The sequence below is a fragment of the Pseudomonas sp. G3-39 genome (assembly GCF_054790485.1).
The window spans coordinates 3,269,031-3,384,373 of record NZ_CP186497.1 but is presented as its reverse complement, the minus strand read 5'-3'; the positions used below and the strand labels follow the sequence as shown (position 1 = coordinate 3,384,373).

At 61.5% G+C, this 115,343-nt stretch carries 81 protein-coding genes, 1 pseudogene and 1 riboswitch (1 of these 83 only partly in view); of the genes and pseudogenes, 52 read left to right on the top strand and 30 right to left on the bottom strand.

The features are described from left to right. Positions 1 to 986, bottom strand: partial view of an SIR2 family protein gene (locus ACOYXG_RS14870; protein WP_460352497.1) — the 5' portion only. 397 nt of this gene lie to the left of the window's left edge; the window shows 986 of its 1,383 coding nt (coding positions 1–986); it begins with the start codon at positions 984 to 986; its stop codon lies off the left edge, out of view. 546 nt (positions 987 to 1,532) lie between these two features. Here ACOYXG_RS14870 and ACOYXG_RS14865 point away from each other — a divergent pair. Next, a complete protein-coding gene (locus tag ACOYXG_RS14865) occupies positions 1,533 to 1,892 on the top strand; it encodes a DUF6124 family protein (protein ID WP_007968533.1) in 360 nt (119 codons plus the stop codon). Positions 1,893 to 2,105: 213 nt separating this feature from the next. On the opposite strand, the gene gspI is transcribed toward ACOYXG_RS14865, so the two are convergent. Further along, a complete protein-coding gene (gspI, locus tag ACOYXG_RS14860) occupies positions 2,106 to 2,480 on the bottom strand; it encodes a type II secretion system minor pseudopilin GspI (RefSeq protein ID WP_329696986.1) in 375 nt (124 codons plus the stop codon). 148 nt (positions 2,481 to 2,628) lie between these two features. Between gspI and gspG the strand changes: the two genes are divergently transcribed. From gspG to ACOYXG_RS14815, 9 genes are all read left to right on the top strand, one after another. Further along, positions 2,629 to 3,087, top strand: a complete 459-nt coding sequence (gspG, locus tag ACOYXG_RS14855; RefSeq protein ID WP_460352495.1) for a type II secretion system major pseudopilin GspG — start codon at positions 2,629 to 2,631, stop codon at positions 3,085 to 3,087. An 8-nt stretch (positions 3,088 to 3,095) separates the two neighbouring features. Then, entirely contained in the window at positions 3,096 to 4,049 is a 954-nt protein-coding gene (gspK, locus tag ACOYXG_RS14850; protein WP_460352493.1) for a type II secretion system minor pseudopilin GspK, read from the top strand. Next, a complete protein-coding gene (gspL, locus tag ACOYXG_RS14845) occupies positions 4,046 to 5,230 on the top strand; it encodes a type II secretion system protein GspL (protein WP_460352491.1) in 1,185 nt (394 codons plus the stop codon). Before gspK ends, gspL begins: the two co-directional genes overlap by 4 nt. Further along, positions 5,223 to 5,771, top strand: a complete 549-nt coding sequence (gene gspM, locus ACOYXG_RS14840; RefSeq protein ID WP_027613120.1) for a type II secretion system protein GspM — start codon at positions 5,223 to 5,225, stop codon at positions 5,769 to 5,771. The genes gspL and gspM overlap by 8 nt, the downstream gene beginning before the upstream one ends. Then, positions 5,768 to 8,149 carry a type II secretion system secretin GspD gene (gene gspD, locus ACOYXG_RS14835; RefSeq protein WP_460352489.1) on the top strand — a complete coding sequence of 794 codons (2,382 nt, stop codon included), beginning with the start codon at positions 5,768 to 5,770 and terminating at the stop codon, positions 8,147 to 8,149. The genes gspM and gspD overlap by 4 nt, the downstream gene beginning before the upstream one ends. 235 nt (positions 8,150 to 8,384) lie before the next feature. Further along, positions 8,385 to 9,791 (top strand): type II secretion system ATPase GspE, encoded by a 1,407-nt coding sequence (gene gspE / locus ACOYXG_RS14830; protein ID WP_460352487.1) that lies wholly within the window; start codon positions 8,385 to 8,387, stop codon positions 9,789 to 9,791. Next, on the top strand, positions 9,791 to 11,002 hold the full coding sequence (gene gspF / locus ACOYXG_RS14825) for a type II secretion system inner membrane protein GspF (protein WP_460352485.1): 1,212 nt from the start codon (positions 9,791 to 9,793) through the stop codon (positions 11,000 to 11,002). Before gspE ends, gspF begins: the two co-directional genes overlap by 1 nt. A 465-nt stretch (positions 11,003 to 11,467) precedes the next feature. Continuing rightward, the gene (locus tag ACOYXG_RS14820; RefSeq protein WP_460352483.1) at positions 11,468 to 12,577 is read left to right on the top strand and encodes a substrate-binding domain-containing protein; all 1,110 of its coding nucleotides are present in this window, start codon (positions 11,468 to 11,470) and stop codon (positions 12,575 to 12,577) included. Positions 12,578 to 12,768: 191 nt separating this feature from the next. Next, positions 12,769 to 25,266 carry a filamentous haemagglutinin family protein gene (locus ACOYXG_RS14815; RefSeq protein WP_460352481.1) on the top strand — a complete coding sequence of 4,166 codons (12,498 nt, stop codon included), beginning with the start codon at positions 12,769 to 12,771 and terminating at the stop codon, positions 25,264 to 25,266. Between the two features lie 48 nt (positions 25,267 to 25,314). Here the strand turns inward: ACOYXG_RS14815 and ACOYXG_RS14810 are convergent, their stop codons facing one another. From ACOYXG_RS14810 to ACOYXG_RS14800, 3 genes are all read right to left on the bottom strand, one after another. Further along, positions 25,315 to 25,656 (bottom strand): type II toxin-antitoxin system RelE/ParE family toxin, encoded by a 342-nt coding sequence (locus ACOYXG_RS14810; RefSeq protein ID WP_460358471.1) that lies wholly within the window; start codon positions 25,654 to 25,656, stop codon positions 25,315 to 25,317. Further along, positions 25,589 to 25,783, bottom strand: coding sequence for a type II toxin-antitoxin system RelB family antitoxin (gene relB, locus ACOYXG_RS14805; RefSeq protein ID WP_095136765.1), 195 nt, complete (start codon positions 25,781 to 25,783; stop codon positions 25,589 to 25,591). The genes ACOYXG_RS14810 and relB overlap by 68 nt, the downstream gene beginning before the upstream one ends. Before the next feature lie 254 nt (positions 25,784 to 26,037). Further along, positions 26,038 to 26,985, bottom strand: a complete 948-nt coding sequence (locus ACOYXG_RS14800) for a SphA family protein (RefSeq protein ID WP_460352479.1) — start codon at positions 26,983 to 26,985, stop codon at positions 26,038 to 26,040. Positions 26,986 to 27,195: 210 nt separating this feature from the next. On the opposite strand from ACOYXG_RS14800, the gene ACOYXG_RS14795 reads away from it, so the two are divergent. The 11 genes from ACOYXG_RS14795 to ACOYXG_RS14745 all read left to right on the top strand — a co-directional run bounded on the left by ACOYXG_RS14795 (position 27,196) and on the right by ACOYXG_RS14745 (position 37,994). Then, entirely contained in the window at positions 27,196 to 28,233 is a 1,038-nt protein-coding gene (locus ACOYXG_RS14795) for an AraC family transcriptional regulator (protein ID WP_460352477.1), read from the top strand. Positions 28,234 to 28,462: 229 nt separating this feature from the next. Then, positions 28,463 to 29,350, top strand: a complete 888-nt coding sequence (locus ACOYXG_RS14790) for a Dyp-type peroxidase (protein ID WP_460352475.1) — start codon at positions 28,463 to 28,465, stop codon at positions 29,348 to 29,350. Positions 29,351 to 29,375: 25 nt separating this feature from the next. Then, the gene (locus ACOYXG_RS14785; protein ID WP_460352473.1) at positions 29,376 to 30,344 is read left to right on the top strand and encodes a Gfo/Idh/MocA family protein; all 969 of its coding nucleotides are present in this window, start codon (positions 29,376 to 29,378) and stop codon (positions 30,342 to 30,344) included. A 263-nt stretch (positions 30,345 to 30,607) separates the two neighbouring features. Continuing rightward, on the top strand, positions 30,608 to 31,354 hold the full coding sequence (locus ACOYXG_RS14780; protein ID WP_047597718.1) for a GntR family transcriptional regulator: 747 nt from the start codon (positions 30,608 to 30,610) through the stop codon (positions 31,352 to 31,354). 1 nt (position 31,355) lies between these two features. Next, the gene (locus ACOYXG_RS14775; RefSeq protein ID WP_460352471.1) at positions 31,356 to 33,086 is read left to right on the top strand and encodes a fumarate reductase/succinate dehydrogenase flavoprotein subunit; all 1,731 of its coding nucleotides are present in this window, start codon (positions 31,356 to 31,358) and stop codon (positions 33,084 to 33,086) included. Between the two features lie 25 nt (positions 33,087 to 33,111). Then, on the top strand, positions 33,112 to 33,357 hold the full coding sequence (locus ACOYXG_RS14770; RefSeq protein WP_077573197.1) for a 4Fe-4S dicluster domain-containing protein: 246 nt from the start codon (positions 33,112 to 33,114) through the stop codon (positions 33,355 to 33,357). Positions 33,358 to 33,588: 231 nt separating this feature from the next. Then, entirely contained in the window at positions 33,589 to 34,992 is a 1,404-nt protein-coding gene (locus ACOYXG_RS14765) for an ABC transporter substrate-binding protein (protein WP_460352469.1), read from the top strand. A 137-nt stretch (positions 34,993 to 35,129) separates the two neighbouring features. Next, the gene (locus ACOYXG_RS14760) at positions 35,130 to 35,912 is read left to right on the top strand and encodes an ABC transporter permease (RefSeq protein WP_115989635.1); all 783 of its coding nucleotides are present in this window, start codon (positions 35,130 to 35,132) and stop codon (positions 35,910 to 35,912) included. Continuing rightward, the gene (locus tag ACOYXG_RS14755; protein ID WP_460352467.1) at positions 35,912 to 36,760 is read left to right on the top strand and encodes an ABC transporter ATP-binding protein; all 849 of its coding nucleotides are present in this window, start codon (positions 35,912 to 35,914) and stop codon (positions 36,758 to 36,760) included. The genes ACOYXG_RS14760 and ACOYXG_RS14755 overlap by 1 nt, the downstream gene beginning before the upstream one ends. Continuing rightward, on the top strand, positions 36,757 to 37,719 hold the full coding sequence (locus tag ACOYXG_RS14750; RefSeq protein WP_460352465.1) for a HEAT repeat domain-containing protein: 963 nt from the start codon (positions 36,757 to 36,759) through the stop codon (positions 37,717 to 37,719). The genes ACOYXG_RS14755 and ACOYXG_RS14750 overlap by 4 nt, the downstream gene beginning before the upstream one ends. Further along, entirely contained in the window at positions 37,716 to 37,994 is a 279-nt protein-coding gene (locus ACOYXG_RS14745; RefSeq protein WP_460352463.1) for a DUF971 domain-containing protein, read from the top strand. The genes ACOYXG_RS14750 and ACOYXG_RS14745 overlap by 4 nt, the downstream gene beginning before the upstream one ends. Before the next feature lie 127 nt (positions 37,995 to 38,121). On the opposite strand, the gene ACOYXG_RS14740 is transcribed toward ACOYXG_RS14745, so the two are convergent. The 3 genes from ACOYXG_RS14740 to ACOYXG_RS14730 all read right to left on the bottom strand — a co-directional run bounded on the left by ACOYXG_RS14740 (position 38,122) and on the right by ACOYXG_RS14730 (position 42,669). After that, on the bottom strand, positions 38,122 to 39,780 hold the full coding sequence (locus ACOYXG_RS14740; RefSeq protein ID WP_460352461.1) for a phosphoethanolamine transferase: 1,659 nt from the start codon (positions 39,778 to 39,780) through the stop codon (positions 38,122 to 38,124). Between the two features lie 222 nt (positions 39,781 to 40,002). Next, complete coding sequence (locus ACOYXG_RS14735) at positions 40,003 to 40,740, bottom strand: TorF family putative porin (protein WP_460352459.1); 738 nt, start codon at positions 40,738 to 40,740, stop codon at positions 40,003 to 40,005. A gap of 186 nt (positions 40,741 to 40,926) precedes the next feature. Continuing rightward, entirely contained in the window at positions 40,927 to 42,669 is a 1,743-nt protein-coding gene (locus ACOYXG_RS14730) for an amidohydrolase (RefSeq protein ID WP_460352457.1), read from the bottom strand. Positions 42,670 to 42,772: 103 nt separating this feature from the next. On the opposite strand from ACOYXG_RS14730, the gene ACOYXG_RS14725 reads away from it, so the two are divergent. The 8 genes from ACOYXG_RS14725 (at position 42,773) to ACOYXG_RS14690 (ending at position 51,489) form a co-directional block, all read left to right on the top strand. Further along, on the top strand, positions 42,773 to 43,690 hold the full coding sequence (locus ACOYXG_RS14725) for a LysR family transcriptional regulator (RefSeq protein ID WP_460352455.1): 918 nt from the start codon (positions 42,773 to 42,775) through the stop codon (positions 43,688 to 43,690). 38 nt (positions 43,691 to 43,728) lie between these two features. Further along, the gene (gene lexA / locus ACOYXG_RS14720; protein ID WP_460352453.1) at positions 43,729 to 44,346 is read left to right on the top strand and encodes a transcriptional repressor LexA; all 618 of its coding nucleotides are present in this window, start codon (positions 43,729 to 43,731) and stop codon (positions 44,344 to 44,346) included. Then, positions 44,346 to 44,963 carry a translesion DNA synthesis-associated protein ImuA gene (imuA, locus tag ACOYXG_RS14715; RefSeq protein WP_097087240.1) on the top strand — a complete coding sequence of 206 codons (618 nt, stop codon included), beginning with the start codon at positions 44,346 to 44,348 and terminating at the stop codon, positions 44,961 to 44,963. The genes lexA and imuA overlap by 1 nt, the downstream gene beginning before the upstream one ends. Before the next feature lie 7 nt (positions 44,964 to 44,970). After that, positions 44,971 to 46,386 carry a Y-family DNA polymerase gene (locus ACOYXG_RS14710; protein ID WP_225135193.1) on the top strand — a complete coding sequence of 472 codons (1,416 nt, stop codon included), beginning with the start codon at positions 44,971 to 44,973 and terminating at the stop codon, positions 46,384 to 46,386. Further along, positions 46,362 to 49,460: an error-prone DNA polymerase gene (locus ACOYXG_RS14705; protein ID WP_460352450.1), complete on the top strand. Its 3,099-nt coding sequence runs from the start codon at positions 46,362 to 46,364 to the stop codon at positions 49,458 to 49,460. The genes ACOYXG_RS14710 and ACOYXG_RS14705 overlap by 25 nt, the downstream gene beginning before the upstream one ends. Before the next feature lie 289 nt (positions 49,461 to 49,749). After that, positions 49,750 to 50,436 carry a CsgG/HfaB family protein gene (locus ACOYXG_RS14700; protein ID WP_177439976.1) on the top strand — a complete coding sequence of 229 codons (687 nt, stop codon included), beginning with the start codon at positions 49,750 to 49,752 and terminating at the stop codon, positions 50,434 to 50,436. A 28-nt stretch (positions 50,437 to 50,464) separates the two neighbouring features. Beyond that, positions 50,465 to 50,833 carry a DUF4810 domain-containing protein gene (locus tag ACOYXG_RS14695; protein ID WP_003225593.1) on the top strand — a complete coding sequence of 123 codons (369 nt, stop codon included), beginning with the start codon at positions 50,465 to 50,467 and terminating at the stop codon, positions 50,831 to 50,833. Beyond that, positions 50,830 to 51,489: a DUF799 domain-containing protein gene (locus ACOYXG_RS14690; protein ID WP_027613674.1), complete on the top strand. Its 660-nt coding sequence runs from the start codon at positions 50,830 to 50,832 to the stop codon at positions 51,487 to 51,489. The genes ACOYXG_RS14695 and ACOYXG_RS14690 overlap by 4 nt, the downstream gene beginning before the upstream one ends. A 166-nt stretch (positions 51,490 to 51,655) precedes the next feature. Here ACOYXG_RS14690 and ACOYXG_RS14685 read toward each other — a convergent pair. Further along, positions 51,656 to 51,763, bottom strand: a pseudogene (locus tag ACOYXG_RS14685) (flavin reductase family protein); the annotation flags it as partial. Positions 51,764 to 51,854: 91 nt separating this feature from the next. Between ACOYXG_RS14685 and ACOYXG_RS14680 the strand changes: the two are divergent. From ACOYXG_RS14680 to ACOYXG_RS14670, 3 genes are all read left to right on the top strand, one after another. Next, positions 51,855 to 52,544, top strand: coding sequence for a GntR family transcriptional regulator (locus ACOYXG_RS14680; RefSeq protein WP_027613675.1), 690 nt, complete (start codon positions 51,855 to 51,857; stop codon positions 52,542 to 52,544). A gap of 133 nt (positions 52,545 to 52,677) precedes the next feature. After that, entirely contained in the window at positions 52,678 to 54,789 is a 2,112-nt protein-coding gene (locus ACOYXG_RS14675; protein ID WP_460352447.1) for an ATP-binding protein, read from the top strand. Positions 54,790 to 54,966: 177 nt separating this feature from the next. Beyond that, positions 54,967 to 57,600 carry an excinuclease ABC subunit UvrA gene (locus ACOYXG_RS14670; protein WP_460352445.1) on the top strand — a complete coding sequence of 878 codons (2,634 nt, stop codon included), beginning with the start codon at positions 54,967 to 54,969 and terminating at the stop codon, positions 57,598 to 57,600. 195 nt (positions 57,601 to 57,795) lie between these two features. Here the strand turns inward: ACOYXG_RS14670 and ACOYXG_RS14665 are convergent, their stop codons facing one another. Genes ACOYXG_RS14665 through ACOYXG_RS14640 form a run of 6 tightly spaced genes read right to left on the bottom strand, consistent with a single transcriptional unit; the run spans position 57,796 to position 63,223 of the window. Further along, a complete protein-coding gene (locus ACOYXG_RS14665; RefSeq protein WP_460352443.1) occupies positions 57,796 to 59,739 on the bottom strand; it encodes a response regulator in 1,944 nt (647 codons plus the stop codon). Next, the gene (locus ACOYXG_RS14660) at positions 59,729 to 60,604 is read right to left on the bottom strand and encodes a sensor histidine kinase (RefSeq protein ID WP_027613679.1); all 876 of its coding nucleotides are present in this window, start codon (positions 60,602 to 60,604) and stop codon (positions 59,729 to 59,731) included. The genes ACOYXG_RS14665 and ACOYXG_RS14660 overlap by 11 nt, the downstream gene beginning before the upstream one ends. Further along, on the bottom strand, positions 60,597 to 61,607 hold the full coding sequence (locus ACOYXG_RS14655; RefSeq protein WP_460358467.1) for an ATP-binding protein: 1,011 nt from the start codon (positions 61,605 to 61,607) through the stop codon (positions 60,597 to 60,599). The genes ACOYXG_RS14660 and ACOYXG_RS14655 overlap by 8 nt, the downstream gene beginning before the upstream one ends. Then, entirely contained in the window at positions 61,604 to 62,008 is a 405-nt protein-coding gene (locus ACOYXG_RS14650; protein WP_003225570.1) for an anti-sigma regulatory factor, read from the bottom strand. The genes ACOYXG_RS14655 and ACOYXG_RS14650 overlap by 4 nt, the downstream gene beginning before the upstream one ends. Next, entirely contained in the window at positions 62,005 to 62,367 is a 363-nt protein-coding gene (locus ACOYXG_RS14645) for an STAS domain-containing protein (protein WP_007912539.1), read from the bottom strand. The genes ACOYXG_RS14650 and ACOYXG_RS14645 overlap by 4 nt, the downstream gene beginning before the upstream one ends. 4 nt (positions 62,368 to 62,371) lie before the next feature. Next, a complete protein-coding gene (locus ACOYXG_RS14640; RefSeq protein ID WP_096796830.1) occupies positions 62,372 to 63,223 on the bottom strand; it encodes an STAS domain-containing protein in 852 nt (283 codons plus the stop codon). Between the two features lie 250 nt (positions 63,224 to 63,473). On the opposite strand from ACOYXG_RS14640, the gene ACOYXG_RS14635 reads away from it, so the two are divergent. After that, positions 63,474 to 63,743, top strand: coding sequence for a hypothetical protein (locus ACOYXG_RS14635; RefSeq protein ID WP_115989649.1), 270 nt, complete (start codon positions 63,474 to 63,476; stop codon positions 63,741 to 63,743). 62 nt (positions 63,744 to 63,805) lie between these two features. On the opposite strand, the gene ACOYXG_RS14630 is transcribed toward ACOYXG_RS14635, so the two are convergent. Then, on the bottom strand, positions 63,806 to 64,327 hold the full coding sequence (locus ACOYXG_RS14630; protein WP_460352439.1) for a DUF4142 domain-containing protein: 522 nt from the start codon (positions 64,325 to 64,327) through the stop codon (positions 63,806 to 63,808). A gap of 204 nt (positions 64,328 to 64,531) precedes the next feature. Between ACOYXG_RS14630 and ACOYXG_RS14625 the strand changes: the two genes are divergently transcribed. Both ACOYXG_RS14625 and ACOYXG_RS14620 read left to right on the top strand, forming a co-directional pair. Next, positions 64,532 to 64,774 (top strand): YdcH family protein, encoded by a 243-nt coding sequence (locus tag ACOYXG_RS14625; protein WP_003225561.1) that lies wholly within the window; start codon positions 64,532 to 64,534, stop codon positions 64,772 to 64,774. A 108-nt stretch (positions 64,775 to 64,882) separates the two neighbouring features. Further along, positions 64,883 to 65,047, top strand: a complete 165-nt coding sequence (locus ACOYXG_RS14620; protein WP_166495921.1) for a hypothetical protein — start codon at positions 64,883 to 64,885, stop codon at positions 65,045 to 65,047. Positions 65,048 to 65,154: 107 nt separating this feature from the next. On the opposite strand, the gene ACOYXG_RS14615 is transcribed toward ACOYXG_RS14620, so the two are convergent. The 4 genes from ACOYXG_RS14615 to ACOYXG_RS14600 all read right to left on the bottom strand — a co-directional run bounded on the left by ACOYXG_RS14615 (position 65,155) and on the right by ACOYXG_RS14600 (position 70,370). After that, positions 65,155 to 66,225 carry an SMP-30/gluconolactonase/LRE family protein gene (locus tag ACOYXG_RS14615; protein ID WP_027613687.1) on the bottom strand — a complete coding sequence of 357 codons (1,071 nt, stop codon included), beginning with the start codon at positions 66,223 to 66,225 and terminating at the stop codon, positions 65,155 to 65,157. Beyond that, positions 66,222 to 67,367 (bottom strand): sterol desaturase/SRPBCC family protein, encoded by a 1,146-nt coding sequence (locus ACOYXG_RS14610; RefSeq protein ID WP_027613688.1) that lies wholly within the window; start codon positions 67,365 to 67,367, stop codon positions 66,222 to 66,224. The genes ACOYXG_RS14615 and ACOYXG_RS14610 overlap by 4 nt, the downstream gene beginning before the upstream one ends. A gap of 112 nt (positions 67,368 to 67,479) precedes the next feature. Continuing rightward, entirely contained in the window at positions 67,480 to 68,343 is an 864-nt protein-coding gene (locus ACOYXG_RS14605) for a LysR family transcriptional regulator (RefSeq protein WP_045122483.1), read from the bottom strand. Positions 68,344 to 68,651: 308 nt separating this feature from the next. Beyond that, positions 68,652 to 70,370 carry a hydrogenase maturation protein gene (locus tag ACOYXG_RS14600; RefSeq protein WP_097087259.1) on the bottom strand — a complete coding sequence of 573 codons (1,719 nt, stop codon included), beginning with the start codon at positions 70,368 to 70,370 and terminating at the stop codon, positions 68,652 to 68,654. A gap of 295 nt (positions 70,371 to 70,665) precedes the next feature. Here ACOYXG_RS14600 and ACOYXG_RS14595 point away from each other — a divergent pair, with 295 nt between their 5' ends. The 10 genes from ACOYXG_RS14595 (at position 70,666) to ACOYXG_RS14550 (ending at position 84,860) form a co-directional block, all read left to right on the top strand. Further along, complete coding sequence (locus ACOYXG_RS14595; RefSeq protein WP_103366928.1) at positions 70,666 to 71,175, top strand: sigma-70 family RNA polymerase sigma factor; 510 nt, start codon at positions 70,666 to 70,668, stop codon at positions 71,173 to 71,175. After that, entirely contained in the window at positions 71,172 to 72,119 is a 948-nt protein-coding gene (locus tag ACOYXG_RS14590) for a FecR domain-containing protein (RefSeq protein WP_460352435.1), read from the top strand. The genes ACOYXG_RS14595 and ACOYXG_RS14590 overlap by 4 nt, the downstream gene beginning before the upstream one ends. A 90-nt stretch (positions 72,120 to 72,209) precedes the next feature. Further along, entirely contained in the window at positions 72,210 to 75,131 is a 2,922-nt protein-coding gene (locus ACOYXG_RS14585) for a TonB-dependent receptor domain-containing protein (RefSeq protein WP_460352433.1), read from the top strand. 269 nt (positions 75,132 to 75,400) lie between these two features. After that, the gene (locus ACOYXG_RS14580; RefSeq protein ID WP_027613694.1) at positions 75,401 to 75,877 is read left to right on the top strand and encodes an MbcA/ParS/Xre antitoxin family protein; all 477 of its coding nucleotides are present in this window, start codon (positions 75,401 to 75,403) and stop codon (positions 75,875 to 75,877) included. Continuing rightward, the gene (locus tag ACOYXG_RS14575; protein WP_027613695.1) at positions 75,874 to 76,377 is read left to right on the top strand and encodes an RES family NAD+ phosphorylase; all 504 of its coding nucleotides are present in this window, start codon (positions 75,874 to 75,876) and stop codon (positions 76,375 to 76,377) included. The genes ACOYXG_RS14580 and ACOYXG_RS14575 overlap by 4 nt, the downstream gene beginning before the upstream one ends. 117 nt (positions 76,378 to 76,494) lie before the next feature. Then, positions 76,495 to 79,137 carry a TonB-dependent receptor gene (locus tag ACOYXG_RS14570; protein WP_460352430.1) on the top strand — a complete coding sequence of 881 codons (2,643 nt, stop codon included), beginning with the start codon at positions 76,495 to 76,497 and terminating at the stop codon, positions 79,135 to 79,137. Between the two features lie 223 nt (positions 79,138 to 79,360). Next, a complete protein-coding gene (locus ACOYXG_RS14565) occupies positions 79,361 to 81,211 on the top strand; it encodes an extracellular solute-binding protein (RefSeq protein WP_460352428.1) in 1,851 nt (616 codons plus the stop codon). Beyond that, on the top strand, positions 81,198 to 82,262 hold the full coding sequence (locus ACOYXG_RS14560; protein ID WP_027613698.1) for a microcin C ABC transporter permease YejB: 1,065 nt from the start codon (positions 81,198 to 81,200) through the stop codon (positions 82,260 to 82,262). Before ACOYXG_RS14565 ends, ACOYXG_RS14560 begins: the two co-directional genes overlap by 14 nt. After that, entirely contained in the window at positions 82,262 to 83,284 is a 1,023-nt protein-coding gene (locus tag ACOYXG_RS14555) for an ABC transporter permease (RefSeq protein ID WP_460352426.1), read from the top strand. The genes ACOYXG_RS14560 and ACOYXG_RS14555 overlap by 1 nt, the downstream gene beginning before the upstream one ends. Position 83,285: 1 nt before the next feature. After that, positions 83,286 to 84,860 (top strand): ABC transporter ATP-binding protein, encoded by a 1,575-nt coding sequence (locus tag ACOYXG_RS14550; RefSeq protein ID WP_460352424.1) that lies wholly within the window; start codon positions 83,286 to 83,288, stop codon positions 84,858 to 84,860. Between the two features lie 233 nt (positions 84,861 to 85,093). Here ACOYXG_RS14550 and ACOYXG_RS14545 read toward each other — a convergent pair whose 3' ends face one another. Together ACOYXG_RS14545 and ACOYXG_RS14540 are read right to left on the bottom strand one after the other, a co-directional pair. After that, the gene (locus tag ACOYXG_RS14545) at positions 85,094 to 85,411 is read right to left on the bottom strand and encodes an SCP2 sterol-binding domain-containing protein (RefSeq protein WP_027613701.1); all 318 of its coding nucleotides are present in this window, start codon (positions 85,409 to 85,411) and stop codon (positions 85,094 to 85,096) included. Between the two features lie 62 nt (positions 85,412 to 85,473). Further along, on the bottom strand, positions 85,474 to 86,184 hold the full coding sequence (locus tag ACOYXG_RS14540) for a histidine phosphatase family protein (RefSeq protein ID WP_027613702.1): 711 nt from the start codon (positions 86,182 to 86,184) through the stop codon (positions 85,474 to 85,476). A 204-nt stretch (positions 86,185 to 86,388) separates the two neighbouring features. Here ACOYXG_RS14540 and sohB point away from each other — a divergent pair, with 204 nt between their 5' ends. Together sohB and ACOYXG_RS14530 are read left to right on the top strand one after the other, a co-directional pair. Next, positions 86,389 to 87,420 (top strand): protease SohB, encoded by a 1,032-nt coding sequence (gene sohB, locus ACOYXG_RS14535; protein WP_460352421.1) that lies wholly within the window; start codon positions 86,389 to 86,391, stop codon positions 87,418 to 87,420. Between the two features lie 244 nt (positions 87,421 to 87,664). Then, positions 87,665 to 92,431 (top strand): dermonecrotic toxin domain-containing protein, encoded by a 4,767-nt coding sequence (locus tag ACOYXG_RS14530; RefSeq protein WP_460352419.1) that lies wholly within the window; start codon positions 87,665 to 87,667, stop codon positions 92,429 to 92,431. A 24-nt stretch (positions 92,432 to 92,455) separates the two neighbouring features. Here ACOYXG_RS14530 and ACOYXG_RS14525 read toward each other — a convergent pair whose 3' ends face one another. Further along, the gene (locus ACOYXG_RS14525; RefSeq protein ID WP_097087273.1) at positions 92,456 to 92,950 is read right to left on the bottom strand and encodes a DUF934 domain-containing protein; all 495 of its coding nucleotides are present in this window, start codon (positions 92,948 to 92,950) and stop codon (positions 92,456 to 92,458) included. Further along, positions 92,934 to 94,592: a nitrite/sulfite reductase gene (locus tag ACOYXG_RS14520; protein WP_027613706.1), complete on the bottom strand. Its 1,659-nt coding sequence runs from the start codon at positions 94,590 to 94,592 to the stop codon at positions 92,934 to 92,936. Before ACOYXG_RS14520 ends, ACOYXG_RS14525 begins: the two co-directional genes overlap by 17 nt. 524 nt (positions 94,593 to 95,116) lie before the next feature. Between ACOYXG_RS14520 and ACOYXG_RS14515 the strand changes: the two genes are divergently transcribed. After that, a complete protein-coding gene (locus tag ACOYXG_RS14515) occupies positions 95,117 to 96,190 on the top strand; it encodes an ABC transporter substrate-binding protein (protein WP_460352416.1) in 1,074 nt (357 codons plus the stop codon). A gap of 6 nt (positions 96,191 to 96,196) precedes the next feature. Here ACOYXG_RS14515 and ACOYXG_RS14510 read toward each other — a convergent pair whose 3' ends face one another. Then, positions 96,197 to 96,415, bottom strand: a complete 219-nt coding sequence (locus ACOYXG_RS14510; RefSeq protein ID WP_007967863.1) for a DUF2970 domain-containing protein — start codon at positions 96,413 to 96,415, stop codon at positions 96,197 to 96,199. A 178-nt stretch (positions 96,416 to 96,593) separates the two neighbouring features. Between ACOYXG_RS14510 and ACOYXG_RS14505 the strand changes: the two genes are divergently transcribed. Next, a complete protein-coding gene (locus ACOYXG_RS14505) occupies positions 96,594 to 103,610 on the top strand; it encodes an NEL-type E3 ubiquitin ligase domain-containing protein (protein WP_460352414.1) in 7,017 nt (2,338 codons plus the stop codon). 49 nt (positions 103,611 to 103,659) lie between these two features. Here ACOYXG_RS14505 and metH read toward each other — a convergent pair whose 3' ends face one another. After that, complete coding sequence (metH, locus tag ACOYXG_RS14500) at positions 103,660 to 107,370, bottom strand: methionine synthase (RefSeq protein ID WP_460352412.1); 3,711 nt, start codon at positions 107,368 to 107,370, stop codon at positions 103,660 to 103,662. Positions 107,371 to 107,526: 156 nt separating this feature from the next. On the opposite strand from metH, the gene ACOYXG_RS14495 reads away from it, so the two are divergent. The 3 genes from ACOYXG_RS14495 (at position 107,527) to nfuA (ending at position 111,670) form a co-directional block, all read left to right on the top strand. Further along, positions 107,527 to 109,821: a fatty acid cis/trans isomerase gene (locus ACOYXG_RS14495; protein WP_460352410.1), complete on the top strand. Its 2,295-nt coding sequence runs from the start codon at positions 107,527 to 107,529 to the stop codon at positions 109,819 to 109,821. Positions 109,822 to 110,002: 181 nt separating this feature from the next. After that, positions 110,003 to 111,028 carry an acyltransferase family protein gene (locus ACOYXG_RS14490; protein WP_097087279.1) on the top strand — a complete coding sequence of 342 codons (1,026 nt, stop codon included), beginning with the start codon at positions 110,003 to 110,005 and terminating at the stop codon, positions 111,026 to 111,028. Between the two features lie 57 nt (positions 111,029 to 111,085). Then, a complete protein-coding gene (gene nfuA, locus ACOYXG_RS14485) occupies positions 111,086 to 111,670 on the top strand; it encodes a Fe-S biogenesis protein NfuA (RefSeq protein ID WP_003225494.1) in 585 nt (194 codons plus the stop codon). A 201-nt stretch (positions 111,671 to 111,871) separates the two neighbouring features. Here nfuA and cobM read toward each other — a convergent pair whose 3' ends face one another. From cobM to ACOYXG_RS14465, 4 genes are all read right to left on the bottom strand, one after another. Next, positions 111,872 to 112,618 carry a precorrin-4 C(11)-methyltransferase gene (cobM, locus tag ACOYXG_RS14480; RefSeq protein WP_027613712.1) on the bottom strand — a complete coding sequence of 249 codons (747 nt, stop codon included), beginning with the start codon at positions 112,616 to 112,618 and terminating at the stop codon, positions 111,872 to 111,874. Positions 112,619 to 112,699: 81 nt separating this feature from the next. After that, positions 112,700 to 113,113, bottom strand: coding sequence for a cobalamin biosynthesis protein (locus ACOYXG_RS14475; protein WP_460352407.1), 414 nt, complete (start codon positions 113,111 to 113,113; stop codon positions 112,700 to 112,702). Next, positions 113,110 to 113,808 (bottom strand): CbtA family protein, encoded by a 699-nt coding sequence (locus tag ACOYXG_RS14470; protein ID WP_103366942.1) that lies wholly within the window; start codon positions 113,806 to 113,808, stop codon positions 113,110 to 113,112. The genes ACOYXG_RS14475 and ACOYXG_RS14470 overlap by 4 nt, the downstream gene beginning before the upstream one ends. Before the next feature lie 11 nt (positions 113,809 to 113,819). Beyond that, positions 113,820 to 114,017 (bottom strand): CbtB domain-containing protein, encoded by a 198-nt coding sequence (locus ACOYXG_RS14465; RefSeq protein ID WP_003225486.1) that lies wholly within the window; start codon positions 114,015 to 114,017, stop codon positions 113,820 to 113,822. A 123-nt stretch (positions 114,018 to 114,140) separates the two neighbouring features. Next, a riboswitch (cobalamin riboswitch) is annotated at positions 114,141 to 114,362 on the bottom strand. Between the last annotated feature and the right edge of the window lie 981 nt (positions 114,363 to 115,343).

Below are 115,343 nucleotides of genomic sequence, written 5' to 3'. Positions count from 1 at the left end.
AAGGCTCGGGCCATTAGTGCGCGTAATAACTTTACGTTAATTTGCTCGAGTGCGCCATTGTTTCCAAAGGCTTTAAATACCCAGTCAAATGAAGATGAGACTATGCTTTTTATGCGGATCGTAACATCGCCTCCCACGTTAATGATACGCTCGCGTGGTGGGTATGAGTTGTCACTAATATCCTTGTCCCATTCCAATATATAAATATTTGGAGTTAAGGTTTGGGTTGCCTTGAACATCCTAGTGACGTCATAAAGTATGCTTTTTATATTTTGGTCTTCGGCTCTGTATCCGACAAAAAGCAAAGGGTGCTCTGCGAAGTATGTAAGGAGTTTTGCGCTTAGGTACTTTTTGTCAGCTTCAAATGTTTTGTAATCTTCTTCGGTTAACACCAGAGATAGAGGGTCGGAAATGCATCCATGTATCTTAAATATTTCACCGATTGATAAGTAAGGCTTGCTCAGAACTTGTTGACCTACGACTCGTTCAAAATCTGGAAAAATCAACTCCAATAATTGATCGTAATTTGTTGTAATGAGCGCATGTGGACTCATTGCCTTCAGGGCCGCAATTTCTGCGTCTAAATCTTCTGATCCGTACGACCCTTTTTTATCTGGCCCCATTCCATGCAGAATGGTGGCAATAGAATGTTTGATGAATATATCGGATGGAAAATTTTCGGAAAAATATTCAGCTGGAAATTGATCTCTGCCTTCGGTCCATGCCCACTCTCTAAAGCAATCAGAAAATATACTTCCAATTTCGACTAGGCTTTTGTTCTTTTGCTTGTAATATGCTAAGTCAAGACTAATATTAGGGCACATTGATGCCAGTTCCTTTAGCAGTTCTTCCCAGCTCGGACCGTTTGAATATCGTTTGGAAAATCCTGAGTCTACGAATAATATCGGTTGGCATGCGGCTTGGCCGAGAACGTTTAAAATGTCAGAAATTACTTCTTCCCGATATTGTTCATAACTTAAAGGCATAGACACTCCAGTTTCGTTTTTTAGGGGCGCAGAGGGTAATCCAGATGAGAAGCTTTGGGGTGTTAATAGTGAGGTTATAGCAGCTATTTGAAAGATCAATCGACTGTCTGCATTTGAAAGCCTAGACCCAGCGCAGAGCTGGAGCTAAGGGGGCGGGTTATTTATGGAAGCGCGTCGCAACGAAGCCTCAATAAACGCCAACGTTTAAAAAGACATCTCCAGATACTCTCTCAGGCTACATATCCTTGCGCCTTTGCCTACAGCTACGCCAGAATCCGCCGGCTTGTGCGCCTTGGGGACGGGTTCTATTGTGGTGCGGTCGCTGATGAATCAGCGATCGGGTTTAGCGACTCGACTTATAAATAGGTGCATCAGCGTTCCATGCTTTGTCGCAGATTCAATGTTTGCGGCTCCGCTATGGTGGCTGTATGCGGGAGACCTTCGGGTCTGCCGGGTGCCTATAACCGGTTCGCTAACCTGCGTACAGCCGCCACCTTTCTGTTTAGCGACAGTTCTGGGCGGCTCCATTCTTATAGGAGCTTCACCATGATCAAACCAACACCCAACCCGCCCGAAACCGCCTCGGTTTCCCCCTACGAATCCATCGACTCAAAAAAACTCCACGAAGCCGCCGATCGTGCGCTCGACCATTACCTTTGTCCGCCCGGATCCACGCCGCCGCCACGTAAACACCGTGGGATGTATGCCGTGACGGCGGACAACAAAACTGAAGAATTGCTGGTGGATGCCAGTGAAACACTCGCTTCGGCCAAAACCCTCGCGCAGAACATCGCCAGCTTGTTGCCGGTGTCGCAGCGTCATGCGCTGGCGGGGATTGCGCAGTTGATCATGCTCGGGGAGTTGGCGGTGAATCGGGCTTTGGATAATTTGCAGTTGCCGGGGTGATGTAGGTGTCGGGGACACTTGGTGATTGATCGGGTGTTCATTCTGGCGCCTTCGCGAGCAGGCTCGCTCCCACAGGGTTTCAGGCTGATTGCGGATATCGTGTGGGGCATGCGTTGTTTTTGTTGCCTGAGATGTTTGTGTAGGGGTTGCCGGAGGCTGCGATCTTTTTGAGTTTAAAAAACAGGATCAAAAGATCGCAGCCTTCGGCAGCTCCTACAGGGGGCGATTCAATAGGGTTTCCAGGCGGGCCAGGGGCGGGGCGTCCTGGTTGCGGTTGAAGACTTGGATGGCGATTTTGAGTAGTCGGCCATTTTCAGCCGCTGCGATTACTTGCTCACACCGCAACGACAATCGTCCCTGATCACAATCAACGGCTTTCACACCGGTCGGCAATCGACCTTCCAGTTGCAGCTCCGCCATGCGGGTTTGCGCTGCGATCATTGCAATCGAGCGATCACGCAGAACTCCGCTGCTTTGGGTCATCAACCCTGCCACGCGCACAGCCGCCGACATCGCCACGGCAATGATCGCCAGCGCCACCAGCACTTCAATCAGGGTGAATCCGTTTTCTCGGGAGCGCATAGGCATATGAGGCCCAAAACCCAAACTCAGCCCTCGACCCTAACCCCCGTCCTTGACGGCTTGACGACGAAAACTCCCGAGGATTTTCAACATCCCTGACATATCTTCTTGCAACACTGCGCGTCGAATCGAATCAAGCCAAGGGAATGTCGAGATGGATATCGCGCAGTTCAAACAGCCCGGACGACCGAGCCGGATGCCCCGCGGGCAGCAGGGTTTTACTCTGATCGAGATCATGGTGGTGGTGGTGATTCTCGGGATTCTGGCGGCGATGGTGGTGCCCAAGGTACTCGATCGGCCGGATCAGGCGCGGGCCACGGCGGCGAAGCAGGATATTGGTGGTTTGATGCAGGCGCTGAAGTTGTATCGCCTCGATCACGGCACTTATCCGAGCATGACTCAGGGTTTGAAAGTGCTGGTGGAGCGGCCGGCGGATGCGAAGAACAGTAACTGGCGTTCGTACCTGGAGCGTTTGCCGAATGACCCGTGGGGTCGTCCTTATCAGTACCTCAACCCCGGCGCGAATGGCGAGATCGATATCTTTTCCCTCGGTGCCGACGGTCAGCCTGAGGGCGACGGCGTGAATGCCGATATCGGTTCCTGGCAGCTGTAAGGCCGGTGATGAACAGCCAATCGAGCCAGCAGGGGATGGCGATCATCAGTGCGCTGTTGATCGCGGCGGTGGTCGCGGTGATTGCGGCGGGGATGTTGACCCGGCAGAGCGTTTCGACCCGCGCGCTGGAGGCGGATCAGCAGCGGGTGCAGGGGCGCTGGGTGTTGCACGGTGGGCTGGAGATCAGCCGGCAATTGCTCTGGGATGCGCGGCAGCGTGATCCGTTGACCCGGCTCGATCAGCCGTGGGCGCAGCGCTTGAAGGCGCAAGGCTTCGAGGGGTGGCTGGAGGATGAGCAGGGCAAGTTCAACCTGCGCAATCTGGTGGCCAACGAGCGTGTCGATGAGGCGCAGGTGCAGGCGTTTCAGCGGCTGTGCGAGTTGATCGGTATCAGCGCCGGGTTGAGTCAGCGCATCAGTCAGCGGGTGATCGGCTCTTATCCGTATCTGTTGAACCCGCAGATTGCCGAAAACACCGCGAGCAAAAACGCCTTTGACAGTGGCCGCGCCACATCGCCGAATGCTTCGCGCAAGCCACAGAATCCGAAGTTGCCGATGCTGCGCAGTGTTGATGATTTGCGCAGCGTCGAGGGCGTGAATGAGGCGGTCATCGGCAAACTGGCGCCGTACCTGACGGTGATCCCCGCGACCACCTGGCTCAATGGCAATACCGCCACTGCGCCGGTGCTGGCCGCGTATGTGCCGGGGTTGTCGCTGGAGCGGGCGCAGGCGCTGATCAATGAGCGTGACGCCGGGCGCTGGTTCATCAACCGTGGCGATTTCGTCAACCGCTTGCGCATGCCCAATCTGGAGCTGACCAGCGTCAAGGTCGGCATCACCAGCGATTGGTTTCGCCTGCGTGGCGAGGCGCGGCGTGATCAGCGTCGGGTCAGTCTCGATGCGTTGCTGCACCGCAGCGAGGATCGTCTGCCGCAGGTGATCTGGTCGCGGGTGGGCGTATGAGTCAGTTGCGTGTGAGTTTGCCGCCACTGGCGCAGTTGAGTCTCGACAGTGAGATGGATTGCGCGTGGCTGGATCGGCAGGGGCAGGTCATTCGGGAGCAGCGTCTGACCTTCATCCAACTGGGGCAGTCAGCGAAACAGCCAACACTGAGCGCTTTTCTGCACCCGGCGGACAGTCTGCTGGCGAGCATCGACCTTCCACCGTTGCCGGCGAACAAGACCGCAGCGGCGGTGCAATGCGCGGCGCAGGCCTTGATGCTCGGTGACTGCAATGACATGCACATCGCTCACAGTTCGCGGGACGAAGCGGGGCAGGTGCAGATCGCCTGGGCGCCGCGTCAGCGTTTGCAGCATCTGGGGCAACTGCTGAAGCAGGCCGGGCTGAATCTGCGCGGCTTGTACCCGGCGGCGTACAGCTTGCCGGTGCTGCCGGGTACGGTGGCCTGTCGGCAGGACGGCCATTTGTTGCTGCGCGAAAGCGTGCAGGTGGCGCGGGTGCAGCCGCTGTTCGACGAGGAGATTGGCGATTGGCTGCTGAGCTGCGGCACGCCGCTGCACTGGATCGGTTCGACGCCACCGCCGGATGCGCAATTGCCGATGGCCGAGGCGCAACGCTGGACCGGGCCGTTGCCCGGTTGGGGCCTGCAGGGTGCGGTGCAACAGCAGCGCAGCGAGCATCGCGGTTGGGGCCGGGCGCTGGGGCTGTGCGGATTGGCGGTGGCGGTGTGGGTCATCGGCTTGAACCTGTATGCCGCCCGCGAAGCCAGTCAGGGCCAGCAGCTCAAGGCGCAGATGGCGCAACGGGTGAAGCAGGTCTTTCCCGAGTTGCCGGTGATCCTCAATCCGCTGCAGCAGGCGCGTCAGCAATTGGCGGCGCGGCAGAAGGGCGCGGCGGAGGATCCGGCGCAACCGTTCAATCGGCTGGTGTTGCAGGCCGGCAGTGGCATGCCGTTCATGGCCGGCACGGTCGAGCGCCTGACGTTTGTCGATGGCACCTTGCAGTTGAGTCTGCTGGCCGATGCCCGGCGCGGCGCCAATGACAAGGACAAGGATTGGCAAGCCGCATTGGCCCAAGTCGGGATCAGTGCGACGGCTGATGATGAAGGCTGGCTGCTGCGCCCGAGCGACGAAGTCACCACTCCCGATGAAAGCACCGACGACAGCGGAGCAGAAGATGAATAAGGCATCGCTCGCGTTGTACCGCGCCCGCTGGCAGGGTTTCAGCGCGCAGCTTCAGGCGCGTTGGCAAGCGCTTGCCCTGCGCGAAAAACGCATGGTCGGCGGCATGGCGGTGGTGCTGCTGTCGCTGTTGGTGTGGGTCGCGCTGATCCAGCCGCCGCTGAAAAAAATCACTTACTGGCAAAGCGAAACGCCGAAGTTGCGCGCGCAGACTGAAGCGCTGGAAGTGCTGTTGCGCGAGGTCAGCGTGCGCCCGGACGGGCAGAGCCTGGCGCAGTCTCTTGAACAGACGCTGCAGGCCAGCGGCCTGGCCGGGCACTACCAGTTGCAGGCCGGGGAGACTGGCGCCTGGCAGCTGACGTTCGACGCGGCGCCGGCCGATGCAGTGCTCGACTGGCTGTTGAGCAACCCGGCACAACTTTCTCTGCAAGTGGTCGAGGCCCGTCTGCAACGCGCCGACAACGCTTCGACCGAAGTCACTGCCGGCACATTGTCAGGCACCGTTCGCATGGATCAGGCGCTGGGCGCTAAGGAAGCTTCATGAAGGGGTCAGGATCCAAACCGGCGCGCATGGCGTTGCCGATGCTGCTGATGGCGTTGAGCGCGTGCAGCAACACCACCACACCGCCGAACCAGCCGCCGTTGCTGGTGGACAGCGAACTCGGCCGGCCACTGGCCAACACCCAGCGCAGCGGTGATGCGCTGCTCGACCGGCAACGTGCCCAGGCACAAACCGCGCCGCAACCACGGCAGATGCACAACATCACCGAACGCGCGCGCAGTGGCGGCGTCCCGCGCGGCAGCACACTGCCGAGCAATCCGCTGGGCGATCAGCCGGTGACGCTGAATTTTGTCGACGCCGATATTCAGGCGGTGGTGCGCGCGTTGTCGCGTTCCACTGGCCAGCAGTTTCTGGTCGACCCTCGGGTCAAGGGCAGCCTGACGCTGGTTTCGGAAGGTCAGGTGCCGGCGCGGCAGGCTTACGACATGTTGCTGGCGGCGTTGCGCATGCAGGGCTTCAGCGTGGTCGATGTCGGCGGCGTCGCCCAGGTGGTGCCGGAAGCCGATGCGAAACTGCTCGGCGGGCCGATCTATAGCCCGGACAAACCGGCCGGCAACGGCATGCTCACCCGTACCTTTCGCCTGCAATACGAGAACGCGGTAAATCTGATTCCGGTGCTGCGCCCGATCGTCTCGCCGAACAACCCGATCAATGCCTACCCCGGCAACAACACCATCGTGGTTACCGATTACGCCGAGAACCTCACGCGCGTCGCCCAATTGATCCAGACCATCGACACCCCGAGTGCGATCGACACCGACGTGGTGCAGATCCAGAACGGCATCGCCGCCGACATCGCGCCGATGGTTGCTGACTTGCTCGACGCACCGGGTAACGATCCGACGCAGAAAATCGCGGTGATCGGCGACCCGCGTTCCAACACCATCATCATCCGCGCCGGCAGCCCCGAGCGCACCGAGCTGGCGCGCAATCTGATCTACAAACTCGACAACGCGCAGAGCAATCCGAGCAACCTGCACGTGGTTTATTTGCGTAACGCGCAAGCGGCGAAACTGGCGCAAGCCTTGCGCGGACTGCTGACTGGCGAGAGTGACAGCGGCACCAGCGACAGTGCGCGATCGGTGCTCAGTGCCATGGGCAGCAACGGCAACAACAATGGCGGTTCGAGCGCGCAGAGCGGCACGCAAACCAGTGGCAACACTTCGACCACGTCGAGCACGGGCAGTACTGGCGGCAGTTATGCCCAGGGCAGCAGTTCGACCGGCAGCGGCGGCAGTCAGGCCAGTGAGCAGAACGTTGCGTTCAGCGCTGGCGGGGTGACGATTCAGGCTGATGCGACCACCAACACCTTGCTGATTTCTGCGCCGGAGCCGTTGTATCGCAACCTGCGCGAGGTCATCGATTTGCTCGACCAGCGCCGCGCACAAGTGGTGATCGAAAGCCTGATTGTTGAAGTTGGCGAGGACGATGCCAGCGAATTCGGCGTGCAGTGGCAGACCGGCAATCTCGGCGGCAAAGGCGTGATCGGCGGGGCGAATCTTGGCGGTTCGGGGATCAACCTCAACGGCAAGACCAGTCTCGATGTGCTGCCCCAGGGTTTGAACCTCGGTTACGTCAACGGCACGGTCGATATCCCTGGCATCGGCAAGATTCTCGACCTGAAAGTGCTGGCCCGGGCGCTGAAGAGCAAGGGCGGCACCAACGTGCTGTCGACGCCGAACCTGCTGACGCTGGACAACGAAGCGGCGAGCATTTTTGTCGGCCAGACCATTCCGTTTGTCAGCGGCAGCTACGTTACTGGTGGCGGCGGGACCAGCAACAACCCGTTCCAGACCGTGACCCGTGAAGAGGTGGGTTTGAAGCTCAACGTGCGGCCGCAGATTTCCGAGGGCGGCACGGTCAAGCTTGATATCTATCAGGAGGTCAGCAGCATCGACGAACGCGCGTCGGCCAGCGCGACGTCGGCGGGGATCGTCACCAACAAGCGCGCGATCGACACCAGCATCCTGCTCGACGACGGCCAGATCATGGTCCTCGGTGGCCTGCTGCAGGACGGCTACAGCCAGAGCAATGAAGCGGTACCGTGGCTGGGGACGTTGCCGGGGATCGGCGCGCTGTTTCGCAACGAACGCCGGGCGATCACCAAGACCAATCTGATGGTGTTCCTGCGCCCGTACATCATCCGCGACAGCGAAGCGGGGCGCAGCATCACCCTCAACCGCTACGACTTCATGCGCCGCGCCCAGGGCGGGCTGCAACCGGAACGCAGCTGGGCGATGCCGGACATGCAGGCGCCGCAGTTGCCAACGGCGGCGCAGGGGGTGCCGAGTCCGGTTCCGGCTTCGGGACCTCGCGCGACGATCAAAGCGGTGCCGATCGAAGGGAGCACGCGCTTTTGAATCCGACCCTCAATCTGAGAAGTAAACCTGTGGTGAGGGGATTTATCCCCGATGGGCAGCGAAGCGGCCCCAAAACCTATGCACGCGGTGAGTCAGATGTATTCGGATATCAGGTTTCGGGGCTGCTGCGCAGCCCATCGGGGATAAATCCCCTCACCACAAGAAATCCGCTCTCCATAAGAAATCCCCTCACCACAGGAACACCTCCAGGCAGAGAGATTGGGGAGGTTTTGAGATGAGTTCACTTCCCTACGCCTGGGCCAAGGCCCAGCGCATTCTGTTGTGCGACGGCGTGCTGACGGTGTGCCCGTCGACGCCCGGCTGGTCGATCAGCGAGGTGCGGCGGCAGTTCGGTGAGACGTCGCTCAGGCGCGTGCGCGACGACGAGCTCGATGGCCTGCTCGCCACGGCCTACGCCGACACCGGCAGCGCCGCCGCTGTGGTTGGCGCAGCAGAAAACGAAGTCGACCTCGATCGGCTGATGCAGGACATGCCGGAAATCACCGACCTGCTCGACACCCAGGACGGTGCGCCGGTAATCCGCATGATCAACGCCTTGCTGACCCAGGCTGCACGCGATGAGGCCAGCGACATTCACATCGAACCGTTCGAAACCCATTCGGTGGTGCGCTACCGGGTCGACGGCACCCTGCGTGATGTGGTCTCGCCGCGCAAGGCGCTGCACGGTGCGCTGGTGTCGCGGATCAAGATCATGGCCCAACTCGACATCGCCGAAAAACGCCTGCCGCAGGACGGTCGTATCGCGCTGCGCGTGGCCGGGCGGCCGATCGATATTCGCGTGTCGACCGTGCCCACCGGGCATGGCGAGCGGGTGGTGATGCGTTTGCTCGACAAACAGGCCGGGCGTCTGCACCTGGAAACCCTCGGCATGGACGCGCAGGTGCTGGCCAGACTCGATCACCTGATCCGCCAGCCCCACGGTATCGTGCTGGTCACCGGCCCCACCGGCAGCGGCAAGACCACCAGCCTCTACGCCGCGCTGGCACGCCTCGATGCCAGCACCAGCAACATCCTCACCGTCGAAGACCCGGTGGAATACGACCTGCCGGGGATCAGCCAGATTCAGGTCAACGCCAAGATCGACATGACCTTCGCCCTGGCATTGCGGGCGATTCTGCGCCAGGACCCGGACATCATCATGATCGGCGAGATCCGCGATCTGGAAACCGCCCAAATCGCCGTGCAGGCGTCGCTCACCGGGCACCTGGTGCTGGCGACGCTGCACACCAACGACGCGGTGTCGGCGGTCAACCGCTTGATCGACATGGGTGTCGAGCCGTTTCTGCTCGCTTCGTCGATGCTCGGCGTTCTGGCCCAGCGGCTGGTGCGGCGCCTTTGCAAAGAGTGCAAACAGGAAGATTCGGCAGCGCCGGGCACCTGGCGCCCGGTGGGCTGCGCCGCCTGCAATCATACCGGCTACAGCGGCCGCACCGGCATCCACGAATTGTTCTGCATCGACGACGACATCCGCACCCTGATTCACCAAGGGGCAGGGGAGCAGGCCTTGCGTGCGGCAGCGGCGAAGGCCGGGATGTTCAGCCTGCGCGAGGACGGCGAGCGCTGGATTCGCAGCGGCGCCACCGCCCCTGAAGAAATCCTTCGTGTGACCCGGGACGCCTGATGAATCGCTATCGTTTTGAAGCCGCCGACGCTACCGGCAAGATCGAGTCCGGGCACCTGGAGGCGGACAGCCAGGGCGCGGCGTTCGGCGTGTTGCGCAGCCGTGGTTTGACCGCGTTGTCGGTGCACAAGGAAAGCAACGTCGCCCAGCATGGCGGCGGTGGCTTGTTCAGTGCGCGTATGTCGGATAACGATCTGGCTTGGGCCACCCGGCAACTGGCGAGCCTGCTCGGTGCCAGCCTGCCGTTGGAAGCGGCACTCAGCGCAACGGTGGAGCAGGCCGAGAAAAAACACATCGCCCACACCCTCAGTGCGGTGCGCGCCGATGTGCGCAGCGGCATGCGTCTGGCCGAGTCGCTGGCGGCGCGACCACGGGATTTTCCGGAGATCTACCGCGCGTTGATCGCTGCGGGCGAGGAGTCCGGCGATCTGGCGCAGGTGATGGAGCGGCTGGCCGACTACATCGAAGAACGCAATAACCTGCGCGGCAAGATCCTCACCGCTTTCATCTATCCGGGTGTGGTCGGGCTGGTGTCGATCGGCATTGTGATTTTCCTGCTCAGTTACGTGGTGCCGCAGGTGGTCAGTGCTTTTTCCCAAGCGCGGCAGGATCTGCCGGGGCTGACGTTGGCGATGCTCACCGCCAGTGATTTCATTCGGGCGTGGGGCTGGTTGTGTGCGGCGATCATGGCCGGGGTGTTCTGGAGCTGGCGTTTGTATCTGCGCAATCCGGCGGCGCGGTTGAGTTGGCATCATCGGGTGCTGAAGTTGCCGCTGATCGGGCGTTTCGTCTTGGGCCTGAACACCGCACGATTCGCCTCGACCCTGGCGATTCTCGGCGGTGCCGGGGTGCCGTTGTTGCGTGCGCTGGAGGCGGCGCGGCAGACGCTATCCAATGATCGCTTGAGCCTGAGTGTCAGCGACGCCACGGCCAAGGTTCGCGAAGGGGTGAATCTGGCGGCGGCGTTGCGGGTGGAGAACGTGTTTCCGCCGGTGCTGATTCACCTGATCGCCAGCGGCGAGAAAACCGGCGCACTGCCGCCGATGCTCGAACGTGCGGCGCAAACGCTGTCCCGCGATATCGAACGGCGGGCGATGGGTATGACCGCGTTGCTCGAACCGCTGATGATCGTGGTGATGGGCGGGGTGGTGCTGGTGATTGTGATGGCGGTGTTGTTGCCGATCATTGAGATCAACCAGTTGGTGCAGTAGCTGATTTTTCGGGTGTCTGGTCTGGCGTCATCGCGAGCAGGCTCACTCCTACAGGTGTAATGCATTTCAATTTGTAGGAGTGAGCCTGCTCGCGATGACGCCGGCCGAAACAGCAAAAAATTCAAATATTTTCCCTTCAGCCTGATACTCACCCGACCCTGATTCCCCCCATCCTCGGGTTCTCCTTTCTGTCATCTGCAACCACCCCGCAACGGCTGCAGCCAGTTTCAGCCAAACCCACGATCCAGACCCCTCGCCATCCCCCGCAAACACCCGAGAAAACCGTCGGAAAATCAGCGCGCAGCTCCCGAGGTTTTTTCCTTTATCTGTCACCGGAAACTGCGAATTTCTCAGTGCGACTTAACCACGGACCCCGCTTGCGAAGGTCAGCGGTGAGTCTTCCCAGTGTCATGCAAGACCCCTGAAAACCTGTGTTCACAACCATCGTTGAAAAGGAGATTCTTCATGTTCAAGCGCACTCTGATCGCCGCTTCCCTGACCGTCGCCGCTCTGGCTTCCGCTCAAGCCATGGCCGTTACCGGTGGTGGCGCCACTCTGCCAGCCGCTCTGTACAAAGGTTCGGCCGACAGCATCCTGCCTGCCAACTTCAGCTACGCGGCCATTGGCAGCGGCGGTGGCAAGACCGCTTTCCTGACCAACAACCCGGCCGGCTTCAGCACCACCGGCACCGTGCATTTCGCCGGTAGCGACTCGATCCTCAACGCTTCGGAACTCAGCACCTACAAGAACACTTACAACGCTTCGTACGGCCCGTTGATTCAACTGCCGTCGGTGGCCACTTCGGTTGCCATCCCATACAAAAAAGCCGGCCAGACCGCGCTGAACCTGACCAGCGCTCAGCTGTGCGAAGTGTTCTCGGGCCAGAAAACCACCTGGGGTGCTCTGCTGGGTACTTCCGACGCGACCACGATCCGCGTTGTTTATCGCAACGTTTCCAGCGGCACTTCGGAAATCCTGACTCGTCACCTGAGCTCGGTCTGCCCGACTCAGTTTGCGACCAACTCCACCTTCACCAGCGCTCGTATCGGCGGCATCGCTCTGCCTTCGAACTGGGTCGGCGTCGCCAACACTTCCGAAGTTGCCACTGCCGTGAACGCGGTTGACGGTTCCATCGGTTATGTAGGTCCGGACGGCGTCGATGCCACCAGCAACGCTGTTGTTGCTCGCATTAACGGTGTTCAGCCGACTGCGCTCAACGTGACGCTGGCGCTGTCGTCGGTCAATCCTCCGGCGAATGCTATCGATGCTGCCGATCCGTCCAAGTGGTCGCCAGTGGTTGCTAACCCGGCTTCGGGTTACAAACTGGCTGCCTACACCAACTTCATCTTCGGTCAGTGCTACAAGGATGCAGCCGTGGCCGCGGACGTCAAAGCCTTCCTGACCCAGCACTACAGCAACCCGGGCAACAACACTGCGACCCAGGCCCACAAGTTCGTCGCCGTGCCTAATGCCTGGAAAACCGCTGTGACCGCCAACTTCATCACCAACACTTCGGGCAACAACCTGGACATCAACAACGCCAGCGTCTGCAACGCTATCGGTCGTCCTTTGTAAGCTCGCGCGGTCGTAACACCGATGACGGCAACCTTCGGGTTGCCGTCATTTTTTTTGGCTCGAATACACGCCGAACATGAAGTTTGTGTGACATCCGTTCGGTCGCGCCTCTCGCCAACGGCCTATGTCGTAACAGCAGGTTTTTGCGCGCCTGCGGCCATATGTGGCAATCAAAAAAGGATCTCGTAGTGATGCTCGCTCGCCCATCCCGTCGTCGTACCCACGTCCAGTCCTTCCAGCGTGATGCCGTGGAGCCGGCGCTGTGGCTGCTCAAGCCATTGGCGCACGCGGTGGCGTTATGTCTGGTGGCGGGTAGCGCGCAAGCGCAGACGGCGTTCAGTTCTAGCTGGTTTGCCGCCAAGGGTGCGGCGCAGCAGGCCGCAGCGGCGCGTCCGAGCGTGGGTGGGCTGCCGGGGATGACACCGCCATTGGCCCAGCAGCAAAAAGCCAATGCGCAGTTGCAGCGCTCGATTCAGACTTTGAACAACACGGTTGCCGCGATTGCTGCGCAACAAGCGGCGCAGGCGGCCGGACGCGCTGCTGCGTTGGGCACGGTGCAGTTCGTGCCGGACGGCCTGGGCGAGGGTGGCTTGAAAGTCGATAACAGCCTGACCCAGGGTTGGCAGAACGCGAAGGGCCCGCAGCAGACCCAGGTCGATGGCAAAACCACAGTGACAATCGAGCAGACCGCCGACAAGGCTATTCTCAACTGGGAAACCTTCAACGTCGGTCGCAATACCACGGTCGATTTCGCCCAGCAGTCGAACTGGGCGGTGCTAAACCGCGTCAACGACCCGAATGCCCGGGCCAGCCAGATTCAAGGTCAGATCAAGGGCAACGGCACGGTGATGCTGATCAACCGTAATGGGATCGTGTTCAGCGGCAGCAGTCAGGTCAACGTGCGCAACCTGGTGGCCGCTGCCGCCAACATCACCGATATCCAGTTTCGCGATCGGGGTCTGTATTTCGACAGCACCGGCACTCAGCCGACGTTCACCGATGCCGCCGGCAAGGTGTTGGTGGAACGCGGTGCCTCCATCGACACCCACAAGCCGGCATCGTCTACCGCTGCCGGGGGATATGCGTTGCTGCTCGGCAGCGAAGTGCAGAACGACGGCAGCATCAACTCCGCCAAGGGCCAGACCGTATTGGCCGCCGGCGACCGTTTCTACATCCGCAAAGGCTCGGGCACCGAAGGCAATGCGCTGTCCACCACATTCGGCAGCGAAGTCATTCCGGGCTTCAAGGCCGGTGCCGTTGCGGGCAAAGTCACTAACAACGGACTGATCCAGTCTGCCACCGGCGACATCACTCTGACTGGTCACGAAGTAGTGCAAAACGGCGTATTGCTCGCCAGCACGTCAGTGGCGACGCGGGGCACGATTCACCTCTCCAACCCGAGCACCGATGCTAACGACAGCGTGACGCTGGGACAGGGCAGTGCCACGGCCATCATGCTCGACAGCAGTGACCTGACCGCCCTCGACAGCCAGCATCAGGCCGCGCTGACGGGCGTCACGGCCAACAACCGGATCCGTGGCGATCAGTCACGCGTCGAGATTCAGAGCGGCGGCAGTGTCGAGTTCCAGAACGGCTCGATCACCCTGGCCACCGGCGGCCAGGTCGCGGTCAATGCACAACGCCGCAGCCTGGTGCGCGACGGCGCGATGATCGATGTATCCGGTGCCCTCGGCGTCAAAGTGGCAATGAAAAACAACAGCATCAAGATCAACGTGCAAGGCAACGAGCAGCGCGATGCCTCGGTCAACCGCGAAAAGGGCGCGCTCAACAGCAATGACATCTGGGTCGATGTGCGCGATCTGGTGTATGTACCGGCCGGCACCAACGGCTACGCCACGGATCGCTGGTACACCGCCGGTGGCCTGTTGGAAGTCGGTGGTTATCTCGGCACTCAGGGCCACAGCGTCGGCGAATGGATGGCTCAGGGCGGCACGGTGAGTTTTGCCGGCAACGACGTGGTCACGGAAAAAGGTTCGTTGATCAACCTGTCCGGCGGCACTCTGGATGTGCAGAGCGGCGAGATCCGCCAGAGCTGGCTGCGTGGCGCCGACGGCAAGTTGTATGAAGTGTCGCGCGCGCCGGGGGACCTGCTCTACAGCGGCCTGTACAAAGGCTATGAAGACAGCAGCCAACGCTGGGGCCAGACCAGTTATTACTACAGCCCGCTGATTGCCCCGCGCTCGCGTTTCGAGTCGGGTTACACCGTGGGCCGCGATGCCGGACAACTGGTGATCGCCACGGCCAACGCCGTGCTCGACGGGCAAATGATCGGCGAGGTGTATGAGGGCGAACGGCAGAATCAGGCGCCGAAACCGGTGCTCGATGGCTATGAGCAGAGCCAGACCGCGCTGGCCCGGCGGGCGCAATTGATCGTCGGCAGTTATGACCCGACCTTCGTCGCGGCGTCGAATGGCCTGCTCTACACCCTCGATCCATTGCTCGATCAGGTGCAGATCGGTGGCGCGCGTCCGGTCGCTGGCAACGATCCGGACTTGACCGGCGTGGTGTCCGATGCCCCCAAAGGCAAGCTGTATCTCGATAACGATCAGCTCAACGGATTCCGCCTCGGTGCACTCAAGGTTTCGGCCAAGGATCAGATCGCCGTTGACGGTGCGCTGACGGTCGATAACGGTGGCGACATCACCCTGTATTCCCCGGATGTTCAGATCGGCGCCGACCTGACCGCTCGCGGTGGCAGTCTGCGTCTGGGCAACGTACTCAATCAGTTCAATGGTGGCGCAAACACCGACACTCGCCTGGCGGCCCAAGCCGACAAAACCACGCAAACCCGCATCGTCGAGGGCGTGCATCTCGACACCCGAGGGCTGTGGAGCAACCTGCGCACCAACCCGGACGATAACGCCAGCCTCGCGTATCTGAACGGTGGCCTGATATCGATCCGCAGCAGCGGTGATATCGACGTCGCTGCCGGCAGCCTGCTCGACGTTTCTTCCGGTGGCGCCATACTCGCCAATGGCAAGACCCGGGGCGGCAAGGGCGGTGATCTGACGCTGGAGTCCAGTGCCATTTCCGCGCCGGGCACATCGCATCTGAACCTCAATGGCGAACTGCGCGGTTACGGCGTCACGGGCGGCGGCACCTTGACGGTGCAGGCCAACAGGATTCTCGTCGGCCAGACGGATAAAGCCCTGGCAGACAATACCCTGCAACTGTCCACTGACCTGTTCGGCAAGGGGTTCTCCGCCTACAACCTGATCGGTCTCAACGGGCTCGACGTTGCCGAAGGCGCCGCGATTGATGTGACCCTGCCGGTGTACCGTTTCGGTGATGCGGCACCCAACCAGGTCAGTGGCGCCGATCCGCGAACGGCGCTGGAACTGTGGTCACCGACGCTGTTCCAGGAAAACCCGACCAAGGGCGTGCTGACCCAACGCGCCGGCGCCAGCCTGACCTTGCAAGGTGGCGCGACGCTGGTCGGGCTGATAGACGCAGCCAACAGCTCGCTGACCCTGGGCCGTGGCTCGCGCATCAGCGTCGACCCGGGGCAGAGCATCAAGCTGCGTGGTGCCGGGCAGATCACCGTCGATGGTGAACTGAATGCGTGGGGCGGCACGATCGATATTCGTCAGCAACAATTCGGCTCGATCCAGCCGGCCACCTCGATTCAAGCGGCGGATCCGAACGCACATGACCGCTCGATCTGGATCGGCGAGCAGGCCGTGCTGGATGTCGCCGGGCGTGCCAATACGGCGACCGACACCCTGGGCCGCACTTACGGGCAGGTCGGCAAGGGCGGCAGCCTCATCATCGGCGGCGAGATCGATTCGAAACTGGCAACCGCCACGGCTGCCGATGCCTACGTGATTGTACGTCCGGGCGCGCGGCTGGATGCCTCGGGCACCGAGGCCGTTCTGGATATCGCCGGTCAAGGCCCGACGCGTATCGCAACGGACGGCGGGCGCATCAGTTTGAGTTCTTATAACGGTCTTTTCGTTGAAGGCAACTTGCGTGCGGCGGCGGGTGGCGTCGGGGCGGCCGGTGGTCGTCTGGAACTGGCGCTGGAGACGCCGTTGTATTCCGATTCGGCGAGCAACGCGGTGCGCTCGCCGAGGGAAATGATCATTGGTCAAGCGGCAGAAAACGAGCTGCTGCCCGCGAACCTGCAACCCGGCGAAGGCGCCGATGGCTTGCGTTACGGTCAAGCCCGTCTGAGTGCCGATGGCTTGATGACGGGCGGTTTCGACAATCTCAGCCTGCTGAGCAACGGTCTGTTGTCGTTTGACGGTGACGTCAATCTGCGCATGAATCAAAGCCTCAGTCTCTTCGCCGCAGCGCTGTCTCTCGCCGAGAATTCCAAAGGCACGGCACGGATCGACTTGAGTGCTCCGTACCTGCGCCTGTCGGGTGTGGGCACCTACTTCGCCGGCTTCAACATGATGCGCCCACGGTTGCTCCCTGGCCCGACGGCCCGATCGTCCGATGCAACGTTCAATGCCTCCGCGAACCTGTTGGATGTGAGCAATGGCCTGTCCTTCGGGACTCAGGGTTCGATCCTGCAACGGCAGGCGCCGGCCGTTGAATACAGCCGTCGGGCTTTCGGTCTGGTGAGCCTCGACAGCAGCGGCGACCTGCGCTTCCTCGCGCCGAATGATGGTGCGGAGAAAACCAGGCTGTGGACGCCGGGCGACTTGAACCTCGGTGCGGCGCAGATCTATCCCGCCACCGGCATTCAGGCTGAGGTGCGTGCCGGTTATCAGGGCGCCGTCCCGGTTTCCGAACACACCTTGCGGATCAGCGGCCACGGCGCGGCACCGACTGCGGTGCCGTACTCGGCATTCGGAAAGCTGATTTTTTCCGCCGCGTACATCGAACAGGGCGGTGTCTTGCGTGCACCGCTGGGCAAGATCGTATTGGGTGACGATTTGCTCGGCACCACTCACGAGGTTCGCCTCTTGCCGGGCAGCTTGACCTCGGTCAGCGGCGCTGGCCTGGTCATGCCGTACGGCGGCACCACGGACGGTATCGACTATCGCTATAACGGCAAATCCGTGGTGCTCAGCGGCATCTCCGGCGAAACATCGGGCGTGTCGATCGGCACGCAGTTCGCCGATGTGCAAAGCGGTGCGGTCATCGACCTGTCCGGCGGTGGCGATCTGCGTGGCGCCGGTTTCGTCTCCGGTCGCGGGGGTTCCACCGATGCACGTTTCAACCCGCTGGTGCGCACTGCGACTGACGGCACCTTCAGCCTGCCGGGGCTGGCGAGCAACCCGGTGTATGCCATCGTGCCCGGCAACCAGAGCAGCTACGCGCCGATGCTGGCCGAAGCGGGTGCGGGCGATCCGCGCATTGGCCAGCAGATCACTATTGGCGCCGGTGTGCCGGGGTTGGCGGCGGGTACTTACACACTGTTGCCGTCAACGTTTGCCCTGATGCCTGGTGCGTTCCGGGTTGAGGTAAACGGTCAGGCAGCACCCGGCGTGACAACGGGGGCGTTGCCACTGCGCAATGGTTCATGGACCAGCAGCGGGCAGATGTCGATTGCCAATACCGGCCTGCGTGACAGCCTGGCCAGTCAGTTGATTCTCACGTCAGCCGATGTGTTGCGTCGTTACTCGCAGTACAACGAAACCGGTTTCTCTCGATTCATCCAGAGCGACGCCGCCCGGCGCGGTGTGCCGCGTGCGCTGGCACCCATGGACGGCAAGACACTGGATCTGCGCCTGGCCTCCGGCGGCAAGCAAGACATCGCTTTGCAGTTCAACGGGCGCACGCTGTTCGAGGCTGCCGAGGGCGGCATGGCCGGCACAGCGGTGGTACGTGGCGGCAACGCCGGGAGCAGCTTCGAGATACTGGGTGCGGGCCGTGCATCGACACCGGGTTTCAACGGTGTGTCGCTGTACGTCGACACGCTCAACAGCCTCAACGCGGGGCGGCTGACCATCGGTGCGATGCCGAATGTCTTGTACAACACGACCGCTAACATCATCGGCTTCCTGGGCGCGAGTGAAAGTATTGTCTTGCGTGAAGGGGCGATTCTGTCTGCGCCGCAGGTTTTGCTGCGTACCACGTCAACGCTTGGCGGCATCACGGTCGAGGCGGGAGGCGGGATCAATACGCTGGGGCGTGGCAACGTGGCCTACGACTCGCTGGCCGGTTACGTTTATGAGCCGAAAGGTTCCAGCCTGTTGGTCGTTTCCAACGGCTGGACCAATGTGCTGGCGCCGGAAGCGGCCAGCGGCATCAGCGGCGCGGGCAGCATCCGGATCGGCACTTGCGCAGCGAGTGCGTGCAACAATCCGGCCCTGCTGTATTCGAACGGAAGCATCACTGCCGCCACGGATAACCAGTTTGAACTCGGTGAGGCGGTGCGTTTCGGCACCCGTCATCTCGCACTGTCGGTCGGCTCGGTCAATGCCGGCAGCGCCCAAGCACTTGCAGGGGCGGGCAGCCGCGTACCCGCCGGCCTCACGCTCAACCAGAACGTACTCGACCGCTTGCTGCGCGGTGATACGCAGTTTGCCGCGCCGGCCCTGGAAACCCTGAGCCTGACCACTCGCGACGCCTTCAATTTCTACGGCAGCGTCAGCCTCGACACGATCGATCCACAGACCGGTCAGAGCAAACTGCAGAACCTGGTGCTGGTCACCCCGGCGATCTACGGTCTGGGCGATGCCAACGATGTGGCGAGCATTCGTACTGCCAACCTGATCTGGAACGGCGCTACCCAGAGCCCGGGCGCAGTCATCACGGGCGGCGCGGGCACCGGCAGTGGCACGCTGGATATTCAGGCCCAGCGGATCGAACTGGGTTACGGCCCGATGCCTCAGGCCAGCGGACTGGATCAGAACAATCGTCTGGCGCTGGGTTTTGCCAACGTCAACCTGAGCGCCAGCGAGCGCATCACCGCCAATCACAAGGGCAGCCTGGCGGTGTATCAGGAGCAGGGCGCCTACGATCCGCTCACGGGTTACCGCTACAGCGGCGGCAATCTGAACCTGCGCACGCCGTTGCTCACCGGTGAGGCGGCATCGGTCAGCCTGCTCAAGGCCGGCAACAGCCTGACGCTCAGCGGCGCCGGGGCTGCCGGGGTGGCGAATGCTTTGGGTGCGGAGTTGAATCTTGAAGCCCGCGATGTCGTGCTCGACAGCCGTATCGCCTTGGCCAGCGGCAAGCTGACCGTCAAGTCCGAGGGCGATTTGACGCTGGGCAATGGTGCGGTGCTGGACTTGGCCGGACGTACCTTGCCGTTCAACGATGTCAGCAAATACAGCTGGGGCGGCGATGTCTCGCTGTACAGCGCCAACGGCAATATCCGTCAGGCTGCGGGCTCGCGGATCGACCTGTCGGCGAAGAACAATCAGGCCGGTAACCTCAGCGTCGTCGCTCTGGCCGATGCGGCCGGGATGGTCGATCTGCAAGGCGAGATTGTCGGCGGCAGCAGCGGTTACTACGACGCCGGGGGCACGTTGGTGCCGTACAAAGCCGGTGGCGTGGACATTCGCGCGCAGCGCCTGGGAGGTGACGCCACCGAGCAATTCGCCGCGCTCAATCAGCGTCTGAACGCCGGGCAGGTGTACGGCAGCCGCAGCCTGCAACTCAAGCAAGGCAATCTGGTGATCGGCGACGGTCTCAAGGCTGGTGAGATCAATGTGTCGGTGGACAATGGCAGCCTGACGGCGACCGGTCTGATCGATGCCAGCGGCGAACGAGTCGGCAGCATTCGTCTGTCGGCGAAAAATGGCCTGACGCTGACTGGCAGCAGCGTGCTCGATGCCCATGGTCGCGTGCTGCGGGTCGACAGCTACGGCAAGATCATCGATGCGCCGAACCGCGCCACGGTCGAACTCAGTTCCGGTGATGGCTTGCTCACGCTGGGCAGCGGCGCGCGCATCGATCTGCGCCACGGCACCGATGCCGTGCCCGGTTTCCTTGCCGGACAACACGATGGAATGCTGCACGGCACGCTGGAGCTGAACGCGCCGCGTCTGGGCAGCAATGACATCGCCATCGACGCCAGCGGTGCGTTGACCATTCAGGGTGCACGCTCCATCGGCCTCAACGGTTTGCGCCGCTATACCGATGCCCGCGAGGGTGTCGATCAGGCAGTCAGTGGCCGGCCGTATCAAATCATCGATCAAGCCATGCTCGAACGCATTCACGGCGACAGCACTGACTTTATCAACGCCGCACTGGGCAACAATGATCTGCTGCAACGCAAACTCGCCGGGTTGAATAACGCCACGTATGCCGATGCGTTCCACTTGCGACCTGGTGTGGAGATCGCCAGCAAGACGGCTGACGGTGATCTGGTGGTGGAGGGTGATCTGGACCTTTCAGGTTATCGCTATGCCAGCCTCAATCCGCACACGCAATTGAATCCGTCGGTGTACGGTTCCGGTGAGGCCGGTAGCCTGATAATCCGCGCCGGTGGCAACCTCGATATTTACGGCAGCATCAACGACGGCTTCGCGCCGCCACCGGAAACCCAGGATGACGCCGGGTGGAAACTGATTGCCGGTGTGCAGCCGTTCGGCGGCGATCTGATCGTGCCGGGCAGTGGAGTGACGCTGGCCGAGGGCACGCAGTTTCCGCTGGGGGCGACACTCAATTACGACGTGATGATTCAACCAGCGGTTCTGGCCAGTGGCACGTTGCTGCCGACTCAAGCTGTGCTGAACGAGGCGTATACCTTCAGCGCCGGCACCGTGCTGGCGGGGGCGATCCACGACAGCAACGGTCATCTGCTGTACGCCGCCGGTACGCTGCTCAGCGACAGCGTGACGTTGCCTGCCGACACACGCCTGGGGGCCGGCATTCGCTTGAACAAGGCCACCGCCCTGCACGCGATGAACTGGCCCAAGGGTGTGCCGTTACCCAGCGTTTACGATGCAGATCTGACGACCTCCTCCGGGGTGAAATTAAAGGGCGAGCTGGCCTTGTTGCGCGGTTCGCTGATTCCGTCGATGACCGATGTGAAGCTCGCCGAAGGCACTTCGCTGATCGAGTTGCGCCCGTTCAACGGCACACAACAGGGCAAGAACTGGGCGCTGGCCAGCATGCTGCCGTCGGGCAGTGCGTCGTGGTCGATGCGCGTGGTCGCCGGTGCAGATCTGGCTGCGGCCGATAGTCGTGCGGTCAAACCGCTGACCCCGGAAGGCAATCTGCGGCTGGCGGACAGTCATTACGGCGTCAACATCACCACGGCGGCGGGCAAGCTGGTCTGGGCTCCGGATAATCCCTTCTTTACGCCCTACGAGCCGGTCCCTGATGACATGCTCGAGTACTGCCAGCAGATTGCCGACTTGTGCGTACCCATGGCCCGTTGGGTCTGGGCGCCAGGCAGTGGAATGGGGCCGGACTACGAACCGGTTCCCGAGGAGGCCCAATTCATTTGTGATCTGCAGCCGGAACTGTGCATCGGCAACAATCCCGGGAAAACGGCCAAGGCTCATATGCAGATGTTCAGTGTTCTGCGCACCGGCACGGGTGATCTCGACCTGATCGCCGCCGGCAATCTGAGCATGGATTCACCGTTCGGCGTGTACACCGCCGGCACCCAATCAGCGAATATCGACCCGCTCTATAACCAGCCGCGCGGGCATCTTTCGGATAACGATTCGGTGTTGGGTACGGCCGGTGCCGCTTATGAAAAATGGGTCGACGGCGGCAGCGACAGCCTCTATCAGGCCTGGTATCCGCAGATGGGGGGCAACCTGACAATCAATGCCGGTGGCTCGGTTTCCGGTGATTCGGTCGGGACGAAAGCCCAATCGACAGCGAGCGGGTTCCGCGAGCAGATGGCCAGTGTGGCAGTGGGCAACTGGCTGTGGCGTCAAGGCACGGGAAACCCGGATGTGCCCACGGCCTGGTGGATCAACTTCGGCAGTTATTCCACCCAAATGAACTCAGATCGGGTGATCAACACTGAACCCTACCTGGTGGGTTTCACCGGTTTCGGTACCTTGGGCGGTGGCAATATCAGCCTGCGGGCTGGTGGTGATGCCGGCATGCTCAAACCGGTAGGCGATGCCGTTAACTACCCGCGTGGTCAGGGGCTGATCGTCGCGGTAGGCAGCACCGGTCGAGTCGCCAGCGATGGCAGTGTGCAGATGACCGGTGGTGGTGACATGGACATTCGTATCGGCGGCACGCTCAACCCTTCGCTGCAAGCGCGAGCCGGAGAAACCGGCTTCGGCCAACCGAATCATGATCTGCAGGGCGCGCTGATCAACCTGCGCGGCGCGGCACACATGACGGGTGGAGCACTCGGCGGCATCAACCTGCAGTACGGCGCCGGCGCCGTGTTCAATGATCTTCGGGAAACCCGCGCACTTGATCCGTTTACCTCGACCACCGGTAGTGCTTCCGGAGGCGTGGTGCTGATTCCGGGTGACTCGGGCATGAGCCTGAGCAGCCGCGGTGATCTGGTGTTGGGCGGTGCCGCGGATCCTGGGCGAGTGAGTCTGATGAATGCCAGCCCGATCATGGCGGCCGACGCAAGCGTTGAGCAGGGCGGTATCCTCAGTGGCTTTTCATTGTGGACTGACCACACGGCAATCGATCTGTTCTCGGCTGGCGGGAACCTGACGCCGGGCACACAGATAGCAGAATTCAGTACATCCAACGGCCTGATCACGGGCCGCAATACCTCACCTACCGACGGCCGATTTGTCTACCCATCGATTCTGCGCGCGGTGGCGGGCCAAGGGTCCGTTTATGCAGGGCCATCCGCGACATTCATTGGCGTAAACAACTACCCGCTGCAAGGTTACTCACTGCTTCTGGCGCCGTCGAAGTCGGGGCAGCTTGAACTGCTGGCAGGTGACTCTATCTACGCCGGTGGCTATGCGATCAACCAGTCGGGGGCCAGCCCGATGGCCGTGGCTACCCCGTTCAACCCGGCATTCAATGCTTACACCAACAGCAACGCCGGAAAACCGCTGCGCACCAACTACAGCGACGATGGCGTGGCGGCAGAGGGCAACGTGCGATATCCGCTGTTTGCCTATGGTCCCAACAGCTACTCGGGATCGAACGACGTACAGGGGCCGGCGCGATTCTATGCGCTGACGGGGGACCTGGTGGGCATTCGCAGTGGCGAAACGTTGAGCTTTTCCACTTCCAGACGCACCTGGTACGAAGCGGCGGGGCCTGTGTGGATGATCGCCGGACGCGACATCGTTGCCTCTGGCACTGCCCTGGGGCAGCCTGCGGCCGTGCCGACAGTGGAAATGAGTAGCGGCAAGGAGGACATTTTTTCCACCGGCAACCTGTTCGTCCACAATGACCTGCGAGATGTATCGCGCGTCTCGGCGGGCCGCGACATTCTCTACAGCAGCTTCGATATCGCCGGACCTGGAACGCTGGATATCAATGCCGGGCGCAACATCCTGATGGAAAACCGCGCCAGCATCACCAGTCTCGGCTCGATAGTGGCCGGGGATCTGCGGCCTGGTGCCAGCGTGGTATTGCAGGCGGGCGTGGGCGCGCAGGGGCCGGATTACACAAGGTTCATCGCCCGTTACCTGAACCCGCAAAACCTTGCTGATCCGAATGCCTCTCTCAACGGCCAGCCGGGCAAAGTGGTCAAGACCTACCTCGACGAGTTGCAGAGCTGGCTGACCCTAGGTTACGGCTTCAGCGGCAACGCAGAGCAGGCACAGGCGTTCTATACCGCGCTGCCAAGTGCCGAGCAGGCGATCTTTGCGCGCCAGGTGTACTTCGCCGAACTGCGCGCCGGCGGCCTGGAATACAACGACGCTGACGGTCCGCGCAAAGGCAGTTATCTGCGCGGTCGCAACGCCATTGCCGCACTGTTCCCGAGCACCGATGTGGCGGGCAATCCGCTGCGTTACGACGGCGACATCACGCTGTATGGCGGAGCAGGGGTCAAGACGCTGTTCGGCGGCGATATCCAGATGCTCACGCCGGGTGGTGGTCAGGTGTTCGGCATCGAAGGCGCGGCGCCACCGTCCACGGCAGGGATCATTACGCAGGGGGCGGGCAACATTCAGCTCTACTCGCAGGGCAGCATTCTGCTGGGGCAGAGCCGGATCATGACCACCTTCGGCGGCTCGATCCTCGGCTGGTCGGCCGAGGGCGACATCAACGCCGGTCGCGGCTCGAAAACCACTGTGGTCTACACCCCGCCGAAACGGGTTTACGACACTTGGGGCAATGTAACCCTGTCGCCTTCGGTGCCGAGCACCGGTGCGGGTATCGCCACCCTTAACCCGATTGCCGAAGTGGCGCCGGGTGACATCGACCTGATCGCGCCGCTGGGCACCATTGATGCGGGCGAGGCTGGCATTCGTGTCTCGGGCAACGTCAACATCGCCGCGCTGACCGTGGTCAACGCCGCCAACATCGCCGTGCAAGGCAAGACCAGTGGCGTACCGGTGGTGGCTGCGGTGAACACCGGGGCGATCACCTCGGCAAGCTCCGCTGCCTCTTCAGCCACCCAGGCCGCTGAGGACGTGGCGCGTCAGCAGCAAGCAGCAGCGCGGCAGAACCAGGCGTCGGTGTTCACTGTGCAGGTGCTGAGCTTCGGCAACGAACAACTGGCGCCGAGCCGTGATGGTGCCAGTCGTGCGCCTACGTCGGGGTATAACCCGAACAGCCCGGTGCAGGTGCTGGGTGCGGGGGCATTGGATGAACAGGCGAAGCAGCAGTTGACTGAGGAGGAACGCGGGCAGCTGACGTTGTAAAAGACTCTCGTGTAGTACGCTTCGGGCGGCCTTTTGGTCGCCCTTTTTTTATGTTGATGAGGTTCGTGGGTATTGTCGTCGGGTGTGGACTAACGTCAGTATTTTGATGCGCCCGTTCACTCGATAGACCAGCAGATAGTTCGGATTGACCACCATTTCCCGAGTGCCTGGCACTCGACCGGCCCGGTAACCATAGGGGATTGATGAAAGCCTTTGCGTTGCTGCACCAACCTTGTGCTGTAGAGCCACGGAAGCGTTGGAGTTGTATTGTTCAACGTAATCGATAATGTCAGCCAGATCGTTCAGAGCTTGAGCGCTCCATTCAAGCAGCAGCGCGGCGCTTCCTGCGCATCTCTTCCAGCATCTGGTCAAGCATTGCCATAGCTTCATCATGGGGAATGCCAGGGCTGGGGTCATCGAGTGCCTCCTGTACCTTGGCACGAAACCAGCGATCGTAGCTCTCTGCCTCTTCTTCGGATTCGAAGTCAGAGTAAAACGGGGAAAGTAATAAGCTCATAGTGATCTCCGTGATCAATCTCAGCAGTTTAAGGGGGGAATGGCCCATTGTCGTCACTGGCAGACGATGTACCCCATGAGCTCTCGAAGAACCATGGGATGACGAAGCCCAGTATCTGCAAGCGCCCCTTTGGAGTCTGCCGGACGTTTCCCTCCGTTGTCCGGCAATCTCGACCGCTGTTGTAGGCCTATTCCTCCACTCTGTTTTTCAGGTTTCCAGCCTACAAATCCGCGCGCACCTTCCTACAAATGCACTCAGAACGCATACGGAATACTCACCTTCGCCCACAACATTTCCCCCTCCGGCCGGTTCTCCACGTCAAACTCCTTGGCCCAGCGAATCTCCGCGCTGGCGTATTTGAGAAAGGTGAAATGCAACGCCGGGCCGATCGCGAATACCTGGCCGCGCACGCCGTCATCCACATCCTGCCCGGCGAATTGCACGGTGTGGCCGTACTGTTTGTCGTCGGTGGTCTGCTTGAGGTAATAGCCGTTAAGGCCGAGCATCACATCGTCGGTGATCTTGTAGCTGGCCGAGTAATCGAAGTGGAAGATCTGCCCGGACTTGTAGTCGGTGTCCTTGTTTTTCTCATTGAAGCTGTAGGTGGTCTTCATCGACACTTCGGTCTTGTCGGTCGGCAGCCAGGTGAAGGAAAACAGCGGCTTGTAGGTGTAGAAATTGTTGCTGGTGTTGGCCAGCCGATCGACGCTGTATTCGCCGGTGGGTACGGTGATCTCCACGGCAGCACCCAGGGTCAGGTTCTTGCCCATGTCCCACAGGATGATCGGCGCAATCGTGGTGTCGCCCATTCCTTCGCGGGTATCGCTGAGACCGAATACCGAGACTTCCTGCTTGAGCCAGGGCTGGGCGATGTAGCCGGCCAAGCGTCCGCCGAACACGCGCACCGGGCTCAGGTAGTCAATACGCGGGATCACCGCCGTGGATTCGATTTCGACATTCGGCACCTTGCCGCCCAACGAACTGATGTTGAGCTTCGTCGACTTGTAATGGTTGTAGTAGAGGTTGAACGCGACCATGTTCTGCGGAAGGCTGTCGACTTCCAGCGGCAGCATGAAGAACCCGTCGGTGCCGGGGCCGATGTTGTCGACGCCGGCTTCGGTGGCCAGGGCCGGCAGGGACGCGGTGCAACCGAGCAAAGTCAGTGCCAGGCGTAAGGGGAAAGTGGCGCGGTTCGGGCTCATGGCTGTCCTCATTATTATTGTGGTGGGACGTGGCGCCGGTACGCAGAACGTCCGGCACCATAGAAATAAGCGCTTGGCGCCCGACAGGGCAGGGTATTGGCGGACAGTTAGGGGGACTTCTGCGGACAGTCGGCCAACCCTGTGCTAACTTCCTTCGACATAACCGGTTACAAAAATAACAATCAAGCGTGATCCGGAATGTCAGCCCCCATGAACGTAAAAGTCCAAGACCCCACTTTTGAATTGGCGCTGGTCTCGCCGTTTCTCCTGCAAACCCTCGCTGAAGTCGTGCACAACAAAGGCATCGACCCTGAAAGCCTGTGTCGTGGCCTGGGTTTCACCCTCGAAGATCTGCAGGATCCCGCGCAGCGGATTTCCTACCGCCAGGCCGTGGCGATGATTCAACGGGCGCTCAAAGTGCTGCCCAATCAGGGGCTGGGGTTGTGGGTCGGCGCGCAGAATGTGTTGGGTACGCTGGGGCTGCTCGGGCATGTGCTGTCGCTGTGCAAGACCTTGCGCGATGCCTTTGCCCTCGGCATCCGCCATCAGCACACCTCCGGCGGAATCGTGGTGTCCAGCGTCGATGTGGTCGGCGATCAGGTGCACCTCGATGCCGAATGTCGCTTACCGTTTGCCGATGTGCAGGTGTTCGCGGTCGAAGAGTTTTTCGCCAGCCTGCTGGTGTACGGCCGGGCCTTGGCGGGCCATGATTTCAAGGCGATCGCCGTGGAGTTTATGCACGCTGCACCGGATTACCTGAGCGAATATCACCGCCTGCTCGGGCCGGACGTACGCTTCGGCTGTCTGCACAATCGCATGCTGATCGATGCCCGGTGGCTGGACGTCAACCTGCCCAATCATCATTCGCTGGCACTGCGTCAGGCGGTTGCGTTGCTGGAGCTGGAAGCGGCGCAGGTACATCAGAAACTCGATCTGATTCAAGCAGTGGAGCGGGCGATTGCCCGGGACTTGAGCAGAGGCAGCCATATCGAAAAAATCGCCGGCGACCTGAACATGAGCAGCCGCACCCTGCGTCGGCGCCTCACCGAGCACGCACTGACCTTCGAAGCGCTGCTGGAACAGGTGCGTCAGGCGCGCACGATGAGTCTGCTGGCCAATCCGGACATGCCGATCGAGCGGATTACCGAAGAAGTCGGCTACAGCGACGTGCGCAGCTTTCGCCGGGCGTTCAAGCGCTGGACCGGGATGAGTCCGAGTGCGTGGCGGCATGACACATCTCCTGCCTGAACACGAACACTGTGGCGAGGGGATTTATCCCCGATCGGCGGCGCAGCCGTCGCGAATTCTGAAAGCTCGGTATTTCAGTAGTCCGAGATTGCAGGGTTGGGGCCGCTTCGCTGCCCATCGGGGATGAATCCCCTCACCACAGGACTCTGTGAACTCCGATATTGGCGTCTCAACCCCACAAACCCTCCGGCCACAGGTAAACTCCCGCGCACTTTCCCAAGGAGTTCACATGAGTTACTACCAGCCGGGCATTCTCGCCACCCCTGTTCCTGCGCAAGCACGTCACCTGTTTTTTGCTCTTGCGTCGGTTGAAGCACTGCCGCAGGCGATCGACAACCTGATGAATCTGGTGGACGGCAAGTCGGCGGTGATCGGTTTCGGTGAATCCCTGACCAAAGCCCTGAACGTGCAAATCGACGGTCTGCGCAGCTTTCCGGCCATGAGCGGCGTCGGCGTGGAAAACCCGTCGACCCAGCACGCGCTGTGGGTCTGGCTGCACGGTGTCGATCGTGGCGAATTGCTCAATCGCTGCCACGCCTTCGAAGCCGCGCTGGCCCCGGCGCTGCGCCTGGTAGACATGCAGGAAGCCTTCCGCCACAAGGACGGCCATGATCTGACCGGCTACGAAGACGGCACCGAAAACCCCCACGATGACGCCGCGATTGCCGCCGCGTTGCTGGGCGAGGGCGCTGATGGTCTGGTCGGTGGCAGCTTCGCCGCGATCCAGCAGTGGCAGCACGACCTCAAGGGTTTCCATAAATTGTCTGCCGAAGACAAGGACAACATCATGGGCCGTCGCTTGAGCGACAACGAAGAGATCGATGACGCGCCAGTCTCCGCCCACGTCAAACGCACCGCCCAGGAAAGCTTCGCCCCCGAAGCGTTCGTCGTACGGCGTTCGATGCCGTGGATTGAAGGCGATCGCGCCGGCCTGATGTTCCTCGCCTTCGGTGTTTCGCTGGACGCCTTCGAGGCCCAACTGCGGCGTATGAGCGGTCTGGAAGACGGCATCACTGACGGTCTGTATCGCATCAGCCGGCCGATCACCGGCGGCTACTACTGGTGCCCGCCCATCAAGGACGGCCACCTCGATCTGCGCGCGTTGCGCATCGGCTGAGTGTTTCAAACACAGGGAGTTGAGCATGGACGTGGTGCGTTGGGGCATGATCGGTTGCGGCAGCGTCACTGAACGCAAGAGCGGGCCGGCCTTTTACAAGGCGCCCGGCTCGGCGCTGGTGGCGGTGATGGGCCGCCGCCTCGAAGCGGTGAGCGATTACGCCGCGCGCCACGGCATCGCCCGGGTCTACACCGATGTCGATGCACTGATCAACGACCCCGAGGTGGACGCGGTGTACATCGCCACGCCACCCGACAGCCACCACGCCTACAGCCTGAAAGTCGCCGCCGCGGGCAAGCATTGCTGCGTCGAGAAACCGATGGCGCTCAACGCCGGACAAAGCCGCGAAATGCAGCAGGCGTTTGCTGATGCCGGTCTGCACCTGTTCGTTTCCTACTACCGCCGTTCGTTGCCGCGCTTTGCCCAGGTTCGGCAATGGCTGGCGCAGGGCCGCATCGGCGAGGTGCGGCACCTGAGCTGGACGCTGACCAAGGCCCCATCGGCGGCGGATCTGGACGGCAGCGCCAACTGGCGAACCGACCCGAGCGTGGCCGGTGGCGGCTACTTTGCCGATCTGGCCAGCCATGGTTTCGACCTGTTCCAGTACCTGCTCGGCGACATCGCTGAAGTCGCCGGTTTCACTGCGCGTCAGGCCGGTTTGTATGCGGCGGAAGACGCGGTCAGCGCCAGTTGGCGCTTCGCCTCCGGAGCGCTGGGCATGGGCTGCTGGAGCTTTGTGGCGGATCGGCGCGAGGACCGGGTGGAGATTATCGGCAGTCAGGGCCGGATCGCGTTCTCCGTGTTTGACGAGCATCCGGTGCAGCTGTTCGCCGATGAGCAGATCAGCCTGGAGATCCCCCATCACGAGCACATTCAGTGGCATCACGTGCTGGGCATGAATGCGCATATTCGTGGCGATTCGCAGCATCCGGCCGTCGCCGAACATGCCCTCAAGACCGATTGGGTGATGGACCAGATCCTCAAACGTCCCTGAATTTTCCTCTGTAAACAAACCCTTGTGGTGAGGGGATTTATCCCCGATCGGCTGCGCAGCAGTCGTAAAACCATGCGCCTCGATCCGTCAGGTAGATTGCATAAGCCGGGTTCAGGGTTGCTTCGCAACCCATCGGGGATAAATCCCCTCGCCACAAAAGTCCCGGTCAACCTGTGTCTAAGGTTATGCCCAAACAATATTTCTCAAGCTTGTCATAACGTCTCTAAGATCACGTCATAACTCGTTATAACAAGTGATCCCTGATGACCGATAACGTCCTGTCCCTCAGTAGCGTCCCGCTGCACACCCAACTGCGCGATGTCCTGCGTGCGCGCATTCTCGATGGCGAATACCCGCAAGACAGCCAGATGCCGTCCGAAAGTGAGCTCGGCACGCTGTTCAAAGTCAGCCGCATCACCGTGCGTCAGGCACTGGGCGATCTGCAGAAAGAAGGGCTGATCTTCAAGATCCACGGCAAGGGCACCTTCGTCGCCAAGCCGAAAACCTTTCAGAACGTCAGCAGCCTGCAAGGCCTCGCCGAGTCCATGACCGGGCGCGGTTACGAGGTGATCAACCGCCTGCGCAGTTTCAAATTCATCCCCGCCGACAAACGTGTCGCCGAGCGCTTGCAGGTGGCCGAAGGCGAGACCGTGGCGCAGATCAAACGCGTTCGGCTGATCAACCGCGAACCGATCTCGCTGGAAATCACCTACCTGCCCAAAGCGATTGGCGAACGGCTGGAGAAGGCCGATCTGGTGACTCGCGACATCTTCCTGATTCTGGAAAACGACTGCGGCATCGCCCTCGGCCACGCCGATCTGGCGATTGACGCGGTGCTGGCCGACAGCGATTTGACCCAGGCGCTGAACGTCGAGGCCGGCTCGCCGATCATGCGCATCGAACGTCTGACCCACGACGCCAACGGCCAGCCGCTGGACTTCGAACACCTTTACTACCGTGGCGATGCGTTCCAGTACCGCCTGCGGATCGACCGGCAAAAAGGGGCGTGACATGACCCGCAAGACCTTGGAACAGGAATACGACATCGTCGTGATCGGCGGCGGCACTGCCGGCCCGATGGCGGCGATCAAGGCCAAAGAGAAGAACCGTGATTTGCGCGTGCTGCTGGTGGACAAGGCCAACGTCAAACGCAGCGGCGCGATCAGCATGGGCATGGACGGCCTGAACAACGCGATCATCCCCGGCCACTCGACGCCGGAGCAGTACACCAAGGAAATCACCATCGCCAACGACGGCATCGTCAATCAGGCGGCGGTGTACGCCTATGCCACTCATAGCTTCGAGACCATCGAGCAACTGGATCGCTGGGGCGTGAAGTTCGAGAAGGACGAGACCGGCGATTACGCGGTGAAAAAAGTCCACCACATGGGCGCCTACGTGCTGCCGATGCCGGAAGGGCACGACATCAAGAAAGTCCTGTATCGCCAGTTGAAACGCGCGCGGGTAAGTATCACCAATCGTCTGGTCTGCACCCGTTTGCTCACCGACGAGGAGGGCGCGGTCAACGGGGTGATGGGCTTCGATTGCCGCAGCGCCGATTTCCATGTGATCAAGGCCAAAGCGGTCATTCTTGCGTGCGGCGCGGCCGGTCGCCTCGGTCTGCCGTCCTCGGGTTACCTGATGGGCACCTATGAAAACCCGACCAATGCCGGCGACGGCTACGCCATGGCCTATCACGCCGGGGCCGAGCTGGCGAACCTCGAATGCTTCCAGATCAACCCGTTGATCAAGGACTACAACGGCCCGGCCTGCGCCTATGTCACCGGCCCGCTCGGCGGCTACACGGCCAACAACAAGGGCGAACGCTTCATCGAGTGCGACTACTGGAGCGGGCAGATGATGTGGGAGTTCCACCAGGAGCTGGAAAGCGGCAACGGCCCGGTGTTCCTCAAACTCGATCACCTGGCCGAGGAAACCATCCAGAACATCGAGGAAATCCTGCACAGCAACGAGCGCCCGAGTCGTGGTCAGTTCCACGCCAATCGCGGCACCGATTACCGCACGCAGATGGTCGAGATGCACATCTCCGAGATCGGCTTTTGCAGTGGCCATTCGGCGTCCGGGGTGTGGGTCAACGAGCGGGCCGAGACCTCGGTGAAAGGCTTGTACTCGGCGGGTGACATGGCCGCCGTGCCGCACAACTACATGCTCGGCGCGTTCACCTACGGCTGGTTTGCCGGGCACAACGCGGCGGATTTTGTCGCCGGGCGCGAGTTCTCGACGCTGGATGCCGCGCAGATCGAAACAGAGAAAGCGCGGGTCTACGCACCGCTCGATCGAGAGCACGGGCTGCCGCCGGCGCAGGTCGAGTACAAGCTGCGGCGCTTCGTCAACGACTACCTGCAACCGCCGAAAGTGACCAAAAAAATGCAGATCGGCTTGCAGCGCTTCAGCGACATCGAGCGCGACCTCGATCAGATGAAGGCCAACAACGCCCACGAACTGATGCGCGCGATGGAAACCAGCGTGATCCGCGACTGCGCCGAAATGGCTGCGCGCGCCTCGCTGTTCCGCGCCGAGAGTCGTTGGGGCCTTTACCACTACCGCGTCGATCACCCGCAGCGCAATGACAGCGAGTGGTTCTGCCACTGTCATTTGAAGAAGGGCGAAGACGGTCAGATGACCAGTTTCAAGAACCCCGTCGAGCCGTACATCATCCCGCTCGATGCCGAAGAAATGCAGGCTTACGACCGCTTGCGGGTGGGCGCTTTCGCCGCTTGATGCATCACCAGAGAGAGTCTGAACCATGGCCTATCAAGCCCAGGAAATCTTCTTCCGCTCCAACGCCCCGGTCACTGTGGACGAGGACAAATGCATCGCCGAAAAGGGCTGCACCGTGTGCGTCGACGTCTGCCCGATGGACCTGCTGGCAATCAACCCAACCACGCAAAAGGCCTACATGGCGTTTGATGAATGCTGGTACTGCATGCCGTGTGAGAAGGATTGCCCGACTGGTGCCGTCAAGGTCGACATCCCTTATTTACTGCGTTAAACGCTTTCCCCTGTAGGAGTGAGCCTGCTCGCGATAGCGGTGTGTCAGACAACACGTCGCCATCTTATGCACCGCTATCGCGAGCAGGCTCACTCCTACAAAGATCTACGACACCCTGAAGCTACCCGGAAACACCCGGACGCTGGATTCACCCAAAACCCCTCGTTTCCCACCGCGCCCTGATCGCGGCGGAGACGAACATCCAATAAATGATTCGAGGGGAAACACACCATGTTGCGTGCAGCAATCGCCGGTCTGGTACTGGCTTCATTCACCCTGTCGGCCTCGGCCGAAACCATCCGCATCGCCATCGGCACCCAGGATACCACCATCAATTGCGCCGCCGGCGGCCTGTTGATTCGTGAACTCGGTCTGCTCGACAAATACCTGCCGCACGACGGCGCCTACAAAGACGCGAAATACGACGTGCAGTGGAAGAACTTCACCAGCGGCGCGCCGCTGACCAATGAGATGGTCGCCGGCAAACTCGACTTCGGCGCCATGGCCGATTTCCCCGGCGCGTTCAACGGGGTGGCGTTCGAAACGGCCGGCAAGCACAGCCTGTTCATCAGCGTGCTGTCGGGCAGCATCAAGGGCAGTGGCAACGGCATCGTGGTGCCGAGCGCGTCCGGGGTGCAGGCGTTGAGTGAGCTCAAGGGCAAGACCATCTCGGTGCCGTTCGCCTCGACCGCCCACGGCATGTTGCTACGCGCGGTGGCGGAGCAGGGCTGGGATCCACTGAAAGACGTGAACATCATCGCCCAGCCGCCGGAGGTCGCCGGCTCCGCGTTACAGGCCGGCAAGATCGACGCCCACGCCGATTTCGTGCCGTTCGCCGAGCTGTTCCCCAGCCGTGGTTTCGCCCGCAAGATTTACGACGGCGCCCAGGCCAACGCGCCGACTTTCCACGGTGCACTGGTGGATCAGGCCTACGCGAAACAGTACCCGGAAATCGTCGTCGCCTACCTGCGGGCGAGCATCGAGGCCAATCAGTTGCTGGCTGCTGAGCCTGAGAAGTACAGCGAGCTGATCGCCAAAGTCACCGGCGTCGATGCCGAGGTCAACTACCTGTTCCACGGCCCGCTTGGCGTGCAGACCCGCGACCTGAGCTGGAAGCCGGAATACCGTCAGGCGGTGGGCACCGCGATCGACACCCTGAAACTGCTGAAGAAGGCCGATCGTGGCCTCGACCTCAACACCTTCATCGACGATCAGTACATCCGCGCCGCCTTCAAGGCCTCGAACCTGGATTACACCGCGCAACTCGCCAACTACGCGCAAACGCCGTTGAAAGCGCTGGATGCGGTGACCGGCAAAGCCATCACCGACTTTCGCCACGTCGCCGAAATCTGGGTGCGCGGCGAAGACAAAGTACGCCAGTACGCCTCCGCCGAATCGGCCTTCACCGCGTTGGCCGCTCTGAAACAGGACGGCAAAAACATCCGCGCGGTGTATGCGCAGGCCAGTGACAGCGGGATCAAGTTGCTCGCTGATCAGGCGTGGTTTGCCAGCGACGCCAAGGGCCGCTTGAGTGCGTTCCTGCTCAAGGGCCAGGCGCAGCAATATGCGGCGGCGCAGGGCGGCAAGGTTTTCGACTTTACCGATGCCACGACCCAGGCCGTAGCCACCCGCTAACCCGCAGAACACCTCGGTCAACTGTAGGAGTGAGCCTGCTCGCGATAGCGTTGTGTCAGACAACACATCAACAACTGACACACCGCATTCGGGAGCAAGCCCCCTCCCACAGGGGATTTGGGTTGAGAGGAAAAATTGTGTACCGATCTTATTTACGTTGGGTTCCAAGGGCCGCCTCCCTGCTGCTCTGCCTGCTGTTCTGGCAACTCGCCGCCAGCCACCACTGGAACCTCGGCCTCGTCACCTTCGCCAACGTCCCAACCCCGCTGGCCGTGATCGAAGCCGCGTTGGGCCTGGGCGACTCCGGCAAGCTGCTGCAGCACCTGAGCGCGAGCCTCGGCCGCGTGTTCGCTGGCTATCTCGCGGCATTGATCATCGGCATTGCCCTGGGCTTGGCCATCGGCCGCTCGAAATGGGCCGAAGACCTGCTGCTGCCACCGCTGGAAGTGCTGCGGCCGATCCCGGCGGTGGCGTGGATTCCGCTGGCGATCCTGATGTTCCCGTCGTCGGAGCTGTCGATGGTGTTCATCACCTTCACCGGTGCGCTGTTCCCGATCCTGCTCAACACCGTGCACGGCGTCGAAGGCGTTGATCCACGGCTGATCGCCTCGGCAAAAAGCCTCGGTGCAGGGCGCCGGGCGATCCTGCTGGAAGTGATTTTGCCGGGTGCCGCCCCGAGCATCATCACCGGCCTCGCCATCGGTATGGGCACCTCGTGGTTCTGTCTGGTGACCGCCGAGATGATCTCCGGCCAGTTCGGCATCGGCTACTACACCTGGGAGTCCTACACCATTCAGAACTACGCTGACATTGTCGTTGGCATGCTGCTGATCGGTGTGCTGGGCATGGGCAGCAGTCTGCTGATCAAGCGCCTGGGCGGGCTGTTCACGCCCTGGCATCGACCACGAGGGAAAGCCTGATGAGCGCAATGCAAACCCCCGAAGGGCGAATCGATATTCGCCAGTTGTCGATCGTTCTCGGTGAGGGGCAGCAAGCCTTCGAAGCCGTGCAGGGGCTGGATTGCCAGATCGAACCGGGCCAGTTCGTGTGCATTCTCGGCCCGTCCGGTTGCGGCAAGTCGACCTTGCTCGGCGCACTCGCCGGACACTTGAGCGCCCATACCGGCAGCCTCAAAGTCGATGGCGGCGAAGTGTCCGGGCCGTCGCCGCAGCGCGGCATGGTGTTCCAGCACCACACGCTGTTTCCATGGCGCACGGTGCGCGACAACGTGGCTTTCGGCCTGAAGATGCGCGGCATCGGCAAAACCGAGCGCCATCGCGCCGCTGATGAAATGCTCAAACTGGTCGGCCTCGACGGCTTCGTCGAGCGCTGGCCCGATCAACTGTCCGGTGGCATGCAGCAACGGGTGGAGATTGCTCGGGTGCTGGTCAATCGTCCACGGCTGCTGCTGATGGACGAACCGTTTGGCGCGCTGGATGCCTTGACTCGCCTGAACATGCAGGAGCTGCTGCTGGACATCTGGACGCGGATTCGCACCACGGTGGTGTTCGTCACCCACGACATCGACGAGGCGCTGTTCCTCGCTGACCGTTTGCTGGTGATGAGCGCACGTCCGGGTCGAATCATCGAAGACCTGCGCCTGGACTTCCCGCGTCCGCGCACCTCTGAGCTGGTCACCAGCGCCGAATTCTCTCGCCTCAAGCGCCACTGCCTCGATCTGCTGCGCCACGACAACTCCCGACCGCTGCCGCGCCTCAACCCGCTCGGCTTGCCTCCCGAAAACCCCTTGCCGCGATTTGCCTTATGACCTCATTTTTTGCTGTGACTGACAACGATGACATCCTCGCCCTGCAACCGCGTCTGACCGCTGACGATGCCGGTGTGCGGCGCATTGCCCTGATTGATTTGGCGGATCTGGAAGAACCGGACGGCCTGCTGTGGCTGGTCGAAAGACTGGGCGAAGATCCCGCCGAAGAAGTCCGCGCCGAAGCTGCGCGGCTGCTGGAAGCGTGGGAAGACGAACCGGTAGTGGCTGCGCTGTGCCAGGCACTGACCGATCCATCTGCGGCAGTGCAGGCAGCCGCCGCGCAAAGTCTGAGCCTGCTCAAGAGTGAGGCGGCAGGCCGGGTGATTCTGCCGTGGACCGATCATGCTGAGGTCAGTGTGCGAATCGCCGCGTTTCGGGCTCTGCGCGAGTTGCGTTTTGCCGATGCCGCACCAGCGGCTATCACCGCATTGAGCGATGCCGATGCCAATGTGCGCCGCGAAGCCGTCGGTGTGCTCGGCTGGCTCAAGCAGCTCGACGCATTGCCGGCTCTGGCGCGTCTGGCCAGCGCCGACCCGGACACCGAAGTGCGCCGAGCCGCCACCGGCGCCCTCGGTCTGGCGTCCGGCGCCGACGTGCTGCCAGCCTTGCGTCAAGCGCTGCAGGACGATGCCTGGCAAGTGCGCGAAGAAGCGGCCACGACGCTGGGCAAGGTCGGCCACAGCGACGCTGGTCCGGCGTTGATCGCAGCCCTCGGCGATGACTACTGGCAAGTGCGCCTGCGTGCTACCCGCAGCCTCGGTCGCTTGCGTTTTGCACCGGCGCTGGACGCCTTGATCGAGACCCTCGACCATCGCATCAGCAACCTGCGCAAGGAAGCTGCGCTGGCCCTCGGTGAGTTGCATGATCGCGGCGCGGTGGCGGCGTTGCAGGCGGCGCAGGATGACGGTGATCCGGAAGTGCGCAAAGCGGTGCGGATTGCCTTGAGTCAGTTGCAATGAACCCGCTGTCAGTCGGCAATTCGCAGAGCCAGCGGACGCTGCGCCTGAGCTGGCCGGACGGCCGCGAATCGCTGTTCAATCACGCCGAACTGCGCCGCCAGTGCCCGTGCTCGCAGTGCCGCGTGTTTCGCCTGAAAGGTCTGACGCCGCTGGTGGATGAGCGTGTTCGCCTGATTGAGATCAACCCGCAGGGCTACGGCGTGCAACTGGTGTTCAGTGACGGCCATCAACGCGGGATCTACCCGTGGGACTATTTGGCACAGCTCGATTCTTGATGTGCCACAGCCCCTTGTAGGAGTGAGCCTTCTCGCGATAGCGGTGTATCAGCCGACATCATTGTTGAATGACACACCGCTATCGCGAGCAGGCTCACTCCTACAAGGGTATAGGTGCAACTCCGGGTTATTGCGCAGCCGTCATGGCTGGCCGGCACCCGCGAAACACATCCAGCCCCGGCTGATACAGCGCGGTCTTCACCTCGAACAACCCCAGCACCGAATGAAACAGGTTGTCATGGCTCAGGTCCGGCTGCCCGGTCTTGCCTTGCAGGCAATCGCGATCAATGCCCAGTTGCGCCAGCGTGTTGTTGCCAAACCACATCACCATCGGCACATGCGTCTGCGCTTCCGGCGCCAATGCATACGGCGCCGCATGCAGGTACAAACCGTTTTCACCCAGCGATTCGCCATGGTCGGAGACATACAGCATCGAGGTATCCAGCGTGTCCTGATTACGCTTGAGCAATTCGATGACCTTGGCGAGGAAGTGGTCGGTGTAGAGGATCGTGTTGTCGTACACGTTGACCAGTTCATCGCGGCTGCAACTGCCCAACTGGTTGGTGTGGCAGATCGGCTTGAAGCGTTCCATTTCCTTTGGATAGCGCTCGTAGTATTCCGGGCCGTGGCTGCCGTCGGCGTGCAACACGATGATCGCGTGGCCCTTGAGGCTGTCGATGTAGCTTTGCAGGTCGGCCAGCAGCGCCTCATCGAGGCAGTTGTTGCCGTCGCAGAACGGCCCCGGCTGGTTCTTCGCGATGTCGCGGTGCGGCACGCGCAGGCAGGTGCCTTTGCAGTCGCTGTTGTTGTCCAGCCACAGCACTTGCACGCCGGCGCGTTGCAGGATATCCAGCAGGCCTTCGTAGGTTTTGCCTTTCTTGTCGCTGTAGTCCTCACGCGGGAACATCGAGAACATGCACGGCACCGACACTGCCGTGGACGTGCCGCAGGAGTGCACCTGGGTGAAGTTGAGGATGCCCAGTTTGCTCAGCTCGGGATTGGTCTCGCGCGCATAGCCGTTCAGCGAGAAATGATCGGCGCGGGCGGTTTCGCCGACCACAAACACCATCAGCGACTTCTTCTCGCGGCTGGCGGCTTTCGCGCTCATCACCGCGTCTTCACCGATGGCCTGCACCACAAAGTGCTTTTTGATGCCCAGGCGCTGCTTGGTGTATTTGCTGATGGCGTAAATGTAGTTGGTCGGGTTGATGAAGTGGGTGAGCTTGTCTTCTTCGCGGAAGATCGGCGCATAGGTCGAATAGAACGCGCCCACCGAGGCGCCGATCACCAGCACGCACGCGGCAATCACCAGCAGCTTGTTGAGCAGGCCGCGAAAGAACGGCCGATAACGCACCGGCCAGCGCCAGATCAACGCCGCCGGCAGCACGCCGAGCAGCAACACGTAAGCCAGCAGCTTGCCGTTGAACAGCGCAGCGGCTTCGCCCGGGTTGGTTTCGAACACGTTCTGGATCATCACCGTGTCGATGGTGATCCCGTATTCGTTCATGAAATACGCAGCGCAGGCCGAGAGCAGGGCCACCACAGTCAGCGCCGGTTTCAGCGTCCAGCGAAACGAAACCAGGGTCAGCAGCAGGGTGATCGCCGCCCACAGGAACAGCCCGAACGAAGCAAAAAACGCCAGTTTGTGTGCACCTTGCAGGGTGATCAGCGTACCCAGCGCCTTCCAGGTCGCCAGGTTGTACAGCGCCACCAGTGCCAGGGAAAACAGCAACACCAGCCGGGTGGAAGTGATGGACGGTAAACGCAGTCCTTTGCCCAAAGCCATTACAGACATTCCTCTACTCGAATAGATCACGCGCGGAAACGCGCGTAACTGTAGAAGAACAATAGTAAAAAATTCGTAAACATCCTGTAACAAAACTCGGGCGCAAATCTAAAACTGTGGGAGCGGGCTTGCTCGCGAAGGCGGTTGGTCGGCCGACATCGTTGTTGAATGACACACCGCTATCGCGAGCAGGCTCACTCCTACAATGGGTACTTTGGTGGGTCAGAAGGATTTGCTCAGGCTGGCGACCACCATTGCGGTGCACACATCCTTGAACCCCCAGTTACTCAGGCACTGGCTCTGCGACAGATCGGTATCGATATAGCTCAGGCCCAACACCACCCCGGCCAGGTTGTGGGTCAGCTTGACCTCCCACTCCCGATAACTGTCCTCGCCATGCCCGGACGCCGAGTACAGGTGCGGGTCCTTGAAGTCCATGTTGCCGTAACGCAGTTTCAACCCGGAATCGAACGGCAGCCCGGTTTCATAACCGACATAGGTGTAGAGCGAGCTCTGCTTGCTGTCGCCCCCCGGCGCATCGCTGGAGTAATACGCCGCCAGCTTCACCCCGTAGACGCCGAGAATCCCGTAGACCTCGCTCTGGTTGAACTGGCTTTCCTTGGGGTAGGCGTACTTGAGGTAACCCAGATCGAGGCTGACATCCTCGGTGGCCTGCCACAGCCAGCCGGCGTAGTAGTCGATTTCCTGCCGGGTTTTCAGGCCACCGCCAAAGTCGACGTTGGAGCTCCAGGCTCCCGCGTACAAACCGCTGCTGTGGGCCAGGGTCAGACCGGCCTGCACGGCCGGGTCATTTTGGGTTTGCGAGATGCCGCGGGTGCGGTAGTCGCTGGCCAGGGTCAGGTCGATCAGCACGGCGAAATCGTCGTTCAGGGGGATCGCGTAGCTGCTCAAGGGCAGCAAACTGGAAAAACCGAGGGCGAACAGGGGCAAGGCTTTCATGGAGAAGTCCCGGTGTTGTGATTGTTATGGGGGCTGGAAAATGCAGTGAAAATGCTTGGGTAGGGTGAAAGTCCCTGTGGGAGCGGGCTTGCTCGCGAAGACGGTGGGTCAGGTATCGAAATGTTTGCTGACCGGACGCCTTCGGGAGCAAGCCCCCTCCCACAAAAGCGAGGGGGGATCCTGATGTTATGGGCTGGCGGTGTAGACCTGTCGCCCACCAAACCAGGTTTGCAGCACCTGGGTGTCATGCAGGGCTTTTTCGTCGACGCTGAACACGTCGCGATCGACCACGATGAAGTCCGCCTGCTTGCCCGGCGTCAGCGAGCCAATCTGCTTCTCCAGGCCAATCGTGCGCGCCGCGTTGAGGGTATAGGCGTAAAACATGCTTTCGCGATCCAGACGCTCGTCGGCATTCAGCACGCCCAGCGGCCCGACGCGGGTGATGGCCTGGGCCATGGCGTTGAACGGGTTGGGCGACGACACCGGCCAGTCGCTGGCACCGGCAATCGTCGCGCCCTGTTTCAGCAGCGAGTGCGCCGGGTATTGATAACGGAAGGCGAGGGCGCTGACGTAGGGCTTGATCATGTCGGTGGTGTAGTCGTCGGCGCTGGCCCACAGCAGTTGCATCGAAGCGATCACGTTCAGCGGCTTGAAGCGGGCGAACTCTTTCGGGTTGACCATCTGCAGGTGCGTGATCGAGTGAGTGATGCCGCTCTGCCGATCCTTGCGCGCACGTTCGATGCCATTGAGTGATTCACGCACCGCACGGTCGCCGATGGCGTGGATGTGCACCAGCCAGCCGCGCTGGTCGATGGCGCTGACCAGCTCGCCGAAATGTTTTGGATCGATCAGCAGTTCGCCCTGTTTGTGCGAGTTGCTGTACGGGTCGATCATCGCCGCGCTCTGCGCCGGGTACTCGATCACGCCGTCGGCGAAGATCTTGACCCCGGGCAGGGTCAGGTTGGGGATGCCCTGAAACTGCTGGCGCACCTTATCCAGCGTGTCGAGGTCGGCCGGCAGACTTTTCGGATTGGCGACCAGCAACGCTGCGACGTGCACGCTCATGTCGCCGCTTTCCGACAGTGCTTTGTAGGCCGGCAGCACGCCGACGGTTTTTTCGGTGGGTTTGAGCGCGAACACGGCCTCGCCCGGTGCGGCGTTGGCGGCCGGGTCCATCCACGCGGTGATGCCGAGGCTGTTGTTGAAGCGCACCGCGGATTTGGCTGCGGTGAGCATATCGGCCGGGCTCGGCACCGGCATTTTCGCGGCAACCCGATCCCAGCCGGCATCGACCAGGAAGCCGTTGGGCTCGCCGTTGGCCAGTCTGCCGATCGTGTCTTGTTCCGCAGCGGGCAGGGTCTTGAGCAACGCCGCGTCGATGCCGGCGCGCTTGAGCATCACATTGTTGGTCCACGCGGTGTGGTGATCGCTGCCGGTGAACACCACCGGCACGTCAGCCCACTCGCCGTGGTTGAAGGTCTTGCCCAGCGCTGCGGCCTGCGCCCAGTACGCCGAGCTCATGCCGGCAATGCTCAGCACATCGCCATGCTTGGCCTTGCCGTCGTCACGCCAGGCGCGCAGGCGTTTTTCCAGTTCGTCGAGGGCGACGACTTCGTCTTCCATGTTGGCCGAGACCATTTCCAGACCGCCGAAAATCGCGTGGGAATGGCTGTCGATCAAACCTGGCATCAGCGTCTTGCCGCCGAGGTCGATCACCTGCGTGCCGGGTTCGATCAGCGCCTTGATCTGCGCATCGCTGCCGACTTTCAGCACCTTGCCGTTTTCCACGGCCAGCGCCTGCACCTTCGGTTGCGAACGGTCGGCGGTGAAAATCTTGCCGTTGACCAGCACCAGATCGGTGGCGGCCATGGCTTCCATCGAGGCAAAACTTATCGCGCTCACCAACAGACTCGGGATGAATCTTTTCATTGAAGATTTCCTTGTTATTGCGTCTGATGGCCAGATTAGTGGCTGGCACTGGCCGACAGAACGCCTCCCTCACGAAAAACGTTTTTGCCTGAATGGAAAAAGCATGGACAAGCTGGGTGCACTGAAAATGTTCGTGGTTACCGCGCAACTCGGCAGTTTCAGCCGCGCGGCGGAGCAACTGAGCAAGACCCCATCGGCGCTGACCAAAGCGGTCAATCATCTGGAGTCGGAACTTGGCGCGCGGCTGTTCGAACGCAGTACGCGGCGGATTCTGCTCACCGAAATCGGCCGGGTTTATCTGGAAACCGCGCGGCTGGTGTTGCAGCGACTGGAGGAGGCCAGCGAGGAAATCGAGCAGTTGCAGCACGGTCTGCGCGGCAGCCTGAAAATCACCGCACCGCTGGCGTACGGGCGGGCGTTTCTCGATCAGGTGTGCGACGGCTTTTTGCAGCAATACCCGCAAATCAGCCTGCAAGTGGACCTGTGCGACGCGTTCGTCAATCTTCTGGAAAGCGGCTATGACCTGGCCTTGCGCGAGGGCCATGACGACCTGCCGGGGCTGATCGCCCGGGTGGTCGGCAGCAATCGCCTGGCCTTGTGCGGGAGCCCGGACTATTTGGCGCGCAAGGGTTTGCCGGTCACTCCGCAAACCCTTGAGCAGCATGAATGGCTGTTGTATCAGCATCCGTTACTCAGTCGCGAGTTCTGGTGGGCCGAGCGCGACGGTCAGCGGCTGAGCCTGGCGCAACCGACGGCGCCGCGCTTGCGCAGCGACAATTACGACCTGCTGCTGGCCAGTGCTTTGGCCGGACGCGGCTTGCTGCACACGCCGCTGTGGAGCGCCGCGCCGTACATTGCCGACGGGCGTCTGGTGCGGGTCATGGCTGACTATGAAATCGACCCCGACACTTTCGGCCCGCACATTCTTGCGGTGTACCCCAGCCATCGACGAGCCACGGCCAAGGTCGTCGCATTCATCGATTACATCTCGGCATTTCTGGCCGAGCGTGGGTTGAACTGACTGGCGGTCATTGCCAGCAAAAATGCGAAAGAGTACAAATGTACTCCATGACCAATCTCACTCCCCGCCGTACCGCCATCCTGACCTTCATCCGCGAACGCATCGCCGAACACGGTCAGCCCCCAAGCCTCGCTGAAATCAGCGAGGCTTTTGGTTTTGCCTCGCGCAGCGTGGCGCGCAAGCATGTGCTGGCGCTCACCGAAGCCGGATTTATCGAGGTCAATCCGCATCAGGCCCGGGGCATTCGCCTGCTCGGGCAAGCGCCGCGGCCGGAGCTGCTGGATATTCCGGTGCTCGGCCGGGTGGCTGCCGGTGCGCCGATCGGTGCCGATGCCGACATCCATAGCCGCTTGATGCTCGACCCGGCGCTGTTCTCCCGTGCGCCCGACTACATGTTGCGGGTGCAGGGCGACTCGATGATCGAGGACGGCATTCTCGACGGTGATCTGGTGGGAGTGAAGCGCAATCCCGAAGCGCTCAACGGCCAGATCGTGGTGGCGCGCCTCGACGGTGAGGTGACGATCAAACGCTTCGAACGTGTCGGCGCTACAGTGCGCCTGCTGCCGCGCAATCCGGCGTACCAGCCGATTGTCGTGCGCGATGATCAGGACCTGGCCATCGAAGGGGTGTTCTGCGGTCTGGTGAGGCAAGGCTGATGGGCGCCGTCGTTGCACTCGATACGCTGTTCAATGGCGGCCAGGTCTGGAAGGGCCGGCCTGCGCCACCGGCCGCCAGCCCGCAACCCACCGGGCATGCCGCGCTGGATGCGGCACTGCCCAGCGGTGGCTGGCCGGAAGCGGCGCTGAGCGAAATCCTCCTGGCCGGCCCCGGGGTTGGCGAGTTGCAACTGGTGTGGCCGACGCTGGCGCGGATGTCGGCGGCGGGCGAGCGCATCGTGCTGGTGGCGCCACCGTTCGTGCCGTACCCGCAGGCGTGGGCGAACGCCGGGGTCGATCTGCGCCAGTTGTCGGTGATTCAGGCCAGCGAACGCGATGCCTTGTGGGCGGCGGAGCAATGCCTGCGTTCGGGTAGTTGCGGCGCGGTGCTGTGCTGGCCGCACAAGGCCGATGACCGTGCGTTGCGGCGTTTGCAGGTGGCGGCGGAAACCGGCCAGACCCTGGCGTTTGCCTGGCGCCCGCTGAGCGAGGCGATCAACCCGTCGCCGGCCGCGTTGCGTATTGCCATCGACGCCAGACCGGCCCAGTTGCGCGTGCTCAAGTGCCGTGGCGGACTGGCGCGCACGGCGCCGATTGCCTTTGCCGTGGGGCACTGAGGTCGTCATGCGCTGGGTGTGTATTCTGTTCCCGCAATTGGCCCTCGACGCGGTGCTGCGTCAGCGTGCCGATCCCGATGAGCCGTTGGTGCTGCTCAGCGGCCCGGCCCAGCGCCGGGTGCTGCAAGCGGTGAATGCAGCGGCGCGCCAGCTCGGCTTGCGCGCCGGCCAGTCGATGACCGCCGCGCAGGCCCTAAGCAAAGGCTTTGCCACCGCCGATTACGACCTCGCCGAGGTCGAGCACTGGCAGCAGTTTCTCGCCGCGTGGGCCTATCGTTTCAGCGCGCAGGTCAGCGTGCATTATCCGCGTACCGTGGTGTTCGAGATCGAGTCGAGTTTGGGCCTGTTCGGCTCCTGGGCGCAGTTCGAAGCGCGGCTGCGCAAGGAGCTGACCGAGCTGGGTTTCCGCCATCGCATCGTCGCCGCACCGAATCCGGTGGCGGCGCGGGTGCTGGCCAACGCCTACGACGGTCTGGTGGTGCCTGACGGTGAAGCCCTGCAGCATCACCTCGGAAAGTTGCCCGTCGACCGTGTCGGGCTGGAGCCGCAAGTCGCCACGGCGCTGACGCGCATGGGCCTGCGCAACCTGAACCAGCTGCAAAGCCTGCCGCGTCAGGCCCTGGCCCGGCGTTTCGAAGCGTCGATGCTCAAACACCTCGACACCTTGTTTGGCGCGCGTCCGCTGGCCTTGGCGTTCTATCTGCCGCCGGATCGTTTCGATGTGCGCATCGAGCTCAATTTCGACGTGCAATCCCATCAGGCGCTGCTGTTTCCGTTACGCCGCTTGACCGCTGACCTGTCGGCATTCCTCTGCGGACGTGACAGCGGCGTGCAGCGTTTCGACCTGCATCTGGAGCACGCCGGGCTGCCGGACACGCTGATCAAGGTCGGCCTGCTCAGCGCCGAGCGCGATCCGGCGATGCTCTTTGAACTGGCCCGTGGGCGACTGGAACAAGTCCAGGTCGAGGCCCCGGTACGCGGCTTTCGTCTGCGGGCCGAAGACCTGCCGAGTTTTGTGCCGCAGTTTCAGGAACTGTTCGATGACCGTCCGCAACAGACCTTGCCCTGGGAGCAATTGCGCGAACGCCTGCGTGCACGGCTCGGCGATGACGCGGTGCAGGGCCTGCGCTTTCAGGCCGACCATCGCCCGGAATGCGCGTGGCAGCACGGCGTCGACAAACAGCGGTGCACAGGCTTGCCGAGCGTGCAGCGTCCGGGCTGGCTGCTCGGCGAACCGCAGAGCGTGCCGGAAGGTTCGGCGCGGATTCTCATGGGTCCGGAGCGCATCGAGTCCGGCTGGTGGGACGGTGACGATGTGCGCCGCGATTACTACCTGATCCAGAACCGCGCCGGTCAGCAGGGCTGGGCCTATCGGGCCGTGGGCGAGGGCGGTCCGTTGTGGCTGCAGGGCTGGTTTGCATGAGCCACGGCTATGCTGAGCTGCACTGCCTGTCGAATTTCAGTTTCCAGCGCGGTGCCTCCAGTGCCCTTGAGCTGTTTCAGCGGGCGAAAAAACACGGTTATCAGGCGCTGGCGATCACCGACGAGTGCACCCTGGCCGGGATCGTCCGGGCCTGGCAAGCGGCGAAATCGGTGGAGCTGCCGCTGATCATCGGCAGCGAAATCCGCATCGATAACGGCCCGAAACTGCTGCTGTTGGTGGAGAACCTGGCGGGCTATCAGGCCTTGTGCGGCTTGATCACTCAGGCCCGGCGGCGTACGCAGAAGGGCCAGTACCAGGTGCTGCGCGAGGACTTCAACGAGCCGTTGCCGGGGTTGTTCACCGTGTGGGTGCCGGACAGCATCGATGACGTGGAGGAGGGCCGTTGGCTGAAGCAGACTTTCGGCGAGCGCCTGTATCTGGCGGTGCAGCTACATCGCGGGCAGGACGATCAGCGGCGGCTGGCGGCACTGCTGAGTCTGGCCGGGCAGTTGCAGATTGCCGCCGTGGCCAGCGGCGATGTGCACATGCACGCCCGTGGCCGGCGCGCCCTGCAGGACACCATGACCGCGATCCGCCATCACGTCCCGGTGGCCGAGGCCGGATTGCGCCTGCACCCCAACGGCGAGCGCCATCTACGCAGCCTCGAGGTGTTGCGTGAGCTTTATCCGCCGGCGTTGCTCGACGCCTCGGTGCAACTGGCGCGGCGCTGCACTTTCGAACTGAGCGAGTTGCGCTATCAGTATCCGAAGGAGCTGGTGCCGCAGGGGCACACCGGCAGTTCCTGGTTGCGCCAACTGACCGAAGAAGGGATTGCCTGGCGCTGGCCAAAAGGGCCGCAGGCCAAAGTGCTCAAGCAAATCGACGATGAGCTGAAACTGATCGCCGAACTCGGCTACGAAAGCTACTTCCTCACAGTGCACGACGTGGTGCGCTTTGCCCGCGATCAGCAGATTCTCTGTCAGGGCCGCGGTTCGGCGGCCAACTCGGCGGTGTGTTTTGCTTTGGGTATCACCGAGATCGACCCGGATCGCACCACGCTGCTGTTCGAGCGTTTCATGTCGAAAGAGCGCAACGAGCCGCCGGACATCGACGTCGACTTCGAGCACGAACGCCGCGAAGAAGTCCTGCAATACGTGTTTCGCCGATATGGCCGGCGGCGTGCGGCGCTGACGGCGGTGGTCAGTACCTACCACGCTGCCGGGGCGGTGCGTGACGTGGCCAAGGCCCTTGGGCTGCCGCCGGATCAGATCAATGCACTGGCCGATTGCTGCGGCCACTGGAGCGACGAAACACCGCCGCTGGCGCGCTTGCTAGAAGGCGGCTTCGACCCCGACAGCCCGGTGCTGCGTCGAGTGCTGAGCCTGACCGGGCAACTGATCGGCTTCCCCCGGCACTTGTCGCAGCACCCCGGCGGTTTCGTGATTTCCGAGCAACCGCTGGATACGCTGGTGCCGGTGGAAAACGCCGCGATGGCCGAGCGCACGATCATTCAGTGGGACAAGGACGACCTCGACGCGGTCGGGCTGCTCAAGGTCGATATCCTCGCCCTCGGCATGCTCAGTGCGATCCGTCGTTGTTTCGACTTGCTGCGCCGTCATCGCCATCTGGATCTCAGCCTGGCGACGATCCCTGATAAAGACAAAGCGACCTACGAGATGATCAGCCGTGCCGACACCATTGGCGTGTTCCAGATCGAATCACGGGCGCAGATGTCGATGCTGCCGCGCCTGAAACCGGCGAAGTTCTACGATCTGGTGATCGAGGTGGCGATCGTCCGCCCGGGGCCGATTCAGGGCGGGATGGTCCATCCGTACCTGCGCCGGCGTAACAAGGAAGAACCGGAAACCTATCCCTCGCCGGAACTGGAAGTGGTGCTCAAACGCACCCTCGGCGTGCCGCTGTTTCAGGAACAGGTGATGCAGATCGCTATCGTTGCGGCCGACTACAGCCCCGGCGAGGCCGATCAGTTGCGTCGCTCGATGGCCGCGTGGAAACGCCATGGAGGCTTGGAGCCGCACAAGGAACGCCTCGCCGCCGGCATGAAGAAAAACGGCTACACCGAGGAATTCGCCGCGCAGATCTTTGAGCAGATCAAAGGCTTTGGCAGTTACGGCTTTCCCGAATCCCACGCTGCCAGTTTCGCCTTGCTGACTTACGCCAGTTGCTGGCTCAAGTGTCACGAACCGGCGGCGTTCGCCTGCGCGTTGATCAACAGTTGGCCGATGGGTTTTTACAGCCCGGATCAGATCCTTCAGGACGCCCGTCGGCATCAGTTGCAGATCCGTCCGGTGGACGTGCGCGCCAGCGACTGGGATTGCAGCCTGGAACCGATCAGCGGCGCGCAGCCGGCGATCCGCATGGGCCTGCGGATGATCAAGGGCTTTCGCGAGGATGACGCCCGGCGCATCGAAGCGGCGCGGGCGCGCGGGGCATTTGCCGATGTCGCCGATCTGGGCGAGCGGGCCGCGCTCGACAGTCGCGCCCAGGCGCTGTTGGCTGACTCCGGCGCGTTGCGCGGCATGGCCGGGCATCGGCATCGCGCACGCTGGGAAGTGGCCGGGGTGCAGAAACAGCTGGGCCTGTTTGCCGGTTTGCCAAGTCAGGAAGAGCCGGATGTGCTGCTGCCCAAACCGAGTGTCGGCGAGGACCTGCAGGCCGATTACGCGACTATCGGCACCACACTGGGGCCGCATCCGCTGGCGCTGCTGCGTGGCGAACTGAAGGCGCGGCGTTGCCGCAGCTCTCAGGAGTTGCTGGACGTCGAGCACGGCCGGCCGGTGAGCATCGCCGGGCTGGTCACCGGGCGTCAGCGACCGGGCACTGCCAGCGGCGTGACTTTCGTCACCCTCGAAGACGAGTTCGGCAACGTCAACGTGGTGGTCTGGCGCGATCTGGCCGAGCGCCAGCGTCAGGTGCTGGTCGGTTCGCAATTGCTCAAGGTCGATGGCCGCTGGGAGCGGGAGGGCGAAGTGCGGCATTTGATCGCCGGGCGATTGAGCGATATGACTCCGTTGCTCGATGGCATCCGCGTGCAGAGCCGCGACTTCCACTAAACCCCAGAACACCACAAATCCCCCCCCCTGTGGGAGCGGGCTTGCTCGCGAAGACGGTGTGTCAGTTGGCAAATAAGTGGCTGACACACCGCTTTCGTCGGAACGCCGCCCGGAGCAAGCCCGCTCCCACAGGGGGGATTTGTGTGTGTCCAAGCAAGCCAATTGATTGGCGTCAAAAATCTCTGTCACCAATGGTGGCACTTTGTCATAATGCCGCCCCTTTTCCGCTCCCCACCGCCTTGCCGTGCCGGGACACACCGTTTTTTTTCAGAAGGAATGCACAGTGAGAATGATCTCCCGGATGTTGGTCTCAGGCGTTGCGATTGCCGTGCTCGGCACCCTCGCCAGCTCCCTTGCCGGGTGCGCCACCGAAAGCTCCCGCGCACTGCCGGTGGCCAAGGTCGAGAGCGCCACGCAAGTCTGGACCGGTGCTCGCGTACCGATGGCGGTGGGCAAGTTCGATAACCGCTCCAGCTACATGCGCGGGATCTTCTCCGATGGTGTTGATCGTCTCGGCGGCCAGGCCAAGACCATCCTGATCACTCACTTGCAGCAGACCAACCGTTTCTCGGTACTGGATCGCGACAACATGGGCGAGATCCAGCAGGAAGCGGCGATCAAGGGCCAGGCCCAGCGCCTCAAGGGCGCCGACTACGTGGTCACCGGTGACGTCACCGAGTTCGGCCGCAAGGAAACCGGCGACCACCAGCTGTTCGGCATTCTCGGCCGTGGCAAGACCCAGGTCGCCTACGCCAAGGTCAACCTGAACATCGTCAATATCAGCACCTCCGAAGTGGTGTATTCGACCCAAGGCGCCGGCGAGTACGCCTTGTCCAACCGCGAAATCATCGGCTTCGGCGGCACCGCTGCGTACGACTCCACCCTCAACGGCAAAGTCCTCGATCTGGCCATGCGCGAGGCGATCAATCGTCTGGTTGATGGCATGAACGCCGGTGCCTGGAAACCGGGCAACTGATCGCTATTCATTGCAAGGAGCAACACCCATGAATCTGACTTTGTCGCGGTCGCTGCTGGCCCTGACGCTGGCCGCCAGCGCCTTGCTGGCCGGTTGCAGCAGCCCGAAAACCCTGTACCAGTGGGAAGACTACCAACCGCAGGTTTACGAATACTTCAAAGGCGAAGAGCCTAAAGAAGCCCAGGCCGAAGTGCTGGAGCGCGACCTGCAGAAGATCCGTTCCACCGGCAAGGCCGTGCCGCCGGGTTACCACGCGCACCTGGGTCTGCTGTACCTGAGCATGGGCAAGGACGATCAGATGGTGCAGCAGTTCCGCACCGAAAAAGCGCTGTTCCCCGAGTCCGGCCCATACATGGATTTTCTGCTTAAAAACGCCAAGACCGGAGACGCCAAATGATCTCGCGCACCCTGAAACTGCTGGCCGCCGGTTTGGCCCTGACCGTGCTCGGTGGCTGCGTCGCGCCGAAAACCGTGGATTACTCGGCGTACAAACAGGCACGGCCGAAGACCATTCTGGTGCTGCCGCCGCTGAACACCTCGCCGGACGTCAAGGCTTCCTACAGCTTGCTGTCGCAGGTGACGTTCCCATTGGCCGAAGCCGGTTACTACGTGCTGCCGATCACCCTGGTGGACGAAACCTTCCGCCAGAACGGCCTGACCACCCCGGATGACATCCATCAGGCGCCGGCCAACAAGCTCAAGGAAATCTTCGGCGCCGACGCTGCGCTGTACATCACCGTGACCGAGTACGGTACGCGCTACATGGTGATCAGCAGCGAAACTGCAGTGACTGCCACCGCCAAACTGGTGGACCTGAAATCCGGCACCACGCTGTGGACCGGTTCGGCACGGGCGTCGAGCGAAGAGGGCGGCAATAACAGTGGTGGCGGCTTGGTCGGCATGCTGATCACCGCCGCGGTGAAGCAGGTGATCAACAGTTCGACCGACGCCGGGTATCCGATTGCCGGCGTGGCGAGCAATCGCCTGTTGTCGGCCGGTCAGCACGCCGGCCTGTTGTACGGCCCGCGCTCGCCGAAATACGGCACGGACTGAAATTACCGGCACGCCTGAAATCTCCTGTGGGAGCGGGCTTGCTCCGGGCGGCGTTCCGACGAATGCGGTGGGTCAGTCGCCAAATGTTTTACTGACCCGGCGCATTCGCGAGCAAGCCCGCTCCCACAAGGGGAAGGCGTTTCGCAGCCGATTTATTTGGCGACCGCCAAAACCGCTCGCCACCGCCCGCTGCTTCCGTCCACGCTTGCAATGAGCGGGTCGGCAAATCGAAATCATCCCGCCGACCAATCGTATCCAGACCCTGCATCTCGACGCCGAAGGCGATATCCTGCGCCACACTTATCTGCGCAAACGGCGAATAACGCTGCAACACCGTGTTTGCCCGAGGCTAAAGGAGTGTTCGAATGACCGAGAAGAAACTGGAAACCACGGTCGACCGCGTCTACCAAGGGGTTTACCAGGCGATCAGCAAGCGTTCGCTGCGTCCGGGGATGAAGCTGGGCGAAGCGTCCCTGGCCGAACTGTTCAATGTCAGCCGCACGTCGGTACGCGCCGCGCTCAAGCAACTGGAAGCCGAGGGGCTGGTCACCACCGAGCCGAATAAAGGTGCATCGGTGTCGCTGCCCAGCAACGAAGAGATCCGCTCGCTGTTCGAAACCCGGCGGCTGATCGAAATCGGCATGGTCACCGAACTCTGTCGGCGCAAGGACACCGCCGCCATGCAGGTCTTGCGCGAGCACCTGCTACTGGAGGACGCAGCCCACGCGGCAGGCGATCACGAGCAACTGATTTACCTGCTCGGCGAGTTCCACCTCAAACTGGCGCGCAGCCTCAACAACCCGGTGCTGCTCGACTGGTTCCAGAAGCTGATTTCCCGCGCCTCGCTGTATGTCGCTGCACTGGATGACGACAGCCATGAAGCCTGCCGTGACAACGAACATCTGCGCCTGATCGAATACATCGAGGCGGGCGACCAGAGCGCCGCCATCGAACTGACCTGCACGCATTTGAACGGCATCGAGAAGGCGATTCTCGACGTCGCGGCGAAGATGAAAACTGGCTACCATCCGCTCAAGCACCTGATCGGGGTCTGATCCGGGCCTGGTCTGAAATCGGCTATACCTCTAATGAAACCATTACGGCCGATGAGGCTCGAAACAGACGGGCGTCGCGGCGTTCTGCCGTCGCGATGTATCGGGCAAACACCACAGGACACCGAGTCAATCGATGCAGTTTTTATCCGATAGCCACGGTTGTGACGGCTGGAAAGGCGAGATGGCCGAACGCATTTGCGCGTTCGACTGGCGCCTCACCGAACTCGGCCCGCTCGACACCTGGCCTGCCAGCTTGTGCAGCACCGTGCAATTGATGCTGGCCTCGCCCTTGCCGATGGTCATGCTCTGGGGCCACGCCGGCTACATGATCTACAACGACGCCTACTCACAGTTTGCCGGTGGTCGCCACCCGTATCTGCTAGGCGCACCGGTGGAACTGGGGTGGCCGGAAGTCGCCGAGTTCAACCGGCACGTGGTCGACACCTGTCTGGCGGGCGGCACCTTGTCCTACCGCAACAAGGAACTGGTGCTGCTGCGCGATGGCGTGCCCGAAGATGTCTGGATGGATCTGTATTACAGCCCGGTGGCCAACGATGACGGCGTGCCTTCAGGAGTGATGGCGATGGTGGTCGAGACCACCGAGTTGGTGCGTTCCGAGCGCCTGCGTCAGGCGGCAGAAGACGCTTATCGGGCCGACAACGAACGGGTGCGTCTGGCGCTGAATGCCGGGGCCTTGCTCGGCTCGTTCGTCTGGGACGTGAAGAACAATGTGCTGTCGGCCGACGAGCGTTTCGCCCGGACCTTTTGCTATCCGCCGGATCAGGACTTGAGCAACCTGCCGCAATCCGTCAATGAGTCGCGGATCCACCCGGACGACCTGGCGTGGGTGCATGATCGGGTCAGTCATTCGCTGCAGACCGGTGAGCCGTACAACGCCGAATACCGCGTGCGGCGTGCGGACGGCAGCTACCTGTGGGTGCTCGCCAGTGGCGCCTGCGAGTTCGACGAACACGGTGCGCCGTTTCGTTTTCCCGGGGTGTTGATCGACATCCATGAACGCAAGATTGCCGAAGAATCCCTGCTCAAATTCACGCGCAACCTGGAGCAGCGGGTGGCCAACGAAGTGGATGCTCGACTGGCGGCGGAAGAGCAACTGCGCCAGTCGCAGAAGCTTGAAGCCATCGGCGGACTGACCGGCGGCGTGGCCCACGACTTCAACAACCTGCTGCAAGTGATCGCCGGCAACCTGCACCTGCTGGCGCGGCATGAGCCGGACAATGCCAACGTGCAACGCCGGGTCAGCGCCTCGCTGGCAGCGGTCGAGCGCGGCGCCAAGCTGTCGTCGCAACTGCTCGCCTTTGCCCGGCGCCAACCGTTGTCGCCGGCGGTGTGCGATCCGCGGCAGATCTTCGACGGCGTCGGTGAATTGCTGCAGCGCGCATTGGGCGAAACCATTCAGATCGACGTGCAATTGCCGCAGGACCCGTGGCACATCAACGTCGACCGCAATCAACTGGAAAACGCCATTCTCAATCTGGCGATCAACGCCCGCGATGCGATGAAAGGCGAGGGTACGATTGTCCTCAGTGCCATTAATACTCGGCTGGACAGCACTTTTTGCGCGGGCAAAGGCATCGTCGCCGGCGATTTCGTGCGGGTGGTGGTCAGCGATACCGGCGTCGGCATTGCGCCGCAAATGCTCGAGCAGGTGTTCGAGCCATTCTTCACCACCAAGGCTGACGGCCAGGGCACCGGGCTCGGTCTGAGCATGGTGTTCGGCTTCGTCAAACAGAGTGGTGGCCACGTCGAGATCGACAGCACCGTGGGCGAAGGCACGCGGGTGCAACTGTACTTTCCGCGCAGCCTGCGTCCGGTTCTCGATGAGACGCCGAGCGTCGACCCGCAGCAGAGCGGCGGCCACGAAACCATTCTGGTGGTTGAAGACAACGACGCGGTGCGCGCCTCGGCAGTGGAATTGCTGCGCGAGGAAGGCTACCGGGTACTGACTGCGAGCAATGGCGACGTGGCAATGCAGTTGCTGCTGGACGGCGCGCAAGTGGATCTGATTTTCACCGACGTGGTGATGCCAGGGCTGATCAAAAGCTCCGATCTGGCGGCGTGGGCCAAGGTGCAGACACCACCGGTGGCGGTGCTGTTCACCTCCGGCCACACCCGCGACATCATTTCGCGCAACCACCAGTTGAGCCCGGACACGCATTTGCTGGGCAAGCCGTATGGCCCGGAGGCGTTGTTGCAGATGATTCGCTCGGTGCTGAGTGCCTGATTCCCTGTGGCGAGGGGATTCATCCCCGATGGAGTGCGCAGCACTCCCCAGCACTCCCCAGCATTTTCCCAGCTATATGGAATTTGCAGTAACTGCGCCGGCTGCGCCGCCGATCGGGGATAAATCCCCTCACCACAGGGTTCAGCTTCGACCCCCATTTTTCTGCAGGGACAGCCAATGACTTCCAAGCGTAATTCCAAAGCACCTACCGGCATGGTCCGGGTGCGTGGCGCCCGCGAACACAATCTGAAGAACGTCGACGTCGACATCCCCCGCGATGCGCTGGTGGTGTTTACTGGCGTTTCCGGTTCGGGTAAGTCGTCGCTGGCGTTTTCAACGTTGTACGCTGAAGCCCAACGGCGTTATTTCGAGTCAGTGGCGCCGTATGCGCGGCGGTTGATCGATCAGGTCGGGGTGCCGGATGTCGACTCCATCGAAGGCCTGCCGCCCGCCGTGGCCCTGCAACAGCAGCGCGGTACGCCGAGCACGCGGTCGTCGGTGGGCAGCGTGACCACCTTGTCGAGCCTGATCCGCATGCTCTATTCCCGCGCCGGCAGTTATCCACCGGGGCAGCCGATGCTCTACGCCGAGGATTTCTCGCCGAACACCCCGCAAGGCGCGTGCCCGGAGTGCCACGGTCTGGGCCGGGTCTACGAGGTGACCGAGGCGCTGATGGTGCCCGATCCGAACCTGACCATCCGCCAACGCGCCGTGGCCTCCTGGCCGCTGGCGTGGCAGGGGCAGAACCTGCGCGACATCCTCGTGACCATGGGCATCGACGTCGATATTCCCTGGAAGAAACTGCCGAAAAAGCAGCGTGACTGGATTCTGTTCACCGAAGAAACCCCGACCGTGCCGGTGTACGCCGGGCTGACCCCGGAGGAAACCCGGGTCGCCCTCAAGCGCAAGATGGAACCGAGTTATCAGGGCACCTTCACCGGCGCCCGCCGTTACATCCTGCACACCTTTACCCACTCGCAAAGTGCGCTGATGAAGAAGCGCGTTTCGCAGTTCATGCTTGGCAGCCCGTGTCCGTTATGCGACGGCAAGCGCCTCAAGCGTGAAGCGTTGTCGGTGACCTTTGCCGGTTACGACATCGGTGAGCTGTCGCAGATGCCACTGCTGCAAGTGGCCGAAGTATTGAAACCCGTGGCTGCGGCGACCTATCTGCAGCAGGCCGAAGAAAGCGGCGAAACCCTCAGCCATGCGCAAACCCGCGAGGCGCGCCAGCAGCGCGTGGCCCACGGTGCCAGCGGCCACGCCAGTGCGCCGGACGTACGCCACACGCCAAACCTGTCGCTGGAAAAACGCCTGGCAGCGCAGCGGATTGCCGAGGACTTGCTGGAGCGGGTCAGCACCCTGACCGATCTGGGCCTCGGTTATCTGGCGCTGGAGCGCAGCACGCCGACACTGTCGTCCGGCGAGTTGCAGCGCCTGCGCCTGGCGACGCAATTGGGCTCGCAACTGTTCGGCGTGATCTATGTGCTCGACGAGCCGTCCGCCGGTCTGCATCCGGCCGATGGCGAGGCGCTGTTCGAAGCCTTGCAGCGCTTGAAGACCGATGGCAATACGCTGTTTGTGGTCGAGCACGATCTGGAAACCATGCGCCGCGCCGACTGGCTGATCGATGTCGGCCCGGCGGCGGGAGAGAAGGGTGGGCGGGTGTTGTACAGCGGCCCTCCGGCCGGGCTGGCCGAGATCGACGAATCGCAGACCCGCGCCTACCTGTTTGCCGAGAGCCAGCGGCAGACCCGCACCGCGCGCAAGCCGAGCGGTTGGCTGAAACTCGATGGCATCAGCCGCAATAACCTGCACAACCTCAGCGCTGAATTTCCCTTGGGCTGCTTCACCTCGGTCACCGGGGTGTCCGGTTCGGGCAAGTCGAGTCTGGTCAGTCAGGCGTTGCTCGAACTGGTCGGCGCGCAACTCGGGCGGCCGCTGGTTGAGGACGAGCCGGAAGAGCTCAGCCTCGAAGACGATGCGCCGCAGGCCAGCACTGGTCAGGTGACTGCGGGGTTGGAGTCGATCAAGCGCCTGGTGCAGGTCGATCAAAAGCCCATCGGCCGCACGCCACGTTCGAATCTGGCGACCTACACCGGGCTGTTTGACAACGTGCGCAAACTGTTCGCCGCCACGCCCGAGGCACGGGCGGCGGGGTATGACGCCGGGCAGTTTTCCTTCAACGTCGCCAAGGGGCGTTGCCCGACCTGCGAGGGTGAAGGTTTTGTCAGCGTCGAGTTGCTGTTCATGCCGAGCGTGTATGCGCCGTGCCCGACCTGTCATGGCGCGCGCTACAACCCGCAGACCCTGGCGATTCAGTGGCAAGGCTTGAGCATTGCGCAGGTGCTGCAACTGACCGTGGAAGAGGCGGTAGAAGTGTTCAACGAGCAGCCGGGGATTCGTCGTTCACTGGAGGTGCTGCGTGATATCGGCCTCGGTTATCTGCGGCTCGGCCAACCGGCCACGGAGTTGTCCGGTGGTGAAGCACAACGGATCAAACTGGCCACTGAGCTGCAGCGCAATCAGCGCGGCGCGACCCTGTATGTGCTGGACGAACCGACCACCGGGCTGCATCCGCGGGACGTCGATCGGTTGTTGGAGCAACTGGATACGCTGGTCACGGCCGGGCACACGGTGATCGTGGTCGAGCATGAAATGCGCGTAGTCGCACAGAGTGACTGGGTGATCGACATCGGCCCGGGGGCCGGGGATCAGGGCGGCAAAATCGTCGCGGCCGGCACCCCGCAGAAAGTCGCAGCGAGCAAAAAGAGCCGCACCGCGCCATTTCTGGCCCGGGCCTTGAGCCGATAGCGACGCCGTTCCTACTGGCCCCACAGGGGGCTGCGGTGTACTCGGAAGATGTCACACCGCAATCCCTTGTAGGAGTGAGCCTGCTCGCGATAGCGGAGTGTCAGCCAGAAATGAATTGACTGACCTGACGCCATCGCGAGCAGGCTCACTCCTACAGGGTCTGTGTTCTCAACCGAGCAACCTGATGGCGGTGTATCAGGCACCATCAAGCGTGCGGCGGACCTTGTCCAGCAGTTCGCTGATCTGGAACGGCTTGACCAGCATCTCCATGCCGCTGCCCAGGAACACCTGGCGATTGATCGCGGTCTCGGCATAACCGGTCATGAACAGAATCGGCAGGCTTTCACGCCAGCCCCGCGCCACGTCCGCCAGTTCCCGGCCGCTCATGCGCGGCAGACCGACGTCGCTCAGCAGCAGGTCGATCGTCGGATCATTCTGCAAGCGCTCCAGCGCGGTTTCGATATCCGCCGCCTGCGTGCAGCGGTAACCCGCGTCTTCCAGCACTTCGGTGACGAACATACGCACTGCCGGCATGTCCTCGACAATCAGGACATGCTCACCGGCGCCCTGCGGATCAACCTTCGGCGCCGGGATGTCGGCGCCGGTCGGGTCGTTCGTCGCCGGCAGCATGATGGTCACTTCCGTGCCGCGCCGTGCCACGCTGCGGATGTGCGCATCGCCACCGGACTGGCGGGCGAAACCGTAAATCGTCGACAACCCCAGACCCGTACCCTGGCCCAGCGGTTTGGTGGTGAAGAACGGATCGAACACCTTGTCGATCACACTGTGCTCGATACCGGTGCCGTCATCGCGCACCGACAGCGCGACATACGCACCATCGGCCATGTTCGGGTCGCCGTGGGAATACGCGGCATAGGTGTTGACCCAGATATTGCCGCCTCGGGGCAGCGCATCCCGGGCGTTGATGACCAGATTCAGCACCGCGCTTTCCAGCTGTACCGGGTCGACCAGGGCAATCGCCGGTTTGTTGGTCAGTTCAAGCTTGAGGGTGATGCGTTCGCCGATGGTGCGCATCAGCAATTCTTCCAGCGAGCGCACCTGCTCATTGATGTCCACCGGCCGGGTATCCAGTGGCTGTTGGCGGGCGAAGGCCAGCAGACGATGAGTGAGGGACGCCGCACTCATCGCCGAATTCAGTGCGGCTTCGGCGTAGAACTGCACCTTGTCCGGACGCGCATCGGCCATGCGTTTCTGGATCAGTTCGAGGCTGGTGATGATCCCGGTCAGCAGATTGTTGAAGTCGTGGGCGATGCCTCCGGTGAGCTTGCCCAGTGCGTCCATTTTCTGCACTTGCAGCAACTGCGATTCGGCGCGCACCCGCTCGGCAACTTCCTTGGCCAGTTGTGTGGTGGTGTCGTCCAGCTGTGCCAGGTGCGAGCGCTCGCGGTGGCGATGCTCAGTGACGTCTTCGACGAATACCAGGCTCAGCTGCGGTGTGCGGTACGGGGAAATCTGCCATTCGGTTTCGCGGACCTCGCCCTGTACGCGCATGTTCAACGTGCCTTTCCAGCGCTCACCATCAACCAGCCGCAGGCGCAACTCGTTGAGGATCGCGCCCTGGTCTTGGTCAAAGCACTCGCTGAGCGTTTCCGGGTTGCGGTTGTCCTGAATCATCTGCGTGAAGGCGTGGTTGCACTCATGCACTTTCAGGTTGGCATCAAGCACGGCAATCGGCGCCGAGACATTGACGAAAATCTCGCGGAAGCGGGCCTCGCTCTCGCGCAGCGCGTTTTCGGTATCACGTACCCGCAGCAGAGTGCGCAGGGTCGCCAGCAATACGTCCGGGTCTACCGGATGAATCAGGTAGGCATCCGCCCCGGCATCGAGACCGGTGATGATGTCCCCGGTCTGGATCGACGCGGCAGACACGTGGATCACTGGCAGCAACGCGGTGCGTGCATCAGCACGCAAGATGCGCACGATGTCGAAGCCGCTCATGTCCGGCAGGTTGACGTCGAGGATCAGCGCATCGAGTGGCTCGCTCGCGATCAGCGCCAGGCCCTCGCTGCCGGTGCCGGCCTCCAGCACCTCGTAGCCATGGCGCTCCAGGCGCCGGCGCAGGGCGTAGCGGGTGGCGGCGTTGTCGTCGACGATCAATAGACGGATGTCACGTTTCATCGACGTTCTCCAAGGCGAGCGCCAGCGGAATGATCACGAAAAAGGTCGAGCCGACCCCCGGTGTGCTGTCCATCCCGACCTCGCCGCCGAGCAGGGCAGCGAAGCGCTTGCACAGGGACAAGCCGAGGCCGGTGCCGCGCAGACGTTTCTGCAGCGGCGAGTCGACCTGCGAGAAGTCCTCGAACAATGCACCGTGCAGCTCCGGCGCGATACCGATCCCGGTGTCGCTGACGGCAAAACGTACTTTGTCCGAGCCTTCCAGGCGCGCCGAAACCCGCACTTCACCGCGGGTGGTGAATTTCAGCGAGTTGGAAATGAAGTTGCGCAGAATCTGCCCGAGTTTTTTGTCGTCGGTGTACAGGCGTGGCAGGCCGACTGGCTCTTCGAAGATCAGGTCCACCGCCGACGCATCGACGATCGGCCGGAACATCCCGCGCAGGGCGGAGAACAGGTCGAACATGTCGAACCATGCCGGGGAAATAGTGATCCGCCCGGCTTCGATCTTCGCCAGATCGAGCAAGTCATCGACCATGTCGCTGAGTTCGCGGGCGGCGCTGCTGACGAACGCCACCTGCTTGTGCTGCTCGGGGCTGAGCGGGCCGTCGAGTTCGTCAGCCAGCAGGCTGTTGATGCTGAGGATCGAGCCGAGCGGGGTGCGGAACTCATGGCTCATGTACGACAGAAAGCGGCTTTTCAGGTCCGAAGCCTGCCTCAGTTCTTCCGCCTGGGTGTCGAGTTCGGCGTAGAGCGCCAGCACGCCCTGGTTGGTCTCGTCGAGTTCTGCGCGCAGGGCGGCGGTCTCGCTCTGCAATCGGGCGATCAGCGCAGCCTGTTCGGCGGCATTCAGGGTTGGCGACTCAGCCATGGGCGGCCTCCAGGGCAACGACCAGTACCGTGACGTCGTCGCGCCCGCGACAGAAGTCGCGGTGCAGGACGCTGGCTATCACGGCGGGATGGCGGTGCACCAGACCGGGGTAGTCTTGAAGATTCCAACGGGACTGCAGGCCGTCGCTGTACATGATCAATAGATGTCCGTTCACGTGAGCATAGTCAAAAGGCTGGGCTTTCCGGTATTGGCCGCCGACGATGCCCGGGTGCGAGGCCAGGCCCCGCGACTTGTCGGCGGTGATCAGGCTGGCGCCGATGTTGCCCACGCCAGTAAAGGTCAGGCCGTCGCGGGCGGCATTGAACTGGGCGAACGCGGCGGCGCCGCCACGGCTGCCGATCATGTCGCGGTGCATATCCTCCATCAGCAGTACCGGGCTGGCGAACGGGGTCTCGGCGAACACCCGCTCGCCGGCCTTGGCCGCGCGTTCGGCATCCTCACCGTGGCCGAGGCCGTCGATGATCAGCGCACTGACATTCGCGCCGTTGTACGCCAGGTGCCAGGTGTCGCCGCACGCCGGGTCGTTGTGCAACGAGTGCTGGCTGACGCCGTAGCGCAAGTCCGGTTGACGGTCGCCGCGCGGATACAGACGCGCCAGCAGCACCGCCCCACGGGCGTCGGCGTGCACGTCGAAGACCTCGGTCTGCCGCGCCACGGCGCCCAGTCCGATGCCTTGGGTGCCGCCGGTGGAAAAACCGTCGGTCAGGCACGCGTCGAGGTCAAAGCCCTGTGCGCGATCGACCGCGAGCATCTCGATGCCGAATCCGCCGGGGCGCGGCAACAACCGCAGATGAAGCTCGCCGCGGCTGGCGTGCTTGAGCACGTTGCTGGCCAGTTCGGTGGCGACCAGCGCCACCCGCCCGGCATCGGTTGCATCAAAACCGTGTTGCTCGGCGAGCCGTTGCGCGGTGCGCCGGGCATGGCCGATCTGGCTGCTGTCTTCGATCAGCAGTACCTGGGTCAGCGACCCAGCGATATTCATGTCCATCGGGTGATCGTTATTCGCGTGCCCTTGCCCGGCTCGGTGTCCAGTTCGAACTCCTCGACCAGCCGTTTTGCCCCGGTCAGGCCCAGGCCCATGCCGCTGCCGGAGGTCCAGCCGTCGGTCATCGCCAGTTTGATATCGGCAATACCGGGGCCTTCGTCACGGAACGTCAAGCGCAGACCGACCTTGTGATCTTCATCGAGAATCTGCCAGTCCATGTCGCCGCCGCCACCGTACACCATGGTGTTGCGCGCCAGTTCGCTGACCGCCGTGACCATTTTGGTCAGGTCGATCAGGCGCATCCCGCATTCGGTGGCGAGTTTGCGGGCGGTCTGGCGTGCGAGCACGACATCCTGCTCGATATGGATGGGTTGAGTACCGCTGCTGCGTACGGTCATTGCCGGTCTACTCGTTCCTGCAGCAGTTTCATCCCGCGCTCGACGTTCAGTGCGGTGCTGACGCCGGGCAGGGTCAGGCCGAGTTCGACCAGGGTGATCGCCACGGCCGGCTGCATGCCGACCAGCATGGTTTCGGCGTCCATGATTTTCGACAGCCCGGAGATCGTGCTGATCATCCGGCCAATGAACGAGTCGACCATGTCCAGCGCCGAGATGTCGATCAGCACGCCACGCGCCGAGGTCTTGCTGATGCGCTCGGACAAGTCGTCCTGCAATGTGAGGGCGAGCTGGTCATGCATGTCGACCTGAATGGTGACCAGCAGGAACTTGCCCATTTGGAGAATCGGGATACGTTCCATCGGCTCAGACCGCTTTGCCGAGGCTGATGCCCAGGCGGGAGAGGGCGAGCTTCAGTGCGTCGGCAAGGTTGGCCTTGGTCACCACGCCTTGCAGGTCGAGGCCCAGGTGGACGATGGTCTGGGCGATTTGCGGACGCACGCCGCTGATGATGCAGTCGGCGCCCATCAGGCGAATCGCGGTCACGGTTTTCAGCAGGTGCTGGGCGACCAGGGTGTCGACGGTCGGTACGCCGGTGATGTCGATGATGGCGATTTCCGAACCGGTGTCGACGATGCGTTGCAGCAAGGACTCCATCACCACTTGAGTACGTTGCGAGTCGAGGGTGCCGATCATCGGCAGCGCCAGGACGCCATCCCACAGCTTGACCACCGGCGTGGAGAGCTCCAGCAGTTCTTCCTGTTGGCGTTTGATCACCGCTTCACGGGACTTCTGGAAGGTGCGGATGGTGTGCATGCCGAAGGCGTCGAACAGTTCGGAAATTTCCCAGAGTTGTTCGGCGAGCAGCGCTGGCTGTTCTTTGTAGTGCGCTTGCAGCAGGGCAAACAGCGGGCCCTTCAGGGCGAAGATGAAACTGGCGGTCTGTTGCGAATCCTGACCGAGCTGGGCGCGGCTGTGGGAGAGCTTTTCGAGGAACTGGCGGGTGGCTTCCCAACCCGGCGCATTGATGTTGGTGCCGTTGTCATCCTGCAGGCCATTGATCACCAATTGCAGGAATTCGCTGGTCTGTTGTTGCAGGTCATGGTCTTTGAGGTTGCGGGTGGCGCCGCTGGCTTCCAGGCCGTTGATCCATTCGCTCAGCAGTTGTGGTTGTTTGTTTTTCATCGCATCGAATGTGCTGTTCTGCAGTGCTGCCATGTGCCTGTTGCTCCGTAGCGTATTGGGGCCGGTTCTGTAAAAAGTGACCGGTGCGAAGTCAGTGACCTTTGCCGTTCAAAATAGTTGTTCGGTTGCTCAGGGATATTTTTGATCCGGCGCAAGAAATGCCCCGGTAACTCTAGTCGGCGCCCTTCAAACCAGCGATGTTTTGAACGTTGGCACCGTAGCGGCTTCGAATATACAAGGCCGACGGATCTGAGTCGCGCCAGCATTGAAAAACGAGGTGGCTATGAACGAGCAATCGCAACAGCAGCAGAAACCGGACGCCGAACCGATCAATCGCAACGACCCGGCCATCGATCCGCAAGTGCCGGGGCAGAACCCGCCAACGCAACCCTCGGGTGGCGCCGAGCAGGCGCAGAGCGCCGATCCGGTGGTGGACCAGAAGAACAGACACACCGACAACGACAACGAATTCAGCCCCGGTTTCGAACCTGAGCCCGATCGTCCGAAGCCCGGTGAAGAAACCGATGCCGACATCGATACTGACGGCGGTTGATCGCGCTGAAACGACAAAAGGCCGCATTCATCAATGCGGCCTTTTGCTGTACAGCGCCCGGGTTACTTGCTCGGGTGCTTGGCTTGCAGCTCTTTGGCCGCGGTCAGGTGTTTTTCCAGCGCCGGGAGCATTTTCTGTGCAAAGGCCTTCAGTTCCGGGGCTCCTTTGACTTTGTCGTCGGTCACGGTGTTGGCTTCTTTCTTGAACAGTTCGATGGTTTCTTCGTGGGCCTTGACCTGGTTGTTGGCGTAGGCCGCGTCGAAGGATTCATCGCGCATGTCGAGGATCTTTTCCTTGGCCTGTTTGACCAGGGTGGTGGTGTCAGGGACTTCGATGTCATTGGCCTTGGCAATGCTGGCCAGTTCGTCGTTGGCCTTGCTGTGGTCGGTGATCATCATGTTGGCGAACGCCTTGATGTCGGCCGACTGACTTTTTTCCAGGGCGAGGCGACTGGTCTCGATCTCCGCGATGCCACCGGCAGCGGCGTTGTCGACGAAGTCGTTGGAAGTGACGGCGAAGGCACTGCCCATGCCGCTGCTCAGAGCGACAGCCAGAACGAGATGACGCAGGTTGAATCCGTCCATTGATGTATCTCCACACAGGTTTTTGTTGACGTTATGCAATGGAGGGAGCACAGCGGAAAAAGGTTTGATCGCGTTTCCGACAGGGCGACGAACGGCAACCGCTGGTCTGACAGGTGGTCGACAGAACGGCCCGACCAAGGCCATTCTGATAACTGCCAGCGCAATCGGTCGCGTTGGTTGCCGATCAACTGACGGAGGTGTTCCATGCCGGTGACTCATGACCTGTATCAGGACTTGAAGCTAACGAAGGAAGAGATCCAGCAAAAACGCACCGAGGATCCATTTCTGGATGCACTGATCAACAAGTATTCCCAGGCGGACGCCGAAGTAGTCAAGGCCGAGACGGCGACCTCGGATGCACCCAGCGATGACACCCTGAAGAAACTCAAAGAGAAACGCTTGCAGGTCAAAGACAAGATCGTCGCGCAGTTGCAGGCTCGATCCTGACCGTCAGTCGCTTCACCGCTTCAAAATGGTGAAATGACTGAACGCAGCCCCTGACCGGCACCTCGAATGTACAGAGTCTTCACTCAGCGACTCTTTGCGAGGTGCCACATGAACACACCCAGATTCCCCAGTGAAGAGCAGGGCGGTTTCGACCCGGTTCCCACTCACCCTGAGCCCAACAGCCCGGCACACACCACCACTTTTCCCGAAGAGCCGGACGAAGATCTTCCTGAAGATGAAGATCCGGACAAGTTCGACAGATCGGGCAATTGAAAGACCGCTATCGCGAGCAGGCTCACTCCTACAGTTGGAATGCTATCAACTGTAGGAGTGAGCCTGCTCGCGATGACGTCAGTTGATCTAACATAAAACCAGCAGGCTCACTTCAACGCATCCGCCAACGGTAGCCGCGCCATGTGCGTAGCCTTCAGCGACCCCAGATACAACCAGTCCCCATACTCGCGCGCTGTGGTGATCGGAGAGTAATTGCCGCTGCTGGCGTCCTGCAGATTGGCGATCACCTTGCCCTCAAGGTCCAGCCCCAGGACGAACCCGCGTTTCTCCACCGGTTTTGGCAGCACCGTCAGCGCGCGCACGATCATCTTGCGCACCCGCGGATGCCCGGCGGTGCCGTCGAGCAAGGCACTGCGCGGTGCGTACAGCGCGACCCAGAAGCGGTTGCTGCCATTGAACGCGAGGTTGTCCGGCAGGCCGGGCAGGTTGTCGATGAACAGGTCATGGGTGCCGGCCTTGGGTCCCGTCAGCCAGTAACGACTGATGCGGTAGGCGCCGGTTTCGTTGACCAGCACATAAGCGTCATCCGGGCCGAGGGTCACGCCGTTGGCAAACTGCAGTTTGTCCAGCAGCACGCTGGTCTTGCCGGTCTGAAAGTCATAGCGCAGCAGGCGCCCGTCACCGCCATGTTCAATGATCGCCTCACCGTCATGGCCGTAGCCCCAGCGGCTGCTGGCATCGCTGAAATAGGCGTAGTGCCCGGACTTGTCGATCGCCACGTCGTCGGTAAAACCGAAAGGCAGGCCATTGGCCTCGGTGGTCAGAGGAATCAACTGACCCTGGGCGTCGAGCGACAGCAGACCCTTGACCCCGTCGGCAATCACCAGCAAACCATTGGGATGCCGCGCCAAGCCCAGCGGCCGGCCGCCAGTGTCGCTCAGCACCTTGCGCTCCTTGCCATCGAGGCTCGTGCGGATCAGTCGCCCGTCATGCAGGCCAGTGATCAGGTAATCGCCCTCCAGCAGCAGTGCTTCGGGGCCGTCGATGTCGCTCGGGCCAACCTGTTCGACGGCCTTGAGCCGCTGGTTTTCCGCGTAGACCCCTTCGTTCAGTGACGGCGCCGCTGGCGGTTTCCACGCCACCGGCTGCACCTTGGTCGGCATCAGCAGCAGAAACGCGATGACGAGGATCACCAGCAATAACAGCAGACGCTTCATGAAAGGTGCCCCGTCAGCGTCAGGTGCCTGAGCGCCATGTCGCGCAGGGCCTGCATCGAGGTCGCCGATTCCCGCTCGATACGGCGCTTGAGCAGCAGCAGATTGGCCAGGCGCATGCCAAGGCCATCGAACCGGTAATCCAGAGTGCGCACGAACCGCGTGCCGTCGCCTTGCGCCGCGCACTCGTAGGTCAGCAACAGCGACAAGCCATGATCGCCCCGCGCCTTGGCGCACCAGCGGCGACCGGGCAGATACTCGGTGACCTCCCAGCGCAAATGGCCGGCGCGCCCGCCGGCATGAATGTCTTCTTCGAAACGCGCGCCGGCATGCAGCGGGCCTTGCGGGCCGTCGATTTTCAGCGACGACGGGTGCCACTCGGGCCAGTGGTTGACGCTGGCGGCGTAGCGGAGCACGGCGATCGGTTCGCCGGCTATATCGATCTGGTGCTGCATGCGGGTCATGGGCGATCTCGAATAGCGCAACGGGGCGGGTGGCGGTTCCCAGTACAGGGTGCCGAACAGGTAATCCATCAGCGGAAAAACGATATTGAAATTACGCTCCTGCATGCGCTCGCGACGGTGATGCAGTTCGTGCAGATGACGCATCTGGCGGATCCACGGCAGGTGGGTCAGCGGATTATTCGGCGGTAGATGCTCGCAGGCGTGAAACACTTCGTAGGTCAGATAACCCAGCACCATGCAGCCGCCGAACAGCCCGGCGACATTGGTGTTGAACTGCGCGAGCAGCCACCACAGCGGCAGGGTGAAAACCAGTGTATGCACGACGATCAGCCAGGCTGGAAACAGAATCACCCGCCAGTCGCGGGCGCCGTCGTACGTCATGTGGCCGGGGGTGAAAAAGCTGTGATGGTCGCCGGCATGTCGGGCATAGAACAGCTTGGCGAAAGTCTTTTTGTGATGGCCGAGATGGCGATGGACCATGTACACGCCAAAGTTGAACAGCAGCAGGGTCAGCGGCACGCTCAGCCATTCCAGCGGCTGCACCTGATGCGCGCTGCTCCAGAAGGCGCCGATCGCCAGCACGCCAAACAGCAGCACGAAGGCGCCGTGCAGCCACGGGTTGTACAACGGATGAATGGCCGCGCGATAGCGGCTGCGGAATGCCTCGGTGGTCTGCCTCACTGCGTTCACCTGCGGGTATTGTTGTTATACCCGGCAGATTAGCCGATTCGGTCGTTTGTGCAGGCCGCACCTTGGCGGCACTTGCGCCATGCTCCGGTGTAAAGCGGCCGACTCAGCTCAACGGGTTCCAGCGTTGCGACCAGTCGTCATCGGTGGCGATTACCTGGCGCAGCAGATCGAACGCCTGTTGCAGCGTCGCCGAGTCGCGCTCGCGTGCATACACCAGATAGGTTGGATAGCCGAATTCCGGGGCTTTGGTGACCGCTTCCAGGGCGCCGGTTTCCAGATAGCTGCGCACCACACGGGTACGGAAGTAGCCACTGCCGCCATGTTCGAGGATGTATTGCAGGGCCAACGGGCCGAGGTTGAAACTCAGCGCGGCTTTGGCCTTGTCCGGCAGTGCGGCGTCGTGCTGGCGACGAAAATCCGGCCCCCAGTCGATGTAGACATAGGGATCCGGGCGGTTCGGCGCACGCACCAGAATCAGTTTTTCTTCCAGCACCTGCTCGACTTGCAGGCCGGGCCAGTATTCCGGCTGATAGACCAGCGCGGCATCGAGCACGCCGAGTTCGAGTTGGCGCAGCAGGTTTTCGCCGTCGCGGATTTCCATGCGCAGGGCGTGGCCGGGAATCTTCTCGCGCAGTTCGGCGGCCCAGCTGAGCATCAACGGGTTGCACAGGCTGACTTCGCCGCCGATGTGCAGCACGTTGTGATAGCCGTCCAGCAGTGGCAGGTCGCGCCGCGCGGCTTCCCAGGTCTGCACCAGTTGATTGGCGTAGACCACGAAGGCCTCACCGTTTGCGGTCAGTTTCGCTCCGGCGCGGTTGCGCACGAACAGCGTACTGCCCAGCTGACTTTCGAGTTTCTGCACCCGGGCGGTGATCGCCGTCTGCGTGACGAACAACTTCTGCGCCGCCGCCGCGAGGCTGCCGTGGCGGACGATTTCCAGAAAGGTGCGGGCGAGGTCGATGTCCATGGGCGGGCCGGTGTCTGAGGTGCGGGCATTGTAAGTGCCGGCTCGCCACCGCGTCATCGTTCATCGCGAGCGGGCTCACTCCCACAGGGTCCTGCGCTGGCCCATCGATTTCGCGAACGACCCGAAATCCTGTGGGAGCGAGCCTGCTCGCGAATGGTGTCTGGCTGCCAAACCAGCATTGCCTGACCCACCGCCATCGCTGGCAAGCCAGCTCCCACAGGTTTTATGTCGCTCACAAGTTCTGTGAGCGCCGCAGTAACCTGTGGGAGTCTGGCTTGCCAGCGATGAGGCCGTAGTGGCGGTGAAGCTCAACCCGCCAACTCAACCTTGCGCACCCGCGCCCATTCCTCGACCAATCGCGCCGGCGTGCCGCAGGCCTTGCGCTTGTAGACGAAGTGGCTGCACTTCTCGGCAAACTGGTTGCGGTTGTAGAGCATGTCTTCCTGCATCTCTTGCAGTTCGCTTTCCCGACATTGCTCGATCAGCACCTGATCAACCCGCAACTTGCGCTCGCGCACGGCGGCGTAGGTCGGATCGGTCAGTGCCGCGTTGGCCCGTTGCAGCAACCACAAGGAAAACTCATCCGGGCAGCGCGGGCCGATTTCCTGGACCATGCCCAGTTGCAGCGCCTGCGTGGCACTGACCGGCAGGCAGGCCTGGGTCAGTTGCTCGGCCATCGCCGGGCCGACGGCGCGCGGCAGGCTGTAGGTCCAGTATTCCGAGCCATACAGGCCCATGCTTTTGTAATGCGGATTGAGCACGATGTCGGCCCGGGCAAACACGATGTCAGCAGCCAGTGCGAGCATCACGCCGCCGGCCCCGGCATTGCCGGTCACGCCGCTGACCACCAGTTGCCGCGCGCTGAGCAGTTCGGCGCAGACATCGTCGATCGCCTGAATATTCGCCCACGCTTCAGCGCCGGGGTCCTGCGCCGCCTGGATCACGTTCAGGTGCACGCCGTTGGAGAAGCTGCCGCGCCCGCCCTTGATCAACAGCACGCGAGTGTCCCGAGACTTGGCCCAGCGCAGCGCTTCAACCATGCGCTGGCACTGTTCGGTGCTCATCGCACCGTTGTAGAACTCGAACGTCAGCTCGCCGACATGCCCGGATTCGCGGTAGCGGATCGGCTGATACGCCTCGTCGTTGAACGGCTCGCTGGCGATCGACCAGTCGAGGGTCGGCACGCCGTCCAGTTGCCCGGCCAGCACATGCCGCGCCGGTTGCTTGAAGGTCTCTTCGCCGGGCAGCGGTTTGCGTCGCAACGAGCCGATCCACAGGCTGTGATCGCCGGTGGCGACCAGCACCGCGTCATCATGCACCGCGAGGATTTTGCCGGGAATGCCAGTGCGCTGATCGAGGTGCGCGTCGTACACGTAATACTGCCCGCCCGCCAGGCTTGCCAAGACCCCGGGCTGGCCGTCAGCGGCGTCGATGCAGCGTTTGATGAACCGCGAGCAGTCGTGCCAGCTGAAGGTGCGGTCGTCCTGCTTCATGTTTGGCTGCAAGCGACCCCGGACTTTTGGGTCGGTGTAATCCAGTGCGACCGGAACGAAGCCGTCGATGAACTTCTCGACCACTTCGCGAATGCAGCGAATCGCCGCATCGCTGACCCGCCCGTTGTACAGCTCGGACTTGCGCAAGCCCGACGGCAGATTGAATTCGCAGGTGGCCCAGACCGGGCCGGCGTCCATTTCTTCCACCGCTTGCAGCGCGGTCACGCCCCAGCGTGTGAGTTCGTTGGTGATCGCCCAGTCCAGCGCGCTGGCGCCACGATCGCCGACGATGCCCGGGTGGATGATCACCACCGGGCGCCGCGCATTGCTCCACAGCGCCTGCGGTACGCGGTCCTTGAGGAACGGGCAGATCACCAGATCGGCGCCGCTGTGTTCGATCTGTTCGCACACCGACGCCTCGTCGGTGAACACCACGACGCTGGGCGAGTGCCCGGCCTGACGCAGTTCCAGCCAGGCGCGTTGAGTGAGGCCGTTGAAGGCCGATGACAGCAGAATAATCTTCAGTGATCGCATGGTTTTCTTCCTTGAAGGGATAGCCGCGGGCTCCCGGTGAGCCGTCCTTGGCGTTCGATGAAGCGCGCAGATTAGAGAGTGGCTGCGCGCTGGCAACTGATCAGGGTCAACGTTGTGTCAGTCAATATTTCTGCGGCGACGGAGCGCCTTATTCTCAATGGTTTGCTTATCCTGATTTTTAATTACTTCAAATGTCCGCAACGCTATTGCACAGTCGCGCCTGATCAAGAGCCGGACGATCCCGGCAGAACGATGGTTTTTCGCAGCGGGTGGGACCCGTTTCAGGGAGCAAGGCATGGGTGATGTTCAAAACCCGCATTACCGGATGATTGGGCACATGTTCCAAAAGGACTATCGCTGGCTGTGCGCTGCCGTTGGCCGCACGCTGGGTTGCCCGCACAGCGCGCAGGACATCGCCTCGGAAACTTTTTTACGGGTGCTGGCCCTGCCGGACCCGAGCGCCATTCGCGAGCCGCGGGCGCTGCTGACCACCATCGCCCGGCGGCTGGTCTATGAAGGCTGGCGCCGCCAGGATCTGGAACGCGCCTATCTGGAAAGCCTGGCGCTGGCGCCGGAACCGGTGCATCCATCGCCGGAAGAACGAGCGCTGGTGATCGAGGCGTTACTGGCGGTCGATCGCTTGCTCAATGGCTTGTCGGCCAAGGCCAAAGCCGCGTTTCTCTACCATCAGCTCGACGGTTTGACCTACAGCGAAATCGGCAAACGGCTCGGGGTTTCCACTAGCCGTGTGCAGCAGTACATGGTCGAAGCCTTCAAACGCTGCTATCAGGCGATGCAGGCATGAGGCCGGACGAGGCGGTGATCGATGAGGCGGCGCAGTGGATGGCGCTGTTGCAGTCCGGCGAGGCCAGCGCTGGCGAGCGTGCGGCGTTCGAAGCGTGGCGCGCGGCTGATCCGCGCCATCAGCGGATCATCGAACAAATGGGCGGCGGCCTTAACCTGCTGCGCAACCCGAACTTGCGCGGGCTGCCACGCAACAGTCTGCTGCACAGCCTGAATGCGCCGTCGAGCCGGCGGCGCTTTGTCAGTGGCAGCTTGAGTGTACTCGGCATCGCGGTGCTGGCCGGGTTGCTCGGGCGCCGCTATGGCTGGCTGCCGGAAGTGGGGGAGTTGGCGACCGGCACCGGCCAGCGGCGCGATTTCACCCTGGAGGATGGCAGTGCGCTGAGCCTGAATGCGCGGACGCGGGTGGTGGCGCGATTCGATGCGACTCAACGCTTGCTGGCGTTGCGCTCGGGTGAGTTGCTGGTGGACGTCGCCAAGGATCCCGCGCGGCCGTTCGTGGTCGAGACCGAACATGGGCGGATGCGGGCGCTAGGGACGAAATTTCTGGTGCAACAGGGCGACGATTCTACGCGGCTGGTGATGCTGCATTCGCAGGTCGAAGTGGTCACCGCTGGTGGTGCGCGGCAAGTGGTGGAGGCGGGGGAGAGCCTGCTGTTCAACGCTCAGGACATTCTGGCTCTGGAGCGCAGCACCGGCCAGGAAAGTGCCTGGGTGCAAGGTCGTCTGGAAGTGCGCGACCGGCCGCTGAGTGAAGTGATCGACAGCCTGCGCCGCTATCGCCGGGGCATTCTGCACCTGAGTCCCGAGGTGGCCGATCTGCGCCTGAGCGGCCTCTATCCGCTGGACGATAGCGACCGCACCCTGCAACTGCTGGAGCGCTCGCTGCCGATCCGCGTCACCTGGCACAACCCCTATTGGGTCAGCATCGGCGCGCGGTTATAGCGTCATAACTTCTTGGCCTAATCGCCGCCCTATAAAAAGCGCCGGCCCGCTGCTCATTCCCTGCAGACGCCTTCAACAGGGAAGCCCTTGATGATTTCATTCAAACAACAATTACCGCGCCTGACCCTCGCCGCCGCACTGGCGATGGGGCTGGCGCCGATCGCGGTGTATGCGCAGGACTCTGCCGCTCAGGTCTACACCTTCGACATCGCCAGCGGCCCGCTCGACGAGGTCTTGCTCGACATTTCACGCCAGACCGGCGTACCGATTTCCTTCAGCCAGAATCTGGTGCAAGGCAAACGCAGCAGTGCCGTGCGCGGAGCGTTGGGCGGGCGTCAGGCCGTCGAGAAGGCCTTGCTCGGCAGCGGCCTGCAAGTCGAGCAAAGTGCCCAGGGCCTGAGCGTGCGTGAAGGCGCGGCGAGCACACCGGTGGCGGCCAAAGTCAGTGTCGTGGCCCCGGCGACCAGCGCCGATTACCGCATGGAAAAAGTCACCGTCACCGGCTCGCGAATCGCCCGTGCGCAGAGTGATGGCGCGACCCCGGTCAACGTCATCACCCATGAAGAGATGGAAGCGCGCGGCTACAAGAACGTCTACGACGCCTTGGCAACGCAGACGCAAAACACCGGCATGACCCAGGGCGAGGACTACGGCAACACCTGGCAGCCGGCAGCCAGCGCGATCAACCTGCGTGGCCTCGGCCCCAATCACACGCTGGTGCTGATCAACGGCCGGCGCGTCGCCGATTACCCGACGCCATACGATGGCAAGGTCAACTTCACCAACCTGGCGAACATTCCCTCGGCAGTCATCGACCGTATCGAAATTCTCAGCAGCGGCGCCTCGGCGATCTACGGTTCGGACGCAATTGCCGGCGTGGTCAACATCATCCTCAAGAAGCAGATCAATGGCATCGACGTCAATCTCAAGGGCGGCACCAGCGAGCGCGGCGGTGGCAACAATCAGCGCCTGCAAATCAGCGGCGGTGGCAGTTGGGGTGACTTCGACGGCTTGTTCGGCCTGGAGATGACCAACCGCGATCCGATCTGGGCCGACGATCGCGGCTTCATGCAGAGCGGCCCGCTGGCGGATGTCGGTTACCGTCGCGACCTGAGCAACAACCGCTACCTCGGCCCCGGTTGCGGCGCCTATCAAGGCACTTTCGATAACAAGCTGCTGAACAACGCGGGTCGTTGCCGCACCGATCAGATGTACAACGATTACTGGACGATCCAGACGCAAAAGGAAAACTACGACGGCTACACCCGCGGCACCTGGCACTTCAGCGACAGCGGTCAGGTGTTTGCCGACTTGATGTATGGCCTCGATCACATCCAGAACAACACCCGTGGCCCGACTTTTACCTCGCCGGACTTCATCAACCAGAACAGCGGCAATCTCGAGCGCTGGTATCGCCGTTACGGTGAAGAGGAAATCGGTGGTCGCACCAGCAACAACAGCAAGTGGACCGACACTTCATGGACCGGCACCCTCGGCCTCTCGGACAAGATCGCCGACACCGGCTGGAGCTACGATCTGGCGGCCAACCGTTCGGAATATCGCAGCGTCAGAACCACGCGCTACACGCCGCTGTCATCGATTCAGGATTTCTACCTCGGCCCGCAATTGGGCGTGAGTGGCGGTTATCCGGTGTTCGCCCCGGACGCCTCGCGCCTCGATCGCCCGCTGACGCCACAAGAGTGGGAGCAGTTTCGCAGCAACCTGACCCAGCGCAGCAAGTCGGTTTCCACCAGCTACAACGCCTCGATCAATGGCGACTTGTTTGACCTGCCGGCCGGCCCGGTCGGATTCGCCGGCGTGCTGGAAGCGGGCAAGCAGGAATATCGCGTCGACCCGGATGACGCTCTGAATAACGGCACCTTTTATGGCGTGAGCCCGGCGCAAAGCTCCGGCGGTTCGCGCAAGCGCTACGCGGCGGGCGGCGAGTTCAGTATTCCGGTCACCGACACCGTGCTGGCCACCGCCGCCGGGCGTTGGGACCAATACAAATTCAGCGGCCGCAGCGAGCAGCAGAAAACCTATAACCTCGGCCTCGAATGGCGCCCGATCACCAGTCTTTTGCTGCGCGGCAGTTACGGCACCAGTTTCCGCGCGCCGGACCTGAACTACATCTACCAGTCCGACAGCAACGGTTACTACCCGGCGCAGATCGACTACTACGGTTGCAGCCAGGGCGTGCAGGGCGCGTGTGATCGCGGTCGGGTCGATTACACCCAGAGCGGCACGCCAGACCTTGAGTCCGAGCGCGGCAAATCCTGGACCTATGGTTTTGTCTGGTCGCCGTCGCGCAACTTCGATTTCTCCACGGATTTTTGGCGGGTCGAGATCGACGACCTGCTGACTACCGTCGACGAAAACCGCCTGTTGCAGCAAGAGAACGAATGCCGCAACGGCACCCAGGACATCAACTCGGCCAACTGCCAGTCGACCCTGGCGCGCATCGACCGCAATCCGGGGAATGCCGCCATCGATCCGAATCAGTTGCAACGAGTGCGGGTCAATGCGATTAACGCCGCCAGCGAGCGGGTCAGCGGTCTGGACTTCAAGAGCAACATCCGCTGGGGCGCCGGGCAGTACGGCGCGTTCAGTTCGGCGCTGGGCTATACCCTGGTGCTTTCGCATTTCTACAAGGAATCCGACGAAGCTCCGACTCAGGACTGGCGCACCTCACGCACCAACTACGACTGGCGCAGCAAGGTCAACGCCAGTCTGACCTGGGATTACCAGAAGGCCACGGCGACGCTGATGGGCATTCGCTACGGTTCCGTGACCAACGGCGCGGGTGACGGGCGTCTGTCGCCATGGACGGTGTTCAACGCCAGCGCGCGCTACAAGCTCAACGACCGCGCCAGCGTCGGCCTGACCGTGAACAACGTGCTCAACCAGATCAAACACGATGACTCGGCTGGCTGGCCGTATTACCCGACCGGTAACTATGACCCGTACGGGCGGCAGTGGTGGCTGGATGTGAGTTATCACTTCGGCAGTTGAGCGCGCGGTATTCGTGGGTAATGTCCTACGGAAACAGGTCTGGATTTCGCAGAAACGGGGATATTTCCGACGACATTCTCAGGTTGGTCGTCGGAAGCGCGATCTATAGCATCGGACATGACATTGAAGTCGTAAACGGCTTGGACGCTCAGGCCTCTGATAACGGATGGATTATGCGAACTCCCCACCTCGAATACGAAACGCCTGCTTATTCCCATCGCCTTCACTGGCGCACCGATCGTGCCAGATGCCCCATGGAGGAGGTCACGATGCCCAGCGTCAAGGTACCCCGGCTGACGGGGGTGAAGAGGGCCGAGGGCAGACCTGTCGACTTGCTCGTGAATGGCCGGAACATAGGTGACGATGCCTTTCTGATCGTTGACCTGACCGACGAAGGTTTTGAGCTGAACGATGTCGTCAACATGCTTTCAACCTCTGAGCTTTATCTGCAAGGCGACATGGTCAAACGCATCACCGGCAAGTCGGTCAGCACCGTACGCCGATTACTGAAGGAAGGTAAAACGGTACGGCTTGACCCGCAGCAGAGCGTCGTCGCCTACCAATATGCCTTGGTGCTGGAAAAGGCCACTCGCGCCTTCGGGAGGCAGTCACGGGCCGAGGAGTGGCTGCGCAAGCCCAGCACCTACCTGAACGGTCGCGTACCGGTGGAGTTTATTCGGCATTCACTGGGGTTTCAGATGGTGGAGCAGTATCTGGGGCAACTGATATACGGGGTTTACACATGAATCCCTTGCCCTGGGACGAGCACTGGTATGCCTGGCGGCTGGACCCCGAGGTTTATGGCGGGACGTGGGACAGCGGGATGGGTTCGAATCTCAATGGTGGCCGATGGAACATACCCGGGCGGCGAGTCGTTTATGCATCAGTCGATCCGTCGTCGGCCATTCTGGAGGTGGCAGCCAATCACAGCTTTGATGCGCTGGACAGTGAACCTTATGTGCTCACGTGTTTTGAGGTCGTCAGCGAAGCAAAAGTGAAAATCGTCCAGCCGGAGGATGTGCCGAATCCTTATTGGTTGAGCCCCGCCAAGCCTTCCCCCAATCAACAACTGTTCGCCGATGCGTTATTGGCAGAGCATCCGTTTGTACTGATTCCCTCGGCGGCAACCCGGCACTCGTGGAATCTGCTGGTGAGCTGCGAGTTGGCGGAGGGGCAGTTCAGGATGGTTTCCCAGGAGCGATTCGGGCTGGATACACGGTTGCTGAGGGAGATGGAGCTGGCTTGATCCACACCTGCCATTTTTTTGCATAACCTCATCACCCAACGGTCTAAATCGGGCTCTATAAAACCCTGCTGTCCATTGCACATCCCTGCATAAACCAAAACGCAGGGATGGCTGTTCATGATCCATTTTTCACCCGTTAGATCCCGTTTGAGCCTGGCCTTGCTGCTGGCGATCAATACCTTGCCGGCAGTCGCTAGCGACGAACCCACGACCCAGTTGCAACGGGTGGAAGTCACCGGCACGGCGATTCGCCGGGTCGATGCGGAAACTGCAGTACCCGTCACCATTCTGCGAGTTGAAGAATTGCGCGAGCAGGGGGTGAGCACCACCGAAGAGCTGGTCAGCCGGATTTCCGCCAACCAGTCCTCGGTCGGCTCCGGTCGTTCGGTGGGTTCGAGCAGCGGTGGGGCGTCGTATGCCGATTTGCGCGGTATCGGCCCGAACAAGACGCTGGTGCTGCTCAATGGTCGGCGGCTGAGCAACAACGCGACCAATGCGATCAACGGTTCCGGGGTTGACCTGAACACCATTCCGTTCGCCGCCATTGATCGCGTCGAAGTCCTGCGTGACGGCGCTTCGGCGTTATACGGCACCGACGCGATCGGCGGGGTGATTAACTTCATCACCAAGACCAGTCTCACCGAAGGCCAACTGAGCACCAACTACGACACGCCGACCCATGCCGGCGGTGGGGAAAGTCGTAACTTCAGCGGCAGTTGGGGCTTCGGCGATTTGCAGGATGACCGTTTCAACGTGTTCGGCGTGGTCAGTCATGACAAGCAGCAACGACTGGCTGCCGAAGACCGTGGTTACACCTACAACTATCAGCCGGGACGCGGCCTCGATTACACCTCCGGCACCGCATCGCCGGCCAACTGGAGTCAGGGCAGCAACGCCACCAATCCACTGGCCAGTTCCGCTTGCAATGCACCGGGGTTGCTGGCGCGCAATGGCATCTGCCGCCAGAGCCTGTGGAACTACCTCGATCTGGTGCCGGAAACCGAGAAGACCTCGGCTTTCGCCAAAGCCACCGGCAAGCTCGCGGATGATCACAACGTCAGCCTCGAATACTTCTGGGCACGTAACGAAAACCGCACGCAGATCGGCCCCGGTACGCTGATGGGCAATCAGGTCAATCCCGGCACGACGTTCTATCCCGGTAACGGCATTACTCCAGGCCCCAACGGTTTCGCCCTCGACCCGACGCAACCGGTGGATGTGAACTGGCGCGAAACCGCCGTTGGCGCGCGCCAGCACGAAGACGACAACACCGGCCAGCGTTTGCTGTTGAGCTTTGACGGCAGCGTGGTGGGTTGGGACTACAACGTCGGTGCGTCGTACAACCAGAACAAAGTGGTCAATAGCATCGAGGCCGGCTATGTCAACGACCGCGCCGTCAGCGCCGGCATTGCCAATGGCATCATCAACCCGTTCGGTGCGCAGACTGCTGCCGGGCAGGCACTGCTGGCCGCCAATTCCGTAGACGGCGATTACGGCACGGCGGTCGGCCGCGTGAAGGCGATTGACGGGCGTGTCAGCCGCGAGATCGGTGACTGGTTCGGCGCCGGCCCTTCGGCACTGGCGCTGGGTGGCGAATACCGCAAGGAAGATTTCCATCAGGACTTCGCCCAGTTCGCCGCCGATGTGCAGAGCCTGGGTGTCGACCCCAATGCCAGCGTCACCGGGGATCGCAGCGTCTCGGCGCAATACGCCGAGGTCAACGTGCCGGTGCTCGACAGCCTGGAATTGTCCGCTGCCGTGCGCCACGACAAGTACAGCGACTTCGGCAGCACCACCAACCCGAAGTACTCGTTCCGCTTCCAGCCGTTAAAGGGACTGGTGGTGCGCGGCGCCTACAGTGAAGGTTTTCGCGCACCGTCGTTGTATGAGCTGTACAACCCGAACTTCACCACGTTCACCGTCGCCAACTACAACGACCCGCGACTGTGTGCCGGTGGCAACCCGAGTAACGGCGGGATCGCCAACCGCGACTGCGCCCAGCAGTTTTACAGCCGCACCGGTGGCAATACGGACCTCAGTCCGGAAACCGCGCGCAACGTCACCCTCGGTTTCGTCTATCAGCCATTCGAGCGCCTGAGCACCGGGCTGGATTTCTGGTGGATCAACATCGCCAACCAGATCGCCGAATTCCCGGAATCGGCGGTGTTCGAGAACCCGGAGCTGTACCCCGAGCGCCTGGTGCGCAAGCCGGACGGCTCCATTGATCACATCGTCACCGGGCTGGCCAACCTCGGCAAGGTCAAGACCAATGGCGTCGACGTCAGTTTCGACTACCGCTTGCCGAGCACCCCGTACGGCAACTTCGGGATCGGCCTGCAGGGCACTTATGTCAGCCGTTACGAGTACCAGCAGCAGCTCAAGGGCGACTACATCGACAAGCTCGGCGATTTCCGTGGGGGCGACTTTTCCTCGGCCGGTGCCGTGGCCCGCTGGCGCCACAGCCTGACCGGCAGCTGGAATTACGGCCCCTACGGTATCGCCCTGACCAACCGCTACACCAGCGGTTACCACGACTCCGACCGCGAGACCCACGATTACGTTGGCTCGTACAACGTCTGGGATCTGGCCGGCACCTACACCTGGCGTAAAACCCTCAGCGTGACCCTCGGCGCGAAGAACCTGTTCGACCGCGAGCCACCGTTCAGCAACCAGACCTACACCTTCCAGAGCGGCTACGACCCGAAATACGGCGACCCGTTCGGGCGGACGTTGTACACGCGGGTCAATTACAAGTTCTGAGATTGCCCAGAGGCGGCGGGTTTTAGTCACTTATTGATCTAAGCCTGCCCTATAAAAATCGCCGGCCTGTTGCACATCACAGGTAGGCAGAAGGTTTGGTGATTGTTCGGGCCTCATCGCTGGCAAGCCAGCTCCCACAGGGATTTGTGAACACCGCAAAACGTGTGGGAGCGGGCTTGCTCGCGAAGAGGCCAGTAGCAACACCTTGTGAAAGGATCTGCCAATGCTATCCAGGCTCATTCTGCTCAGCGCTTTTGCGCTCTCAAGCCCCTTCAGTTGGGCCGCCCCACAACCCGCCCTCACGGTCTACGGCGAAGCCCCCAAATACGCCCCGGACTTTCAACACCTGGCCTACGCCAACCCCAACGCCCCCAAGGGCGGGACGCTGCGCCGCTCCTCACTGGAAAGCGGCCCGTTCGATCACCTGATTCCGTACATCGACAAAGGCACCGGCGTCGCCGACATCGACGGCTGGCTCTACGCGCCGCTGGCCTATCGCAGCAAGGACGAACCCTATAGCGTCTACGGTCTGGTGGCGCAGCAGATGGAACTGGATGCGGATCGTCGCTGGCTGCGCTTCTACCTCAATCCCAAGGCCCGGTTCGACGACGGCACGCCAATCACTGCCGAAGACGTGCGTTACACCTTCGAACTGTTCACCACTCAGGGCAGCCTCAAATATCGCCAGCAGTTTCGTGACGTCGCCGACGTGGTGGTGGAGTCGCCAACGCAAGTGCGCTTCAACTTCAAGAACAACGACAGCCGCACCTTGCCGCTGGATCTGGCGACGCTGCCGGTGCTGCCCGAACATTGGTGGCGTACGCGCAACTTCGCCGAGGGCGCCGGTTTCGAGATCCCGCCGGGCAGCGGCCCGTACCGGATCAGCGCGGTGGATGCCGGGCGCAGCGTGAAATTTCAGCGCGTTGCCGACTGGTGGGCCAAGGACCTGCCGATCACTCGCGGCCTCTATAACTTCGATCACTTGAGCGTGGAGTTCTTCGCCGACACCGATGTTTCCCGGCAAGTGCTCAAGGCCGGTGGCTTCGATTACAACCGCGAGTTTTCCGCGACCAGCTACACCATCGGCTATGCCGGCGCGGCGCTGGAGCAGGGCAAATTGCTTCGCGAACATCTGGCGCCGGGTGCTGCGCAAGGTTCGCAGGGTTTCGTGTTCAACCTGCAAAAACCGATGTTTCAGGATCGCCGGGTACGTCAGGCGATCGCCATGCTCTGGGATTTCGAATGGAGCAATCGGCAAATGATGCGCAGCATGTACCTGCGCCAGCGCAGTTACTTCTCGCACAGTGCGTTGTCGGCCACCGAGTTACCGGATGCCGAGGAGCTGAAAATCCTCGAACCGTGGCGCGGCAAGATCCCCGACGAGGTGTTTACCCAAGTCTTCGAAGCGCCGAAAACCGACGGCAGCGGCAACATCCGCGCCGAGCAATTGCAGGCCTTGAAACTGCTGGAAGCCGCCGGCTGGAAACCCCGTGGTGATCAGTTGGTGAACGCCAATGGCGAGCCGCTGCAGTTCACTTTTCTCAACGGTCAGAAGGGCTTTGAACGACTGCTGCTGCCGTTCAAGCGCAACCTGGCGCAGATCGGCATCGGCTTCGATATTCGCCAGGTCGACACCGCGCAATACACCAACCGCGTGCGCAACCGCGACTACGACATGATCGTGGTCGGCTACCCGGTGAGTCAGGCGCCGGGGCGCGAGATGTTCAATTACTTCGGCTCCGACGGCGCCGACGATCCCGGCTCGAACAACTACATGGTGCTGCGTGATCCTGCGGTCGATGCCTTGCTCGAAGGGCTGGTGCAGGCCGACAACCGCGAAAGCCTGCTGCGCCATGCCCATGCCCTGGATCGGGTGTTGCAGTGGGGTTACTACTGGATTCCCAATTACTACCCGCCGGGGATTTCCACGGTGTGGTGGAACCGTTTCGGCCGTCCGGCGACGGCGCCGCTGTATGACGCCGGGCTCGATACCTGGTGGGAAATCAGCCCGACCGCGCTGACCGCCACGCAGATGCAGCAACAGCAAAAGGAGTACGCCCATGTTGGGTTATAGCCTGCGGCGTCTGCTGCTGATCGTGCCGACGTTGCTCGCCATTCTGCTGGTCAACTTCGTCATCGTGCAGGCCGCGCCGGGTGGCCCGGTGGAACAGGCGATTGCCCGGTTGCAGGGCATTGGTGTCGGCGCGGCGGTGGGCGGTGGTCATGTCGAAACCATCGGTGGCGAATCCCGCGCCACCCGGGGGCTCGACCCGAAACTGGTGGCCGACATCGAGCGTCAGTACGGCTTCGATAAACCGGCCGGTGAGCGCCTGTGGCTGATGCTCAAGAGCTACGCGCAACTGGATTTCGGCCAGAGCTTTTTCCGTGGCGCCAGCGTCACCGAGCTGATCTGGCAGAAGCTGCCGGTGACCTTGTCACTGGGCTTGTGGGCCACGTTGATCACTTACCTGGTGTCGATTCCGCTGGGCATCCGCAAGGCCGTGCACAACGGTTCGGCGTTCGATGTCTGGAGCAGCGTGGCGATCATCATCGGCTATGCGATGCCGGGGTTTCTGTTTGCGCTGTTGTTGATCATCGTGTTTGCCGGCGGCTCCGCGCTGGACTGGTTTCCGGTGCGCGGACTGGTCTCCGACAACTTCGCCGAGCTGTCGCCGTGGGCCAAGGTCGCGGACTACTTCTGGCATCTGGTGTTGCCGGTCACCGCGCTGGTCATCGGTGGATTCGCCACGCTGACCATCCTCACCAAAAACAGCTTTCTCAACGAGATCTCGCGGCTGTATGTGGTGACGGCGCGGGCCAAGGGCCTGAGTGAACGTCAGGTGCTGTACGGCCATGTGTTTCGCAACGCGATGCTGCTGGTGGTGGCCGGCCTGCCTCAGGCACTGGTGACGGTGTTTTTCGGCGGCTCGCTGCTGATCGAAGTGATCTTCTCGCTGGATGGCCTCGGTCGCCTGAGTTACGAGGCGGCGGTGTCCCGCGATTACCCGGTGGTGTTCGGTTCGCTGTTCATCTTCACCCTGTTCGGCCTGCTGATAAAACTCCTCGGCGACCTGTGCTACACGCTGGTCGACCCGCGCATCGACTTCACCGCGAGGACTGCCTGATGCTGACCTTATCTCCCATAGGACAGCGCCGTTGGGCGCGATTCAAGGCCCATCGACGTGGCTGGTGGTCACTGTGGCTGTTTCTGCTGCTGTTTGGCCTGAGCCTGGGCGGCGAGCTGATCGCCAATGACAAACCGTTAATGGTCGAGTATCAGGGCCAATGGTATTTCCCGGCGTTCAAGCGCTACACCGAGCAGGATTTCGCCGGCGAACTGCCGTTCCAGCCGGACTATCGCAGCGCGCAGGTGCGGCAACTGATCGAGGGGCAGGGCGGGCGGATGTGGTTTGCGCCGATCCCGTTCGGTTTCGATACGGTGAATTACGACCTGACTGAACCGGCACCGAGTCCACCGAGCGGCGAGAACTGGCTGGGCACCGACGATCAGGCGCGGGATGTGCTGGCGCGGGTGATCTTCGGTACGCGGGTGTCGCTGCTGTTTGCCTTGGCACTGACCGCCGCCAGTGCGCTGATCGGCATTGCGGCCGGGGCCTTGCAAGGCTATTACGGCGGTTGGGTCGATCTGCTCGGGCAGCGATTGCTGGAGGTGTGGTCGGGGCTGCCGGTGTTGTATCTGCTGATTATTCTGTCCGGGTTCGTCGAGCCGAATTTCTGGTGGTTGCTGGGGATCATGGCGCTGTTTTCCTGGCTGAGTCTGGTCGATGTGGTGCGCGCCGAGTTCCTGCGCAGCCGCGGTCTGGAATACGTGAAAGCCGCGCGGGCGCTGGGTGTCAGCGACGCGCAGGTGATCAGTCGGCACATCCTCCCCAACGCCATGAGCGCGACCCTGACCTATCTGCCGTTCATTCTCACCGGGGCGATCGCGACCTTGTCGGCGCTGGATTTTCTCGGTTTCGGCATGCCCGCCGGCAGCGCCTCGCTGGGCGAATTGATCGGTCAGGGCAAGAGCAATCTACAAGCGCCGTGGTTGGGGCTGACGGCATTTTTTGCCCTGGCGCTGATTCTTTCTCTGTTGGTGTTCATCGGTGAGGCTTGCCGAGATGCCTATGATCCAAGGACTTGAGATGAGCGAAAACCTGATCGAAATCCGCGACCTGCGTGTGGCATTCAATGGCCAGCCAGTGGTGCATGGCATCGACCTCGATATTCGTCCGGGCGAATGCCTGGCGCTGGTCGGGGAGTCTGGCTCCGGCAAATCGGTGACCGCCCACAGCATTCTGCAATTGCTTGACCCGAACATCACGCGGATCGACGGCAGCATTCGTTATGCCGGGGAGGAGCTGCTCGGCGTGCATGAGCGCTATCTGCGCCAGTTACGGGGCAACCGTATCGCGATGATTTTTCAGGAGCCGATGAGTTCGCTGAATCCGCTGCACACCATCGAACGGCAACTCGGTGAGAGCCTGGCGTTGCACAAAGGCCTGGCGGGCGCGCAAGCCCGTGAGCGCATTCTTGAGTTGCTGGAGCTGGTCGGCATTCAGAAGCCGCGCGAACGGCTCAAGGCCTATCCGCATCAACTCTCTGGAGGTCAACGCCAGCGGGTGATGATTGCCATGGCGCTGGCCTGCGAGCCGCAACTGCTGATCGCCGACGAGCCGACCACGGCGCTGGATGTGACGGTGCAGCGCAGGATTCTGTTGCTGCTCAAAGACTTGCAGCAGCGCCTGGGCATGGCGCTGCTGATCATCAGCCATGACCTGAATCTGGTGCGCACCATTGCGCAGCGGGTGGCGGTGATGCGCAGTGGGCGGATCGTCGAGCAGGCGTCGTGCGAGCAGCTGTTCCGTGCGCCGCAGCATCCCTACAGTATCGAATTGCTCAACGCCGAGCCGGGGGGCGAAGCGCTGTGCCGGGATGTGGCGCAGGACTTGTTGCAGGTGCGCGGTCTGAAGGTGCGTTTTCGTCTGAGCGGCGGTTGGCTGCGGCGCAAAACCTGGCTGGACGCGGTGAAGGGCATCGATCTGAATCTGCAGCGCGGCAAAACGCTGGGGATTGTCGGCGAGTCGGGCTCGGGCAAGTCGACCTTGGGTCAGGCGATTTTGCGCCTGATCGACGCCGAGGGCAGCATTCGCTTTGCCGGTGAGGCGCTGGAGCAGTTGAGCGGCAAGCAGCTGCGGCCACTGCGCAAACGCCTGCAAGTGGTGTTTCAGGACCCGTTCGGCAGCCTCAGCCCGCGCTTGTGTGTGGAGCAGATCATTGCCGAGGGCTTGCAGGTACACAGCGACTTGAATGCTGCCGAGCGTGAGCAGGCGGTGATCGATGTGCTGCGCGAAGTCGGTCTCGATCCGGCGACCCGACATCGCTATCCGCACGAGTTCTCCGGTGGCCAGCGCCAACGGATTGCCATCGCTCGGGCGCTGGTGCTCAAGCCTGATCTGATTCTGCTCGATGAGCCGACCTCGGCACTGGATCGCACGGTGCAGAAGCAGATCGTTGCTTTATTGCGGCGGCTGCAGGAAGAGCATGGGCTGACTTATCTGTTCATCAGCCATGACCTGGCGGTGGTGCGGGCGTTGGCTCATGACCTGATAGTGATGAAGGATGGCGAAGTGTTGGAGCGTGGCGAGACCAGTGCGCTATTCAGCGATGCGCAGCATCCCTATACGCAGGAGCTGCTGGCGGCATCATTTGCTGGTTGATGACAGCTCCAACGTAGTAGAAGGTGCATGCCACGGTTTATGGTGCGCCACGTGACCCATGTGGGAGGGGGCTTGCTCCCGAAAGCGGTGTGACAGGCGGCAAAACTTGTGGCTGATCCGACGTCTTCGGGAGCAAGCCCCCTCCCACCTATGACCTGTTTATGACGAAACCCGGGAGCCAGACGCAAAAATCCCGCCACAGGGGCGGGATTTTCTTCAAAACGAACGACGTCTTACGACGGGAACAGCTCGGACAGCTTCATCGACAGCATCATGTCGCCTTCAACGCGCAGCTTGCCGCCCATGAACGCTTGCATGCCGTCGGTTTCACCGCTGACGATGTCTTTCAGAGTTGCGCTGTCCAGTACCAGGGTGCAGTTGGCGTCCGGGTTTTCACCTTCCTGGATGTCGCAAGTACCGTCTTTGACGATCAGCGCGTAGTGCTTGTCTTCGTCGGTGATGTTGAAACCGAAAACCAGATCCAGACCGGCAGCAGCGGCTGGGTTGAACTTGGCTTGCATCGCTTTTACGGCATCAGCTACGGAGGTCATGGTTCGATCCTTTCTTGGGTTAGGCGCTGGTTGATTACAGCAAGGGTCACAATTATCCGGACTCAGCGGAAAGTGATGAGTTCCGGAGCCTTCAGCAGTTGCAGGTGTGCGTGACTGTTGAAGGAGGCCAAAGCCACCTCGCGACCGCGGAACTTCAGCTGGTTGAGCGAGGTGTTGACGATTTGCCAATTCAGTTCAAAGGCCTGCCGGGCAGGCATCTGGGTAATCAGGTGTAGCAGGGCGGTGATGGTGCCGCCGGAGGTGAACACGGCGATTTTCTGGTTGCCGTCGGCCTGTTCGAGGATCCGGTGCAGTCCGGCCTGTACCCGCTCGACGAAACCCAGCCAGCTTTCCAGCCCGGGGGTGTCGTAGGTGCCTGCCAGCCAGCGCTCGATGACCAGGGCGAAGATACGCTGGAATTCGGCGCGGTTCTGCGCCGCGTTGCGCAGGATGTCGATGGCTTCCGGCTCGTCCTCGAGCATGGCCGGGATCAGGGCGCGGATGATCGCGTCGGCATCGAACTCGTTGAACGCGGAGTCGGTCTCCAGCGTCGGTACCGACAGGCCCTTGGCGCTGAATTGCTCCAGCGCACTGCTGGCCGTGTGCTGCTGACGACGCAGGTCGCCGGCCAGGCAGCGATCAAAGCGGATTCCCAGCTCGGCGAGGTGCTGGCCGAGGACTTCTGCCTGGCGCACACCGATGGGCGACAGGACGTCATAGTCGTCTGCACCAAAGGAGGCCTGGCCATGTCGAATCAGATAGATGCTGCCCACGTCCGCGTCATCCCGGTACGTTGAAGGTTTGGCGAGGTTATGAGGATGAAAGAGTGCTGTCAATGAAAAAACATACGCTTGTTTGAAATGCTCGTTACAGGCCTGTTGCCAGAGGTTTCACGGCTGGCCGACGAGGCGGCGCATGGGTATGCTGGAACCATCCCGCGCGTGTTTTGCATCCGCGCATTGTTTTAAGGAGTCTCTGTGGAGTTTTTCACCGAATACGCCAGCTTCCTGGCCAAGACCGTAACGCTGGTGGTCGCCATCATGGTGGTGCTCGCCAGTTTTGCTGCATTGCGCAGCAAGGGCCGGCGCAAGTCGGCGGGGCAGTTGCAGGTCAGCAAGCTCAACGATTTCTATAAAGGCTTGCGTGAACGTCTGGAGCAGACCCTGCTCGACAAGGATCAGCTCAAGGCTTTGCGCAAGGGCCAGGCCAAATCGGAAAAATCCGAGAAGAAGCAGAAGTACAAACCCGAGAGCAAATCCCGGGTGTTCGTGCTCGATTTCGACGGTGACATCAAGGCCTCGGCCACCGAGAGCCTGCGTCACGAAATCACCGCACTGCTGACCCTCGCCACGCCAAAGGACGAAGTGGTACTGCGTCTGGAAAGCGGCGGCGGCATGGTGCACAGCTACGGCCTGGCGTCTTCGCAACTGGCACGTATTCGCGAAGCCGGCGTGCCGTTGACCGTGTGTATCGACAAGGTCGCGGCCAGCGGCGGTTACATGATGGCGTGCATTGGCGAGAAGATCATCAGCGCGCCGTTCGCGATTCTCGGCTCGATTGGTGTGGTGGCGCAGTTGCCCAACGTCAACCGTTTGCTGAAAAAGCACGACATCGATTTTGAAGTGCTGACCGCCGGTGAGTACAAGCGCACCCTGACCGTGTTCGGCGAAAACACCGAAAAGGGCCGGGAGAAGTTCCAGGAAGACCTTGACATCACCCATCAGCTGTTCAAGAACTTCGTTTCCCGTTATCGCCCGCAACTGGCGATTGATGAAGTGGCTACCGGTGAGGTCTGGCTTGGTGTTGCAGCGCTGGACAAACAACTGGTCGACGAGCTCAAGACCAGCGATGAATACCTGGCCGACCGGGCGAAGAAAGCCGAGGTTTATCACCTGCATTACGCCGAGCGCAAAAGCCTGCAGGAGCGCATCGGCATGGCCGCCAGCGGTTCAGTGGATCGCGTGCTGCTGAGCTGGTGGAGCCGCTTGACCCAGCAACGATTCTGGTAAGAAAAGGCCAAAGAAAAACCCCTTTCACCGTAACGGTGGAAGGGGTTTTTTTATGGTGGCGGTATATATGTATAGTTTGAGTTTGAATAGTTGATTCGAACTTGAAGTTTTTCATCGGCAAATCGCGCTTTTATAAAAAAGCCTGCTCGATAAGCTGTTGCTACTTTCAGTTTTCGAGATATTCAGTATGTCTTCCTTACCTGTACAGGCTGTCGCGCCTGTATTAACACCCGAACAAAAAGGCATGTTCTTTGAGTTAATCAAGAACAATGCTCCCGGCTGGCTGCTGTCGGCATCGGATGAACTGCGTCAAACACTTTATCAAAGCGTGATGGCCAGCCATCGCGCCCAGAGTGAAATGGACCCGTTTCTGAAAGACCTCAAGTCTCCAGAAGAATTTTGCGCACCGTTACTGGCCAGCGCCATGTCGCAAAAGCTCGGCCACTCGCTGGATATCGTCGGGGTGATTTTTCAGCACGTGCGCTCCACCTCCAGTCTTTTGGGCTTGCGCAGGAAACTGGTGTTGCCAGTTGATCGGGATCTGCTCACGGCCGCCTGCGAAAACTTCGAACTCAGCGAGGCTCAGGCCACAAATTATAACGATACCTCCTTGATCTATATTCCCGAGAAAGTAACCGGTCGAGAAGCGCATATATTATCGATCCAGCCCCATGAATTTGCGCTGTTGTGTCGAACCCTGGACTTGGGCCAGCAATATCAGACTCATCTTCGTGCGGTCTTCAATGTGGATGCCGAGGCCAATCCGTTGCGCAGCAAGTTTACTGCGAACTTGCGGTGTCGCTTCGAAGTGGATCGGCACGTCGCATTGCTGAAGAAACACATCAGTGTCGAAGTGCATGAGATGTTGCAGGCAGTCAAGGATAACCAGGACACGCTCAAACTGGGCAACAACACCCTGGGTTATCAGGGCTTGCAGATGCTGGGTGTCACACTTAACGGTGTGCTGTTTATCGGCCCGGTGAGTGAGCACGCCGATGACGACTATCGATGCGTTGTTTACCTGCCAGGTGATCCGTTGCACCCGCTCAAGGAGTATTCATCCTTCAGCGATTTCGAGAAACAGTTGAGCCAGCGGTTGAAAGGCGCAGCGTTTCGCCAATTCTTCATGCGCTTCATCAAGATCAGTGAGCGCGCAGTGTGGGTGACCGAACTCGATGGGCGTTTGTATCCGCACAGTCATTCAATCCTGCCTCGTGCCGCGTTCTACGTGACGTTGTCCGGCATCGATTTTGCGGGCGACCCGTTCACCCTGATGTATCGCCAGCACGCCGAACAGACCATGGCCGACGCTCGGCTCGTAGTGGTCCCAACCGACGATGAAGACGAGAAAACCCGGCTGGCCCGACTGGACACCTATAAGGCCATCGGGGTCGACCTGCTGTTGGTCGCTGTATCGTTCATACCTGTAGTCGGAGAGGCTCTGTTGGCGGTGACCGCGGTGCAGTTGCTCTCGCAGGTCTATGAAGGGATTGCCAGTTGGTCCAGAGGCGAGCAGGAGCAGGCGACGGATTACTTTTTCGATGTCGTCGAAAACCTGATCCTGATGGCGGCTTTCGCTGCGAGTACCAGGGCGGTAGGCACAGCGTTCAAAGTCGTCAGGTCATCGGCTTTTATCGAGCGCTTGCGCATGGTCAAACTGGCTTCAGGGCTGTCTCGCCTCTGGAAGCCTGACCTGCACGTGTATCAACAGCGTCGGGCCTTGCCTGCCGGAGTGCGTCGCGATGGCCGCGGCTTGCGTTGGGTTGATGGCCAGGCGTACCTGACGCTCGATGATCTGCACTATGCAGTGCGCCCCGAACCTCAGACCGGGCTGTGGGAAGTGCAGGCGCCGCCGGAATCGGCGAGCCGCTATGCACCGCTGCTCGAAACCAACGATCGGGGTGCCTGGCGTCATGACAGCGAGCTGGTTCAGGACTGGGATCGATTGAAGCTGCTGCGCCGCTTCGGCCATCCCCGCGAGGAGCTGTCGGATGCCAGTGCGCTGCAGGCTCTGGCTGTCTGCGGTATCGAAGACAGCGTGTTGCGTCAGATCCATGTAGATCGCGGTCATCCGCCGGCCTTGCTGCTCGACACGGTGTGGAGATTTCGCGCCGATGCAGCGGTGACGGAGTTTATCGAGCAACTGCAGATCCCGTTGTCGGCCCCCATGGCGGATGCTGACCTGCAATTGCACCTGCTGACGACATCGGCCAGTTGGCCGGCAGACTGCGCCATTAGTGTCGTCGATGCAGCGGGCACGCCAATCAATCGTTATGGCGCAACCCACGCCACCACGATCCTGAAGATAACTCAGCAGGATGTGCATCGGGGGAAACTGTACCGTTCTCTGCTGGCTGCACTCGGCAGCCAGCGGCGCAAGAACTTGCTCGGCTTGACGAGCCAGGATTCGGCGGTTCAGACGCGCAAACTGGTGCAAATCGTCGGCGAACAGGCACAAGGGCGACGGGAGCCGTTGTTCCAGCGAATTTATCGACGCCACGAAGCGCCGAGCAATGGTCGGGTGGCGTTGCTGATGAAGACCTTTGCCGATCTGCCTGCCAGTGTTGCCGAGGAGTTGGCGGGCAGTGCCCTGGATGGCGAAGCGCAGGAGCTGGACGCTGCCCGCGTACCATTGCGGCTGGCGCAGGAGGTGCGCCGCTATCAACAGGCGATTGCTGTGTGTCGAGCCTATGAAGGCCTGTACCTGGAGAGTGGCGGTGGTCACAGTACCAATCGCCTGGTGCTCGATACCCTTGAACATTTGCCGGGCTGGTCAGGGGCTTCAGCGATCGAGATACAGGAGTGGTCGGGCAGTCACGGCAGTGTTGCAACGACGGCGTCAAGCTCATCCAGTGAGCGGGTGATCATCAATGTGTTGGCGAACCGCATCAGCGTTCTGCAGGGTACTGATGCTGCGCTGAAAACATTTTCCGGGCGCACCCGCGAGCATTATTTCCAGGCCCTCTGGCATGGGTTGTCGGCGCAACGCAAGGTCGCGTTGGGCCTGTCGATCGAGGCCGGGGCGAACGGGCTACGGGAGAAAATCACCGAGCTTGCCATGCAACGGCGAACAACGTTTGCCAGGACCATGGGCGAACGTCCCGGCGACTATTCGCCGATGGCCCTGGCTGACCGGCCCCCGGCGGGGCCATGGGCGAACTCAGGTGTGAGCGTTTCAGTGATGGTGCGCCGTATTCAGGAACTCTACCCGGCCCATTCCCCTGCACAGATCCATGCGCTACTCAACGTCTTGGGCCGCAATGAGATCCTGGTGCTGATGAAACTGGAATTGCTGCGCCTGGAGTTTCTCGGTATTCGCGAAGTCCTGAGTCGTTGGGTGACGCGGCAAACGCAGTACAACGGGATCGATGGCTCATTGCTTGATGTTCCACAGTCGGCGAAGTCCCGGGCCATGCGCGCGATCATCCGCTGCTGGCGCAGAGAACCGGGGGCCTCGGGCGACGCGCCACCCGACACCTTGATTTTCGCCCCGGAGCCGTTGGGAGAGTTGCCAGTGCTGGTCGGGGATTTCAGCCACGTCACGCATCTGATCATGGACGGCACTACGCCGCTGGGGCTGACGGCATTTTTGCGTCATTTCAGAAATTTGCGCAGCCTTTCCCTGAGGGGGAACCAATTGACCCAGTTACCGGTGACATTGGAACGCATGCCCTGGCTGACGCATCTGGATCTGAGCGAGAACCGTATTCGTCTATCTTCTGCATCGGTGCCGTCACTGGCGCAATTGAAAAAGCTGCGGGTGCTGAGCCTGGACTTCAATGTTGATCTTGCGCATGCCCCGGATGTCAGCTCACTGCCGGATCTGGAAAGACTGCGCTTGCGCGGTTGCGCAATCGATCATTGGCCCGAGGGAACCACCGGTTTGCAACGACCGCAACTGATCGATCTGCGCGATAACCAGATAAGCACGGTGCCGGAGGCGGTACTCAGGGCTCCGTTGGTGGTCACCCGCGCCGTTCGCCTGATGGGTAACCCCTTGTCGCCTGACGCCTTGCGACAGATTGCGACGTATCAGCAGGCGAACAGCGTCAGTTTCGGTGTAATGGCCCGGGTCTATCAACACCAGCCGCTACCCAGCGTGTCGTATGAAGGTCAGAGTGCGCGCTGGCTGACCGGCAGGCCTGCCGTCGAAGCGATACCGCGCAGCGTTACCTGGGAGGCGGTAAGGGCAGCGCCCGGCTCGCGGGATTTCTTCAATGTACTTTCACAATTGATCCACACGGCCGATTACACCCGGTTGTACCCGTATTTCAGCCAGCGTGTGTGGAATGTGGTCGAGGCGGCCGCTGAAGACACGCGGTTGCGCAGCGAATTGTTCCGCACGGCGCGCGTCGCCACCAGTGTCGATGGTTATTCCGCGGTGTTCAGTGAGATGGAAGTCCAGGTTCTGTGTTACCGAGCCATGGTCGCGGCCGGGATCGATGGCGCGCCGCTGGAGCGGCAACTGACGCATTTGCTCAGAGGCTTGTTTCGCCTGCAAACGCTGGAAGAGCAGACCTTGGCAGAGATCAACACCCGCGCCCAACCGAGTGTCTACGAGCATGCGCTCGAATTCAGTCTGGCCTATCGGGTGGGGCTGGCGGAGCGCCTGAATTTGCCTGGGCAGCCAAGGGCGATGAGCAGCCCGTTGAATGTCGAGGTATCGCAGGTAGAACTGGATCAGGCTTATCAGGCCGTCATGCGTATCGAAGGCTCTTCGGCGTTTCCCGACTGGTGTATCGGCCAGCGATTCTGGGTCGAGTTTCTCGAATCGGCCTACCCCGACGCTTTCGCCCTTGTCTATGTTCGAACCTCGCAGGCATTGGCGCGCCTGGAGGAGCAGGCGGAGCTGACGCGCGATCAGGCAGCGGTGCAGATGAACGCGATTCACGACAATTTCAGAAATGAGCGTCAGGCGCTGATTCGCCAGCTCACCGATCAGGCACTCGCGCGCCATCCGGCCAATGAGCTGGCCAGTTCGGATACAGAAGAGGAGGGAAGTACGCCTTGAGCAGGTGCTCAAGGCGTATTCGAGTCAGCGGCGACGGAACAGCGGCAGCGGTTCGTCAGTGGCGGCCTGGTAGGTCACCGAGAAGTCTTTCAGGCTTTCCAGTGCCTCGTACGGGTCCTTGTCGGCGCGCAGGGCGAACGCATCGAAACCGCAACGGTGCATGTAGAACAGCTGATCGCGCAGCACATCGCCAATCGCCCGCAGTTCACCTTTGAAACCATAGCGGTCGCGCAGCAGGCGGGCGTTGGAGTAGTTGCGGCCATCGGTGAAGGCCGGGAAGTTCAGCGCGATGACCTGAAACTGATCCACGTCGTCACCGATTTCCTCGGCTTCTTCGTCGGCGTCCAGCCACACACCCAGCCCGCCGTCGCGGACCTTGAGCGCGTGAGCATGATCGCGCCACAGGGCCAGCGGCACGATCAGGTCGTCGCAGTTGGAGATGCCGTCGAGGGTCGCGTCCTTGGGCAGCAAGTGCCAGGTTTCGTCGACCACCTCGTTGTTCTTAATGATTCGCTGCATAGACGCGTTCCTTGAAGAGGTCGATGCCAATACGCTGGTAGGTGTCGATGAAGCGCTCGTCTTCGGTACGTTGTTCAACGTACACGTCGATCAGCTTCGAGATCACGTCCGGCATGTCGTCCTGGGCGAAGGACGGGCCGAGGATCTTGCCCAGGCTGGCGTCACGGCTGGCGCTGCCACCGAGGGACACCTGGTAGAACTCTTCACCTTTCTTGTCCACCCCAAGGATGCCGATGTGGCCGACGTGGTGGTGACCACAGGCGTTCATGCAACCGGAGATGTTCAGGTCCAGCTCACCGATGTCGAACAGATAGTCCAGGTCGTCGAAACGGCGCTGGATCGATTCGGCGATCGGGATCGACTTGGCGTTGGCCAGGGAGCAGAAATCACCGCCCGGGCAGCAGATGATGTCGGTCAGCAGGCCAATGTTCGGCGTGGCGAAACCACCTTCACGCAGCTCGCCCCAGAGGGTGAACAACTGGCTCTGCTCGACGTCGGCGAGAATGATGTTCTGCTCGTGGGAGGTGCGCAGTTGACCGAAGCTGTAGCGCTCGGCCAGATCGGCGACGGCATCGAGCTGCTTGTCGGTGATGTCGCCCGGCGCAACGCCGGTCGGCTTCAGCGACAGGGTCACGGCCACATAGCCCGGCTTCTTGTGCGCCAGGGTGTTGCGCGAACGCCAGCGGGCGAAACCCGGATGCTCTTTGTCGAGTTCGGCCAGGGCGGCAGTCTGGTTCTCCAGCGCCTTGTAGTCCGGATCAACGAAGTGTTTGGCGACGCGATGCAGTTCGGCTTCGGTCAGTGTGGTCTGGCCACCGCGCAGGTGTTCCATCTCGGCATCGACTTTCTGCGCGAACACTTCAGGGGTCAGCGCCTTGACGAGGATCTTGATCCGCGCCTTGTATTTGTTGTCGCGACGGCCATAACGGTTGTACACCCGCAGGATGGCGTCGAGGTAGCTCAACAGGTCCTGCCATGGCAGGAATTCGTTGATGAAGGCGCCGACCACCGGGGTACGGCCCAGGCCACCGCCTACCAGCACACGGAAGCCCAGCTCGCCGGCGGCGTTGTGGACCGGCTCCAGGCCGATGTCGTGGACTTCGATGGCCGCACGGTCAGCGGTCGAACCGTTGACGGCGATCTTGAACTTGCGCGGCAGGTAGGCGAATTCCGGGTGGAATGTAGTCCACTGACGGACGATTTCGCACCATGGGCGTGGGTCGATCACTTCATCGGCAGCGACACCGGCGAACTGGTCGGTGGTGACGTTGCGCAGGCAGTTGCCGCTGGTCTGGATCGCGTGCATCTGCACGGTGGCCAGTTCGGCGAGGATGTCCGGGATGTCTTCCACCGCCGGCCAGTTGAACTGCACGTTCTGCCGGGTACTGATGTGGGCGTAGCCCTTGTCGTAGTCACGGGCAATCTTGGCCATCATGCGCACCTGACGGGAAGTCAGCTGGCCGTAAGGCACCGCCACGCGCAACATCGGCGCAAAACGCTGGATGTAGAGGCCATTTTGCAGGCGCAGGGGGCGGAATTCTTCTTCGCTCAGCTCGCCTGCCAGATAGCGTCGGGTCTGATCACGGAACTGCTTGACGCGGTCCTCGATGATCCGCTGATCGTACTCGTCGTATACGTACATATAAGTCCTGTTCTCAGGCTTTGGGCTACTCGGAAAACGCTGCGTTTTCGCTTGCTGGAGTCCGATGGTGCCTCGGCAATTACGCGCGCACGGCCGCGCACTCCCTAACGGAGCCGGGGCAATATACCCGTTTGCAGTTATGCGCAAAAGTGATGTTTGAGTATATGTAAAGAACCAAATCGCCTAACGAGAATAGTTGTTGATTAACCCACATTTGTCGCGGGGACAATCATCGTCTTAACTGTGATCGAGTCTTTCTGCAATCACCGATAAAACCGACAAGAGGCGATGCAATGAGCAATCCGACCAAGGCAAGAAAAAGCGATAGCAGTGTCGATGCATGGGCCATTCTGTTCCTGATCATTCTGGTAGTAGGGACGGCGGTATTCTGGGTCAGTCATCAGTAAACGACCGATCCGGGTCCGCTTCCGACGATTGTCGGACAAAAAACGGGATCAGGCGTCAATAGTCGCTGGTTCGAGGGCTATAATGCGCGGCCATTTTTCCTTGGGCCCGGATCATTCATGTTGAAGTTTGTCCATCTCAGCCTGCTGCTGTTCGGCGCGGCTGTCAGCGTCGCAGCGAAAGCCGAGTCGGTGCTGTTCCTCAACCCGGGTTCGACTCAGGAAGCCTTCTGGGTCAGCTACTCGCAATTCATGCAGGCGGCCGCCCGCGACCTGGGCGTCGATTTGCAGATTCTCTATTCCCAGCGCCAGCCGGAATTCACCCTGGCCCAGGCCAGAGTTGCCCTGCAGGGACCGAATCGTCCCGACTATCTGGTGTTCGTCAACGAGCAGTACGTGGCGCCGCAGATCCTGCGTATGGCGGAGGGCAGCGGGGTCAAGCTGTTCATGGTCAACGCGGTGCTCACCCCCGATCAGCAGGCGCTGATCGGCGAGCGTGCCGATCGCATCGGCAGCCTGGTGCCGAATGACGAGGAGGGCGGCTACCTGATGATGAAGGAGCTGATTCGCCTGCACCCTCCCGTGGCGCGGGGCGAACAGATCGAAGTCCTGGCGTTTTCCGGCCTGAAGATCACCCCGTCAGCGCAATTGCGCGAGCAGGGCATGCAACGCGCCTTGGCCGAGTATCCGCAGGTACGACTGCGGCAGCTGGTGTACAGCGGCTGGACCCGGCAGCGTGCCTACGAGCAGGCGCGGCAACTGGTCAGCCGTTATCCGAAGGTGTCGCTGGTGTGGGCAGCCAATGATGAAATGGCCTTCGGTGCGATGCATGCGTTTGCCGAAGCCGGCAAAGTCCCTGGCAAGGATGTGCTGTTCAGCGCGGTCAATACCTCACCCGAGGCGTTGCAGGCGGTGGTCGACGGGCGCTTGAGCGCGCTGGTGGGCGGACACTTCACGCTGGGTGGCTGGGCGCTGGTGGAGTTGCATGATTACGATCAGGGCGTCGATCTGGATCGTTATGGCGGACGTGACCGGCAATTGTCGCTGCTGCAACTGATCGACAAACATCAGGCACAGCAAATGCTGGCCATGGGCGCCGCGCCGGATTACGGCGTGAGTTTTCGCAAGTTGTCGGCCAAGGACCGTCCCGCGTCCTATCGCTACCCGTTCAGCCTGCAGATCCTGATGCACTGAACCCTGTCAGACCCCGGCGAAATGCAGTACCAGCTTGACGATGACAAACAGCGTCAAAGCGAACACGGCGGTGAAGCCGATCCCCAGGATCACGAAATGGCTGGGCTTGCCATGGGTGAAGTCCCTTGCCCGATTTTTCCCGCTTTGCACGCCGAATGCCGCAGCCATCACGCTGTGCAGCATCTGCCAGAAGCTCGGTGGCTTGTTGTCGACTGGATCGTCCATAAATCCCCCGTCCGAAAGGCTGTCCCGACAGCATAGTCAATCCAGCGGGTTGTGCCGTGGGTCGCACGCGAGTTCCTGACTTGTCCGGTAACACGTCCGCGCTAATACGATAACTATGTACCGCAGATCACCGTGGCGGACATGGTGTCCTGTCCTCCCATTTTTCAGGAGAGACAGGATGTCCACTCATCCCCCGACATTGCCCCGCGCACCGGTCAGCGCCAGCCTTCACGGCAAGCTGCTGGAGCAGCTGATCCCCGATTGGCTGATTGCCGCTTCACCCGAGCGGCGAGCCGCGATGAAAGTGGCCAGTACCCGGCCAGCGCACGGCTATCACCATTTCTCGAATGATCAGCAACAAGCCTTGAAAGACCGGGTCACGGCGGCCTTTGTCGCCCAGAGCCGACTCGACAAGACCATGGCCGGCCTTGAAAGCGTCGATGCATTTGCCCAGGCGCTGCTTGGCAAGGCACTCAAGGATCAGTTCAACGTCACGGTCGATCTCGGCAAAACCTTGCTGTGTCTCAGACGGCCCCTCGAACTCGGGGTGCTGGAAGTTGAAGTTTCCACGTTCGAAGTGTTGAAGCTGCCCTTGCTGCAAGCGGCATTGCACAACTTCGAGGCTTCGGAATGTGAAGCAGGTGCCTATCACGCCAGATCCGGTTTCGTGGTCGAGACGGCAACCCCGGGCGAGTTTCAGGCCGTAGACATCGGCATCACGGTCAGGCAGTTTCTGACGCTGTGTCGTTCGCTGGACGTCGGTGCCCGTTATCAGGCAAGGATCAAAGCGTTTTTCGAGAAAACCGACACCTTGCGCCGGCACTTCATTGCCAGCCAGAAAACCGCGTTGCGTGCCGCCGCTGAATGGGCGCTGCTGAAACAGGACATCGAGCCCGCCGACTACCGGATGATTCTGTCGGTGGTGGACGGCCAGATCCATCCGCAGCTCGGCGGCAAGGCCGTGTGGTTTCGCGACCTGAGCCTGATGAAGCGGCGGATGACCGGTTGCGTGGTGTTCAGCATCAGCGAGCGCTACCGCTACACCAACGAGTTCATCGTCTACATTCCCCATGACCCGCAACACCCGCTCAAGCGCTACACCATGGCGCAGATGCGTGAGGTGTTCAAAGGCAAGTTCACCGCGACTGATCCTACGACTCCCGCGCAAGGACCCACCGCTTACCAGCAGTTTTTCAGTCAGTTCGTGGCTTATGCCGACCGTCCTTACTATTTCAGTCAGTTCACCCAAAAGGCTGCGGACTCGCCGAGTGACCCGTTGCATTCGATCTGGGTCAAGGTCGCACAGCTGATACCGCCACTGTCGACCATCGCGCGAATCAAGGAGCTGCCACCCGAAGCCCCCGGCAAGCGCGAGCCGCAGCCTGACCCGTATCTCGACCCGTTGCCAACCACGCGCAAAGGCGTGGCCGGGATCTGGGCCGACAACACCGATCTGTGGCAGTACCTCTATGAGCAGCACCAGGCCAAATTTATCGCCGACGCGCGTGCGCATGCCGTGCCCACAGCGGACGTCGACGCCCGGGTGCGGGCTGAAAAGCTCAGTCATCTGCTCGAACTCGGCATGATGGCGTTGAACATGGTGTCGATGTTCGTCCCGGTACTGGGCGAAATCATGATGACCGTGATGGCCGGGCAACTGCTCTATGAATCATTCGAAGGCGCTATCGAATGGTCGGAAGGTGATCGCCAGGCTGCCAAGGCGCATCTGGTAGATGTGGCGCAGAACCTGGCGCTGATTGGCGTGATGGGCGCGGTCGGCAAGGGCGCAGGCCGACTCCAGGCGGCCTCCGCCGAGCCCGTGATCGAGCATCTGCAGCCGGTCGAGCGGCCTGACGGCTCGGTCCGCCTGTGGAAGCCTGACCTCGATGCTTACGTCAGTGACAGTGTCCTTCCGGCGAGTGCCGTGCCCGATGCGCAGGGCGTGTATCGATTCGACGGCAAGACCTTCATTCGCCAGCAGGGCAAGGTCTACCAGACGCACTACGACGAGACCCTGAAAAGCTGGCGCATCCGCCACCCGCATGATCCTGCGGCGTATCAACCGATCCTTGAGCACAATCGACTGGGGGCCTGGCGCCACAACCTGGAGCGACCGCTGAGCTGGGATCGACTGACCCTGCTGCGGCGCATCGGGCATTCGACTGAGGCGTTTTCGGATGCGCAACTGCTCGAAATCGCCGATGTCAGTGGTGTCAGTGATGAAGCCCTGCGCCAGATGCACCTCGATCATCAGCCAGCACCACTGGCCCTGGCCGATACGCTACGTTTGTACGAGGCGGATCAGCAGGTCGGGCGGCTGATCGATCAGGTCGAACGAGGAACCCCCCTGGATGATTCGTATCTGCTGACGCTGCCAATGCTCACGCAAATGCCGCGCTGGCCGAGCGGAAAGATTCTGCAAGTCTTCGACGGACCGCTGCTGTCCGGCCCCAGCCGGCTGTTCGGCGCAGAATCAGGCTTGATCGAGGGCCAGACGCATACACCGATCCAGGTGACCCGCGCCGAAGTGCTCGACGGCCAATTGCCTGAGCGTATTCTGGCCGCGCTGGATGAGCCGCAAACACGTTGGCTGCTGGGCGCCGAGCCGGCGCGTGTGGTCGAATCGCGGCCGCTGGAACTGCGCAAACAGATCGCCGATTACCTGCGCACCCGGCAACCGGCGATGTTCGACAGGCTCTATGACGAGCCCGCGTTGAACGACCCGCGAATCGCCAGGCTACAAGCCGCGACACCGGGGTTGGGCAGCTCGGCGGCAATCCGCGTGCTGCTGGAGGCGAACGCCGAGGAACTGACGCGCCTGCAAAGCGGCAAGCGGGTGCCGTTGCGGCTGCTGGAGATCTCCCGTGAATTTGCCCGGCAACGCCGCTTCAACCACGCGGTCGCCGGCCTGCACATGGAAAATTCCGGCGGCAGCGAAAGCCAATGGCTGGCCTTGCGCGCCCTGGAACGACTGCCGGGCTGGTCGGACGAGGTGCGTCTCGAGGTGCGCGAAGGCAGCCTCGACGGGCCGTTGATTGACAGTGTCGGCAGCGAAAGTGCAGGCCTTACCAAGTATCTGGTCAAGCGCGGGCCGGTCTATCAGGCGTACAACGAGCGCGGCGAAGCGCTCAACAGTGTTCCGCGTCACGGCGACAACTTTTTTGCCTCAATCCTCCATGCCTTGCCCGACCAGTCGCGACAGGCCCTGGGTTTTACCCAGGTTGCGCGTAGCGCCGGACTGCGTCGGGCACTGATCCGGTATGTGGCCCGACACCGTGCCGAACTGGCTCGACTGGCGAGCAGACGCCATGGCCACAAGCAACGCTTCAAAGCGCCGGTGCGGGTACGCCAGCACGGGCTGGGTTATTACGCCAGCGGTCGCGGCGAAGGCGTCAATCCGTTGCTGGTGACGCGCGTGCAGGACGTGTATCCGGCGCTTACGGATCAGCAGGCGGGCGGGTTCATTCTCAAACAACTGGCCGCCGGGCGGACTGACGCGCAGATCTACGAGCTGTTGCAAAGGCGCCTGCGTGAATGGCAGGAACTCGAATCGTCGCTGGCGCAATGGGAAGGTGTGCCGGCCCCTGAGCCGACGCTGGAGTCGATGATCGGCGGTCGATCCAGCGTGGTGCGCAGCCTCAAGCAGAGCTGGCGCAATTCGCCGCTGGCCGATAGCCACGCGAGTGCCGCACGCCTCGATCTGACCTGCGATGATCCGCTGCCGGTGCTGACGGCGGACTTCTCGCATGTGCGCGATCTGCGAGTCAGGGGGCGGTGCATCACCGATGCCAACGTCGATGAACTGTTGGGCAGTTTCCCCAGGCTCAAGTCGCTGCGCATCAACGCCACCGCAGAAGCGTTCACCAACGTGCCGGCGGTGTTGCAGAACATGCCGGAATTCACTGACCTGACGCTTTACAGCGCAATGCCCTATGCCGCCGATATGCCGGCACGCCTGGCTCAATTGACCCGGCTGGAAGCTTTGAGTGTCAGCACCTCGAGCTATCAGCCGCTGGCTTTCGACGTCAGCGGCATGCGTAACCTGCGCACACTGGAAATCGTCGCCTATTCATTGTTCGACTGGCCTGCGGGTGCGCTGGAGTTACCGGCCCTGGAGCGTCTGAACCTCAGGGACACCGGAATCAGCACCGTGCCGGCAACACTGTTGCAGGGGCATGGAAAACTCTGGTCGGGGCTGTCGCTGGACTGGTCAAGATTCTCCCGGGAAAACTTCACGGGCGTGTACGAATACGTCAAGACCCATCCAGAACACCTGATCGATCGAGAGACGATGGTCAGGGATTATTGCCGCGGCGAGTTGCGGCGCCTGGGCGAGGGCGTGAATCAATCGCCGGAGGGGGTGTTCAATCGCTTCTTCGAGCAATGGCCGGATGAGCAGCAGCGTTTCACCGCCATCAATGCCTTGAGCGATCAATATGCCGCGCTGGATAGCCAACTCAATCAGTGGCAGCAGCGCGTGGTGGTGTCGGCAGAATCGCTGCGCGAACTTGTCGCGCGATCAAACCTGGCCCATGTCCTGAAAACCAGTTGGCGCAAGGGCATGTTCAAGCGCTATGGCGCGACCATCAGCGCTTCGACTCTGGACTTGTCGGGGCTGATGCTCAGCGACCTGCCAGCGTTACCCGCTGACGCATTTGCGCATGTACGCACGCTGCTGCTCAACGGCCAGCGCGTTGCGGCCGCGCAGATGCGCGGTTTCCTCAGTGCGTTCAGCGAAGTGCGAACCCTTGATCTGAGTGACAATGCCTTGCACGAATGGCCGATCGAGTCGCAGAGCCTTTCGCGCCTGGTGCACCTGGATCTGGCCGACAATCAGTTGACCGACGCTTCAGGCCTGGAGCGCGGATTGAGTGAATTGCCTGCGCTCGAACAGTTGAATCTGCGGAGCAATCCGCTAAGCGAACTGAACGTTGGCAGCCTGCAGCGCTTGAAGGCCCTCGACCTGCAGGCAACGCACCTGCAACAGTGGCCGACAGGGGCCGAAGGTCTGCCGCAACTGTGGTGGCTGGATCTGCGCGATACCCGTATCAGCACGTTGCCGCCTGCCGTACTCGAGAGCACTGCACTGCTCAATATCAACCTGACCGGTGCGCCGCTGACCGCAGCGGCGTCAGCTGAATTGCGTCTGGGGCAACTGCGGCTCGAGCACACCCTCGGCCTGCCTGCCGGCGCGCTGGATGCGTTTGCCCGGCAGCCGGTGCCGGCGACTTTTCCGCCGGCGGAGAACGGTTTGTCAGTGGCCCGCCAGTTGCTGCCGCTGACGCAGGCACCTGTCAGTACCGGGCTGACACGGATGCGCCAGAACCTGCAGCGAGTGCAGCCGGCCCTTACCGATGAACAAGCCATGCAGGTGATCGAGGCGCTGCGTACCGAGGGTGCGACTGATGTGCAGATCGGCGAGCGGATCGCGGGCTGGAGCCAGACCTTTGAAACCCTCGTTCGCCGACTCAATGGCTGGCTGTATACCCGGGAAACCCGTGGCGTTGACTGGGTCATCTCCTCGCAATCGCGCAGCCTGGCGGCGTGGCGCATTCTGACGTGCTGGCGCGCAAGGTTATCGACTGTCGGGGGCGATGCGGTTCTGGATCTCAACGGCCTGCAATTGGGCGATCTACCGCCGCTGCCCGAGGATTTCGGGCATGTCGGCAGCTTGAACCTGACAGGCACACGAGTGACGGCCGAGGGCAGCAACGGCTTTCTCAAATCCTTCACTCAGCTGCGCGATCTGACCCTCAGTGGCAATGAACTCACCGCGCTGCCTGATGGCGTCCGGCAAATGCCGCAGCTCGAGCGACTCGAGCTGGCCAGCAACAACTTCACTGACACCGAGCCGCTGTATGCCGCGCTGTCCGGTCTGCAGCATTTGCAAACGCTGGACCTGAGCTACAACCATCTCGAGGCGTTCGACGCCAGCTACTTCGAGCATTTGCAAAGTCTGGATCTGCGCAACAACAACCTGGCCGAATGGCCGGCCGGGACGCTGGATGCGCAGCACCTGCGGACACTCAACCTCAGTCGCAACGACATCACCGCCATCCCCGAACAGGCTCTGGACGGTCAGCACGATGAGCTGATGGACGGCACCGACCTGACTGACAACTACAACCTGTCGGAGGAGTCGCTTGAAAGGCTCAGAACCTATCAGGCTGCGGGTAATCGCCTGCGAGTGCTCGGTTTCTCCAGTTCCGATCTGGAGGAAATGGCTGACGACGTTGCCGGCGGGCTCAGTGAAACCACCGACAGCATCGAGTCCGACGAAACCCTCCCGGGCGAACAGGCCCATGCGCAACAGAAAGCGCCGTGGCTGGCGAATCTGCCGGCGGATCAGGCGTTGGCACGCGACAAGCTCTGGGATCAACTCGCTGCCGAACCGGATAGCGCGGCATTCTTCCATTTGCTTGATCGATTGCAGGACACCCAAGAGTTTCGCGTGGCCAACGCCGATCTGACCCGACGGGTGTGGATGGTCATGGAAGCGGCGGCGGCCAACAGTGAGCTGCGCGAGGTGATTTTCGCCGGTTCGGCCACACACGGGACTTGCGTGGACGGGCGCATCCTTACGTTCAGTGGTCTGGAGAGTAAGGTCTTCACCTACAACGCCTTGCTCGATTTACCGGCCGGCCGTCCGGGAATCCGCGGCGAGGCCTTGTTGTCGCTGTCGCGGCAGCTGTTCCGGCTGGACAAGGTCGATGAACTGGCAAAAGCGGCGGCGGCGCGTAGTGGTTTCGACGAAGCCGAAGTCCGCCTCGGTTACCGGATCGGTCTGACCGGGGGCTGGGACGATGGACTGGAATTGCCCGGGCAGCCGAAAAACATGAAATTTGCTTCCGGTGTCACCCCGCAGCAGTTGGTCAATGCGCGGGCCGAGGTGGTTAACGCGGAACGTTCCGACAGATTTCTGGAGGACCTGATCCAGCGCGATTACTGGCTGGACTATCTCAAGGAGCAGCAGCCCGAAGCGTTCAGGCAAATGGATGAACTGCAGTTGATGGAGGAGGGCGAGGACGAAGGTCTGAGTGCTGACGATCCGCTGTATCTGAGCAGGCTGTTCGATCAGGCGGCGGCGCGAAATGCCAGGCTCATCGAATTGTCGCGACAGGAGATTGAACGGATCGGTTTGTCTGCCGGCAACGCACAATTGCCCGGAACCTCCGGGCAATTGTCAGGCGCGTAAACCCGGTGAATGGTCAGTCCCCAGCAGGTCCGGGGGCTGACCATTGCGCTTATTCGTCGTAACCGAGGTTCGGCGCCAGCCAGCGCTCGGTCACGCTCAGCTCCTGACCTTTGCGCGAGGTGTAGCTCTGTACCTGATCCTTGTCGACCTTGCCGACGGCGAAGTATTGCGCCTGCGGATGGGCGAAGTACCAGCCGCTGACCGCCGCCGCCGGGAACATCGCGTAATGCTCGGTGAGGAACACGCCGCTGCGGCCCGCACGCATTTCGCTGGCTTCAGGATCGAGCAGGGTGAACAGCGTGGCCTTCTCGGTGTGATCCGGGCAGGCCGGATAACCCGGTGCCGGACGGATACCGGAGTACTGCTCTTTGATCAGCGCGTCGTTGTCCAGCGCCTCATCCTTGGCGTAACCCCAGTGCTCTTTGCGCACTTGCTGGTGCAACCATTCCGCGCAGGCCTCGGCCAGACGGTCGGCCAGTGCCTTGACCATGATCGAGTTGTAGTCGTCGCCAGCGTCCTGATAGGCCTTGGCGACTTCTTCGGCGCCGATGCCGGCGGTGGTGATGAAACCACCGACGTAGTCGGTCACTTCGCTGTCTTTCGGCGCGACGAAGTCGGCCAGCGAGAAGTTCGGCTTGCCGTCGGTCTTGATGGTCTGCTGACGCAGGTGATGCAGGCGCGCCATAGGCTTGCCGTCATCGCCGTACAGTTCGATGTCGTCGTCATGCACCTGATTGGCCGGCCAGAAACCGAACACCGCCCGGGCGCTGATCAGCTTCTCGTCGATCAGCTTGGTGAGCATCTCGCGCGCGTCCTTGTACAGCGCGGTGGCCGCTTCACCGACCACTTCGTCTTCGAGGATGCGCGGGAATTTGCCGGCCAGGTCCCAGGAGATGAAGAACGGCGTCCAGTCGATGTACTCGGCCAGAACGTTGAGGTCGATGTTGTCCAGCACGCGGGTGCCGGTGAAGGTCGGTTTGACCGGCGTGTAGCTGGCCCAGTCGAACTGTGGCTTCTTGGCAATCGCCGCCGCGTAGCTCAGTCGCTCGGTACGGGCGCTGCGGTTGGCGGTGCGCTCACGCACATCGACGTATTCCAGACGGGTCTTCTCGACGAAACCGGCCTTGAGTTCCTTGGACAGCAACTGCGTCGCCACACCGACCGCACGCGAGGCGTCGGTGACGTAGACCACCGCGTCGTTGCTGTACTTCGGCTCGATCTTCACCGCAGTGTGCGCCTTGGAGGTGGTCGCGCCGCCGATCATCAACGGCAGATGGAAATCCTGACGCTGCATTTCGCGGGCCACGTGGACCATCTCGTCCAGCGACGGGGTGATCAGGCCGGACAGGCCGATGATGTCGCACTTTTCTTCCTTGGCTACCTGGAGGATTTTCTCCGCCGGAACCATCACGCCGAGGTCGACGATGTCGTAGCCGTTGCAACCCAGCACCACGCCGACGATGTTCTTGCCGATGTCGTGCACGTCGCCTTTCACCGTGGCCATCAGGATCTTGCCCTTGGCTTCCGGCTTGTCGCCTTTTTCCAGTTCGATGAACGGGATCAGGTGCGCCACGGCCTGCTTCATTACGCGCGCGGATTTCACCACCTGCGGCAGGAACATTTTGCCGGCGCCGAACAGGTCGCCGACGATGTTCATGCCGGACATCAGCGGGCCTTCGATAACTTCGATCGGCCGCGCGAACGACTGGCGCGACTCTTCGGTGTCTTCGACGATGTGGGTGGTGATGCCTTTGACCAGCGCGTGCTCCAGACGCTTGTTGACGTCCCAGCTGCGCCACTCTTCGGTCTCGGCTTCCTTGACGCTGCCGTCGCCCTTGTACTTGTCAGCGATGGCGAGGAGGGCGTCGGTGCCTTCCGGCGTGCGGTTGAGGATCACGTCTTCGACGGCGTCGCGCAGCTCCTGCGGGATCTGGTCGTAGATTTCCAGCTGACCGGCGTTGACGATACCCATGGTCAGGCCGGCGCGGATCGCGTACAGCAGGAACACCGAGTGAATCGCTTCACGCACCGGGTTGTTGCCACGGAACGAGAACGACACGTTGGACACGCCGCCGGAACTCAGCGCATACGGCAGCTCGTCGCGGATGTAGGCACAGGCGTTGATGAAGTCCACAGCGTAGTTGTTGTGTTCTTCGATGCCGGTGGCCACGGCGAAGATGTTCGGGTCGAAGATGATGTCTTCCGGCGGGAAGCCGACTTCGTTGACCAGAATGTCATAGGAGCGTTTGCAGATTTCTTTCTTGCGCGCCTCGGTGTCGGCCTGGCCGGCTTCGTCGAACGCCATCACCACTACCGCAGCGCCGTAGCGTTTGCACAGTTTGGCGTGATGGATGAACTGCTCGACGCCTTCTTTCATGCTGATCGAGTTGACGATGCCCTTGCCCTGAATGCACTTCAGGCCGGCTTCGATCACTTCCCATTTCGAGGAGTCGATCATGATCGGCACGCGGGAGATGTCCGGCTCACCGGCGATCAGATTGAGGAAGGTCACCATGGCCTTCTTCGAATCGAGCATGCCTTCGTCCATGTTGATGTCGATCACCTGCGCGCCGGCCTCGACCTGCTGCAGGGCGACTTCCAGGGCTTCGGTGTAGTTGTCTTCACGGATCAGACGGGCGAACTTGGCGGAACCGGTGATGTTGGTGCGCTCGCCGACGTTAACGAACAACGAGCTGCGATCGATGGTGAACGGTTCCAGACCGGACAGGCGGCAAGCCTTGGGAATGTCCGGAATCTGTCGCGGCGCGTAACCGGCCACGGCTTTGGCGATGGCTTCGATATGGCCCGGGGTGGTGCCGCAGCAACCGCCGACGATATTGAGGAAGCCGCTCTGGGCGAATTCTTCGATGACCTTGGCGGTTTGCGCCGGCAGTTCGTCGTACTCGCCGAACTCGTTCGGCAAACCGGCGTTCGGGTGCGCGGAAACGTGGGTGCTGGCCTTGTTCGACAGCTCTTCCAGGTAGGGGCGCAGCTCACTGGCGCCGAGGGCGCAGTTGAGGCCGACCGAAATTGGCTTGGCGTGGGCCACGGAGTTCCAGAACGCTTCGGTGGTCTGGCCCGAGAGGGTGCGACCGGACGCATCGGTGATGGTCCCGGAAATCATGATCGGCAGTTCGATGTGCAGCTCTTCGAACACGCCTTGCACGGCGAAGATCGCGGCTTTGGCGTTGAGGGTGTCGAAGATGGTTTCGATCAGGATCAGGTCGACGCCACCTTCGATCAGGCCCTTGGTGGCCTCGGTGTAGTTTTCCACCAGTTCGTCGAAGGTGACGTTGCGGTAGCCGGGGTTGTTCACGTCAGGCGACAGCGAGCAGGTGCGGCTGGTCGGGCCGAGCACGCCGGCGACGAAACGCGGCTTGTCCGGGTTCTCGGCGGTCTTGGCGTCGGCCACCTTGCGCGCCAGTCGCGCGCCTTCTACGTTTAATTCGTACGCCAGCTCTTCCATGCCGTAGTCGGCCATGGAAATGCGCGTGGCGTTGAAGGTGTTGGTTTCCAGAATGTCGGCGCCGGCATCCAGATAAGCCTTTTCGATGCCGCCGATCACGTCCGGACGGGTAATCACCAGCAGGTCGTTGTTGCCCTTGACATCACTCGGCCAGTCAGCGAAGCGTTTGCCGCGATAATCCTGCTCTTCGAGCTTGTAGCTCTGGATCATCGTGCCCATGCCGCCGTCGAGAATCAGGATGCGCTCTTTGAGGGCTTGCTTGAGAGCTTGAAGGCGGACGCTGCGATCGGACATTGGGACTACTCGAAAAGACCATGACGAAGGGCCGGGATCATAACAAACCTGTGCGCTTTTGGAGCACGTGCTGCTTTTGCATGAATATCGTTCATGTTGGTACGAGCGTCATACTGTAGAATCGCGGGCGTTTTTTTCACGATCGGGATCATGGGCATGTCGTACCGCGTCATCAGCATTTTCTTGCTGTTCTTAAGCTGGGGCGCCATTGCGCAGGAACCCGCGATCTCACCTTCTATTTCATATACGCGTGACATCCAGCCAATCTTCACCGAGAAGTGTGTGGCCTGCCATGCCTGCTACGACTCGGCGTGCCAGCTCAATCTGGGCAGCGGCGAAGGCGCAGGGCGGGGCGCGAGCAAGATGCCGGTCTACGACGGCGAACGCACGCAAGCGGCGCCGACCACGCGACTGTTCTACGACGCCTTCGGCAAACGTGCCTGGCAGCAGAAAGGCTTCTACTCGGTACTCGATGCCCAGGGCAGTCAGGCGGCGCTGATGGCGCGGATGCTGGAACTGGGGCACAAAACCCCGCTGACCCCCAACGCCAAGCTGCCGGAAGACATCGTGCTCGGCCTGCAACGGGAAAACATGTGCGCGATGCCCGCCGAGTTTGACGGCTATGCCGGCGCCCACCCGAAAGAAGGCATGCCGCTGGCGGTGACCGGGCTGACCGATCAGCAATACCAGACCCTGCAACGCTGGCTGGCGTCCGGTGCGCCGATCGACGAGCAGGGGCTGGCGCCGAGCGCCAGGGAAGCGCTGCAAATCGTCCAGTGGGAAAACCTGCTCAATGCGCCGGGGGCGCGGCAGAGTCTGGTCGGGCGCTGGCTGTTCGAACACTGGTTCCTCGCGCATATCTATTTCAAGGACGGCGAGCCGGGGCACTACTTCCAGTGGGTGCGTTCGCGCACGCCGACAGGGCAGCCGATCGACCTGATCGCCACCCGCCGCCCGAATGACGATCCGGGCACTCAGGTGTATTACCGCTTGTGGCCGGTGCAAGGGGTGATCGTGCACAAGACCCACATCACCTATCCGCTGAGTGCGGCGAAGATGGCGCGGGTGAAGAGTCTGTTCTACAGCGGCAACTGGCAGGTCAACGCGCTGCCGGGTTACGGCCCGCAGAGCCGGGCCAACCCGTTCGCCACCTTCGAGGCGATTCCGGCGCAGGCGCGTTATCAGTTCATGCTCGATAACGCTGAATACTTCGTCCGCACCTTCATTCGCGGGCCGGTGTGCCGTGGGCAGATTGCGACGGATGTGATCCGCGATAACTTCTGGGCGCTGTTCCAGGCGCCGGAACATGATCTTTACATCACCGACCCCAACTATCGCGGCCAGGCCACGCCGTTGCTGGCAATGCCCGGGCAGAACGACGACGTCGGCAGTGTGCTGAGCCTTTGGCACAACTACCGCAACAAGCGCAACGAATACGAAGCCCTGCGCCGCGACAGTTACGCCGAACTGCCGGCTCCGAGCTGGTCAACCCTGTGGGCCGGCAACGACAACGCGCTGCTGAGCATTTTCCGCCACTTCGACAGTGCGTCGGTGACCAAAGGCCTGATCGGCGAAGTGCCACAGACCATGTGGCTGTTCGACTATCCACTGCTGGAGCGCACCTATTATCAGTTGGCGGTCAACTTCGATGTGTTCGGCAACGTCTCCCATCAGGCGCAGACTCGTCTGTACTTCGACCTGATCCGCAACGGCGCCGAGCAGAACTTCCTGCGCCTGATGCCGGCCGATTCCCGCGAGGACTACCTCGACGATTGGTACCAAAGCAGCGGCCAGTTCAAGATGTGGCTCGACTATGAGGCGATCGACGACGACAAACCGACCGCGCTGAAACTCGATCCGAAGGACCCGAAATACGACTTCGCCATGCAGTTGCTGGCGCGTTACGGCGACCTCAATGCGCGGCCGGATCCGATCAATCGCTGTGACGGCGCCTATTGCTCGCGACCGAATATCGACCCGGCGCTGCAGAATGCCGAGCAGGCGCTGAGTCGCCTGACGTCACGTCCGGCCGCCGGTTTGAAGGTGATCGACCAATTGCCGGAAGCAACCATGCTGCGCATTGAAACCCGCAGCGGCAAACGCGAGGTGTACAGCCTGCTGCGCAATCGCGCGCACAGCAACGTGGCGTTCCTGTTGGGCGAGTCGCTGCGCTATCAACCGGGGCTGGACACCTTAACCGTCTACCCGGGCGTACTGAGCAGCTATCCGAATTTCATCTTCAACATTCCGGCCGAGCAAGTGCCGGCCTTTGTCGATGCCATGGAGAATGCCAAGGATGCGCAGCAGTTCGAAAAAATCGTCGAACGTTGGGGGATCCGTCGCAGTCATCCGCAATTCTGGTTCTATTTCCACGACCTGAGCCAATACATCCACGAAACCGATCCGGTGGAAGAGGGCGTGCTGGACATGAATCGCTACCAGAATCTTTGATCGTTTAATACAGGCCGACTGTCACAGCTTCAGGTAACACACAAATCCCCTGTGGGAGCGAGCCTGCTCGCGAAGGCGGAGTGTCAGGCGCCGAATACATTGAACTTGCCGTCGCTTTCGCGAGCAGGCTCGCTCCCACAGGGTGAAGTGGTGTTTTTGCAATTGTGATCGGGAGCGGCTGATGTTGATTTCAGTGCAGGCCCTGCGGGCGCTTGCCGCGTGGACGGTGGTCTGTCACCACTTCATGCAGATTTTCTTCGACTTCAAGGCGCGCGGCCCGGTCGGGCAGTTCTTCATCGACAAAGGCGCAGTCGGCGTCGATGTTTTCTTCGTCATCAGTGGTCTGGTGATTTTCCTCTCCACCGAAAGCAAAGCGCTGCCTCCGGCGCGGTTTCTGCTGTATCGGTTGTTTCGCATTGTCCCGGCGTACTGGCTGTACACGCTGTTGATGGCGTTGCTGGTGCTGTTCGCCCGGCCGATGTTGCCGGATCAGACGGTGGATTGGGCGCATTTCCTCGCGTCGCTGTTATTCATTCCTGCGCAAAACCCCGGCGGCTACGGGATTTATCCGACGCTGAATGTCGGCTGGACGCTCAACTACGAAATGCTCTTCTATGTGTTGTTTGCATGCGCGCTGGTGTTCCGTTGGCAGGTGCGCTTGCTGGTGGTCGCCGCGTTGCTGTTTTCGGTGTGTCAGGCGTTCGGCTGGCTCAACGAGTTTTACCGTTCCGACATCGTCTACGAGTTTCTGCTGGGGATCGGCATTGGCGTGCTCTATCGCCGGGGCTGGATTGGCGCCGGCCTGTGGCTGCCGCTGTTGGCGATGGGCGCTGCGATGATGGCGATCTATCACCTGGCACCGGCGCCAAGGTTATTGAACTGGGGCGTGCCGAGCGCGGTGCTGGTGATGGCTTGCATGGCGCTGGAGCGCTACGTCGAGCGCAATCGGGTGATGAAATGGCTCGGTGACTGTTCCTATTCGGTGTATCTGATGCACGTGTTGGTGTTGTCGGTTGGTGGTTTTATCGCGCGACGCTACGGAATCAACCCATATCTGATGTTCATCGTCTGCGCTCTGGCGATTGGTGTGGGGTCATGGTTGAGCTACGAATGGGTGGAAAAACGCAGCTATCAGTGGCTTAAAGCGCGGATCGAGGGCGAACCGATGCGCGCACCTGTCGAGAATCTTTCCCGACAAAAATACTAGGACTTTGTCCGGCGCAATGATTGGCGTAAACTGCGCCCAAGCCTGCGAGGAGTTTCCATGACCGCTATTACCATTACCGACGCCGCCCACGATTACCTGGCCGATCTGCTCTCCAAGCAGAACACCCCGGGCATCGGCATCCGCGTCTTCATCACCCAGCCTGGCACCCAGTACGCCGAAACCTGCATTGCCTACTGCAAGCCGGGCGAAGAAAAACCTGAAGATACCGCGCTGGGGCTGAAAAGCTTCACTGCCTATATCGATTCGTTCAGCGAAGCGTTCCTTGACGACGCCGTCGTCGATTACGCCACCGACCGCATGGGCGGCCAACTGACCATCAAGGCGCCAAACGCCAAAGTCCCGATGGTCAATGCCGACAGCCCGGTCAACGAGCGCATCAACTACTACCTGCAAACCGAAATCAACCCGGGGCTGGCCAGCCACGGCGGTCAGGTCAGCCTGATCGATGTGGTCGAGGACGGCATCGCCGTGTTGCAGTTCGGTGGTGGTTGCCAAGGCTGCGGCCAGGCCGATGTGACCCTGAAGGAAGGCATCGAGCGCACCTTGCTCGAACGTATTCCAGAGCTCAAAGGTGTGCGCGACGTGACCGACCACACGCAGAAAGAAAATGCCTACTACTGAGTAAGGTGTTCACTGCGAACACGAAAAACGGCGCCCCGTGAGCGCCGTTTTTTTATGCACTTGATTAATGAGTGCCTGTTTATTGTGTGGCGAGGGGATTTATCCCCGATGGGTTGCGAAGCAGCCCCAGAAAAGGAACTGCTGCGCAGTTCATCGGGGATAAATCCCCTCGCCACAGGTTGGCACCCAATCCCATATGATTCAGGGTCTGTAGAGGTGCGCATGCCCCGCGCGATACAGCGACGATTCGCTAAACACCTCACTGCCCAGCACCCGACCCACCAGAATCAACGCCGTACGCCGAAACCCTTTGGCCGCAACCTTCTCGGCAATATCCTCCAGCGTCCCCACCACCCAGTCCTGATCCGGCCACGTCGCCCGGTGAATCACCGCAATCGGGCAATCCGCGCCGTAATGCGGCAGCAGTTCGGCGATGATTTTCTGCAGATGATTGACCCCCAGATGAATCGCCATGGTCGCGCCATGTTGCGCCAGACTGCTCAGCTCCTCACCCGCCGGCATTGCGGTCTTGTCCGCGTAGCGGGTCAGAATCACGCTCTGCGACACGTCCGGCAGTGTCAGTTCCGCGCCTAGCAAGGCTGCACACGCTGCGGTCGCGGTGACGCCGGGAATGATCTCGAACGGAATATTCAGCTCGCGCAGATAACGAATCTGCTCGCCAATCGCGCCATACAGGCTCGGATCACCGGAATGCACCCGCGCTACGTTCTGGCCCTTGGCATGGGCGGATTTGATCAGTTCAATGATCTGCTCCAGATGCAATTCGGCGCTGTTGACCACGGTTTCAGCCTGATGCCCCTCCAGCACAGCGGCCGGTACCAGCGAGCCTGCGTAGATGATCACCGGGCAACTGCGGATCAGCCGCTGGCCTTTGACGGTGATCAGTTCCGGGTCGCCGGGGCCGGCGCCGATGAAGTAGACGGTCATGAAGAAATCCTGTGAAAAACGGGGCAGGGCAACGCTTCAGATGAAGATTGCTCATGATCAAACGGGGGGATTATCGGAAATTTACGCAGCGCCGGCCAATGCCAAGGTCGCCTGAGCGTATTTTTGCCGGGAAATCAGCAGTTTTGCCGGTGCCTGAATCAACTGTTCGGCAAGGGCCAGGGCGGCACTTTCCGCCACGCCGTAGCAACCGGTACGCTCGTAGGCGATCTGCGAATGGTGGCTCAGACGTTGCTGATAATTGGCCAGTTCGTCGCTGCTGAAATATAACAGCGGCAACGACAGTTGGCTGGCCAGTTCCTGCAGGCCGGGTTCATCGCGTTTAAGGTCGATGCTGGCCAAGGCCTTGACCGCTTCAAGTTCTATACGATGCGCCTGTAACGCCTGATCGAGTAACGCGCGCAGCGTGCTGACCGGGCAGCCGCGCTGGCAGCCCAGGCCGACCACAAAGGTCGGCGCTGCGCGGTCATCGGTCATGCGTGGTATTGACCATCGCTTTTGCGGCGGAACAACCAGGCGCTGATCAGGCCCAAGGCCAGCCAGAACGCCACGTTGGTCAACTGCGAAGCGATTTTGAACTGAGTTTCCAGCGCCTCCGGGGCGAGCATCGAATGCACTTCCGGTTGCGGCGCGCCGATCACGTGCGGCACGGCGAGGATCGCCACGCCGAGCAGCTTCATCAACCAGTGGCGGCTGAACACAATCAACGCCAGGCCAACAGCGGTGGAAGCGGCGGTGCCGATCCACCAGGTTTGCCGCGACGCCAGATCGGCTGCAGCGGTGCCCGGCAGTTCAGGCGGCAGGCCCAGGGTCGGTGCGAGCACGAAGGTCGCGTAACCGGCCAGGCCCCAGAGCAGGCCTTGCGAGGTTTTGGTCGGTGCACGCAGGGTGTACAGGCCAGCGAGCATCAGGGCGAAACCGACCGCCACCACCAGATTGCCGCCGGTGGTCGAGACCACGCGTTGCCAGCCGTCTTCCGGCTCCCAGGCTTCGGCGTCATGGGTGTGTGCGGCCGTGCCGGCGGCGTGTTCGTGAACGGCCACCGGTTCGGACTTCTCGAAGGTTTCGGCCTGCAGAATCAGCGGCGAGACCCAGAAGCTTTGCAGCAACGTCAGCAGCAGGGCGGCCAGCAGGCCGGTGAAGCCTGCGGTTTGCGCGATACGCTTGATCATGTCGGCAGGTCTCAGTGGCACGGGAACGCGGCGCTGTGGCGGGTATCGTGAGCGGCGTTGTGCACCGCTTCGATGTGCGAGAAACCGGCGAAGTACACAAGGCTGGCACCCAGAATCGACGCGAAGATCGCGGCGGTCAGGCGTTGGCTCAAGGTGGCGGTGCTGGAGATTTTGTCGGTGTTGCTGCCGGTGCTGCTGATGATCGACATGGCGCTTCCCTCTGGAGTGTCAGCGGGTGATATAGAGCGCATGAAAACCCCTGCGAGTCGGGCACGCAAAGGTTCGAACAGCGCCCGCCCACCGCGGGTTTGTTATGTTCAGCGACGCAAACTGCGCACTGTGTGTTGCGGGCCGGTCTCCGGGCTCACGAGGGGTTGGCGTCTGGCCGACCTGCAAGCGTCACCTTCCCATGCCGCGTTGGCACAGTGGATCTGACGCTTCGCTCGCTTACCGTTGCGGGGGCAGCACCGGACTGACATGGCTTTGAGTAAAGCACATGATTCACCGGTTTCCCGTTTCACCCTGTGAAGGGCACCCGTAACAAGTTGTGTAGGAGAGCATGGGTTGGGGATTTGAGTCAATTGAATGGGTATGGGGGTATATCCGTTGCTGCGGTAACGGCTTCCTATGGTTCCGCCCTTACGGCGGGTCACTTTTGGCAAACGCCCCAAAAGTAACCAAAAGGTCTGTGCCCTGACGTTCGGCCCTCGCCTAGGCTCGGGTTCCTTCGCTGCGGGATTCATCCGGGGGGCAGCGCCTACGGTTTGCTTCGCTGCACCTCCTCTCGCTGTGTTTGGCTGCGCCAAACGGTCGCTGCGCTCCCCCCCCCCGGATAAACCCCTCCACTCAGCCTGCCGACGGGCCCTCAGATCAAAAGCTTTACTCGAGCTAACGCTCATCGTGTTGAGTGGGGCGGCTTCGCCGCATGGGGTGCACGCTTTCAGCCTGCTGGCGATGGCGGCCTGACAGCCGACCAATTTCTAACTGATCACACCCGATCCCACTGTGGGAGCTGGCTTGCCAGTGATGGCGGCCTGACAGCCGACCAATTTCCAACTGAACACACCCATTCCAACTGTGGGAGCGAGCTTGCTCGCGAAGGCGGCCTGACAGCCGACCAAATCCCAAACTGAATACACCCAATCCCCTGTAGGAACTGCCGAAGGCTGTGATCTTTTGATCTGCTTTGGCTTTGCTTTGGCTCTAGCTCTTGATTTGGCTTTTGATCTTCAGCCCCTTCGGCAGGCCGAGCGTAGGTGTTCATCCGGGGGTTAGGCGCGCAGCGCCATGCGGCGAAGCCGCATCTATCGAGAGGAGGTGCAGCGAAGCAAACCGGAGGCTATGCCCCCGGATGGACACCGTAGCGAGGGAACACTGAGCCTAAGCGAAGTGCCGTACGCCGGGGCAAAGCCTTTTGGGTTACCTTTTCGGCGTTTGGAAAAGGTGACTCGCTGTAAGAGCGAAACCGCCAGCGGCGACACCCGCAGCAACGGATATGCCCCCAATCCAAAAAAACCAAACCCCTTAACCCGAAG

Excerpts from the sequence above, each read along its gene's own strand:
- ACOYXG_RS14865 (WP_007968533.1), top strand. The coding sequence starts at position 1,533 with ATGATCAAACCAACACCCAACCCGCCCGAAACCGCCTCGGTTTCCCCC.
- gspI (WP_329696986.1), bottom strand. The coding sequence starts at position 2,480 with ATGCCTATGCGCTCCCGAGAAAACGGATTCACCCTGATTGAAGTGCTG.
- gspG (WP_460352495.1), top strand. The coding sequence starts at position 2,629 with ATGGATATCGCGCAGTTCAAACAGCCCGGACGACCGAGCCGGATGCCC.
- gspK (WP_460352493.1), top strand. The coding sequence starts at position 3,096 with ATGAACAGCCAATCGAGCCAGCAGGGGATGGCGATCATCAGTGCGCTG.
- gspL (WP_460352491.1), top strand. The coding sequence starts at position 4,046 with ATGAGTCAGTTGCGTGTGAGTTTGCCGCCACTGGCGCAGTTGAGTCTC.
- gspM (WP_027613120.1), top strand. The coding sequence starts at position 5,223 with ATGAATAAGGCATCGCTCGCGTTGTACCGCGCCCGCTGGCAGGGTTTC.
- gspD (WP_460352489.1), top strand. The coding sequence starts at position 5,768 with ATGAAGGGGTCAGGATCCAAACCGGCGCGCATGGCGTTGCCGATGCTG.
- gspE (WP_460352487.1), top strand. The coding sequence starts at position 8,385 with ATGAGTTCACTTCCCTACGCCTGGGCCAAGGCCCAGCGCATTCTGTTG.
- gspF (WP_460352485.1), top strand. The coding sequence starts at position 9,791 with ATGAATCGCTATCGTTTTGAAGCCGCCGACGCTACCGGCAAGATCGAG.
- ACOYXG_RS14820 (WP_460352483.1), top strand. The coding sequence starts at position 11,468 with ATGTTCAAGCGCACTCTGATCGCCGCTTCCCTGACCGTCGCCGCTCTG.
- ACOYXG_RS14815 (WP_460352481.1), top strand. The coding sequence starts at position 12,769 with ATGCTCGCTCGCCCATCCCGTCGTCGTACCCACGTCCAGTCCTTCCAG.
- ACOYXG_RS14810 (WP_460358471.1), bottom strand. The coding sequence starts at position 25,656 with ATGAAGCTATGGCAATGCTTGACCAGATGCTGGAAGAGATGCGCAGGA.
- relB (WP_095136765.1), bottom strand. The coding sequence starts at position 25,783 with ATGAGCTTATTACTTTCCCCGTTTTACTCTGACTTCGAATCCGAAGAA.
- ACOYXG_RS14800 (WP_460352479.1), bottom strand. The coding sequence starts at position 26,985 with ATGAGCCCGAACCGCGCCACTTTCCCCTTACGCCTGGCACTGACTTTG.
- ACOYXG_RS14795 (WP_460352477.1), top strand. The coding sequence starts at position 27,196 with ATGAACGTAAAAGTCCAAGACCCCACTTTTGAATTGGCGCTGGTCTCG.
- ACOYXG_RS14790 (WP_460352475.1), top strand. The coding sequence starts at position 28,463 with ATGAGTTACTACCAGCCGGGCATTCTCGCCACCCCTGTTCCTGCGCAA.
- ACOYXG_RS14785 (WP_460352473.1), top strand. The coding sequence starts at position 29,376 with ATGGACGTGGTGCGTTGGGGCATGATCGGTTGCGGCAGCGTCACTGAA.
- ACOYXG_RS14780 (WP_047597718.1), top strand. The coding sequence starts at position 30,608 with ATGACCGATAACGTCCTGTCCCTCAGTAGCGTCCCGCTGCACACCCAA.
- ACOYXG_RS14775 (WP_460352471.1), top strand. The coding sequence starts at position 31,356 with ATGACCCGCAAGACCTTGGAACAGGAATACGACATCGTCGTGATCGGC.
- ACOYXG_RS14770 (WP_077573197.1), top strand. The coding sequence starts at position 33,112 with ATGGCCTATCAAGCCCAGGAAATCTTCTTCCGCTCCAACGCCCCGGTC.
- ACOYXG_RS14765 (WP_460352469.1), top strand. The coding sequence starts at position 33,589 with ATGTTGCGTGCAGCAATCGCCGGTCTGGTACTGGCTTCATTCACCCTG.
- ACOYXG_RS14755 (WP_460352467.1), top strand. The coding sequence starts at position 35,912 with ATGAGCGCAATGCAAACCCCCGAAGGGCGAATCGATATTCGCCAGTTG.
- ACOYXG_RS14750 (WP_460352465.1), top strand. The coding sequence starts at position 36,757 with ATGACCTCATTTTTTGCTGTGACTGACAACGATGACATCCTCGCCCTG.
- ACOYXG_RS14745 (WP_460352463.1), top strand. The coding sequence starts at position 37,716 with ATGAACCCGCTGTCAGTCGGCAATTCGCAGAGCCAGCGGACGCTGCGC.
- ACOYXG_RS14740 (WP_460352461.1), bottom strand. The coding sequence starts at position 39,780 with ATGGCTTTGGGCAAAGGACTGCGTTTACCGTCCATCACTTCCACCCGG.
- ACOYXG_RS14735 (WP_460352459.1), bottom strand. The coding sequence starts at position 40,740 with ATGAAAGCCTTGCCCCTGTTCGCCCTCGGTTTTTCCAGTTTGCTGCCC.
- ACOYXG_RS14730 (WP_460352457.1), bottom strand. The coding sequence starts at position 42,669 with ATGAAAAGATTCATCCCGAGTCTGTTGGTGAGCGCGATAAGTTTTGCC.
- ACOYXG_RS14725 (WP_460352455.1), top strand. The coding sequence starts at position 42,773 with ATGGACAAGCTGGGTGCACTGAAAATGTTCGTGGTTACCGCGCAACTC.
- lexA (WP_460352453.1), top strand. The coding sequence starts at position 43,729 with ATGTACTCCATGACCAATCTCACTCCCCGCCGTACCGCCATCCTGACC.
- imuA (WP_097087240.1), top strand. The coding sequence starts at position 44,346 with ATGGGCGCCGTCGTTGCACTCGATACGCTGTTCAATGGCGGCCAGGTC.
- ACOYXG_RS14710 (WP_225135193.1), top strand. The coding sequence starts at position 44,971 with ATGCGCTGGGTGTGTATTCTGTTCCCGCAATTGGCCCTCGACGCGGTG.
- ACOYXG_RS14700 (WP_177439976.1), top strand. The coding sequence starts at position 49,750 with ATGATCTCCCGGATGTTGGTCTCAGGCGTTGCGATTGCCGTGCTCGGC.
- ACOYXG_RS14695 (WP_003225593.1), top strand. The coding sequence starts at position 50,465 with ATGAATCTGACTTTGTCGCGGTCGCTGCTGGCCCTGACGCTGGCCGCC.
- ACOYXG_RS14690 (WP_027613674.1), top strand. The coding sequence starts at position 50,830 with ATGATCTCGCGCACCCTGAAACTGCTGGCCGCCGGTTTGGCCCTGACC.
- ACOYXG_RS14680 (WP_027613675.1), top strand. The coding sequence starts at position 51,855 with ATGACCGAGAAGAAACTGGAAACCACGGTCGACCGCGTCTACCAAGGG.
- ACOYXG_RS14675 (WP_460352447.1), top strand. The coding sequence starts at position 52,678 with ATGCAGTTTTTATCCGATAGCCACGGTTGTGACGGCTGGAAAGGCGAG.
- ACOYXG_RS14670 (WP_460352445.1), top strand. The coding sequence starts at position 54,967 with ATGACTTCCAAGCGTAATTCCAAAGCACCTACCGGCATGGTCCGGGTG.
- ACOYXG_RS14665 (WP_460352443.1), bottom strand. The coding sequence starts at position 59,739 with ATGAAACGTGACATCCGTCTATTGATCGTCGACGACAACGCCGCCACC.
- ACOYXG_RS14660 (WP_027613679.1), bottom strand. The coding sequence starts at position 60,604 with ATGGCTGAGTCGCCAACCCTGAATGCCGCCGAACAGGCTGCGCTGATC.
- ACOYXG_RS14655 (WP_460358467.1), bottom strand. The coding sequence starts at position 61,607 with ATGAATATCGCTGGGTCGCTGACCCAGGTACTGCTGATCGAAGACAGC.
- ACOYXG_RS14650 (WP_003225570.1), bottom strand. The coding sequence starts at position 62,008 with ATGACCGTACGCAGCAGCGGTACTCAACCCATCCATATCGAGCAGGAT.
- ACOYXG_RS14645 (WP_007912539.1), bottom strand. The coding sequence starts at position 62,367 with ATGGAACGTATCCCGATTCTCCAAATGGGCAAGTTCCTGCTGGTCACC.
- ACOYXG_RS14640 (WP_096796830.1), bottom strand. The coding sequence starts at position 63,223 with ATGGCAGCACTGCAGAACAGCACATTCGATGCGATGAAAAACAAACAA.
- ACOYXG_RS14635 (WP_115989649.1), top strand. The coding sequence starts at position 63,474 with ATGAACGAGCAATCGCAACAGCAGCAGAAACCGGACGCCGAACCGATC.
- ACOYXG_RS14630 (WP_460352439.1), bottom strand. The coding sequence starts at position 64,327 with ATGGACGGATTCAACCTGCGTCATCTCGTTCTGGCTGTCGCTCTGAGC.
- ACOYXG_RS14625 (WP_003225561.1), top strand. The coding sequence starts at position 64,532 with ATGCCGGTGACTCATGACCTGTATCAGGACTTGAAGCTAACGAAGGAA.
- ACOYXG_RS14620 (WP_166495921.1), top strand. The coding sequence starts at position 64,883 with ATGAACACACCCAGATTCCCCAGTGAAGAGCAGGGCGGTTTCGACCCG.
- ACOYXG_RS14615 (WP_027613687.1), bottom strand. The coding sequence starts at position 66,225 with ATGAAGCGTCTGCTGTTATTGCTGGTGATCCTCGTCATCGCGTTTCTG.
- ACOYXG_RS14605 (WP_045122483.1), bottom strand. The coding sequence starts at position 68,343 with ATGGACATCGACCTCGCCCGCACCTTTCTGGAAATCGTCCGCCACGGC.
- ACOYXG_RS14600 (WP_097087259.1), bottom strand. The coding sequence starts at position 70,370 with ATGCGATCACTGAAGATTATTCTGCTGTCATCGGCCTTCAACGGCCTC.
- ACOYXG_RS14595 (WP_103366928.1), top strand. The coding sequence starts at position 70,666 with ATGGGTGATGTTCAAAACCCGCATTACCGGATGATTGGGCACATGTTC.
- ACOYXG_RS14590 (WP_460352435.1), top strand. The coding sequence starts at position 71,172 with ATGAGGCCGGACGAGGCGGTGATCGATGAGGCGGCGCAGTGGATGGCG.
- ACOYXG_RS14585 (WP_460352433.1), top strand. The coding sequence starts at position 72,210 with ATGATTTCATTCAAACAACAATTACCGCGCCTGACCCTCGCCGCCGCA.
- ACOYXG_RS14580 (WP_027613694.1), top strand. The coding sequence starts at position 75,401 with ATGCCCAGCGTCAAGGTACCCCGGCTGACGGGGGTGAAGAGGGCCGAG.
- ACOYXG_RS14575 (WP_027613695.1), top strand. The coding sequence starts at position 75,874 with ATGAATCCCTTGCCCTGGGACGAGCACTGGTATGCCTGGCGGCTGGAC.
- ACOYXG_RS14570 (WP_460352430.1), top strand. The coding sequence starts at position 76,495 with ATGATCCATTTTTCACCCGTTAGATCCCGTTTGAGCCTGGCCTTGCTG.
- ACOYXG_RS14565 (WP_460352428.1), top strand. The coding sequence starts at position 79,361 with ATGCTATCCAGGCTCATTCTGCTCAGCGCTTTTGCGCTCTCAAGCCCC.
- ACOYXG_RS14560 (WP_027613698.1), top strand. The coding sequence starts at position 81,198 with ATGTTGGGTTATAGCCTGCGGCGTCTGCTGCTGATCGTGCCGACGTTG.
- ACOYXG_RS14555 (WP_460352426.1), top strand. The coding sequence starts at position 82,262 with ATGCTGACCTTATCTCCCATAGGACAGCGCCGTTGGGCGCGATTCAAG.
- ACOYXG_RS14550 (WP_460352424.1), top strand. The coding sequence starts at position 83,286 with ATGAGCGAAAACCTGATCGAAATCCGCGACCTGCGTGTGGCATTCAAT.
- ACOYXG_RS14545 (WP_027613701.1), bottom strand. The coding sequence starts at position 85,411 with ATGACCTCCGTAGCTGATGCCGTAAAAGCGATGCAAGCCAAGTTCAAC.
- ACOYXG_RS14530 (WP_460352419.1), top strand. The coding sequence starts at position 87,665 with ATGTTCTTTGAGTTAATCAAGAACAATGCTCCCGGCTGGCTGCTGTCG.
- ACOYXG_RS14525 (WP_097087273.1), bottom strand. The coding sequence starts at position 92,950 with ATGCAGCGAATCATTAAGAACAACGAGGTGGTCGACGAAACCTGGCAC.
- ACOYXG_RS14520 (WP_027613706.1), bottom strand. The coding sequence starts at position 94,592 with ATGTACGTATACGACGAGTACGATCAGCGGATCATCGAGGACCGCGTC.
- ACOYXG_RS14515 (WP_460352416.1), top strand. The coding sequence starts at position 95,117 with ATGTTGAAGTTTGTCCATCTCAGCCTGCTGCTGTTCGGCGCGGCTGTC.
- ACOYXG_RS14510 (WP_007967863.1), bottom strand. The coding sequence starts at position 96,415 with ATGGACGATCCAGTCGACAACAAGCCACCGAGCTTCTGGCAGATGCTG.
- ACOYXG_RS14505 (WP_460352414.1), top strand. The coding sequence starts at position 96,594 with ATGTCCACTCATCCCCCGACATTGCCCCGCGCACCGGTCAGCGCCAGC.
- metH (WP_460352412.1), bottom strand. The coding sequence starts at position 107,370 with ATGTCCGATCGCAGCGTCCGCCTTCAAGCTCTCAAGCAAGCCCTCAAA.
- ACOYXG_RS14495 (WP_460352410.1), top strand. The coding sequence starts at position 107,527 with ATGTCGTACCGCGTCATCAGCATTTTCTTGCTGTTCTTAAGCTGGGGC.
- ACOYXG_RS14490 (WP_097087279.1), top strand. The coding sequence starts at position 110,003 with ATGTTGATTTCAGTGCAGGCCCTGCGGGCGCTTGCCGCGTGGACGGTG.
- nfuA (WP_003225494.1), top strand. The coding sequence starts at position 111,086 with ATGACCGCTATTACCATTACCGACGCCGCCCACGATTACCTGGCCGAT.
- cobM (WP_027613712.1), bottom strand. The coding sequence starts at position 112,618 with ATGACCGTCTACTTCATCGGCGCCGGCCCCGGCGACCCGGAACTGATC.
- ACOYXG_RS14475 (WP_460352407.1), bottom strand. The coding sequence starts at position 113,113 with ATGACCGATGACCGCGCAGCGCCGACCTTTGTGGTCGGCCTGGGCTGC.
- ACOYXG_RS14470 (WP_103366942.1), bottom strand. The coding sequence starts at position 113,808 with ATGATCAAGCGTATCGCGCAAACCGCAGGCTTCACCGGCCTGCTGGCC.
- ACOYXG_RS14465 (WP_003225486.1), bottom strand. The coding sequence starts at position 114,017 with ATGTCGATCATCAGCAGCACCGGCAGCAACACCGACAAAATCTCCAGC.